We start from the raw sequence: 115,343 nt of genomic DNA, 5'->3' as shown, positions 1-115,343 counted from the left end.
CGGATAATCCCCCCTCATCGACCAGCCAGACGGCTCCCGCCACCGAGTCAGCAGCCGAAGCCTGAAGGAAATGCTGCCCCGGCGCATCCATCATCCGCCGCAGGTCCAGTGGCGAGGTGCGATAATGCGCCCCGGAAAGCAGTTGATATACCGCTAACGGCAGCGCCGGGTTTGTATGCCAGGCGCGTTGCTCAAACGCCGAGAAGTGCAAATCCCCCAATGGGGTATGCGTGAACGTTTCATCATCAAACACCAGCGCATCGCTGACGATTTGCTCCAGCGGACATCCCTGCGCCCAGCGTATGGGTTGATGCAACTCATAGCGTCGAAGAGTGGGGAAGCGGGCGCAGAATTTCAGCAAGAAGCCTCTGCCAGTCCCCTCGTAGCCCTGAACGGTGGTGGTTAACAGTTTACGAGGAAAACGCGCCACCAGTTGGTGCAGCAGCGGCGCGGGGATCGCGGCGGCTTCATCTACAATCAGCCAGTCTGCGGTTGCAGAACTGCTTAACAGCGCATCCGGGGCCATGAAGCGGTAACGCTCTGCGGCAAATTGCGCCAGCACATCGGTTGCCGCTTTGGCAGGCGCGGTAACAATCGCTGTCCCGTTGATACGTGCTATCAGTTGCCCCGCCAGCGCGGATTTGCCCCGGCCACGTGCGGCAGTGACCGCAACCACGCCGGGAGGCATCTCCAGCAACTGCGCTAAAATCAGCGCCTGTTCAGGCTGAGGTTCACCGGTTGCCGCGTGCCAGTCTGCACAAACAGGAAAACCAGGGATGGATGCAGGCAGATGCTGCTGCCAGTGCAAAGCCTGTCCATCACGGGAAATCACCCGTTTGACGTGTTCAACAAAATGCGGCGTTGGAATCGGGTGTGGGCAGTCGCTCCAGCGCAGTGAATCCGCGTCCGGATAGGTCTGCCAGCTATGCCAGGGTGGAGTCAGCAAAACCAGCCAGCTTCCGGCAATCAGCGTTCCGCTTAAGGCGGCAAATGCCGCAGCGTCAAATCCCTGCCCTGCGTCAAAAACCGCATGACGGAACTCGCGCCCGAGTAACGTTTGCAGCGCCTGCGGCGTGCAGTTCGGCTCAGCAGGGGCTTGCGCCCCTACCCATAGCCAGTCGCCGGGTAAGATGTTGCGTAGCGCTAATGCCTGCTCCCGACACCAGTTCCCTTCGCCGCTGATAATCAGCAGACGACGGATCCCTTCGCGGCTCATCTGTTCGGTTAACGCGCTCAGCGCCGTGATATCAGACATCCCTGCCTCTGTATCTTAAATGCCTTTACCAAAAGTATTACATTGTCCCGGATCGCCGCTGTCAAAACCGCGTTTGAACCAGGTAAAACGCTGCTCGGAAGTACCATGAGTAAAGCTGTCCGGCACAACGCGTCCTTGTCCCTGCTGCTGCAGGCGATCGTCGCCAATGGCCTGAGCGGCGTTCAGCGCTTCTTCCAGGTCACCGGACTCCAGCACGCCCTGCTGCTGCATACTGTGGCCCCAGACGCCGGCAAAGCAGTCCGCCTGCAGTTCCATACGCACGGAAAGACGATTTACCTCAGCCTGTGAGGCATTCTGCTGCATCTGGCGAACTTTCGGTTCAATACCCAGCAGTTTCTGCACATGGTGACCCACTTCATGGGCGATAACATAACCCTGAGCAAAATCACCATCGGCGCCCAGTTTGTTTTTCATGTCATCATAGAATGAGAGGTCGATATATACCGTGCCATCTGCCGGGCAATAAAATGGTCCCATCACGGACTGGCCCGCGCCGCAGCCGGTTCGCGTTGCTCCGCGATACATCACCAGCTTCGGTTGTTGGTAGGTCCGGCCCATTTTTTCAAACTGCTGTCCCCAGGTATCTTCCGTGGTGGCCAAAATTACCGAGGTAAATTTCGCTGCTTCATCATCATTTGGGCTGATGGAGTGTGATGATTGCTGTTGGGAAACAGGCTGACCGGTCATTAATCCGGTGAGATCCACGCCATAATAACCTGCGACAAGCACCACGATTAGCAGGATGATGCCGCCTTTACCACTGGGCAAACGAAAACCAGGGCCGCCCATAGAGGGGCCACCGCCGGAGCTGTTTCGTCTGTCTTCCACATTGTCACTTTCACGACGCCCTTGCCAGCGCATAATCACCTCAACTTTTTATTCATTATGATGATGATCGTAGGCGGTTCGGAACAGGATTACCATAAGAAACAGTAATCAAAATCAGCGGGATTGATGAGCCGGAGAGCGATCGCCGGCTCAGAGGGAGGATTAGTCTAACTTCACACCCAGACGATGCGCGACGGCTTCATAGGCTTCGATCAACCCGCCCAGGCTCTGGCGGAAGCGATCTTTGTCCATTTTATCCAGCGTTTCTTTGTCCCACAGACGACTGCCGTCCGGTGAGAACTCATCGCCCAGGACCACTTCACCTTTATACAAACCGAACTCAAGTTTGAAGTCGACCAGAATCAGACCCGCATCATCAAACATCTTTTTCAGCACGTCGTTGGCTTTGTAGGTCAGCTCTTTCATACGCGCCAGATTCTCTTTGCTCACCCAACCAAAAGTTTCGCAATAGGAATCGTTAATCATTGGATCGTGCATAGCATCGTTTTTCAGGAACAGATCAAACAGCGGCGGATTCAGTTCAATACCTTCCTCAACGCCTAAACGCTTAACCAGTGAGCCTGCCGCGCGGTTACGTACCACACATTCAACCGGTACCATCTCCAGTTTTTTCACCAGACATTCAGTATCGGAAAGCAGTCGCTCCATCTGGGTAGGAATGCCCGCTTCTTGCAGTTTAGTCATAATGAAATGGTTGAACTTGTTGTTCACCATGCCTTTACGGTCAAACTGTTCAATGCGCGCGCCATCCCCTGCTGACGTATCATTGCGGAATTCGAGCACCAACAGGTCCGGGTTTTCCGTGCTGTATACGGTCTTCGCTTTACCACGATACAACTCAGCTTGCTTTTGCATCTTTATTACTCCTGGGTGTGAATTAACGATAAATATTGCGTTTTTCTGCCGACGCACACGTTTGCGTATCATATCAGAAAAAAAGGGCTGGAGTTATCCAGCCCTTTATTTTTACTTACTGAACGCGGCCTGGAAGACGGCGACCAGCGCGTCGTTCTGGCTTTGCGTCAGGGTATGCCCCTTCGGATCGATAAACTGCAAACTACTGCGGTTGTCTAAATCACCGACCTGCAGTTTGTAGTCGCCGGATACCAGACCCGGATCGCTTGCGCCCAACTCCTGCCAGTTGCTATCGGACAGTGGTTTGTAGGTGACGGCGATGCTGCCCTGAGAGCGGGTGCTGTCGGTCACTTTCATCCCCACTTTCTCAAGCGCTGCCGGCAGACGCTGCCATACCACGTTGAACGGTCCACGTACCACCAGCATCGGTAAACCGGTGTCATCGGCGGCGCTCTGAACATCCATGGTGGCTGCCGAGCGGTTTTGCGCGGCATTCGCGGCGTCGGTGGCGTTCTTATCCAGACCAGCAGAGATAACGTTCATCATCTCAGCGCTGTAACGCTGCATTGATGCCGCATCGGCTACGGGTTTACCCGCCTGCTCGAGGTTAATCAGTTTCACCGTTACCGCTTGCTGATAGCCCTGCGGTTTAACCGAGATTTGATAACGTCCACGGTACTGCTCGTCTTCATCCAGACGGTTCCAGTTAACCCAATCGGTGGTCAAAGTCTGACTGGCATCATCACGTTTGGTGATCGTGTAGTTTTTAGACTGAATGACGCTAACGACCTGTGGCCACAACGTGTTTCCACGACCATTTTCCACCAGCAACGTCGACGTATCACCCGCGATCTGAGTGCGAGCGCCGGTGACAAGTGCTAACGGCTGAGCCGGTGGGCGAATGTCCAGCGCTTTACCCACGGCACCGCTGCCGTTGGTTACCGGGATGTTATAGTCACCCGACATAACCGGCAGAATCATTCCGGCTGGAGCGTGAAGCTCAGCAAGCGGTGCGGCCTCCAGATAGGATTCATCACCGCTCACCTGGCGCTTATAACGCGAGTCAGAACTACAGGCCGCGAGCAACATAACAAGCGAAACACCCGCAACCTTGGCCAGGCGCGACTTTTGTACTGAGTAAGCCATCAAATCTCCCTAAACTTTACAGCAAACCGGCATGCTTAAGCGCCGCTTTGACGATTTCACGAGCATTGTCCGTGATTGGCGTCATCGGCAGACGTAGCGTATCGGTCGCCACAAGTCCCAACTCCTTACACGCCCATTTCACTGGGATAGGATTGGGTTCGACAAATAGTTTGTTGTGTAACGGCATCAGACGCTGGTTAATCACCCGCGCCTCGGCAAAGTGCCCGGCTGCCGCCAGTTTGCACATTTCAGCCATGTCACGCGCCGCAACGTTAGACGTTACGGAAATCACGCCATGACCACCGAGCTGCATAAAATCCAGTCCGGTTGCGTCATCACCGCTGAGCAGAATGAAGTCGTCTGAAACCAGCTCTTTGATCTGGTGAACGCGACTTAAGTTCCCCGTGGCCTCTTTAATAGCGATAATATTTTTTACTTTCGCCAGGCGACCAACGGTTTCCGGCAGCATATCGCAGCCGGTACGGGACGGCACATTATACAGAATTTGCGGCAGGTCAGTATGCTCAGCGATGGCTTTGAAATGCTGGAACAAACCTTCCTGGGTTGGGCGGTTGTAGTAAGGCGTCACCGTCAGGCAGCCGACAACACCACTGTCGTTGAAACGCTGCGTCAGACTAATGGCTTCCGCGGTCGCATTGGCGCCGGTTCCGGCTATCACCGGAATACGCCCGTCGGCCAACTCCAGGGTCATCATCACCACATCGCCATGCTCATCATGACTCAGGGTGGCAGACTCACCGGTGGTGCCAACCGAAACGATCGCCGAGGTGCCGCTGGCGACATGATAATCAATCAGTTTTTTCAGGCTCGACCGGCAGACTTTACCTTTCTCATCCATCGGCGTAACAAGCGCGACAATACTTCCCGTGAACATGGGCCATCCTCTGTGCAAACAAGTGTCTCAATGGTACGTTTGGTACGACAATAAAAGCAAGCGACCAGAGCCGTTCTGATTGTTGTATGCATGTTTTTTTTATGCTTTCCTTATGATTACCTCACCGCTCAAAGGAAGAACAGGTTTGACATCGTCATCGCAACACTATCTGGTCATTACTGCGCTGGGTGCTGACCGCCCAGGAATTGTGAACACCATCACGCGTCATGTCAGCAGTTGCGGCTGTAATATCGAAGACAGCCGGTTGGCCATGCTGGGTGACGAGTTCACGTTTATCATGTTGCTGTCGGGCACCTGGAATGCCATCACCCTGATTGAATCAACCTTACCATTGAAAGGTGCAGAGCTGGATTTACTGATCGTGATGAAGCGCACGACCGCGCGCCCCCGTCCGGCGATGCCCGCGACGGTATGGGTTCAAGTCGATGTCCCTGATTCTCCACATTTGATTGAACGCTTTACCGCCCTGTTTGACAGCCACCAAATGAATATTGCGGAACTGGTGTCACGCACGCAACCGGCTGAGAACGGAAAGGCGGCACAGCTGTTTATTCAAATCACCGCACATAGTCCTGCGTCACATGATGCGGCAAATATTGAAGATGCGTTTAAAGCACTCTGTACAGAACTCAATGCGCAAGGCAGTATTAACGTCGTCAATTACTCACAGCATGATGAACAGGATGGAGTTAAGTAATGAACCCACTGAAAGCCGGTGATATCGCACCGAAATTTAGCTTGCCGGATCAAGACGGAGAACAAGTAAATTTAACCGACTTCCAGGGACAGCGTGTTCTGGTTTATTTTTACCCAAAAGCCATGACACCCGGCTGTACCGTTCAGGCCTGCGGCCTGCGCGATAACATGGATGAGTTAAAAAAAGCAGGTGTTGAAGTGCTGGGAATCAGCACCGATAAACCAGAGAAGCTTTCCCGATTCGCGGAAAAAGAAGTCCTTAACTTCACGCTCTTGTCCGACGAAGATCATCAGGTTTGCGAGCAGTTCGGCGTCTGGGGTGAGAAATCGTTTATGGGCAAAACCTACGATGGCATCCACCGCATCAGCTTCCTGATTGATGCTGAAGGGAAAATTGAGCATGTGTTTGATGACTTCAAAACCAGTAACCACCACGATGTGGTAATGAACTGGCTGAAAGAGAACGCTTGATTTACGTTTTGCCGGATAAAGCCTGATGGCGACGCTACGCGTCTTATCAGGCCTGTTTCCGCGCAACCCGCAGGCCGGATAAGGCATTTACGCCGCTATCCGGCATCAACCTCGTTTATTCAAACGTCCCTTTTACGCAGGCTTTTTTCTCCCTGACCACGGCTTTTCCCTTCGCCCACAGGTGATGAACCTCCAGCGCGTCGTTGAGCACCAGAATGTCTGCATCACATCCCACCGCCAGACGCCCCTTATGCTCCAGTCCCAAAAACTCTGCGACCGTGCGCGTCAGCGGACACAGCGCCTGCTCCAGCGGTATGGCATGAATCTTCACCAACTGGCGCACCGTTTCTGCCAGCGATTCAAACCCTGCGACACCGATGCCGGTGAGGTTACCGTACTCATCAAATTCCGGCTGGCTGCCGTTGCCGTCTGAGCTCAGCGTAATACGCGACAGCGGCACGTTCTGGCTAAGCGCCGTGGCGATTGCCGTGGCCGGGTCGACGGGCTCATCAATACTGCTGGTAATGTCGATATAACCGCCTTTGCGGGCATACTCCAACGCCGCCTGGAACAACGGTTGTGCACGATTAACGTGGGTCGGCAGCAGTTTGGTAATCGGCACATCGCAACAGTCGAGGATCTGGTACAACGGCTCCAGCATGCGCGGGCTGTCGCCCATATGGAAGACGCTGATTCCCGGTTTTCGTCCTAACAATCCACCCACGCGAGCTTGCGCCGCCATGTTTGCCAGCGCCGAAGAGTCCGGAGCGGAAGAACGGTGGTCCGAAACCGCGCATTTCACGCCAATAATTTTATCGATCAGCGCCACGTCGCGATCGATGCTGCCGGTAATAGTCGGGGAAGGTAGAGAATACGCCCCGGTCAGCATCCACGCGCTAATGCCTTCAAATTCCAGCGCGCGGGTTTTCGCCAGCAGCGATTCCGGGTGACGGGTAATACCATCAGTACCCAGTAATCCCACCACCGAGGTGACGCCAGCTTCAACCAGCCGCGACAAGCGCACTTCCGGCGTGCGGGTGTGCGGCCCCGCTTCTCCACCGCCGCCAATCAGATGGACGTGTTGATCGATAAACCCCGGACACACAATCGCGCCGTCAAGATTGATGCACGTGCAGCCGGGAAAATCTTCAGGGGAAATCAACGGCGCGATGGCAACAATTTTGCTGCCGGACACCAGTATGTCCTGGCGCCCTAAATCTTCCGGCGCGTACACGTGTCCCTGCTGGAACAACGTCAAATTAAGAATGGAACAGTTCATAACCTTCCTTGTCAGGCAATAACCTGCATAACCCAAATAGAGAGCAGCGCATTAATTACGCATACCGCAATAATCAGCGGGTAGTAACGGGGATGAACCCCCGCGGTCCCCAGACAGCGTCCCACATTTTGCACCGGATTGCCCATCAGGTAGATAGCCGGTAACAATACCGTGGCATCATGTCCCGAAAGCGTACCGGCGACAACCAGGCTGGCGCAAACGCCGACGCCGCCTCCCATACTCATCACCGCCGCCAGCAGCACGGTGGCAGATTCCCCCGGCAAGCCCCACAGCGCCATAACCGGCTCACATACCCGCCCGACAATCTCGAGCAGCCCCGTCACCTTCAGCGCCTGAATAATTACAAACGCCATCACCACGTTAGGCAACAGGCTGGTCGTTGCAATAGTAAATCCGCGCCGTGCGCCATCGATAAACATATCCATGACGTTTTTACGTACCTGCGTTGTCATCTCACGCCTCCTGCTGCATACGGCGATTTTCCAGCTGCGCAATCCACAAACGCAGCAGGTTCGCACCCACAAATTTGAAGACAAGGATCACCGCAAGCGGCGTAATTACCGGAACGGTAACCACCGTAAACAGCGCAGCGCCAGAGGAAAAATAGTTGGTAATACACGCGCTGCCGCTGGTTTGCCAGCAGGCAAAAATGGCACGTTCCTGTTCAGTGATAATGCCCTCTTCCGCCATTTCTTTGGTCATCCCGGCTGCGGCATCGGTATTTTGCAAATTCGCAATCAACGCCAGCGAACAAACCCCTGGAATACCGAGTAACGGGCGCAAGACAGGCGTCATCAGCTGTTGCGCCGCACGTAAACCTCCCAGCCCTTCAGTGACGGAAATTATCCCGAGCGAAAGAATGACGGAAGGCGCCAGCTCAAGCGCGAATAAGAAGCCATCTTTGGCGCCCATACCGCCCGCGCCGCGAAAAGAGATCGCCGTGTCGCCCGCCGCATTAATCTGCCCAAATGCGCCGTTGAGGACGGTGAAGTCAAAGACCCGCCACCATTCGGTACTTTTCGCAAACATGCCGGAAAAAAGAATAATCGTAATAAAAAAAGCGAGATAACCGCCCCATCCCACCTTTTGCTGCGTGTGTGTGTTGTGACCCATTTTGTTCTCCAGTTGGCCTTATTCCTTGTGTGACTAAAAGACATCACGCAGGTCAAGTTAAAGACAAATGCGGAGAAAAACGACAGCCGAGGAGAATATTCAGAAAGTGTGGATAGAGGTCCGACAAGTTCAGCTCCGGCGACATTGCATCGCCAGAGCATGCGGATTAGGGTTCATCAACGGCCTGACCATCCGGCCAGGCATGCATTACCGCTTTGATTAACGTTGCCAGAGGAATCGCAAAGAATACGCCCCAGAATCCCCACAGGCCGCCGAAGATCACCACCGACAGAATAATCACCAGCGGATGCAGATTTACCGCCTCGGAGAACAGCACCGGCACCAACAGATTACCGTCCAACGCCTGGATAATCAGGTACACGGCAAAACAGCTCCAGAACTCGGTGCCAAGGCCAAACTGGAACAGCGCCACACCGACTACCGGAATCGTCACGACAAAAGCGCCGATATACGGGATCAGCACAGAGAACCCTACCAGCACCGCCAGTAGCAGCGAATAGTTGAGACCAAACAGTAGAAAGCCTAGCCAGGTCGCCACGCCGACCACCACCATTTCCAGCACCTTTCCGCGGATATAGTTGGTGATTTGCTGATTCATCTCTTTCCATACCTGCCCCGCCAGCCCGCGATTACGCGGCAGCACCCGGCGCACGGCGTTCAGCATCTGTCCTTTATCTTTGATCAGAAAGAACACCATCAATGGGACGAGAACCAGGTAAACCGCCAGCGTCAGCAAACCGACCAGTGAGGCCAGCGAATATTTCACCACCGAATCACCCATGGTGAGCATTCGCGAGCGCATATTCTCCGCCATCGCATCAATAATGCCCGCATCCATCAGCGCCGGATAACGTCGTGGCAAGGTGGCGGCAAAATCAGACAATTTATTGAGCATGCCGGGCATATCGCGGATCAGGTAGATCCCCTGCTGCCATGCAACGGGCATCACCACAAACGCCATCAGCAGCAAAATACCGACAAACACCACCAGCACGATCGATGTTGCCCAACGCCGTGAACAACCTATATGTTCCAGCCGTACGGTCGGCCATTCAAGCAGGTAAGCCAGCACAATGGCGACCAACAGCGGCGCCAGAAGACCGCTAAAGAAGAACAGGATGCCAAAACCAGCAACCAGAATAATCAGCAAGGCGATGGCTTCGGGGTCGCTAAAGCGGCGGCGATACCATTGCATCAACATTTCGAGCATAAAACCCTTCCATGAACCCAATAGCGGGATTGCGATCCCGAATTGTATCGAAATGTCACAAAAAAGACTTCGCTTTTTATGGCTGATTACGCAAAGTGAAAAGACATTTTTCCTGGGTGTTCATCGTCAGGTTTCGCAGTTACACTCCCTAAGCTTGCGGAGTGTGAACGATACTTCACGGCATTGGTCAAATGGCTATCTCAAAAAAGAATACAGGACAGAGGTTATGTTCAGGCAGTTGAAAAAAAACCTGGTTGCTACCCTCATTGCCGCACTGACCATCGGTCAGGTCGCGCCCGCATTTGCTGATACTGCGGACACCCTGCCTGATATGGGAACCTCGGCAGGGAGCACGCTTTCCATAGGACAGGAAATGCAGATGGGCGATTATTACGTACGCCAGCTGCGCGGCAGTGCGCCATTAATTAACGATCCGTTGCTCACCCAATACATTAATGCGCTGGGGATGCGTCTGGTCTCGCACGCCGACTCGGTAAAAACGCCCTTCACCTTCTTTTTGATTAACAACGATGAAATCAACGCCTTTGCTTTCTTTGGCGGCAACGTTGTCCTGCACTCCGCGTTATTCCGCTATTCCGATAACGAAAGCCAACTGGCATCGGTTATGGCGCACGAAATTTCCCACGTTACGCAGCGTCACCTGGCGCGTGCTATGGAAGATCAGAAACGCAGCGCGCCGCTAACGTGGGTTGGTGCGTTAGGCTCAATTTTATTGGCGATGGCCAGTCCGCAGGCGGGTATGGCGGCGCTGACCGGTACGCTGGCAGGTACACGTCAGGGGATGATTAGCTTTACGCAGCAAAACGAACAGGAAGCCGACCGCATCGGTATTCAGGTGCTGCAACGCTCGGGATTCGATCCCCAGGCCATGCCGACGTTTCTGGAAAAACTGCTCGATCAGGCCCGTTACTCTTCGCGTCCACCAGAAATTTTGCTGACTCACCCCCTGCCTGAAAGCCGTCTGTCGGATGCCCGTAACCGCGCCAACCAAATGCGCCCGGTGGTCGTCCAGTCATCAGAAGATTTTTATCTGGCTAAGGCGCGAACCCTGGGCATGTACAATTCTGGTCGCAACCAACTGAGCGACGACCTGCTGAGTAACTGGTCGAAAGGCAACGTGCGTGAGCAACGTGCGGCGCAGTATGGTCGGGCATTGCAGGCGATGGAAGCCAGTAAATACGATGAGGCGCGTAAAGCGCTGCAACCGCTGCTGGCGGCAGATCCTAACAATGCCTGGTATCTCGACCTGGCTACGGATATCGATCTCGGTCAGAAGAAAACCAGCGACGCTATTAATCGGTTGAAAAACGCCCGCGACCTGCGCACTAACCCGGTACTGCAGCTCAACCTGGCGAATGCGTATTTACAAGGAGGACAAGCCAAAGAGGCGGCAACCATCCTGAATCGCTATACGTTTAACCATAAGGACGATCCCAACGGCTGGGATCTGTTAGCGCAAACGGAAGCCAACCTGAACAACCGCGATCAGGAACTGGCGGCGCGCGCCGAAGGGTATGCCCTTGCAGGGCGTCTGGATCAGGCGATTTCGATGCTCAGCAGCGCAAGCTCTCAGGTGAAACTGGGTAGCCAGCAGCAGGCCAGATACGATGCCCGTATTGACCAGCTACGCCAGTTGCAAGAGCGCTTTAAACCGTACACGAAAATGTAACAGGAAGAAAAATGTCAGACGCGATCAAAATCTACCATAACCCACGCTGCTCCAAGAGCCGCGAAACGCTGGAATTACTGAAGTCCAACGGCGTGGACCCGGAGGTGGTGTTGTATCTGGAAACGCCGGCTGATGCCGCAACCCTGCGTGAACTGCTGCAGATGCTCAGCATGTCCAGCGCACGTGAACTGATGCGCCAGAAAGAGGATCTCTATAAATCGCTTAACCTGGCGGACAAAAATCTGAGTGAAGATGCGCTAATTCAGGCAATGGTGGAAAACCCGAAACTGATGGAGCGCCCAATTGTGGTCGCCAAAGGCCAGGCGCGGATTGGTCGTCCGCCAGAGCAGGTACTGGAAATCATCGGTTAACCTGCAACCTGCCGCAGTCTTTTCGGCTGCGGCGCTTACAGCTTCAGTATCTCTTTTACGAACGGAATGGTGAGTTTGCGCTGGGCGGTGATCGATGCGTGATCTAACTGATCCAACGTCATAAACAGCGTACGCATTTCCCGATCCAGACGCTTAAGCAGAAAGCGTCCCACATCTTCCGGCAGTTCAAATCCACGAAGTCTGGCGCGTAATTGCAACGCCTGCAGCTTATCTTCATCGGAAAGCGGCTGCAGCTTGTAGATTTGTCCCCAGTCCAGGCGCGAGGCGAGATCCGGCAACCCCAGATTCAGCTGTCTTGGCGGGCGATCGCCGGTGATCAGCAGGCGCGTTTTCCCCGACTCCAGGATGCGGTTGTAGAGATCAAAGATCGCCATTTCCCACAGCGAATCCCCGGCCACACATTCGATGTTATCGATGCATACCAGCGATAAATGCTCCATCCCGTCGAGCACTTCAGGGACAAACCAGGTGCGTTTATCGAGCGGCACGTAACCTACTGCATCACCGCGCGCGGACAGTTCCGCACAGGCTGCATGCAGCAAATGACTACGGCCAGCGCCTTCGCGCGACCAGAGATAAATATACCCGCTATGTTCCTGACGCAGCACGTTTTGCAGTGCAGCCAGTAAAGAGGAGTTATCCCCCGGCCAGAAACTTGCAAAAGTTTCGTCGTCAGGAAGATAAAGTGGCAAAGAGAGCTGTGCCGGTGTGTTCAGAGATACCTCAACCCAGGATTTCATAAAATCGCGTTGAGTTTAACACAGAAATACGTCGTGATAGAACCGGGCAGCACCGCCGCCCGGTCAGAGATTTACTGTTGCGGACTGTCGGCATCTTCTGCGTCAAGCACGACTTCTTCCGGGCGCAGCAGGCTGATAACTTTGAAAATCAGGCTCAGGCAGACGCCAACAATGGTCGCCAGCGCCATGCCTTTCAGCTCAGCGGCACCAATGTGAACTTTCGCGCCACTTACGCCGATGATCAAAATAACCGAAGTCAGGATCAGGTTTTGCGCTTTGTTGTAGTCAACTTTCGACTCGATCAATACGCGAATACCGGAAGCGCCAATCACGCCGTACAGCAGCAGTGATACGCCCCCCATTACAGGCAGTGGGATGATTTGGATCGCCGCCGCCAGTTTACCCACGCAGGAGAGCAGAATGGCAAAAATCGCCGCGCCGCCGATAACCCAGGTACTGTAAACGCGGGTAATCGCCATTACGCCAATATTTTCGCCGTACGTGGTGTTCGGCGTTGAGCCGAAGAAACCGGAGATAACCGTAGACAGACCGTTAGCAAACATAGAACGATGCAGGCCTGGGTCGCGAATCAAATCTTTTTTCACGATATTCGCCGTTACCACCAGGTGCCCGACGTGTTCAGCGATGACCACCAGCGCTGCTGGCAGGATGGTCAGAATGGCAACCCATTCAAAGCGCGGCGTATAGAACGTTGGCAGCGCGAACCAGTGGGCCTGCGCAATCGGCGTAGTGTCCACGACGCCCATCACGAAAGAGAGCGCATAACCGGCCAGCACCCCAATCAGAATCGGGATAATCGCCATAAAACCGCGGAACAGTACGGAGCCAAATACCGTAACCGCCAGCGTCACCATCGAGATGATGATGGTTTTTGAATCCGGTAATTGCCCCTCAGCAGGCAGTAACCCCGCCATGCCCGCAGCGACGCCAGCCAGCTCCAGACCGATAACGGCAACGATTGCGCCCATCGCCGCAGGCGGGAACATCACATCCAGCCAGCCGGTACCTGCTTTCTTAACGATGAAAGAAACCAGGCAGAACAGGACGCCGCACATAATGAAACCACCCAGTGCCACTTCATATCCTAACGGCAGCAGCAGCAGTACCGGAGAAATAAATGCAAAGCTGGACCCCAGATAGGCTGGGATTTTTCCTTTACAAATAAAGAGATACAGCAACGTACCAATGCCATTAAACAGCAAAACGGTAGCCGGGTTGATGTGGAACAGGACTGGCACCAGTACCGTTGCGCCAAACATGGCGAACAGGTGCTGCAAACTAAGCGGGATTGTCTGTAAAAGCGGCGGTCTTTCACTCACCCCGATAGCACGGCGCGTCATAGTGTTTTCCTCTGAGTGTTGTTTGTTATTCGCATTGGGTTGTTATATTCAAAAAAAAGCCGACTCTTAAAGTCGGCTTCTTTTCACTTATTCGTTTACTTGGTACCAAAAATCTTATCGCCGGCATCACCAAGCCCCGGAATAATGTATCCGTGCTCGTTCAGTCCCTGATCGATGGAGGCTGTGTACAGCTCAACATCCGGGTGCGCTTTTTCCAGTGCCGCGATACCTTCTGGTGCCGCAACCAGGACCAGCACCTTAATGCTGGTGCAGCCTGCGTTTTTCAGCAGGTCGATGGTAGCGATAACGGAACCGCCAGTCGCCAGCATCGGGTCAACGATCAGCGCCATACGCTCATCGATGTTAGAAACCAGCTTCTGGAAATACGGAACCGGCTCCAGCGTCTCTTCATTGCGGTACATACCGACCACGCTGATACGCGCGCTTGGAACGTTTTCCAGAACGCCTTCCATCATGCCCAGGCCTGCGCGCAGGATTGGCACAACGGTGATTTTCTTACCTTTAATTTGGTCAACTTCAACCGGGCCATTCCAGCCTTCAATGGTCACCTTTTCGGTTTCCAGACCAGCGGTTGCTTCATAAGTCAGCAGGCTGCCAACTTCCGAGGCGAGTTCACGAAAGCGTTTAGTGCTGATGTCGTTTTCACGCATCAGTCCCAGCTTGTGTTTGACGAGTGGGTGTTTGACTTCCACGATCTTCATACTCTTCTCCTTTCCTCAGACGAGTGGCAACCACAAAAAAAATCGCCGGATTATACCGCTTTTAGTCTCTGTCGCAACACTGCATGCGCTTGATATGGATCAACCAAAGTCATTTACGTCTGGATGATGAGTATAAAACAAGCCCCGCACTCATGGCGGGGCTTGTTATCAATGCTATGAATTTTAAAGGTATTCAGCATTAGTCTGGATGACGTTTTGATACCATGAAAAAGATTTTTTCTGGGAGCGAGTTAATGTCCCGCTACCGTCATTATTTTTATCAACGTAGATAAACCCGTAGCGTTTTTTCATTTCCCCCGTCCCAGCCGAGACTAAATCAATACAGCCCCACGGGGTATATCCCATCAAATCCACGCCATCTTCCACCACCGCTTTTTTCATCTCACGTATGTGAGCGGCAAGGTAGTCGATACGGTACTGGTCGTTCACCGCACCATCGTTCTCACGCACGTCGATGGCGCCAAATCCATTCTCCACAATAAATAGCGGCAACTGATAATGATCCCAGAACCAGTTCAGCGAATAGCGCAGACCGACGGGATCAATCTGCCAGCCCCAGTCCGATTTCTGTACGTACGGGTTGGAAACCAGGCTTTTCGACTCGTCGTAATCCAGCTCAGGGTTGTCCGCCGTTGCCTGCGTCGCGAAGGACATATAGTAGCTAAAGCCGATGTAATCCACGCAGCCATCGGTCAACGCCTGACGGTCTTCCTCGGTGATATCCAGCTCAAAACCGCGTCGGGCAAAGTAGTTGAGAAGATGCTGCGGGTATTTGCCGCGCACATGGACGTCGGTAAACCAGTAACGGCGGTGCATGGCGTTCATCGCCATCATCATATCGTCCGGCGCGCAGGTCAGCGGATAGATAGGACACATGGCGATCATGCACCCTATCTGCAATTCCGGGTTAATCTCACGTGCGGCCTTTACCGCCAACGCGCTTGCCACCAGTTCATAGTGCGCCGCCTGGTACATGACCGGCTCGCGGTCTTCACCGGGCTGGTATTTCAGACCAGAGTTAGTAAAGGGCGCGAAATCTTCGTGATAATTTGCCTGGTTGTTAATCTCATTAAACGTCATCCAGTACTTTACTTTGTGCTGGTAACGAGTGAAAACCACCCTGGCAAAACGGACAAAGAAATCGATAAGCTTACGGTTGCGCCAGCCGCCATATTCCGTCACCAGATGGTAAGGCATCTCGAAATGCGACAACGTAATCACCGGCTCAATGCCATATTTCAGGCATTCGTCAAACAGGTCATCATAGAACTGCAGACCAGCTTCATTGGGTTGCGCTTCGTCGCCTAAGGGAAAAATACGCGTCCAGGCGATAGAGGTGCGAAAACATTTAAATCCCATTTCGGCAAACAGCTTAATGTCGTCTTTATAGCGATGATAAAAATCGATGGCGTCATGGTTAGGGTAGTTTTTACCGGCGATCACACCGTCGGTGATTTCACGCGCCACGCCGTGCGCCCCCGCCGTCATGACATCGGCAACGCTGACGCCTTTTCCGCCCGCCTGCCAGCCACCTTCCAGTTGATGAGCGGCTACGGCACCACCCCACATGAAATCTGCTTTAAATCCTGACATACCCTTCCCCTATCGTGATGACTCTGCGCAAAACGCTGTAGATGAGGTCCGCAACAGAAAACAGAAACCGGTTTCAGTACGATACTGTGCATTCGGCTGGCAGGTTTCAAGCACAAGACTGTACCCGGTTTCATTTTCGTGGCGCAGTTCAAACAAATAGATAAATGATTGTAAAATGCTGAAAAAATCAGCAGATAAAACTTGATGCAGAGCAGGCTCGCAAACGTTTGCTTTCCCTGTTAGAATTGCGCCGAATTTAACTTTTACTGCAAGTAAACATGTGGGGAAGCAGGCAGTGACCGATAAAACCTCTCTTAGCTACAAAGATGCCGGTGTTGATATTGATGCAGGTAATGCTCTGGTTGATCGAATCAAAGGCGTAGTAAAGAAAACTCGTCGTCCGGAAGTTATGGGTGGTCTGGGTGGCTTCGGTGCGCTGTGCGCATTGCCGCAAAAATATCGTGAACCGGTACTGGTTTCCGGCACTGATGGCGTTGGCACAAAACTGCGTCTGGCGATGGATCTGAAACGCCACGACACTATCGGTATTGACCTCGTCGCAATGTGCGTCAACGACCTCGTCGTTCAGGGCGCTGAGCCGCTGTTTTTCCTCGACTACTATGCGACCGGCAAACTGGATGTGGATACCGCAGCCAGCGTCATTAACGGTATTGCCGAAGGTTGTCTGCAGTCTGGCTGCGCGCTGGTTGGCGGGGAAACGGCTGAAATGCCGGGGATGTACCACGGCGAAGATTACGACGTGGCAGGCTTCTGCGTCGGCGTCGTCGAGAAATCAGAGATTATCGACGGTTCAAAAGTGGCTGACGGCGACGTATTGATTGCGCTCGGCTCCAGCGGCCCGCACTCCAACGGTTACTCTCTGGTGCGTAAAATTGTTGAAGTCAGCGGTTGTGACCCGGAAACCACCGAGCTTGAAGGCAAGTCGCTGGCCGATCACTTGCTGGCCCCGACCCGCATTTACGTAAAATCCATTCTGGAACTGATTGAGAAGGTTGATGTGCATGCCATCGCCCACCTGACCGGCGGCGGCTTCTGGGAAAATATTCCACGCGTTCTTCCGGACAACACGCAGGCGGTGATCGACGAATCGTCATGGCAGTGGCCAGCTGTTTTCAACTGGCTGCAAACGGCGGGTAACGTCAGCCAGCATGAGATGTATCGCACCTTTAACTGCGGCGTAGGTATGGTAATCGCCCTGCCAGCTCCGGAAGTGGACAAAGCCCTTGCTTTGCTCAATGAGAAAGGTGAAAACGCATGGAAAATCGGTATCATCAAAGCTTCTGATTCCGAACAGCGTGTGGTCATTGAATGAAAAACATTGTGGTGCTCATTTCCGGCAACGGAAGCAATTTGCAGGCGATAATAGACGCCTGCGAACAGAAAAAAATCAATGGCACCATACGTGCAGTATTCAGTAACAAGGCCGATGCGTTCGGCCTTGAGCGCGCACGCGAAGCGAATATTCCGGCGCACTCGCTGGAAGCCGCCCAGTTTGCCAGTCGCGAAGCATTCGACCGCCAGCTGGTTCAAGAGATTGACGCCTATGCGCCCGATGTCGTCGTGTTGGCCGGTTATATGCGCATTCTCAGTCCGGCGTTTGTCGCTCACTATTCTGAGCGATTGCTGAATATCCATCCGTCTTTATTGCCGAAATATCCCGGCCTGCACACGCACCGTCAGGTTCTGGAAAACGGTGATGAAGAGCATGGAACTTCCGTCCATTTTGTCACCGATGAACTGGACGGCGGACCGGTTATTCTCCAGGCCAAGGTTCCGGTATTTGAAGGCGACAGCGAAGATGATGTCACGGCCCGGGTCCAGGCCCAGGAACATACCATTTACCCACTGGTGGTAAGCTGGTTTACCGATGGTCGCCTGAAGATGCGTGATAACGCAGCATGGCTGGACGGCGTTCGTCTGCCGCCACAAGGCTACGCCGCCGACGAATAATAAAAACCAGCCTGTAGGTCGGATCTCACCATCCGGTCTACAGGCATGATTACCTTTTCCGGTTAACATCTCCGGTATTCATCTACGCTCCCCCCTTTCTCTTTGCTATCAGACGGTTTATTGTCATATTTTTCTGGCACAGTTGGACATCTGAGAGCAATGCTCGCCATAATAAATCGGTAGTGTCCCGTGAATGAAACGGAGTAAAAGTGGTAATGGGTCAGGAAAAGCTATACATCGAGAAAGAACTCAGTTGGTTAGCGTTCAATGAACGTGTACTCCAGGAAGCTGCTGATAAGTCAAACCCGTTGATCGAACGGATGCGTTTCTTAGGCATCTATTCCAATAACCTCGACGAGTTTTACAAGGTTCGTTTTGCCGAACTGAAGCGCCGAATCATTATTAGCGAAGAACAGGGTTCAAACTCTCACTCCCGCCATCTGTTAGGCAAAATCCAGGCCCGCGTATTAAAAGCCGATCAGGAATTCGACGGCCTGTACAACGAGTTGCTGCTGGAGATGGCGCGCAACCAGATTTTCTTAATCAACGAACGTCAGCTATCGGTTAATCAACAGAGCTGGTTACGCCATTACTTTAAGCAATATCTTCGCCAGCATATTACGCCGATCCTGATTAACCGCGAAACGGATTTAGTTCAGTTCCTGAAAGATGACTACACCTATCTGGCGGTAGAAATTATTCGCGGTGATTCGATCCGCTACGCGCTGCTGGAAATCCCTTCCGACAAGGTTCCACGCTTTGTGAATCTGCCGCCGGAAACCCCGCGGCGTCGCAAACCGATGATCCTGCTGGACAACATCTTACGCTACTGCCTGGACGACATTTTCAAAGGGTTCTTTGATTACGATGCGCTAAACGCTTATTCGATGAAAATGACCCGCGACGCCGAATACGATTTGGTGCACGAGATGGAATCGAGCCTGATGGAGCTGATGTCATCCAGCCTGAAACAGCGTCTGACCGCAGAGCCTGTACGTTTTGTCTATCAGCGCGACATGCCCAATGCGCTGGTCGAGGTGCTGCGTGAAAAACTGACGATTTCTCGCTACGACTCAATTGTTCCCGGCGGGCGCTACCATAACTTCAAAGACTTTATTAACTTCCCCAACGTTGGCAAAGCTAACCTGGTGAACAAACCACTTCCTCGTTTACGCCATATCTGGTTCGACAACGAGAAGTTTCGCAACGGATTTGATGCAATCCGCGAGCGCGATGTGCTGCTGTATTACCCGTATCACACCTTTGAACATGTTCTTGAGCTGTTGCGTCAGGCCTCTTTCGACCCGAGCGTGTTGGCGATAAAGATCAACATCTACCGTGTGGCAAAAGACTCGCGCATCATCGACGCGATGATCCATGCAGCGCATAACAGTAAAAAAGTCACCGTAGTGGTGGAATTGCAGGCGCGCTTTGATGAAGAAGCCAACATTCATTGGGCCAAGCGTCTGACCGAAGCGGGTGTTCACGTCATTTTCTCCGCGCCGGGCCTGAAAATTCACGCCAAGCTGTTCCTTATCTCGCGTAAAGAAGGTGACGAGGTGGTGCGCTACGCCCACATCGGTACCGGGAACTTCAATGAAAAAACGGCGCGCCTGTATACTGACTATTCTTTGCTGACCGCCGATTCGCGCATTACCAACGAAGTGCGTCGGGTGTTCAACTTTATCGAGAACCCGTATCGTCCGGTGACGTTCGATTATCTGCTGGTTTCTCCACAGAACTCACGCCGTCTGCTGTACGCGATGATCGACAAAGAAATCGCCAACGCACAGCAAGGGCGGCCTTCCGGTATTACGCTAAAACTTAACAATCTGGTCGATAAAGGCCTCGTTGACCGCCTGTATGCGGCGTCCTGCTCGGGCGTGCCGGTTAATTTGCTGATCCGCGGTATGTGCTCCCTGATCCCGAATCTGGAAGGCATCAGTGATAATATTCGCGTGATAAGCATCGTTGACCGCTACCTTGAACACGACCGGGTTTATATCTTCGAAAACGGCGGCGACAAGCAGGTATATCTCTCCTCCGCAGACTGGATGACCAGGAATATCGACTATCGCATCGAAGTCGCCACGCCGCTGCTGGACCCGCGTCTTAAGCAGCGTGTGCTGGATATTATCGATATCCTGTTCAGCGACACGGTGAAGGCTCGCTTCATCGATAAAGAACTCAGTAATCGCTACGTACCGCGCGGAAATCGCCGTAAGGTTCAGTCACAATTGGCGATTTACGACTACATCAAATCACTCGAGCAACCTGACTAAAGATATGCCAATACACGACAAGACTCCGCGACCGCAGGAATTTGCTGCGGTCGACCTTGGTTCAAACAGTTTCCATATGGTCATTGCCCGTGTGGTTGATGGCGCTATGCAAATTATCGGACGCCTAAAACAACGCGTTCATCTGGCTGATGGTCTCGGCGAAGACAACAAGCTGAGCGAAGAGGCAATGGAGCGCGGATTAAGCTGTCTGTCGCTGTTCGCCGAACGCCTGCAGGGCTTTCCCCCATCAAGCGTATGCATCGTGGGTACCCATACTTTGCGTCAGGCGCTGAATGCGACCGATTTTCTCAAGCGCGCAGAAAAAGTCATCCCCTACCCGATTGAGATTATTTCCGGTAATGAAGAAGCCCGACTGATTTTTATGGGTGTAGAGCACACCCAGCCGGAAAAAGGTCGCAAGCTGGTTATCGATATTGGCGGTGGTTCAACAGAACTGGTGATCGGCGAAGATTTCGAACCCAAACTGGTCGAAAGCCGTCGTATGGGCTGCGTCAGTTTTGCCCAGATGTATTTCCCGGGCGGCGTTATCAGTCGGGAAAACTTCCAGCGTGCCCGCATGGCGGCAGCGCAAAAGCTCGAAACCTTAACCTGGCAGTTTCGCATTCAGGGCTGGAACGTTGCGATGGGCGCATCGGGTACGATTAAAGCGGCACATGAAGTGCTGCTGGAGATGGGCGAGAAAGATGGTTTCATCACTCCCGAACGCCTGGACAAACTGACATCCGAAGTACTGAAACATGCGTCATTCGAAGCCCTCAGCCTGCCAGGGCTGTCAGAAGAGCGAAAAGCGGTGTTTGTGCCCGGGCTTGCGATTCTGTGCGGCGTTTTTGACGCGCTGGCTATCCGCGAACTTCGCCTTTCTGATGGCGCGCTACGTGAAGGCGTACTGTACGAGATGGAAGGACGTTTTCGCCACCAGGACGTTCGCAGCCGTACCGCCAGCAGTCTGGCGAACCAGTACAACATCGACAGTGAACAGGCCCGGCGCGTACTGGAAACGACGATGCAAATGTACGATCAGTGGCATACGCAGCAGCCAAAACTGGCCAATCCGCAACTGGAAGCGTTACTGCGCTGGGCGGCGATGCTGCATGAGGTTGGGCTGAACATCAACCACAGCGGTTTACATCGCCACTCTGCTTATATCCTGCAAAACAGTGATTTGCCGGGCTTTAATCAGGAACAACAGCTGATGATGGCAACCTTAGTTCGTTATCATCGCAAAGCGGTGAAGCTGGATGATTTGCCCCGCTTTACGCTGTTCAAGAAAAAACAGTTTCTACCGTTAATTCAGCTGTTACGCCTGGGCGTGCTGCTGAATAATCAGCGTCAGGCAACCACCACGCCACCGACGCTGACCCTGATTACCGACGACAACCACTGGACTTTACGCTTCCCGCATGACTGGTTCAGCCAGAATGCGCTGGTGCTGCTCGATCTGGAAAAAGAGCAGCAATACTGGGAAGCCGTAACCGGCTGGCGTCTCAAAATTGAAGAAGAAAGCTCACCCGATATCGCCGCATAAGCTCTCAGCAGGTGCCAGTTCTTCTGGCACCTTTTCTTCCAGCGTTTCGTGCAGCGGTTGCGGTTTACCAATCAGATACCCCTGCATGTAGTCAATCCCCAGCGAAATCACCGCACTGCGTATTTCCTCGCTTTCGACGTACTCCGCAACCACCAGCATTCTTTTCATTCGCGCCAGGTGGCAAATGGACGCCACAATTTGGTAGTCGAGGCTGTTCGAAACGATATTGCGAATAAAGCTGCCGTCAATTTTCAGAATATCGGCATTCACATTCTTCAGCCGCGCATAGCTGGCATAACCGGTACCAAAATCATCAATCGCAATCTGACATCCCAATGATTGCAACTGCAGCAACGTTGCCTGCGCCTGTTCCGCATTGGTTAAGGCATTGCTTTCCGTGACCTCAAAAATCAGCTGCCACGCCTCGACTTTGTACTTAGCCAGTAGCAGGTTGATGTCATGCGGAAGTCGGGCGCGGCATACCGACGTAGGTGATAAGTTAATCGCAAATCGACGGGCGGGCATTTTTTCCCGATTCTGCGCCATAAATTTCAGCGTATTTTCAATCACCCACAGATCGATGCTGGAGGACAAACCAAACTCATGCGCTACCGGCAAGAAGTTATCAGGGGCGATAGTCTCCCCGTCGTCCCCCTGAAGACGCAGCAGGATTTCATGATAAACATCGCCGCGTACACCAGAAATCGGCTGCGCCATCAGGAAAAAGCGATTGTGCTCCAGCGCCTGCTGCAGGCGATTCATCATCGCAACCTTATCTTTCAGGTCACGTTGCAGGTGCATCACGCCCCGTCGCTGCAAATTCTCTGGCGCATTGGTCGCCAGAGAAAGCTCGGCGATGGTGCTTAGCTCTCCCAGTAACAAATAGATGTGGTTAACAGGAGAACGGACATAGCAAAAACTGATGCCCACCTGCGGCTGTAACGGCATGCCATCCCAGATAAAACGAAACTGCTTGATATGCCTGTCCAGCGCTTCAATGCGCTCCTGATGCGATTCGGTGTTAAAACGCAAAACTAAATCATTACCCGATAACTGATAGACATGCTCATCTTGTTCCAGCATCGGCGTTACCCACTGGGCGAGTTTTTGCTTGTACTGGATACGCAGCATAATGCCGTAATTTTTCACCAGCAGTTCCATGCCCGGAACACTCAAAAAGCAGAGCACTGACCATGGCGCTTTTTTCAAATCCCGGTTCAACGCGCGCAAATTCGGAATATGCACCATGGGGTCAAAGAAGGCCAGACGATGGTTGCGCCGGGTAACAAACCGTTGGCGCGTTGCCAGTACGGCAATGAAATTTACGATGAAGGAGAAAACCAGGTAACTTGATGAGGTAATGGCAAGCTGGGTATCGTAGCCCGAATACCAGGGCATATAGCGTTGATAATAATGTATCGCGGTAATAAGTACGACCGCCCATATCAACGAAATAAATCTATAACCGTAACGCATAGCTCCCCATAGCATCACGGGCAGCAACAATGACAGGGTATAATTCGTACTAAATATTGAGCTTTGCTCATTTAACGGCATGCACAACATTGCCATCAGCACGGTCAATATAATCAGCCAGACAGCAAACTCAGTTTTGGTGACTTTGGTATCAAACTGCTGCTTTAACTGAGAAAAATAGCCTCTCACATGCAAAGGGTTACGGATCGTTCGAATAATAAAATAGCACAGTGGAACCCCAACCAGATTCCCGACCAGCATGGCCTGATAGTTGATCAACGTACCAGTATTAAAGGGCATAACGCCCACCATACCCGATTTGCTCTCATAGACGCCCACAAACGCGGCAAACTGGAAGAGTATCAAAAACAGCGTCGCCGGGCAGAAGACCTGCCAAAACATGCGCTGGAACATCAGGTGGGAATCGCCGTGGGAAACATTGTTTCGTCGGGGAGAAAATACCTTATACCCTCCCCAACTAAGCACGATGGTAACAATAAAGTGCGAAATTATTGAGAGTGTTTCAAATAGCCCAACCTGCGGATATTTGTACCAAATAATGGAAATGATAATTCCGGGTAATGCAGCCCAACCAAAAAACAACATCAGGCTAATCATCAGCGCTAAAGGCAGATAGAAAAGAATTACGGTCCCGGTACTAATATGGGCATAGGTGTTGGCAGTGCTCAATAAAGGCAACAGTAATGAAGGCAAGATGAGAGGTAACGCCCACCATTTATCTCTAATACCAATATAATTTTTATTCAGTTTCATAGATGCTCAGTAGAATCCCGCACATCCTGCAGGGGGTATTCAGACAGGCATCCCACCTGACGTTAAAACGATAAAGTAAAATACATCACAATGATTCATCAATTTTAGTTGGCAGCAAAGGAGGATGCTTGATACACATCAAAAAAAAAGTCTCTCATTAATCAATTATTACTCTTTTCATGGTTTTTTATCGTTATCTCATTATTCATGCAAATAATAATATTAATTTCCATAACATAAATGGATAAAACCACTGAGGCAATTTTACATAACGAAGAATTGACCATTCCCTCACAGTATGCCTTAATGTGAGTATCGCCCTCAGTTGGGTACACTACAAGGAACCTTTTGTGAGCCAGGTTACCAGCCTACGCAAACGACACCGATTTAACAGTCGCATGATCCGGATCGTACTGCTTATCAGCTTTCTCTTCTTCTTCGGACGCTTCGTCTACTCCGCCATAGGTGCGTGGCACCACCACCAGAACAAAAAAGAATCTCAGCAGATAACTCAGCCCCAACAGGCATCTCCTGCTCAAACCGACGTGCGCTGATCTCTCGCACCTGTGATATCCCCAGCATTAAGATTCCTTACCGGATGGCTAATCGCCTGACATTTAACCATCCGGTAAGGGATTTGCGTGATGAAACTTCATACACTTCCCCCACCACCCTCGCTGTATTATCGGATAATCGACCGTATTTTTCGCACAAATACACAATCTTTTCATCCCACTTCACCGCACCATTCGCGCTGATTTTTTACGTTCCGGTTTACTGGATATAAAAAAGACACACAGTGCTCAAATAGACGCTAATTAATATCGCCAGAAAATATCACGGGCGAAAACATTAATATTTTGCATGAAATTAAATGCTTATTTGAATTGTTACCATTATTAAATTGTACAGGGTAATACCATGAGTGGTTTTTCATTATTTCCGAAAATAAGAAGCGGTGTTGAATGGATTGCCGGGCACAGCGATGCGGTTATTCAATTCGGCTGGAATATCGTTGCCGCCGTGATTTTACTGTTTGTCGGTAAATTTGTCTCTCGTCTGCTTTCCCGTGGCCTGGAAAAGTTACTGTTAAAACGTAAAGTTGACCGGACCATTATCCAGTTTTTCACCGCGCTGGTACGTTACATCACCCTCGCTTTTTCCGTTGTCGCCGCGTTGGGCCGCGTCGGTATTGAAACCTCTTCCATTATTGCCGTCATTGGGGCCGCCGGACTGGCTATTGGTCTCGCGCTACAAGGATCGCTTTCCAACTTTGCCGCAGGCGTATTATTGGTCTCTTTGCGTCCTTTCCGCGCCGGAGAAGTCGTGCAGATTGGCGCAGTCACCGGAACGGTAGAAAAGGTGCACATTTTCTCCACTACCCTGCTCACCGCTGACAGCAAAGAAGTGGTGATTCCAAACGGTAAGATCATTGCGGATAACATCATTAACTATTCCCGCCACCCGTTTCGCCGTATCGACCTGGTGATTGGCGTGGGATATCAGAGCCGGATCGCAGATGTTAAGCGCGTGATTAACCATATCATCGAGCAGGACAGCCGCATCGATAAGCAACGTGGGGTAACCGTTCGTCTGGGCGAACTGGGCGCTTCAGCGTTGAATTTTTACGTCCGCGTATGGGTACCCAACATCGAATACTGGAATACCTATTACGATCTGCTGGAAAACATTAAAGAGGCCCTGGACGACAACCACATTGCCCTGCCGTATCCGCAGATGGATATACGCGTGGAGAACGTGGCACCCCAATCTCAGCCCCAGCTACAGCTGGTCGATTAGTATCCCACGCTATAACATTCGCCAGACGCGCTTGCTGGCATACGGGCAATAAAAAACCCTCTGTAAACAGAGGGTTTTTGCATACTACCGGTTCAGAAACCGCGAACAGAGAGGGATATTATTCCCACTCAATCGTCGCTGGCGGCTTACCGCTGATGTCATACACCACACGGGAAATACCGTTCACTTCGTTGATGATGCGGTTGGATACGCGGCCTAAGAAGTCATACGGCAGGTGCGCCCAGTGCGCGGTCATAAAGTCGATGGTTTCAACAGCACGCAGGGAAACAACCCAATCGTACTTACGGCCATCGCCCATAACGCCAACGGAACGCACCGGCAGGAATACGGTGAACGCCTGGCTCACTTTGTTGTACAGGTCAGCTTTGTGCAGCTCTTCAATGAAGATAGCATCCGCGCGACGCAGCAGGTCGCAGTACTCTTTCTTCACTTCGCCCAGCACGCGTACGCCCAGACCTGGCCCCGGGAACGGGTGACGGTAGAGCATGTCATACGGCAGGCCCAGCTCCAGGCCAATCTTACGCACTTCGTCTTTGAACAGCTCACGCAGCGGCTCTACCAGACCCATCTTCATCTCTTTCGGCAAACCGCCCACGTTGTGGTGAGATTTGATGACGTGCGCTTTACCGGTCGCGGAAGCTGCGGATTCGATCACGTCCGGATAGATGGTGCCCTGCGCCAGCCACTTAACGTCTTCCAGCTTCAGCGCTTCTTCGTCGAATACTTCCACGAATACGCGGCCGATGATTTTACGTTTAGCTTCTGGATCGTTCTCGCCTTTCAGCGCGTCCAGGAAACGCTTTTCGCCTTCAACGTGAACGATATTCAGGCCGAAGTGGTCGCCGAACATATCCATAACCTGCTGAGCTTCATTCAAACGCAGCAGACCGTTGTCAACGAATACGCAGGTCAGGTTTTTGCCAATCGCACGGTGCAGCAGCATCGCGGTAACGGAGGAGTCAACGCCGCCGGACAGACCGAGGATCACTTTATCATTGCCAACCTGCTCGCGGATGCGGGCAACGGCGTCATCGATAATTTTTGCCGGCGTCCACAGCGCTTCACACTGGCAGATGTCACGCACAAAACGCTCCAGCATGCGCATGCCCTGACGGGTGTGGGTCACTTCCGGGTGGAACTGCACGCCGTAGAAACGTTTTTCCTCGTGCGCCATGATGGCGAACGGGCAGTTGTCGGTGCTGGCAACGGTCACGAAACCTTCCGGAATGGCGGTTACTTTGTCGCCGTGGCTCATCCACACGTCCAGCAGCGGTTTGCCGTCTGCGGTCAGAGAGTCTTCAATACCGCGGACAAGCGCGCTATCGGTCTGAACTTCAACCTGCGCATAGCCGAATTCACGTTCGTTAGAACCTTCAACATGACCACCGAGCTGCATTGCCATAGTCTGCATGCCATAGCACACGCCGAACACCGGCACGCCCGCATTGAAAACGTATTCCGGCGCACGCGGGCTGTTTTCTTCGGTGGTGCTTTCCGGACCACCGGAAAGAATGATACCGCTTGGGTTGAATTCGCGAATTTGTGCTTCCGTAACATCCCATGCCCACAGTTCACAGTAGACGCCCAGTTCACGTACGCGACGAGCAACCAACTGAGTGTACTGCGATCCAAAATCAAGGATGAGAATGCGATGTTTATGAATATTGTCTGTCATTGACGCTAATTCCGAGGCAAGTGAAACAAATTCGCCCGGCATAAAGCCGGGCGCGGAAACTTATCAGGAGCCCATGCGGTAGTTAGGGGACTCTTTGGTGATGGTCACATCGTGAACGTGACTTTCCTGGATACCCGCACCGCTGATGCGTACAAACTCTGCTTTCGTTCGCAGCGCGTCGATAGTACCACAGCCGGTCAGACCCATACAGGAGCGCAGGCCCCCCATCTGCTGGTGAATGATCTCTTTCAGGCGACCTTTATAGGCAACACGACCTTCGATGCCTTCCGGAACCAGTTTGTCAGCAGCGTTGTCGCTCTGGAAGTAACGGTCGGAAGAACCTTTGGACATCGCGCCCAGAGAGCCCATCCCACGGTATGATTTGTAAGAACGGCCCTGATACAGTTCGATTTCGCCCGGAGATTCTTCGGTGCCCGCCAGCATGGAGCCAACCATCACTGCGGCAGCGCCTGCGGCAATCGCTTTCGCGATGTCGCCGGAGAAACGAATACCGCCATCGGCGATAACCGGAATACCAGTACCTTCCAGCGCTTCAACGGCGTCAGAAACGGCGGTGATCTGCGGTACACCTACGCCGGTAACAATACGGGTAGTACAAATAGAGCCTGGGCCGATACCGACTTTAACTGCGCTGCAGCCGGCTTCCGCCAGCGCGCGTGCGCCTGCGCCGGTTGCAACGTTACCGCCGATAATCTGCAGATCCGGGTATTTAGCACGGGTTTCACGGATACGCTGCAGCACGCCTTCAGAATGACCGTGAGAGGAGTCAATCAGCAGTACGTCAACGCCAGCGGCAACCAGCGCGTCAACGCGCTCTTCATTACCTGCGCCCGCACCTACAGCAGCGCCAACGCGCAGACGACCATGCTCGTCTTTACAGGCATTAGGTTTACGTTCTGCTTTCTGGAAATCTTTAACGGTGATCATGCCGAGCAGGTGGAAGCTGTCATCAACTACCAGCGCTTTCTCAACGCGTTTTTCGTGCATTTTGGCAAAGACAACATCGCGCGCTTCGCCTTCACGAACGGTCACCAGACGCTCTTTCGGCGTCATGTAAACGCTAACCGGCTGGTTCAGGTCAGTCACAAAACGCACGTCACGACCGGTGATAATGCCAACCAGTTCGTTATCTTCAGTCACAACCGGATAGCCTGCAAAACCATTACGCTCGGTCAGTTCTTTCACTTCGCGCAGGGTAGTAGTTGGCAGTACGGTCTGTGGGTCAGTTACCACGCCAGATTCGTGTTTCTTCACGCGACGGACTTCTTCAGCCTGGCGCTCGATAGACATGTTTTTGTGGATAAAACCGATGCCGCCTTCCTGGGCCAGGGCAATTGCCAGGCGCGCTTCCGTCACGGTGTCCATTGCTGCGGAGAGCATAGGAATGTTCAGGCGAATGGTTTTCGTCAACTGGGTGCTGAGGTCAGCAGTATTCGGCAGAACAGTAGAATGAGCGGGAACGAGGAGGACGTCGTCAAACGTCAGGGCTTCTTTTGCGATACGTAGCATGGGCAATATCTCACCTGGGAGGTTATTAAATATTGCCGCGGCATTATACAGAGCGTAACCGATTGCATCCACACTTTTTTGCAAAAAAACCTTGCGCTCCTCTGTGAGCATGTTACTTTCGACTGAATAACTTGCTGATTTAGAATTTGATCCCGCTCACATGTTATCCTCTCAGACCACCTCAATTTTTACCGTAAGCCGCCTGAACCAGACGGTTCGTTTGCTGCTTGAGCAGGAAATGGGACAAGTGTGGATCAGCGGTGAAATCTCGAATTTCACCCAGCCGTCCTCCGGTCACTGGTATTTCACGCTCAAAGATGACACCGCTCAGGTACGCTGCGCGATGTTTCGCAACAGCAACCGCCGGGTAACGTTCCGCCCACAGCACGGGCAGCAGGTGCTGGTACGCGCCAATATTACGTTGTACGAACCGCGCGGCGACTACCAGATAATTGTTGAGAGCATGCAGCCCGCGGGCGAAGGTTTGCTGCAACAAAAATATGAGCAACTGAAGGCTAAACTGCAGGCTGAAGGACTATTCGATCAGCAATACAAGCAATCTCTACCTTCCCCAGCCCACTGCGTTGGAGTGATTACCTCGAAAACCGGCGCTGCGCTGCACGATATTCTTCATGTGCTGAAGCGTCGTGATCCATCCTTGCCCGTTATTATCTACCCGACTGCGGTACAGGGCGACGATGCGCCAGGGCAGATCGTTCGCGCCATTGAACTGGCGAACGCGCGGCGTGAGTGTGACGTGCTGATCGTTGGGCGCGGCGGCGGCTCGCTGGAGGATTTATGGAGTTTCAACGACGAACGCGTGGCACGGGCGATTTTTGCCAGCGGCATTCCGGTAGTTAGCGCCGTCGGCCACGAAACCGACGTTACCATTGCCGATTTTATTGCAGATTTACGAGCGCCTACGCCATCAGCAGCGGCAGAAATTGTCAGCCGCAACCAGCAGGAGTTGTTGCGTCAGATCCAGTCCGCTCAGCAGCGTCTGGGCATGGCGATGGACTACTACCTCGCCAACCGCAGCCGTCGTTTCACGCAGATGTTCCATCGCCTGCAACAGCAGCATCCGCAGCTGCGTCTGGCGCGCCAGCAAACGGCGCTGGAACGGCTGCGTCAGCGGATGGGATTTGCGCTTGAGAACAAGATTAAGCAGGCCAATCAACACCAGCAGCGCATGCTGCAGCGTCTGAATCAACAAAATCCGCAGCCACGTATTTATCGTGCGCAAACGCGTATTCAGCAACTGGAATACCGTTTAGCAGAGAATATCCGCGCACGTTTAAGTGAACAGCGCGAGCGGTTTGGCAACGCAGTTACCCATCTTGAAGCAGTCAGCCCACTGGCGACCCTGGCGCGTGGCTACAGCGTCTCCACCACCACGGGCGGCGGCGTATTGAAAAAGGTCAAACAGGTCAGTGCCGGCGACGTTATCACTACCCGGCTTGCCGATGGCTGGGTTGAGAGCGAGGTCACGACCGTAACCCCGCAGAAAAAAACGCGCTCCCGCAAAACGAGTCAGCCCGACTGAATTTGGGCTGATTCGCTTCGCAGCGTCTTACCAACTTTCACTCACGCGCATTTACCAGGCACACCTGTCGATAAATGGATGACGTAGAGGTTGTCGTACGTTTCTGCCCGTTACTCAAGTTAAGCGCCTGTCGAGCATGAGTCGCCTCATCCTGATCGACCACCCACCAGTAGTTATCCACCCCGGTAATCGGCCAACCGTACAGCGTCCCCACCGCGCCATTTTGGTTATCGTTGTACAACGTCAGCAACTGGCTATACAGCGGTTGACGCTGTGCGTCACATCCGGTAATCCCGGTTTTATCCAGATTCGAGGCGCTTACCGATGACCAGAGTTCTCCATTCGCACCATAGCTGGTATTACTGGAAGATACTTCCGCCGCCAACAATGGGCGGCTAAATATGACGCCGTCGCTGGTGGTGGCCGTTTCGGGCATATGGCCCCAGTAATTCGCCTTAGCAGAGTTGGGGCTGGTAATTACGGTAAAAATGGCATCCAGAGAGGCTTTAAGCGTGGTGTTATTCGTCACCGTCGCTGTGAGCGTAGTTTTCAGCCCCGAACTGAGATCCTGGCTCAGGTTAAACGTTGCGGTACCGTTAGCGCCCGTCAGACCGCTAAAGATCGCGGTGTTAGTAGCCAACTTAGCGGTCTGCGCAGAAGGCGTTAGCTCGTCCAGCGTTAAATCATCCGCCCCGCCGCTGGTAATGACGTTGCCAACGCGCGACAACGCATTGCTGCGTGAAATCGTGAAATACACGTCCGGCATCACATTGCCGTCAGTGTCTGTCACCGTTACGGTCAGCGGGATTGTCTCTCCTTTTTTCACCTGCGCTGCCAGCCTCTCAGCGTTGAGAGCCGTCGACGTCAGCGTAATTGCCCCAGGCATAGGATGCGGATCGACCAGGCAAACCAGCGCCTGTTTGTCGCTTGTGCTCCTGGTAGAAACCGCACCGGTTTTCAGTTGCATGCTTTGCCAGGAGGTTCCGGCTTTATCCGTCACCCACCAGCCATAACTTGCATGAGATACCGGCCAGCCGTACAGCGTTTCGATTTCGCCGCCGGGATGCTCATCGTAGAGTGATTTCAGTTCACTTAACGTCGGCTGCCAGGCTTCGCCGCAGGTGGATTTGCTTGCCAGCCCTGCGCCGTTATGGTCATACAGCGGCCACAGTTCGTTACCTACCGTGGAGCTAAACGTGGTGTCTTCTGCGGAAACTTCCGCCGCCAGTAATGGTCGCTGAAAGCTCACGCCGCTGCTGTCGGTAACGGTCTCGGGCATATGCCCCCAGTATTGCGCTTTGTCAGTATCGGGGCTGGTCACCACGGTGAATATCGCCTCCACAGTAGAGGCCGGGTTAGGGTATGTGTCCAGCGTTGCCGTAATCGTCGTTTTCAGCCCCATCGCGTCGTCCTGGCGCACGCTCAAGGTTGCCGTGCCGTCCGCTCCGGTCACCCCACTCCAGGTGCTGGTATTGCTGGTCAACACCGTCTCGGCTGTCGCAGGGGCTATCTCCTGAAGAACCAGATCGTCCGTCGCACCTTTACCATCCGTCGTTTTCACCGAACCGCTACGCGAAATGCCATTACTACGAGAGAGCGTAAAGGATGCATTCGCTGCGGGGTTGCCATTGGTATCTTTCACGGTGACAGTGAACGGAATTTTCTCGCCTTTTTTAACCTTCGCAATGCGGGTTTCGCTGTCAGCAAGGCTCGACGTCAACGCAATGGTCGCGGGCAATGGGGCATGCGGATCCACAAGGCATATCTGTGCGCCGGTCGTCCCGACAGAAGTGGTTGAACTTTTCCCGCCTGTATCCAGCCGCATATACTGGTATGCCCCAGTTTTTGACACGCGATCCACAGCCAGCCAGAACTTGCCTGCTGACACCGGCCAGCCATAATTCGTACCAATAGCGCCTTTAGGGTCGTCAGCGTACAGCGTTTGCAGATCGGCAAACAGCGGCTGATATTCTGCGTCACAGCTGGTCGCCCCCGCTTTTTGGGTGTTTGAAATGGTAACCAGCGACCAGATTTCGCTATTGTAGGTATAGCTGGATGTGGACGGTGTCTCCGTCGCCAGCTGCGGACGTTTAAATTTAACTCCTGCGCTGTTGGTGACCGTTTCCGGCATATGCCCCCAGTATTTCGCTTTATCGCTGTCCGGGCTGGTAAGTACAGTGTATATCACATCCAAATTGCTGGAAGTCACCAGATCGTCGGGAAGTTCTGCCACAATGGCGGTTTTCAGGCCGCTGCTATTATCCTGGGCTACCTCAAACTGGGCTTGGCCATTCTCATCCGTCACACCATACCAGTAATAGTTGCAGCGGGTAGTCGCACAGTTAAACGCCATTGAACCCGCTTCAGGCGTGAGCGCTGTCAGCAACATATTGCTTTCGTTACCATCCTGAACGAACCCAGCCCGGTTTAACGACGAGGTGCGCCTCAGACGAATAGTGGTATCAGGTGCAGGATTTCCTGAACCGTCGGTCACGGTGACGGTCAACGGTACGATTTCTCCCTTTCTCACAACCGCAGCGCCTTTTTCCGCATTCATGGCGCTCGACGTGAGCGCTATCGACAATACCCTTTTTTTACTCAAGCACAGCTGCGCCGTGGCAGTATTCGTGTTGGTAGCAAGCTTTGAGTTATCACTGAGCCGGAGGTACTGAAACAGGTTTGTCGCGTGCGCGCTGTCCGGCACGCTATTACCTGCTCCCCAGTATTTACCCGTTGTCACCGGCAGGCCGAAGGTCGAGGAGAGCGTGCCATTTGGGTAATCGTTATACAGCGTCTGAAGTTGCTCCAGCGTCGGCAGCCCCAGCCTGTCGCACGGGCTGGCGGACTGCTGATAAAGCTGCGGATAACTATTCCACGTATACCAGGTTTCATGATTTTCCAGAAAGCCCGAGGTATTGGTCGTGGCAGAAAGCTCGGCGCGCAGCAAGGGGCGATTAAACTCGACGCCCTTGCTGTTGACGAAGGTTTCCGGCATATGGCCCCACAGATTGGCTTTGTCGCTGTCGGGGCTGGTAATGACGGTAAAGATGGCATCTTTACCGTCGGTCAGATTGCTGCCGTCCATCGTTGTGGCGTTGAGAGTGGTTTTCAGCCCTGCGGTGATATCTTGCGAAAGCGTAAAGGTTACCATCCCCTGCGGGTCGGTTTGTACGTACAAATATTTTGCGCTGGTATCCATCAGGAACGTCGCCGGCCCTGACGGCATCACGTTATGGAGCGTAATATCACCTCCGGAGGCATTCCCGGAACGCATAGTTGATTCGCTGCGGCTCAATTTCACCAACGTGTTAGCCATCGGCTGGCCGGCCGTATTTTTTACCATCACGGTGGCGGCGATTTGCTCGCCTTTTTTCACCTTAGCGATCCCGGTTGTTTCATCCTGTCCGGCAAATGTAAGCGTCAGGCTACCAGCCGTATCCCGGGGTGAAACAAGACAAGTTTGCATGTGGTGAATCGAGGTACTGGTTGTCGGGGTGACATCGCCGCTACTCAGCAGGTTAACGAACATGTAATCTGCAGCCCCCCCAGCCGTTGACGGCAGAGCGTAATCTCCCGCCCACCAGTACTGGCTGGCACTGACATTTCCCGCACTGCTCATTGGCCAGCCGTTACGGCTGTGCATCGCCCCGTCGGGCCAGGTGGCGTACAGCGCCTGAAGATTACTGGCAGTCGGCAGAAAGTTACGCCCACAGCCGCCGCCACCCCCATTCCAGGCATCGCTGACGGTGATCATGCCCCAGGTTTCGCCCATATCGTAGCTGCCGTTGGTGATAATCACGGTTTTCCCCGGCATGTTGCTAAACTCACTGGATAACAGCGGGCGCTTATACACGACGCCATCACGATCGGTGAGCGTTTCCGCCATGTGCCCCCAGTAGCTCGCTTTCTCTGTATCCGGACTGGTCACTACGCTAAAGACGACCGGCAGCGTCTGCTCTGTTGCAGAACTGGTATGCTCAAGCGACGCCAGCAGCGGCGTTTTAAAGCCTGCGCCACTGTCCTGGTTAATGTCCAGCGTCAGCGTTCCGTTCTCATTGGTCGCGGAGTAATACTCAACGCCACTGCTACGACTCTCGCTATGATTAATTTGTATCGCAGCCGCAGTGGAGGTGTTTACCACCTGGTACTTACGCCCGATGCTATCACCGCGTTTAAAGATAACCGGCGTATTGCCAACCGGATTCCCCTCATCATCCAGAGTGGTAATCACTACTGGGATAGTTTCGCCAACTTTGGCTTTAGCAAAACCGTCGTCGGCATTGTATAGCGAGGATGTCAGCGTGAGCCTGGTTGCCACTTTCTGCGCTGTTTGCAGGCAGGAGAAATAGAGTTTTTCATTCCATAACATTGAGCTTATGTTGCCATCGCCCAGATCGAGCGATTTCACATAACGGTTTTCCGTTGAGCGGCTGATATCAGCAGTGCTGTTCTGGTAGTTTTTCCCTTCGACAGGCCAGCCCTGCTGAGTATTGATAGCTCCGCCAGGGAAGGCTGCGTACAACGACTGCAGGTCGGCCAGCGCGGGCACAAATCCCACCCCGCAGGCGTTCTTTATCCCCTCAAAATCAACAGTGGCCCAGATTTCATTGTTTTCTGTGTTGTTGCCAACGGCAATCCCGCTGGCAATTTCTGAGACGAGTTGCGGTCGCTTAAATACTTTGCCATTAGCTGCTGACACCGTTTCTGGCATATGGCCCCACATTTTGGCTTTATTGCTGTCGGGACTGGTAACGACAGTGAATATCGTGTCAACGCTGGCGCTGACACTGGCGTTTTGATATAGCGCTGCGGTAACCGCCACTTTGGTGCCATGCGTATCCGGGCGGGTGACGTTAATAATTTTACTGCCATCGGCTCCCGTCAGGCCACCCACTTTGGTTGCCGTATCGTTGATTGAGTTTCCGTCGATCACGACCGGAGAAACGATACCGTCGCCGCTGCCCGCAATATGTTTATCATTCTGCCGGGTATAACCATCACCGCGCGACAGTACAAACGGCGCATCCGGGATCGGCGTACCGCTGGCATCTTTCACTGTGACCTTCAGTTGTAACGTATCGCCCTTTTTCACCTTTAGCGCATGTTCGTTATTACCCTCAAACCACAGCGACGAATCGACCGGTTCGATGGTAATAGAAGCGGCTACCGGATTGTCGCTGGCAAGGCAGGTGACATAATCCGACGCATTGTTACTGGAAAATTCGCTGCCATTGGAAAGCGCGATGAGTTTCCACGACGTCGCTGTGGCAAACGTCGAAGACCAATAGTTAATCAGGGTTGGCCAGCCGTGGGTGTTGTGAATCGCCCCACCGCTGTTGGCGTCATACAACGCCTTAAGCTGATCGATACGCGGCAATCGGTTGACCGCACAGCCGCCGACGTCCGTATTACTCACCGCATCGCTATGAGTGACGCGCGCCCAGCTTTCGTTCGCTTCCTTCTGGGTGCGGGTAGCGCTAACCTCTGCCGCAAGCTTTGGACGCTCAAATACCGCATCACCCACCGTCAGGGTATCGGGCATATGTCCCCACATCGATGCCTGAGCGGTATCCGGGCTGGTGGGGACGGTAAATTTCACGCTGCGGCTGAGCGGCGTGGAGATGAGTGAGTTCATCGGCACAATAGAGAGCTGAGTCTGCAGTCCAACGCCCTGCGGTTGTTCGATAGTCAGGGTGGCACTCCCCTGACTATCGGTAGTGCCCTGATACGTCATCGACGCCTGAGAAGGACCGTATGCCGTACCCGCTATAACAAGCGCACCGTCGGTGGCATCAGTAAAGCCGGTGGTGACGTTATCGCGATTGCGCCCATAAGCCATGGTAACTGTAAACGCCGCGTTGGGGACCGTAAGCCCGTTGAGCGCATTAATTGAGCGCACCGTCAGTGTTATCTGCTCGCCCACTTTGGCTGTCGTCTGGCGCAGGGCAAAATCGCCGTTCATCGCCACGTCAAGCTGAGTGACTAACTCATTGCCCGAGCAGGAGAGATAGTTTGGCTCACTACTGCTGAACAAATCGTCAGCACCGGTAGCCAGATTGACGTGCGCCGTCTGCCCGTCGCTGGTGTCCGCCGCCAGATAGCTGTGGCTGGCGGTTGGCCAGCCGTGCTCGCTTTGCATCTCGTTATCAGGATGCGCATTATAGAGCGAGTCCAGCGACAGTTGCCCTGGCACCTGTCCACTGCCGCACTGGTTTTCACCCGCCGTAACGGAGTTGAACGTCGCCCAGTTTTCATTGTTTTCCTGCGTGGAGCCCGTTTTGTGCGTGGCTTCTGCTGCCAGCAGCGGACGTTTATACAAATTGCCCGCCTCCACTACGCCCTGCATATGCCCCCACATGTTTGCCGCGCTGACATCCGGACTGGTGAGAACGGTAAAGATCACGTTTTGCGTTGCCTGCGTGCTGCCGTCAAACAGCACCACGCGCAACGGCGTTAAGACGCCAGTACCTGAATCATGTTTGATCTCCAGCGAAGCCTGACCGTTCGCGTCGGTAACGCCCTGATAGTGATGGGTATCACCGGCCATCAGTCCTTCACCTGCAATGGTAACCGGATGCTCCTCCCAACTGGCGGAATAGTAAGCGGTATTGCGCGCCTGCGCGTTGCCAAGGTACAGATTAAAATAGCGATACGGCAGCGGCTTGCCGGTGAGTTCGTCGGTCACCGTGATTTGCATCATGACCGCCTCCCCTACCTTAACCCTCGCGGCGCTCAGGCTACTGTCGTAGCTGTCTGTACTCAGCACCAGCTTTGGCTTTACCGCCGGTGCGGCCTTATCTACACAACTGACCAGGGAGTTCACCGTATCCGCTTCCTGCACCACGCTGCTGGAGCGCATATTGACGCCATAATGGTACATGCTCAGCGAACTTTCCGTGGCGGACCAGTATTCATCGTCCCCGGCGACAGGCCAGCCAAGAGTAGTCGCCAGGTCGCCTCGTGCAGTTTTTAACCCGATAAGCTGGCGCGCATCCGGCAGAATGTCACAGTGCTCATCCGCCCCTTTCCAGTTAAACAGCGCCCAGTTTTCATTATCGGCATTCACCGTCGTACTTTCACCCTCCACCTCAGCGGCGAGCGCGGGTCGGGTAAAGGTGTAGGTTTCACCTTCCACCTCAGCGCTGGAGCTTTCCGCCATATGACCCCACATCGCCGCTTTATCGCTGTCCGGGCTGCTGAGAGTGGTGAAAATAACATCTACGCTATCGGCAAGCGACGTCGCTCCTACGGCTTTTACCGTTAGCGTGGTTTTTACGCCAGGGCTATTGGCCTGGGTGACCGTCACCGTAGCAATGCCACTGGCATCGGTTGTGCCGTGAAATTCGGTGGCGATCGTGGTGAGTTCAGTATCTCCTACATGTACAGGATTGGTGTTGTTGACCGCATTTTGTCGGTTGAAACCATCACTTCGGGTAATGATAAAAGCCGTATTCGCCGCAGGTTCACCATCACAGGTCCTGGTGCTCACCGTCAAAGTGATGCTATCGCCAGCTTTACCCTTTGCCGCCTTTAGCGTTTCATTGAAATGGTCTGCGCTCACCGCCACCGGTTTGCCCGCAGCCGCGGCGATATCTACTGCAAATTTTTGCTCGAGTAACGTCACCGCATTGTTATAGGGGACACCGGTACGAGTCAGCAGCCAGAGTGGTGGTATCTCCGTTGTGGTATCAAGCTGCGGCCAGACCACCAGATGACGCCCCGCCATATTTTGCGCGCAGAAGCTGAGATTCGCGGACGGTTGTGGACTGAGCGGCTCGTCGGGCGTGGCGGCATCAGCCCATACCAGAGAGACACCCGGCGCACGATCGCTTTGCCAGACCAGCGGCGGCTCGGCAAAAATGTCACCTTCGGTGTCGTGCGGGTTACTGAGGATCAGTGCGCTGCCGCTGTCATCGGTACTGAACTGGTTTGGCCTCGCGGTATTCGCCACGGCATTGGCTTGATCCACACTAAGTTGCACGCTTCCCTGATACACCGGAATGGCGACACTGTCGGCCTGCGGTTTCGTACCGTTAATCGCCGACGTAACGCCGACAGGCTCCTGCCATGTATGACTCAAATTTGTGGCATTTGCAGACAAGCCGCTGATAAATAACAGCGGCAGCAGGAAACGATGCAGTGATTTCAGGTTACCGGACATATCCCCATCCTAACGCCTGTCTGATAATTGGATTTTCAACACGCTTTGCTTAGCGTCCTGCTAAGAAAAGCGCACGGAAAACGCCGCTCCCCTGGAGAGCGACGTACGGTGCGAATTATTTGTTCTTGTACTTGATCGACAGGCCATACCCCTGAACGCCATCGTCGCCTGCGTTCGGGAAGATCGAGGTTCTGGCTTCGGCATTGGTCTCTGGAATAAGCAAATCGCCGTTCTGAACCGAAGAGTCGCCTCCCGCCGTTCCCAGTTGCAAACTGGTGCCTGTAAAGACCCACTGATAGTCGTACTGATTGGTAACCACCAGTTCTCCCGTGTCGTAAGTGCCGTTTTTGTTGGCATCTTTCCACAACTGAGCAACGTAGGTGTGACCGGTATGCAGCTTGGTACTGCTGTTTTTCAGCAGGTTGACAGAGGCATTCTCAGAGTCGTAGATAGCCACGGCAATAGAATCATCCACCACCGGACCTTCCGGGATGTCATCATCATCCGCACCACCACCCGAGCCAGTAGAAAGATCGTTTAACGTCAAGAGTTCAGCAACGTTGGGGTCACCGGTAGTCGTCGTTGGCGTGATGCGAATACCAATGTAATAGTCTGCATCCGATTCCTGGAGGGTATAGGAGTCCTTCCCGTCACTACCGCTTATCACGGTAGCATCAGAACCATCCTGTTGTTTCGAACGAATCCAGACCACCGTGGCTTTGGTTGCGGTATTGCTGACATCGAGATCGCCCTGCTCATCACCAATCGCCCAGTTTACCGTGACCTTATCGCCAATATGGAACTGCTTATCCCCCTCGCCGTTGACGACACGCTCCCCCCGGTCAATGCTAACCGTTACGTGGTTTTTATCTGCTTCCGCGACTTTTTCCGCCGAGCGGGTGATCCACGGTACCGTCCCCTGAATCGTGCCGGTATTGCCGCTGAACTGCCACGTATCGGAACCGGCACCTTGCAGTTTTCCTTCTTTCGCTGCTATCGCCGATGGAATTGAGCAGTAGCCTGCCACCACCAGCGCCAGTGCGACCTTACTCAGCCGCCGTTTTAACAATGCCTGCATTAAGACTCTCCTTTTCTTTAAAATTCAGCGACTCGCGCCGACGCTATTTCTGGTTGTAGGCCACACGTAATCCATACCCCTGCACGCCATCCTGCTCGTCGGCGCCAAACTTCTGCGCCGCTTCTTTATTGCTGGCTGGCAGAACCAGGTCCTGATTGCTGGTGTTCGTTTGCGCCCCGGTATGCCCGTTGGTACTCTGCCCGGTAAACTCCCATTGGTAGTCATACTGGGCCATCTCTTCTTCTGTAAGCTGTTCCGACATCTGGAACACGCCATCACTGTTAGCATCGCGCCAAAGCCGGAATCGATAGGTGTTATTCACAACAGGGTGCTTATCTTCTTTGTCGATCAGATTGACTGGGCTGGAAGTTTTCGATTGATAGATGAGGGGGTTCAGCGCTGAAAGCGATTCACCAACAAAGGTAATGTCGACATAGTTGCTGTCGCCGTAAGCATCCTCTTTAGCCTTCCAGCGGAAAGTGCCGGGAAGCGTGCTGGAGAGCGTAACGGTTCCCGCTGCTTTATCTCGGCTGGCAATGAATACACAGGGGGTTTCCGTGGTACATGGCGTCGCCGCTAGCGTAACTTTTTTATCATTGCTGTCGTACAGCTCAGGCGTCATGGCCTCATCGACCAGTTCATCACCGTTGCGATCGGTGGTGTCGCCCCAGGAATCGGTCAGCAGCAAGTCCATTACTACACCGTCCACACCATCGGCCTGCGCGCTGGCGCCATGACTGTGATCGCTACGATCGGCATCAGCGATGTTATCGACGATCAGCTCGATTTTACGATCCTGCTGGACGGTAATTTCCACCACGCCGGAGTTCTGCTTATTGCCCTTTTCATCCTCCAGCGTCATGCGCACCTTCCAGGTGTTCATTGCCGTTCTCTGGTCGTCGGTATCAGCATTCACCCACGCCGGCAGCACTAAATTCCAGCGATTATTATTTCCCTCGGTCAAGGCATCCGCTTTTATCACCGGCATCACTAACGTCCGGCTGGCATTATTTTTCGCCTGCCAGGAGGCAGAAATAATCTTGTAATGGTGATTAATCATCGCATTGACGGTCCACTTGCATTTTTCCAGACCAACCGCAGCTTCAGGCGTGTCTTCAATCACGCATTCAGGGTGCTCATTGGTTGAATCGGCCTTCAGCCAAAGTGCGACGTCTAACGGATCTTTCTCACGGTATTCCAGAACGATGAAGTTGTTGCGCTCTACAAAATCATGACGACTGCCCATCAGCGAATGCTGTGCTTTGACGTTTTCCGGGTCGAGCTGTGCTGCCAGCGGGGTACCAAGCTGATATGTGACCGTGGCATTGACGTTGAGATCGGTGTTGTCCCCGGTTCCGGCTTTATAGTCCGCCCCCAACGTCACCATAGGTACAGGCGTATAGTTGAGACCTACGGTCACGGCATGCGGATTTTTTTGTAAATTATCGGTGCCAAATAACGCCACCTCGTCGCCATAGTACTGCTCATAAATGACTTTGCCGCCCAACTGCGGATAAAATGGCAGCCAGCTTTCTGCCCTAATATCCCAACCGCGCGCCGGGCGCTCCTCGTAAAAATCAAAATCTGCAGAATCTTTCCAGTCGGAAAGAGGATGGTAATAATTTCCGGAAAGTTTTAAATAATCAGTCCAGGCTTCGGTCCCCAGACCTAAGCGGCGGTGTCCACGGGTGAAGTCATAGTCATAAAACAGGTTACCGCCCAGCAGCCAGCTCGCGATATTCTGGCGTACGCCGAAGCCTAAATTACCAATAGTACGCTCTTCTTTACGTTGGGCGGAGAATTGACTAAAGAGTACGGTACTTTCGTTGTCATACCAGGGAACAAAATAATCCAGCGAACTACCTTCAAGGTCTCCCCCTTCGCCCACGGAGAGACTGGTACGCACCTTGCCATAAGGCGACATTGCGCCCTCAAGGTATGACTGTGCTGATGAAGTGATTTGGTTTTGCAGATAGCTACGCGCCTGGGATTCCAGCGCTTCCGGCGTCAGATTTTCAAATCCCTGCGTCGCTGAGTTGGTAATGTAATCAGCGCCTTTTTCTTTAAATGATTGCCCCTTATTTTCTTGTTCTTCTTTTTCTGCGGCATCACTGGCCAGATCGGGTAGTGCGGAGAGGGTAATATTATTTTCAGAGACAGGGACGCTTATATCGGCCTCAGCGCTTACCACGCCAGACACCAATAATAAAAAGAATAAGCGTGCTCCTGACACCATAGATTATCCCTGTGTTAAAGCTTTCCTCACACAGAAAGATTATATCTACGATCTAGACCAAACTATAATTTAGCCACCTAAATATATTCCTAAAAACAGGTATTCATTTGAATTACGCGTTACTTATTTGTTTAATAGATATCGAAAGAGAATTAATATTCTCTTTCGTATGTTTATTTCAACTAAATAGAACAACTAATATAATTAATTACTAATAGAATAGATAACACGTTTTTTTGAAATAAGGCCATGACCGCGCTGGCAGAAATAATCGACTGCGCCGCAGGCTTTGAGCACCTGCAGCGGCTGATTACACTCCGGACAGTGCGCTTCTAACTGAATATCTTTATTACAGTTATCACAGTGCGCCATACCGTTTTGCGGCTCCAGTTCTGCATGACAATCCGGGCAAATAATAGACATAGCGACTCCAGTACAGGGATCCATTACTGCGTAGAGTTTATCACGCTGCGTTTAATGCCGCCCGCGTAACTGCTGCTGTAACGTTAACAGGTACTCCACTTCCTCCAGCCTGCGCTGCGTCGTGCGACTCACTTCCTGTGGGCTGTGTTCAAACAGACTGTGCTCGCCCAGAATATGCTCCGCCAGACAATGGGCATAAATGCTACCGGGAAGGCGCCAGCATTGCACAACATTACCGTCAATCAGTTCGATCACATCCTCGGCACCTCGACGGTCATGGCTGATGATACGGCCGTCGCGCAGATAAAGGCGCAGGCCTTTTTGTCCACCAGCAGGCCCTGCGTATTTATTCAGCCAGATATCCAGCGGTATATCGCTAATCTGTCCCTGCAAATGTGCCTCTCCTTCCGCCGTGGTCAGGTCGCCTTCTACGATATCGCCTCCCACACGGTCTTTAGCGTTCATCACCTGCAAGGTCATGCTGTCATTGCCGCCCAGATAACGCACTGTTTCACGCAGCATTGCCAGTACGTGCGTGCCAATGTCCAGAATCACACCGTCCGGATGACGGAGTTCACGCGTATCCGGCTCACCGGTGGCAAAGTTGAGCGCGATGGGTTCACCAGCAGCGTTAAACCCGCTCGGTTCCTGTAAGAAGCCTTCGATTTTAACAACGTCCGAAAAGTGAGAGACCAGTGCCGGTTGTGGATTATCGCCCTGCCACTGCGCGCCGAGTTTACCCAACGCCAGCCGCATTGCGCCATTGCGCGCCATCCAGTGGTCGAGCGCCAGCACGCGGTCGGCAGCACCGGGTTGAGCCAGCAGCATTTTCAGTTTTTCAATTTGGGAAAGCGTGGCGACAATAGGCTTTTCGACCACGATACGTGCAATGGGCGCGGCCAGCGCCTGTTCAAGCACATCAAGGTGGTGCAGGGATGCGGTGGTGATAAACAGGGTATCAAGCTGTGTGGCAAGAAGTTCAGCGAGTGACGCGCAGCGTGCCACGTCTGCAAACTGCTTTACGGGTTGGACATCAAAACCCACGCAGCGGAGTGAATCACCGAACATATGACGTAATGCGGGCAAGTATGCCGTTTCAACAACTGCGCCAAGCCCAACAAACCCTAACAACATGTTCTCACCTCAAAAATTGAATGGCCGGGACATAACGTCTGCCCCGGCACAATCGAGGTGTTATCAGGCGCTAGTTGCCGGTTTAGATTGCGTATTCTCCAGCATGCGACGAATCGGAACAATGAGGACGATCAGTACCGCGGCGCAGATCAGCAGCGCAATCGAGCAGCGAGCGAAGAGATCCGGCAGCATATCCAGTTGGTCAGCCTTCACATGGCCGCCAATCAAACCTGCGGCCAGGTTACCCAGCGCACTGGCGCAGAACCACAGGCCCATCATCTGCCCACGCATTCTTTCCGGAGCCAGCAGCGTCATTGTCGCCAGACCGATCGGACTCAGGCACAGCTCACCAAGCGTCAGCATCAGGATGCTGCCCACCAGCCAGAATGGAGAAACGCCTGCACCGCCGTTACTGAGAACGTTTTGCGCCGCCAGCATCATCAGGCCAAAGCCTGCCGCCGCGCAGAGAATGCCAATAACGAACTTGGTAATGCTGCTCGGGCGAATGTTCATGCTCGCCAGTTTCGGCCATGCCCAGCTAAATACCGGCGCCAGCAGGATGATAAACAGCGCGTTTATCGACTGGAACCACACCGCCGGGATTTCAAAATCACCGATCATACGGTTAGTGTAGTCGTTGGCAAACAGGTTGAACGAGGTCGGTTTCTGCTCAAACGCGGACCAGAAGAACGCGGCGGAAACCAGCAGGATAAAGCAGACCAGCAGTCTGGCGCGCTCTTTGCGGTTCAGACCGGCAAAGATGAACAGGTAGATAAAGTAGAGTGCAACGGAGGCGGCAATCACGTATACCAGCATGCTGGCAACCGCGACCGGATTAATGACAATCACGCCCTGCGCAATCAGCGTAACAATAACTGCCACACCGACGGCCAGCGCCAGCAGCCACGCGCCCACGCCGTTACGTTTCACAACCGGGCTGTTCCAGGTGGAGTCGAGTCCCACCTCGCTGTCGTAGCGTTTCATCGATGGAACGGCAAATACGCGGAAAATGATCAGCGCCACCAACATTCCGATACCACCGATGCCAAAGCCCCAGTGCCAGCCGTGGGTTTTAATCAGCCAACCGGAGATCAGCGGCGCGATAAACGACCCCATGTTGATGCCCATGTAGAACAGCGAGAACCCGCCGTCGCGACGCGCATCGCCTTTTTTATACAGCGTGCCAACCATGACCGAAATACAGGTCTTGAACAGACCGGAACCGAGCACGATAAACATCAGGCCGATAAAGAACAGGTTGTTACCCATAATGGCCGAGAGCGCAATCGACAGGTGGCCGAGCGCAATCAGAATGGAACCGTACCACACCGCTTTCTGTTGGCCGAGCCAGTTATCCGCCAGCCAGCCACCCGGCAGTGCGGCAAGATACATCGTACCGGCAAAGATACCCACAATCGCCGAGGCGTTTTCACGAGCCAGCCCCATGCCGCCGTCATAGACGGTTGCCGCCATAAACAGGATCAGTAACGGGCGAATGCCATAAAACGAGAAGCGCTCCCACATCTCTGTGAAAAACAGCGAGCCGAGCGGATAAGGATGGCCGAAGAAAGTTCGGCTTTCTTTTTGATTAACAGAGGATTGCATAATTCTCCCGAAAGTTATGTCGTCGTGCGTATAAACACCGCGATGTACGCCAGCCAGTTACGTATCTGACCGATTTTTTACATGCGGCGAAAAGTTATTTAACCATTTGATAACCTGAGGCTAGTTTTGTCTAGTACCAGCCCCCGGACTTTAAGATGAAAACTCGACAAATGTCTACTTTCTTAGATTTAAACTTGGTAAAAAACGAATAGTAATTGACATCGCACGGGTTGAGTCAGGCGATGGATTAGCGAAAAAAAACCCACGACAGGCGCGGGTTTTTATCAGCATCAGCAACGGTTACTTGCTTTTTTTAATGTGCTTAATCAAACGCTTACGCTTACGCATCTGAGTCGGGGTCAGCGTATTGCGTTTGTTCGCAAACGGGTTTTCCCCCTCTTTGAACTGAATACGGATCGGCGTGCCCATCACGTCCAAAGATTTACGGAAATAGTTCATCAGATAGCGTTTGTAGGAATCCGGCAGGTCTTTGACCTGGTTACCGTGGATCACCACGATTGGCGGGTTATAACCACCGGCGTGAGCATATTTCAGCTTCACACGACGACCACGGACCAGCGGCGGCTGATGATCTTCTACCGCCATAGTCATGATGCGCGTCAGCATCGCGGTGCTGACGCGACGGGTGGAGCTGTCATACGCTTCGCGGACCGATTCAAACAGATTCCCCACACCGCTGCCGTGCAGCGCAGAGATAAAGTGTACGCGCGCAAAATCAATAAAGCCCAGACGGAAGTCCAGCGTCTCTTTGACCTGCTCTTTCACTTCCTGCGTCAGGCCATCCCACTTGTTGACCACGATAACAAGTGAGCGCCCACTATTGAGGATAAAGCCCAGCAGTGACAGGTCCTGATCGGAAATACCTTCGCGCGCGTCAATCACCAGCATCACCACGTTGGCATCTTCAATCGCCTGCAGCGTTTTGATAACGGAGAATTTTTCTACCGCTTCGGTAATTTTGCCGCGCTTACGCACGCCCGCGGTATCGATGAGCACATATTCGCGCTCATCGCGCTGCATCGGAATATAAATACTGTCACGCGTCGTCCCAGGCATGTCGTAAACCACTACGCGGTCTTCGCCGAGAATACGGTTAGTAAGCGTGGACTTACCTACGTTCGGTCGACCCACAATCGCCAGTTTGATCGGCAGATCCTGCGGGTTGAAGTCGTCCTCAGGCTCTTCTTCGCCGTTTTCTTCGGCTTCCAGTTGCGCCCAATATTCTGCGTCTTCATCCACGTCTTCCTGAGGGGCAACGTCATCCATCCACGGCAGCAGAACATGCTCCAGCAGGCTGAGGACGCCACGGCCATGGGATGCCGCGATCGGATAAATTTCCCCCAGACCCAACGAGTAGAAATCGACAACCGCCTGGTCAGGATCGAGTCCGTCAGTTTTGTTGGCGACCAGGAACGTCGGTTTCTGGCGAGAACGCAGATGTTTCGCAATAGCTTCATCCGCAGGCATCAGGCCAGCACGCGCATCCACCATGAACAGCACAACGTCCGCTTCTTCAATAGCCAACAGCGACTGTTCCGCCATACGAGTTTCAACACCGTCTTCGGTGCCATCAATACCGCCGGTATCAATACAGATAAACTCACGGCCTTCAATTTCCGCACGACCGTACTTACGGTCACGAGTCAGACCCGGGAAATCCGCAACCAGCGCATCTCGGGTGCGAGTTAGACGGTTAAATAACGTGGATTTGCCAACGTTAGGGCGCCCGACAAGCGCGACCACAGGTACCATGTTTAAAGCCTCATTTAAAAAATCATCAGACAACGGGCACATTTTTGCGCCGTTGTTAAAAACAGTAAAACGGCCCCTGCACCAGGAGCCGTTTTTCAAAGCGAGCGGCCGGGACGATTAACGCGTAATAGAGTACAGCGTACCGTCTTTCGCCTGGATCAGCAGTTTACCATCAGCAGAGACCGGCTCGGTCAGGAAACCAGAGCTGTCAACTTTCTGCTGGGCAACAAAACGGCCATCGTCAACGTTAATCCAGTGCAGGTAGCCTTCGCTATCACCGACGACCAGATTGCCATTATACAATACCGGGGACGTCAGCAGACGGTGCAGCAGATCGCTTTGCGTCCACAGCGTCACGCCGCCGTCGGTGGTCAGTGCCAGTACGCGGTCGTTCTGGTCAACCAGGTAGATACGGTTGCCGTCGACGATAAAATCATTCACCGAGCCCAGTTCACGTTTCCACATAATCTGGCCGCTGCGCAGATCCAGCGCCGTCAGGTTACCATTATAAGCCAGCGCATAAACAACGCCATTGACGATAACCGGCGTGGTATCAACGTCACTCAGACGATCGATTTCCGTTGGACCTGTCGCCTGAGAAATACGTTGCTGCCAAATCATCTGGCCCTGCTGCATCAGCACTGCGCTCACGCGACCGTTATCACCGCCGACAATAGCTGCGCCAAAGGCGGTCGCTGGGGCAGATTCGCCGCGCAGTGACAGAGAAGGCATGTCGAGGTTAACGGTCCATTTGATAGCACCATCAGCTTCGTTCAAGGCCTGCAACTGACCGTTGCTGGTGTGGATTAATACCACGCCATCGCTCACAACAGGGCGAGACAGCGCTTCACCGGCAACTTTCGTCTGCCACGCGGTGGTCCCGTCGCTGGTATTCAACGCATAAACCTGTGCTTTTTCGCTGCCAATGTAAACATGTCCGCCGGACACGGTTACACCGCCAGAAAGCTGTGCAGATGCACGGGAGAACCAGCCGTCTTTCTCACCCAGATTAACAGACCAGACTTCTTTGCCGTCGTCCGCATTCAACGCCTTAACGACACCGGCGCGATCGGCTGCATAGACAACGTTATCCGCCAGCGCAGGATGAAGATTGGAATAGAAATCACCAATACCGTTGCCTACGGAGGTGCTCCAGTCCGTAGACGGAGTAAACTGGTTCTCAACCACCGGTAATGGGGACATCTTAACGACATCTTCTTCGCCACTAAACAGTGAACAGCCGCTCAATAGGGTAACGGAAAGCAGCCCTGGCAGAAGTAATTTACGCAATTGCATCGGGTCCCTCTCAGATGGACAAATTATTGATTTTCATCTGCATCATTTCGCTCAGAGCAGGAGAGGCATCGCTTTTCACGCCCGCTTCCCATGCGCTACGCGCACCTTGTTTGTCGCCTTTGCTCAGCAACGCTTCACCGCGCAGATCGGCAACAATGGCCGTCCAGCCTTCACCTTTAATGGTGTCGAGCGTTTTCAGCGCGGTATCGGCTTGTTTAAGCTGAACCTGAACACGAGCCAGACGCAGGTTGATCACCGCTTTGAGGTTTTCATCGCTGGTTGCAGCTAAGCCTTGTTGCAGTTGGCTTGCGGCTTTCTCAAGTTCATTTTGGTCAACAAACTGCTGCGCCAGTTCCAGAGAAGCTAACGCGCCGTAGGTATTTTTGTTTTCTGCGGCAAATTTCTCTGCAGCAGGAAGGCTGTCCGGTTTACCCGCGCTAACCGCAGTCACCGTATTTTGATACGCCAGGGAAGCAGAGCGTGCGGACTCCGTCTGATGGCTGGTCCAGTAACGCCAGCCAACCAGCGCGCCAACCCCTAAAATGATCCCAACAGCCAGCGCTTTGCCATTTTCAGCAAAGAAGCGTTTTACCGCATCAACCTGGTCGTTTTCGTTCTCGTAAATTTCCACGCTGTCCTTCTCCTTAGCCCAGTAGAGTGCGCAAATGCGCGGCAACGCTATCCTGCGCTACTGCCGTTTGCTCACCAGAGCGCAAATCCTTCACTACAACAGTACCGTCAGCCACTTCGGACTCGCCCAGTACCAGTGCAACGCGGGCGCCCCACTTATCGGCGCGGGCAAACTGTTTCTTAAAGTTGCCGCCGCCGTGGTTGGTCATTAGTTTCACACCAGGAACTTCATCGCGCAGACGTTCTGCAAGCCGCATTGCCGCCGGCTGCGTGTCCGTCCCCGAAGCGACCAGGTATATATCGACAACAGGGGAGGCAATAAATTCCGGATTAACTGCCTGAACTAACAAAACAAGACGTTCCAGACCCATGGCAAAGCCCACGGCCGGGGTTGCACGACCGCCAAGTTGCTCAACCAGACCGTCGTAACGCCCACCGGCACACACGGTACCCTGAGAGCCCAGGCTACTGGTGACCCACTCAAATACGGTGCGGTTGTAGTAATCAAGACCACGAACCAGGCGCTGATTGACGGTATAGGCAATACCTGCGGACTCCAGCAGTTTGCACAGACCCGCGAAGTGCTCGCGAGAGTCGTCATCCAGATAGTCGCCGAGTGCTGGCGCGTCGTTGAGCAGAGCCTGTACTTCCGGGTTTTTGGAGTCGAGAACGCGCAGCGGGTTGGTGTACATACGACGCTTGCAGTCTTCGTCCAGTTTCTCTTTGTGCAGTTCCAGGTAGGCGACCAGCGCATCACGGTAGTTTGCGCGGGCTTCAAGCGAACCGATTGAGTTCAGCTCCAGGCTGACATGCTGAGAAATACCCAGCGCGCGCCACCAGCGAGCAGTCAGCATGATCAGTTCCGCATCGATATCCGGGCCTTGCAGGCCAAACACTTCGACACCCAGCTGATGGAATTGACGATAGCGTCCCTTCTGCGGACGTTCGTGGCGGAACATCGGCCCGATATACCACAGACGCTGTTCCTGATTGTACAGGAGACCATGTTCGATGCCGGCGCGTACGCAGCCCGCAGTCCCTTCAGGACGCAACGTCAGGCTGTCGCCATTACGGTCCTCAAAGGTATACATCTCTTTTTCAACCACGTCGGTGACTTCACCGATCGCGCGTTTGAATAACGGGGTCTGCTCTACAATCGGCAAGCGGATTTCACTGTAACCGTAGCTACCGAGCACGTTTTTGAGAGTGCCTTCAATGCGCTGCCAGATGGCGGTTTCGCCAGGCAGATAATCGTTCATGCCGCGAATGGCTTGAATGTTTTTTGCCACGTTTATTCTCTTTATGAATATAAAAATGAACCCTCAGCGCTAACCCGAACAATACGGGCGCCATGCGGGTTCAATCATACACGGGAAGCACGCCGCTTCCCATCACGTTGTTATTTTTCAAGCTGCTGCACGTCGATACGCCGCGCTTCGTCCAGGATGCTTGCTTTAGCGCGAATGCGGGTTTCAAGCTGCGTAATCATGTCGTCGTTATCGATTCTGTCCTTACGCACGCCGTCTTCATACAGACCGCTTTTCTTGTTACCGCCCGTCACGCCCAGCGTAGAAACCAGCGCTTCCCCAGGACCGTTTACCACGCAACCAATGATCGAAACGTCCATTGGCGTAATGATATCTTCCAGACGTTGCTCCAGCGCGTTAACCGTACCGATAACGTCAAACTCCTGTCGCGAACAGGTTGGGCAAGCGATGAAGTTGATCCCGCGCGCGCGAATGCGCAACGATTTCAGAATATCGAAGCCTACTTTGATCTCTTCCACCGGATCGGCCGCCAGAGAAACACGCAGCGTGTCGCCGATCCCTTCAGATAACAGCAGGCCAAGGCCGATGGCGGACTTCACCGAACCGCTACGCAGGCCACCGGCTTCGGTGATCCCAAGATGCAGCGGTTGATCGATCTGTTTCGCCAGCAGGCGATAGGATTCAACGGCGAGGAAAACGTCAGACGCTTTAACGCTGACTTTGAATTGATCGAAGTTCAGACGATCGAGGTGATCTACGTGGCGCATAGCGGATTCCAGCAGCGCCTGCGGCGTAGGTTCACCGTATTTTTCCTGCAGATCTTTTTCCAGCGATCCGGCGTTGACGCCGATGCGGATAGGAATATTTTTATCACGAGCGCAGTCCACTACCATGCGAATACGCTCTTCATTACCGATATTGCCAGGGTTAATACGCAGACAATCAACGCCGTATTCCGCCACCTTCAGCGCGATACGATAGTCGAAATGAATATCGGCAACCAGCGGGACGTTAACCTGCTGTTTGATAAGCTTGAACGCTTCTGCGGCATCCATTGTCGGTACAGAGACACGAACAATATCTGCGCCTACGCGTTCCAGCGCTTTGATCTGATTAACCGTCGCTTCCACATCCGTGGTACGCGTATTGGTCATCGACTGTACGGCGATGGGCGCGCCATCGCCGATCGGCACGTTCCCAACGTAAATGCGTGTCGATTTTCTACGTTGAATTGGAGCCTGGTTATGCATTAAAAAATCTCCCGCATTGCCGTCTGTTACTGAGCCGGTGATTGTTCGGCATTAACGGTCAGACGCGCAACCTGGTTAGTTCTGATAAAACGACTCAGATCGACAGGTTTACCCTGGAACTGAATCTGCACTGCCGCCGGAGCGCCAATTTTCAGTTTGTACGGCGCCTGACCGGTCAGGTTCAGATTGCCGTCTTTACGCTGCATCCCGCTGAACAGTTTTTTACCGGTCGCATCGGTGACTTCCAGCCAGCAATCGGCGGTAAAGTTCATCACCAGCGCGTTAGGATCGGCAGCTGGCGTAGTCACGCCAGCCTGATCGGTCGGCAGCGGTGCTGCGGTAGTTGGCGCTGCGGTTGCGGTATCGACGTTAGCCTGAGAAGGCGCCACAACGGCGTTCTGCTGCGCATCAGCGGCAGGTGCCGGGGTCGCTGCCGCATCTGCCGTAGGCGCTGCGTCCGCCACTGCACCATCGTCCGGTGCCGGAGTCGTCTCCTGGCCCGCTGCGGCGCTGGTATCTAACGGTACGTTCTGCGCACCCTCTTTACCGGCATTCAGCTCAGCGGAGGATTGATCGGCCATGGTGGTGATCTCTTCCTGCTGCGCTTTATGGTTTTGCCACCACCAGGCGCCTGTCAGCCCGACAACGACAAACAGTACCAGCCAGGTAAAGGTCATTAACCAGCCGTCGCGTTTCTTACGACGCTTACCGAGCGAGAAGCTCTGCATCGGCGCGACTTTGGCAGGACGAATCGGAGCCTGTTTTTCCAGCCCTGGCAACAGTTCTTCTTCAGGAATATGCACCAGACGCGCATAAGAACGGATGTACCCGCGCAGGAATGTTGAAGCGAGATCGGCTGGCGCCTTATCTTCTTCAATATCGCGTACCGTGGAGACCTTCAGGCAAAGTCGCTCCGCGACTGCCTGCTGGCTGAATCCGAGTTGTTCACGGGCATTGCGCAGACGAACGCCGGTGGATAGTGCTTCATTTTTGTCGTGCGTGGCTTCAGTATTCATTCGCTACAGCTGCGTAAATTTGGGTTCTGATGCCGGCGAGCCACAATGCTCACCCACACCGCGAAACATCTGGTCAGTTAACCTTCGTCAGACAGTATAAAACGGTCAGACTATCAATGACAAAACAGCGTAAGCCTGAGGGCTAAACGCTTGTTGCGCCGTTACATACTGCCTTAAAGTCGACAAAAACGCACCGTTATTATTGACCTGACGACGACAACAAAAAACCTCATATGGCTTACATTACACTACGGTACATGAATTGTACCGTAGTGCACTCAACATCAAACGGTCTTAATGTCGATAGCGTCGCCCTGCATACGCTTACGCAGAGTACGCTTGGTACGGTCGATAACGTCGCCCGCCAGCTGACCGCAGGCAGCATCGATGTCATCGCCACGTGTTTTACGCACGATGGTAGTAAAACCATAGCTCATTAACACTTTGGAGAAACGATCGATACGGCTGTTAGAGCTACGACCATACGGCGCGCCCGGGAACGGGTTCCACGGGATCAGGTTAATTTTACACGGCGTATCTTTCAGCAGCTCGGCCAACTGATGCGCGTGTTCAGTGCCATCATTGATGTGATCTAACATCACATACTCAATGGTCACACGTCCCTGGTTAGCGTTGGATTTCTCCAGATAACGACGAACCGCGCCAAGGAATGTTTCGATATTGTACTTTTTATTGATAGGTACAATTTCGTCACGAATTTCATCGTTCGGCGCATGCAGAGAAATTGCCAGCGCGACGTCAATCATATCGCCCAGCTTATCCAGCGCAGGGACCACGCCTGACGTGGAGAGCGTGACGCGGCGCTTGGACAGCCCGAAACCGAAGTCATCCAGCATGATTTCCATCGCCGGCACCACGTTAGTCAGGTTGAGCAGCGGCTCGCCCATCCCCATCATTACCACGTTGGTAATAGGACGCACGCCCGTAGCCTTCACCGCCCCGACGATTTTCGCCGCGCGCCAGACCTGACCAATGATCTCCGATACCCGCAGGTTACGGTTGAAGCCCTGTTGCGCCGTAGAGCAGAATTTACACTCTAATGCACAACCGACCTGTGAAGAAACACACAGGGTCGCGCGATCGTCTTCCGGGATATACACCGTTTCAACGCGCTGATCGCCAACTGCAATGGCCCATTTGATCGTACCGTCAGAAGAACGCTGCTCTTCCACCACTTCCGGGGCGCGAATTTCAGCCACTTCTTTCAGCTTGTTACGCAGCACCTTATTGATGTCAGTCATGTCATCAAAGTTATCGCTGCAATAGTGGTACATCCACTTCATGACCTGATCGGCACGAAACGGTTTTTCGCCCATCTCTTTGAAGAATTCGCGCATTTGCTGACGGTTCAGATCCAGCAGGTTAATTTTTCCATTTTTATTTGGAACCGCAGGAATGACGACTTCAGAGGTGTTAACTAATTCAGACATAATTTTTTCCGGCCTCGTTGTTACACGTTGTGGCCCGTGGAGGGTTAAAAAGAAACGCCCCGGCAAGCGATCTGCTCTTCCGGGGCGTTGCATTGTACAAAGTCTGGCGCAGGGATGCCACGTTTGCACGAAGCATTAGCGAAAATAATATGTAAAGGAAGATCGTAGGCCTGATAAGACGCATCAGCGGCGCCATCAGGCAAAGCAGAGCCGGATGCGCAAACGCTTATCCGGCCTACAGGACGAGCTTATCAGCGAGTGCGCGGGCAAACCTCGCCTTCACCAAAGAAATAGGCGATTTCGCGCGCTGCAGATTCAACGGAATCAGAACCGTGAGTACCGTTCTCGGTGAAGCTGTCAGCGTAGTCTGCACGCAGAGTACCCGCCAGCGCATTTGCCGGGTTGGTTGCGCCGAGCAGGTCGCGGTGACGCTGTACGGCATTTTCGCTTTCCAGAACAGAAACAACGATCGGACCGGAAGTCATGAATTCAACCAGACCGTCAAAGAATGGCTTGCCGTCATGCTCAGCATAGAAGCCGCGCGCCTGCTCAACGGTCAGGTGCAGCATTTTAGTACCGACAATTTTGAACCCTGCTGCTTCAAAGCGCGCAAAGATGCTGCCAATAACGTTTTTTGCCACCGCGTTTGGTTTGATGATGGAAAAAGTACGTTCAATAGCCATGATTACCTCTGAAAAAGATGTTTTGTTGTGGTTTACCTGGCGCGGATTATAAAGAGCATCCTGGCAATTGACTATTGATGAAGGTAACATTTCTTTAAAATAAGATGAATTTTAGCAACAAACAGTCACCAACTGATCTACTGCATCGAAAATCTCACCGTCGCCACTTGCCCGGCGTCATCCATCACCAGCAGTTGATAATCCCCTTTCGTCGCCAGCCGTAGCGTAAGATGTTGTCCGCGTTCATCCAGCCTTTCGCCATTAAGAAACCACCAGCGCTCACCTGACCCGCCGGTGGTTCGTACCGGCAATGAGGCTTGTGCAGAACCGGGTAAACGCTTCACAATCGCGCCATCACGCACCCCTGTCAACTGCAACGGCAGCGAATCGTCCTGCCCCAGCGGCGGACACGTGGCAGAAACAGGCGGTAATCTCGCCCTACGGCGTTCTGACTCCGGCAGCCATGGCTCCAGCGGTAAAGGCCAGACGATTAATGTTTGTTCGCGCGCCTGCGGGCAATCTGCCGCCACACGTTTGCCTTCTTCGTCCAGCCAGACGGGGAAACGAATGCCGCTCACCCCCTCCTGCTCGGGCAATAGCAACGTTGGCGGCTGGCTGCCGTCCAGTATCCAGGTTGCCAGACGACGTCGACAGTTGCTGTCACCGGGCGCAAGAGATTGCCCACCAGGCCAGCACACCACGCCACGGCTAACGGATACCGGACGCGGATCTTCCGGCTGATTTGTCCCGCGAGAGAGCAGAAGATTATTGACCTGATTAAGCAGCGGCACGGCACTGGCAAATCCAAACTGGCCCACAACTGGCGTTCCGTCTGGTCTGCCAGTCCAGATACCGATCACATAACGAGCGTTAACACCAATCGCCCACGCATCGCGATAGCCATAGCTGGTGCCCGTTTTCCACGCCAGCGGGACCACTCTGCTCAAAGCGTTATCCGGTAGCGGTTGCGCTTCATCGGCCATAATACGGCGAATAATCCACGCCGCGCCCGCCGACATCAACGGACGTTCAAGCAGTGGGTCGCCCGGCTGCAGACGCAGTTTTCCCGCTTTTCCCTGGCGAGCAAAGGCGCTGTAGGCTGCGGCTATATCTTCCAGCCTTGCCCCCGCGCCGCCTAAAATCAGCGACAGATTCGGCGCTGCCCCTGCGGGCAGATACAGCGGTAAGCCAACGTTACGTAACGATGCGGCAAAACGCTTCGGGCCATAGGCTTCGAGTACCTGCACGGCGGGTAAATTCAACGACCTTACCAGCGCTTCGCTCATACTCACCGGTCCATGAAAACCGCTGTCAAAATTCCCTGGTCGATAGTCCCCGGTTCGCCGAGGTACATCCTGCAACAACGAAGCAGGATGAATGAGTCCGTCATCCAGCGCCAGACCATATACAAACGGCTTTAGCACCGAGCCCGGCGAACGGATCGCATTCACCATATCCACATGACCAAAGCGGGAGTCGTCATTCATATCTACCGACCCCACCCAGCCACGCACGCTCATATCGGTGTGATCGACCACAATCATCGCCAGCGAACTGCGTGCAGGTAAGCGCCCCTTCCAGTTTTGCGCCAGCTCTTCCAGTTGGCGCTGCAACCCGGCGTCAAGGGTGGTCACGATTTTATCGCTTCGGCTTTTTCCCAGCATCATGCGCGAGAATAACGGCGCTAACTGCGGCATTTGTCTGGGCGCCAACCAGACCGGTTCTTCGCGCGACTCCTGTACCTGTCTGGCAGGCCAAATGCCCTGCGTCGCCATACGTTCGAGCACTTTATTGCGCGCCGCTTGCGCGCGATCCGGCCAACGGTCCGGGCGCAGACGACTCGGCGCCTGCGGCAGCACCGCCAGCAGCGCAGCATCGGAATAACTTAATTGCGCGGGCGATTTGCCAAGATAGGCCCAGCTTGCCGCCCCCACGCCCTGCAGCGTACCGCCAAATGGCGCACGGTTAAGATACAGCGTCAGGATGTCGCGCTTGGAGAGGTGCCATTCCAGCTGCAATGCGCGCCAGAGCTGGCGGAACTTGCCGCCGAAGGTTCGCGGATGGGGATCGAGTAATCGTGCTACCTGCATGGTGAGCGTACTGCCGCCCGAAACCACACGCCCAGAGGAGAGGTCCTGCCACGCTGCGCGCAGCACGGAAAACGGATTGACGCCGGGATGTTTCCAGAACCAGCGGTCTTCGTAGTTAATTAACGCCTCAAGGTAGCGAGGCGATACCTCATCAATAGCCACCGGATAACGCCAGATACCGTCCGCATCGGCGAAGCGCCACAGCGGCGTACCATCATGCGCCACCACGACCCGTGCCGGATCGACTTCGTGCAGCGGCAGCGGCCAGATTTTATCTGCCGCCCAAACCGCCGCCAGAAACAATAGCGCAACGGCTGCCACCCAGAGCCAGCAGCCGCGTTTACCCAACCCGCGCATCATTTACGGTCTGACAATCAAAAGTCCCTCTGTCGCACCGGTCGCGCGCCACTGCGGAACATACATTGATTCCACCTGCGGGACAGGAACCTGGTAGGTCCCCGGCGTTACCGCCCGCGCCAGATACACCAGCGTAACCGGTTGTCCTTCATTGACCGCCACCGCGGCAACAAAGCGATCGTCACGGAATTCAACGTGCTGGATATCCGCTTGTTGCATCTGATTGAGCAGATTCGCTACTTCGCTACCGCTATCCTGCAGGCTTGCGCTGCCGTTGGCCAGATTCTGGTTTTCCAGCTCCAGGCCGGCTGGCAGTAAATCGACCACCAGCGCATCCGGTACATTCTGGCTGGCTTTCACCTCCAGCCAGACCAGCACCAGCTCGCCGCTGCGCAGAGAATCCAGCGATTTGCTGTTTCCGTCGAGCCCCAGGATTTGACGCTCAATATGCAAAACGTTGCTGGCAGGCGTCGGTGAGGTTTGCGGGTAACCGCTCACATCCAGACGCAGCCACAGTGGCAGATTACCGGTATTGGTGACGCTCAGCGTAGACAACGCATCGGCATCCAGATTCCGCGTCTGTGATTTCTCCCCGGCTAACGGTTGTTCAGAGAGTGACGTTTGCGCCTGCCATGTGCCTGGCAAGTCCTGTAACGTACGCGCGGCAAGGAACAGCGCATTATTTTCCTGAGTAGAGAGCCAGCGCTGCCCAAAGGCCTGTTCTGACAAGGTGTTCAGCAAGGTATTCTGCACGTCAGGTTTGAGTTTGTTCTCTTCCAGCAAGGCCAGCATCAGCGCGTTGTCGCGCAGCTGGCTGCCGTAATCCGCCATCCACTGCTGCGCGTCGCGACGTGGTGTATTCAGCGCCAGGGTCAACGCCTGTTCACTGCGGTTGGCATCGCCCATGTTTTTCAGCGCGATCCCCAGTTGCAACAGCGGTAAACCGGAAGCGGCCTGTGCACGGTGATCCCAGATCTCACGCAGCGCGCCGAGCGGGGCTTTCTGCTGACGAGCCAGCACCAGCGCGGCGTAGGCCTGTACGGCAAATCGGCTTGCAGATGCGTCGTCGGTATAGCGAATCGACATCATGCCCGGATCCTGCAAATAGCGCAGCAGCCGCTCGTTACCCCGGTTAATCACCTCCGCCGGGACGCTGTAGCCCTGTTCATTCGCTCGCACGAGGAAATCCATCACATACGCGGTCAGCCAGTACTCTTCCGATCCGTTTTTATCCCACAGCGCAAAACCGCCGTTATCACGCTGCATTTGCAGTAAACGAGAAATACCAATGTCTACTGCCGCACGGCGTTTTTCATCGCTATCACCCGCGATACCTAACGCCTTCAGCTGCGCGGCGTTGGTATATAAAGAAGGGAACAACCCGCTCGCCGTTTGCTCGAGGCAACCGTAAGGGTAGGCTTTCAGTTCGCGGATGTAGCGCGCCAGATTCAGCGGCGGCTTACCGCTAAACAGCAATTGCCCCTGCATCGTCGCTGGGGAGAAATTGGTCAGTTCTTCGACCGGAAGCTGCCAGGTTGCCCCCGGCTGAAGTGCGACGCCGTTATTCACGGTTTGCGCCGGGAATGCCGGTCGCACGCCAATCTTCCACTGTTTATGCTGCACAGGCAGCGTTTCCCCCGGTAAAGTCAGACCGCTAATTTCTGCCTGAATTTCGCCATCGCCAAAACCCTCCCGCGCACGCACCGGAATAAACAGCGTAGTCCGTACGCCTGGCGCCAGATTCACCGGGGCGGGATCTTGCCCCATGAGTTCCAGCAGACCGCTGGCCGCGAGCTTAATATTCAGCGTTTGTGGTTTGTCAGTCAGGTTGGTCACATCCAGCGTCAGACGCGAGGTATCGCCCCCCGCCAGAAAGCGCGGCATGTTCAGTTCAGCAATCATCGGCGCGGCGACAATCACTTTGCTTTCGCTGCTGCCAAAATCATCCGCCGTCCAGGCTTGCGCCATTACCCGCAGCTCGCCGTTGAAATCACCAATCGGTAACGTCACCGTACCTTCGCCCTGCTCGTTAAGCGTGACCGGCAGCGCCTGTTGCGCCACAATATTGACGTGATTGACCGGTGGCTTACCGCCGCGTTTTAATTCATCGCCATCACCACCAAAGCGCAGCGCCGCCAGGCGCCCTTGCCCTTCGATCACCTGGCCGTAAATATCATAAATATCTGCGCCATAGCGTTTTTGCCCGAAAAACGCCTGCCACGGATCCGGCGTGGCGTAGTCGGTAATGTTCAACACCCCGCTGTCGACGGCTGAGACCAGCACATTAACCTGCTTTGGCACCTCGCCATTTTTAACGCTGGCTTTAATCTTGACGGTCAACGGCTGATTTGGCCGTATTTTCGCCGGGCTTTCCAGGGCCAGCGCCAGACGACGGTTTTCATCGCCTAGCGGTAAATGTAGTAAGCCGACCGCCCGTTTTGGCGTTGCCGAACGGGACTTGTCGCCAGGACGAACCACCAGCGCACTGAGATACAAATCGTGGCGATTCCAGGCTTTATCGACCGGGATGGAGATATCGAGACCATCCGCCGGTACGTCTATTTCTTGCCACCACAGCGGGCCTTCGCTGGATTCCACCATTGCATAACCTTTGCCAGCAGCGGGAGCGGCAACGTGTAGCTTCATGGTATCGCCAGGACGATAGCTGGGTTTATCAAGTTTCAGGGTCACGCGATCGGGACGCACTGCCCCACTGCCGTCGCTGTTATCCTGCCAGCTATAACCCGCCCAAAAGCGTACGCTGCTCACCGCATCATTCGGGGCTTTGACTTCCAGACGATAGGCACCCCACTCAACCGGAAAGCTGACTTTACCGGTCTCATCCGCTTTAAGATCCAGTGTCTGCTCACCCTCAACAAGATCCTTTTGATCGAACTGTGATTGCCAGCCCTCGCCTTCAGACCAGTTCCAGTAATAATCACGACGTTCACGGATCAAACGCACCTGCAAGCCGGACACCGCTTTTTTATCGCCTTGCGCATCGGCATACACAATATCGAAAGCAGCGTTGCTGTCTTCATCGACAATAGGCTGATTCACGGTGGTATCGGTGCGGTAATCATAAACGGCTTTTGCCGCAAACTGCGGACGAATACCCGGCAGTGTGTCCGCAGGCCAGATGGCTTGTTCAGCCCGACGCGTTACCGGACGGCCACCTGATTCCAGCAGGCTGGCTTGCAGGATCACCTGTAACGGAGAATGTGTCTCCTGCCATTGGCTGTTGGTAGTCACTTCGCCGCGACCGTGATCGTCCAGCGTCAACTGCACTTCATCGAGACTGCGGGAAAGATTTTCTTCGGCAATATTACCAAACTGGAACCCCGGCAGTGCCTGCACGGCTTCGCGCAGCGGGCGCAGGAAAAGCTGCCCTTGCAGGGCATTGCCGTTAGCGGGCGCGCCGTACAGGTAGTAGCCCACTACCGAGAACTTCACTTCATCAGTTGGCGCCACCGGTATCTTATTGGCGGTGAGATTGAGCGCCATCCGCTCCGGCATAAAATCTTCAACATGGAAATCCCACATCCGCGACTGGTTGTCGCCTGTATTGGCACGAATATGCCACATACCGGTTGGCGCGCTGCTGTCCAGCGGCCAGCTAAAGCGGTACAGGCCGTTCTCCGGCTGGCTAACTACCGAGCGCAAGACCTGTCCGTCGGGCTTAACGACTTCCAGCTTCACTGGCTGGTCGGGTAACGTTTTACCGTCGCTGTCACGCAGTAATCCGTTGAGGATCACCGTCTCGCCAGGCCGATAGAGGTCACGGGGACCAAACATAAAGAACTGTTTGCTGTATCCCGGCGCACCGGCAATATCAAACTCAGCCAGGTCCAACGCCGGAAGCTTCAGATCCAGCAGCGTGGTTTGTCCGTCTTTGCGGGCCAACAATAAGGCCGCGTCTTTATCGGTCTTAAGCGTTACATGACCCTGGGTGTCGCTGGTTGCCTGCGCCAGCGTCTGCCCTTTTTCGTTGAGTAACGTGACCTCAATACCCTGCTGCGCGGCGCCGTTTTCCAGACTCTGCGTAAAGACATCCAGTTGATTGTGGTAACGGTGCGCAGACACACCAATATCGCTGAGCGTGAACAGCGTAGCGGCATTGCTGTAGTTGTATTGTCCAGCCTGATTCATCACTGCGATGTAAACGCCCGCTTGCTGCAACGGCTTGATATCGCTCAGCGGCAGCAGCAGCTTCTCACGGGTGTTACGCGCCGGATTGAGGTCAAAGCGTCCGGTATAAACCAGTTCAGCCATTTTCAGCAGATTGTCGGACTCCCAGTTTGCCAACGAATTGCGGTATTCCCACTGGCTGACAAACGCGCCGAGCGACTCAGGCTTCACGCGAAAGAAGTTCACATCCACGCTGTTAACGTTAAGAGCCATAACCGGCAGCCCTTCAATCACTTTTCCCGGCAGCAGCGAGCCACGACTGGCGAACCCTACGCTTGGCTGAACGTCGCGGGTGGTAATGTTTTTTTCATAATCTATAGAGAACGTCGCTTTATTCAGCGCCAGCAAATCACGCTCAATAGTCACCACCAGTTCCCGATTGGGTTCAAGATGGCGTAAGCGTAGCTCTTTCAGATTTGGCGCCAGCTCCCAGGCACCATCCACTTTGCCGCTTTTTTTATCAACAACGTGCACGACGCGGGAAAAATCTTGTTCTGGATCGAGGGGAATGGAGAAGGTCAACACGAGCGTTGCCGCACCGTCGAGCTGGACCTCTGAGGCATCCAGCAGCGTCAGCGACTTGCCCTGGCTTTGCTGCATCAGCTTTTGTAATTGGGCCTTGTCTTTTACTGGCGCAGTCTGGGAAGCTGGCGAGTCAGGTTTCGCAGCCGTCGGTGATTTTTCGTTATTATTATCGCACCCAACCAGTGCCAGCATCAGCATGCAGGCCGCTACGCGTAAATGTTTCATTTTTCATCCCTGGCCGTAGTGGCCCGTTAGCTACGTAGAACAACTATTATGCGTCAGATTTCCGGCTGTGGAAGCCAGTAACTGTACAACGTTGTCCTAATATTAGTGATTAATGTGGATTCGCCTGACAAATCAGCCTCTTTTACTTGTCGCTTTGTACTAAACGTCCGACAATTTGCCAAAACCTGGTAAAAATGGAGATGCCTATGACCACCGCCTTCTTTGTCGCTGCCGACTGGCTTGCCGAACACATTGACGACCCGGAAATACTAATTCTTGATGCCCGGATGGCACCTCCAGGACAGGAAGATCGCGATGTTGGCGAGGAGTATCGTGCGGGCCATATTCCTGGCGCAGTCTTTTTTGATATTGAAGCGCTTTCCGACCATACGTCACCGCTACCGCATATGATGCCGCGTCCGGAAGCCTTTGCTGTAGCTATGCGTGAGCTGGGCGTTGATCAGGATAAGCATCTGATTGTCTACGATGACGGAAATCTGTTTTCCGCTCCACGCGCATGGTGGATGCTGCGGACTTTTGGCGTCGAGAATGTCTCCATTCTGGCGGGCGGTCTGGCAGGCTGGCAGCGTGATGAGCTAATGCTCCAGGAAGGAGATGAGGATTTACCTGAAGGTGAATTTAACGTGGCATTTACGCCTGAAGCCATCGTGCGCGTTACCGATGTTCTGCTGGCCAGTCATGAAAAAACGGCGCAGATCGTCGATGCCCGTCCGGCTGCGCGTTTTAATGCTGAAGTTGACGAGCCGCGTCCAGGCCTGAAACGTGGTCATGTGCCCGGTGCGCTTAACGTACCGTGGACAGAGCTGGTTCGTGACGGTGAACTGAAAACCACCGACGAACTGGATGCTATTTTCTTCAGCCACGGCGTAAGCTTTGACCGCCCCATCATCGCCAGTTGCGGCTCTGGCGTAACGGCTGCTGTCGTGGTACTGGCGCTTGCCACGCTGGGCGTTTCTAACGTCGCATTGTATGACGGCGCATGGAGCGAATGGGGAGCGCGGAGTGATTTACCGGTAGAACCGGTATTATAAAGCTGGAAATGCCGGATGGCGCTTCGCTTATTCGGCCTACATAATAACGCACATCCCAGGCCGGGCAAGTCGTATGCGTCGCCACCCGGCCTGGTCTTTTAGATAATCCGGTTCTGTTTAAAGTCGCGCAGGAAACCACCCCAGCGGCGCTCATAGAACGGGGCGATGTGCTCAGTGATAAAGTGGCTGACGCCCTTCTCGCCTTTCTTCACCTGGCAAATATCAATCGGTTCATCGCCCGGCAATGTGTCGGTTGCGACGCTGCCCGCAGCGTGGATGATCTCTTCAATATCCCCTTCCGCTTCAATACCAATCAGCAGATTCGGCTGGGCTTCCGCGTTTTCTTTGATTGAGCAGAGAAACGCGCGTTTTACCGGCTTGATGGTTTTAAACAGCGTGGTCAGCGAGTCGATCATCTGCGCTGGCGGCTCAGCGACTTCAGAGAGGATCAGCGATTCACCGCCTTCGAGTACTTCCTGGGTGCTCAGCGGATTACCCTCTTCCCCCATCAGCAGGCTTACCTCACGCGGCATAAATTCTTTGCCGGTCGGCAGTTTCGCGTTGAGAAACAGCGTTTCGCCGAGCGTCATTTCAAACAACGTACGCACCGGCATCACGACAAACGCTTGTTCATCTTCCACCGCCTGTTGCAGGGCTTCCAGAGAGGTGAAGAACGGGATCACGGTCGTGCCGTCTTCTTTCTCCCAGTGCTGCAGATCGAGGGCGCTGTCTTCAACCACCGCCTCACCTTCAGCGGCGGTACCCGGTACCCAGACGGTGGATTCCAGTAAAGTACGGAAAAATGCCGGACGATGCGCAGGCTCTGTCGCCGCTTGCTCCAGCAATGTTTCTAGTTCATTTTTTGATTCGGACATAAGTATCACAAATTGGATGAATACATGTAGGCCGGATAAGCGTAGCGCCATCCGGCAATACAGTCATGAATTAGGCAGTCAGCAGATTCGCGATAGTGCGCACACCCAGACCAGTTGCACCCGCAGACCACTGCTCAACCGGCGCTTTGCGATAGGTCGCAGAGCAGTCGATGTGCAGCCAGCCCTGCTGGTAGTTTTCCACGAAATGGGACAGGAAACCCGCCGCGGTGCTTGCGCCAGCCGGGTAAGCCGCACTGCCGGTGTTGTTCAGTTCAGCAAAGTTAGACGGCAACTGGCTTCGGTGGAACTCTGCCAGCGGCAGACGCCAGAACGGTTCGTTTTCTTGCGCCGCACTGGCCAGCAGGCGAGCAGCCAGCTGATCATCAAAGCTAAACAGCGCGTGGTAATCGTTGCCCAACGCTGTTTTCGCCGCGCCGGTCAGCGTGGCGGCATCAATGATCAGTTCCGGTTTCTGCGCGCTGGCGTCGATCAGGCCATCGGCCAGCACCAGGCGTCCTTCGGCATCGGTATTCATCACTTCAACTTTTTTACCGTTGCGATAGTGAATAATATCGCCGAGCTTAAAAGCGTTGCCGCTGATCAGGTTATCCGCGCAGCACAGATACAGCTTCACGCGCTTGTTCAGACCACGGGTGATGGCAAACGCCAGCGCGCCGGTGACCGTTGCCGCACCGCCCATGTCGGACTTCATTGAGTCCATAAATGCGCTTTGCTTGATGCTGTAACCGCCGGAATCAAAGGTAATTCCCTTGCCAACCAGGCAGGCATAAACCGGGGCCTCTTTGTCGCCTGTTGGGTTGTAGTCCAGCGCCAGCAGCACCGGAGGACGTTCGGAGCCACGACCCACGGTATGCAGTCCCATGTAGTTCTGCTCACGCAGATCTTCGCCTTTGGTGATTCGGTAAGAGACGTTATCACAAGCCACGCCACACAGCAGGTCGACCGCGCGTTGCGCCAGTTGTTCCGGGCCCAGTTCTTCCGCCGGGGCGTTAATGGTATCGCGCACCCAGTCAATAATCTTCAGACGGTTATCCAGCTCTTTGCGCTGTGCTTCGTCCAGAGCAGCCCACTCAACTTTGCGGGTGCCTTTTGGTCCTTTGTAACCCTGCCAGAATGCCCAACTGCGTTCGGTATCCCAGCCTTCACCGTCCAGTTGAACGTGTTTAATCCCCAGACCGTCAATTTTACGTGCGGCGCGCTGGATAAGGCCGAGGTCATCTTTCCCGTTCAGATGCAGGGTAATGCCGTCATTATTAATGCTGTATGTCGCCTTTTCACCCCAGCGGGCGTCAGCGGGTTGCGTGGAAAGCGTAATTTTCATGGCTTCTGTCATTTTATTTATCCTTATTTTCGCGCATACAGGAAAACGGGCCACCCGTGGGCAGCCCGTTGACTTATTCGGCTTCGTCCAGCCAGACCAGCAAAATGGCCTCAAGGATTTTTTCGTTCGATGCCTGCGGATCATCATCGAACTCTTCCAGGTCACAGATCCATTGATGCAGATCGGTGAAACGAACGGTCTTGGGATCGAGGTCGGGGAACGCGTCATACAGCGCCTCGCCGATCTCGCGGCTATCGGTCCACTTCAGTCCCATACTACCCTCTGTTAATGCTCACGCGCATGATTGATTGTGTAACGTGGGATTTCGACCACTAAATCGTCCTCGGTTACCCGCGCCTGACAGCTTAAACGGCTCTCCGGCTCCAGTCCCCAGGCTTTATCCAGCATGTCGTCTTCTTCTTCCGTGCTTTCCGGCAAAGAATCAAAACCTTCACGTACGATGCAGTGGCAGGTCGTGCAGGCACAGGATTTTTCACAGGCGTGTTCAATCTCGATACCGTTACGCAGGGCAACGTCAAGAATGGTTTCGCCGGTCTCAGCTTCCAGAACTGCGCCATCGGGACAGAGATCCTGATGAGGCAAAATAACAATCTTTGGCATATTAAACCTCGTCCACGGAATGGCCTTTCAGCGCGCTACGGACAGATTTGTCCATGCGGCGAGCGGCGAATTCCTGGGTTTGTTTGTCTACGTTTTTAATGGCTTGTTCTATCGCGTCAACATCGTCACCCTGTGCAACCTCGCTCAAGTGCGCGGCGGCGGTGTCGATAGCCTGACGTTCTGCGGCGCTTAACAGCGCGGCATCAGCGTTCAGCGCACCGGATAAACTTTCCAGTACGCGTGCCGCTTCGACTTTCTGTTCTGCCAGCATACGGGCTTTAACGTCCTGCTCGGCAAAACTCATCGAATCCTGAATCATGGAGGCGATTTCACTGTCGGTCAGACCGTAGGACGGTTTAACCTGAATTGAGGACTCAACGCCGGTGGATTTCTCCATAGCGGTGACGCTCAGCAGCCCGTCAGCATCTACCTGGAAGGTCACGCGGATATGCGCGCCGCCTGCCGGCAATGCCGGGATGCCGCGCAGCGCAAAACGCGCCAGTGAACGGCAGTCCTGCACCAGCTCACGTTCGCCCTGCATCACGTGAATGGACATCGCGGTTTGGCCATCTTTAAAGGTGGTAAAGTCCTGCGCGCGCGCCACCGGGATAGTGGTGTTACGCGGGATCACTTTCTCCACCAGTCCGCCCATGGTTTCCAGCCCCAGGGACAGCGGGATAACGTCCAGCAGCAGCATTTCGCTGTCCGGTTTATTTCCGACCAGAATATCGGCCTGGATTGCCGCACCGATAGCGACCACTTTGTCCGGGTCGATAGAGGTCAGCGGCGTACGGCCAAAAAACTCACCGACGCGTTCACGTACCAATGGCACGCGCGTTGAACCACCGACCATCACCACTTCCAGCACATCCTGCGGCTCCACGCCCGCATCTTTCAGCGCGCGTCGGCAGGCCAGCAGCGTACGCTTGACCAGTGCGGAAATAAGTTCATTAAAGGTTTCACGGGTGATTTCACCCTGCCATCCCGCCACGTTAACCGTTACAGAATCAGCGTCGCTAAGCGCGATTTTCGCTGCAATCGCGGCATCCAGCAGTTCGCGCTGTACGCGGTTATCGCTGCGATCGGCCACGCCCGCCTGCTCGCGAATGTAATCGGCCAGCAGATGGTCAAAATCGTCGCCGCCGAGCGCGGAATCACCGCCGGTCGCCAGCACTTCGAACACGCCGCGACTCAGGCGCAGAATGGAAATGTCAAACGTACCGCCGCCAAGGTCATAGACCGCGATCACGCCTTCCTGACCGGAGTCCAGGCCATACGCGATCGCCGCAGCGGTCGGTTCGTTCAACAAACGCAATACGTGCAGGCCCGCCAGACGTGCGGCGTCTTTGGTCCCCTGACGCTGCGCATCATCAAAGTAAGCCGGAACGGTGATTACCACGCCGTCCAGCTCGCCAGACAGCGCTTCGGTTGCCCGTGCGGCCAATGCTTTCAGAATATCAGCGGAGACACGCACCGGGTTAAGCAAACCGGCTGCGGTTTCAATCATCGGCAAACCGTTTTCGCTCGCGTGGAACGTATAAGGCAGATGCGGGTAACGCGCCTGAATATCCGCCAGAGAGCGGCCCATCATGCGTTTTACCGAGCTGACGGTGTTGGCCGTATCCAGCGCGGCATTGGCGCGGGCATCGTAACCGACAGAGTAGCCCTGCTGCTGATAGTGAACCACTGACGGCAACAGGTGGCGACCTTGATGGTCTGCCAGCGTTTCGGCCTGGCCGCTGCGTACGGTCGCAACCAGGGAGTTGGTGGTGCCTAAATCGATACCTACCGCCAGACGACGCTGGTGCGGCGCGGCGCTCAGACCAGGCTCACTAATTTGTAATAAGGCCATTTTCGCTTCCGGAAATTAAAAATCGAGCAGTTTTTCTTCGAGTTGTTCTGCACTGCTTCGCAGTTTATCGAGAAAACGCAGCTTACGCACGGTATCTGCCGCTGCGTCCCACGTCTCGCTATCCAGCTGTTCCACCATCAGTTGATGGCGAACGTTATACATTTCACTGACGCGTTGCATAAACGCATCTAAACGTTGACTGTCTTTTGCCTGTTCAATCTCGTCCAGTTCTTCACGCAGTTCCAGTTGCTCCATCAGGAACGCGGTATCGCGCACCGTGTGCTGCTCGCTGCGGATGTCAAAGCCGTGTAAGGACAATAAGTATTCGGCGCGCATCAAAGGATGACGCAGCGTTTGCCAGGCCTGGTTGATAGTGGCGGACTGCGAAACCGCAGCAAGTTGTTCCGCCTGGGAACCGCTGGCGAATTTATCAGGATGATACTGACGTTGTAGATCCTGAAAACGTAGGCTCAGCGCCTGAGTATCGAGCTGATAACGGGCCGGTAAGCCAAAGAGGGTGAAGTAGTCCATAACATTCTCAGGGCATCGATTCTCTGTTGTTCGATGAGGCAAAACCAGAGAGTCAGGTAAAACAAACCCCACGCGCAGGCGACCACGGTGGGGTTATCAGTAAGCGCGTTACACGTGGAAGCTTTCGCCGCATCCACATTCGTCTTTCACGTTCGGGTTAGTGAACTTAAACCCTTCGTTCAGACCTTCTTTGACGAAGTCTAACTGCGTACCGTCGAGGAATTGCAGGCTCTTACCGTCGATCACGACTTTTACGCCTTTGTCTTCAAACACGGTATCTTCAGCCGCCGGCTCGTCAACAAATTCCAGTACATAAGCCATACCTGAGCAGCCGGAGGTTCTCACGCCCAGACGCAGACCAAACCCTTTACCGCGGTTTGCCAGGAAGGTATTTACACGCGCTGCTGCACTGTCGCTTAAGGTAATCGACATAATAAAACCTCAACTCTTAATTATTTTGCTTCACGTTTGCTTTTGTAATCCGCAATCGCGGCTTTAATCGCGTCTTCAGCCAGAATAGAGCAGTGAATTTTCACCGGTGGCAGTTCAAGTTCGTCGGCAATATCGGTGTTTTTAATTGCCTGTGCTTCATCCAGAGATTTCCCTTTTACCCATTCGGTAACCAGAGAGCTGGAGGCAATAGCGGAACCGCAGCCGTAAGTCTTGAAACGCGCGTCTTCAATGATACCCTCATTGTTGACTTTGATCTGCAACTTCATCACGTCGCCACAGGCCGGTGCACCCACCATGCCGCTGCCCACGTTCTCGTCGCTGTTGTCAAAAGAACCCACGTTACGTGGATTCTCGTAATGATCGATTACTTTTTCGCTGTAAGCCATGATGAATTCTCCTTATCGGTACCGATTAGTGATGTGACCATTCAATGCTGTTCAGATCCACGCCCTGTTTGAACATTTCCCACAGCGGAGAAAGGTCGCGCAGGCGGCCGATGGAGTTGCGAACCAGATTGATGGCGTAGTCAATCTCTTCTTCGGTAGTGAAACGACCTAAAGAGAAACGAATTGAGCTGTGTGCCAGCTCGTCGGTCATCCCCAGCGCGCGCAGCACGTAGGATGGCTCCAGGCTTGCAGAAGTACATGCAGAACCGGAGGATACAGCCAGGTCTTTCAGCGCCATAATCAGCGACTCGCCTTCAACAAAGTTGAAGCTGACGTTGAGAATGTTCGGTGCGCCCTGCTCGAGGTCACCATTGAGGTACACCTCTTCCATATCTTTCACGCCGTTCCACAGACGGTTACGCAGACTGCGCAGGCGCGCCATCTCGGTTTCCATCTCTTCTTTAGCGATACGGTAAGCTTCACCCATACCGACGATCTGGTGCACAGGCAGCGTACCGGAACGCATGCCGCGCTCGTGACCGCCGCCGTGCATCTGCGCTTCAATACGAATACGCGGTTTACGACGAACGTACAGCGCACCGATACCTTTCGGACCATAGATTTTGTGGCCGGAGAAAGACATCAGGTCAACTTTCAGTTGGCTCAGGTCGATAGGCAGTTTGCCCACGCTCTGGGTGGCGTCAACGTGATAGATAATGCCGCGCGCACGGCACATTTCGCCGATAGTCGCGATATCCTGCACCACGCCGATTTCGTTGTTCACGTGCATGATGGACACGAGGATAGTGTCGTCACGCATTGCCGCTTCAAGTTCTTTCAGGTCAATAATGCCGTTACGCTGCGGGGCGAGGTAGGTGACTTCGAACCCTTCGCGCTCCAGCTGACGACAGGTATCCAGCACGGCTTTGTGTTCGGTTTTGCTGGTGATGATGTGCTTGCCTTTTTTCTGATAAAAGTTGGCTGCACCTTTAATCGCCAGGTTATCGGATTCAGTCGCACCGGAAGTAAAGACGATTTCACGCGGGTCAGCGCCCACGAGGTCGGCAATCTGGTTACGGGCGATATCTACCGCCTCTTCAGCCTGCCAGCCGAAACGGTGTGAACGAGACGCTGGGTTACCAAAGTTTCCGTCCAGGGTCAGACACTGCATCATTTTCTCGGCAACACGCGGGTCCACCGGCGTGGTTGCGGAGTAGTCGAGATAGATCGGTAATTTCATTGCTCTATAAACTCCGTACATCGCTTCAATGCAAGGAATCAGGCAACCGGCTGGATGTACGACCGAGTTAACGGGGCGTCGAACGCCCCGGCCTGATTCTAATATCTTATTATCTTTGCCCTAAATAGTTCGTGTTGCAGCAAGGCGGCAAACTTGAGAGTGCCCAGGAGCTTACATCAAGTAAGTGACTGGGGCGAGCAAGTGCGGCCAACGCAGTTGCGGCACGAAATATAACGGGCAAATTATGCGCGTAACTTAACGTCGATCGCGTCTTGAGCACGATTAGTGCGTGGAGCGTCATGCGTGTGCTGGCGACCAGACACATCCAGGACTTCCTGATTATTAACCAGCTCGCCCAACGTAATGTTGTTGAGGAAGCCGGTCAGACGATCGCTCAGATCGCGCCACAGCGCGTGGGTCAGGCACTTATCGCCGCCCTGACAACCGCCTTTGCCCTGGCAACGGGTCGCATCTACAGACTCGTCAACAGCGCTAATCACTTCACCTACTGCGATGCTGCCGGCATCTTTACCCAGCAAGTACCCGCCGCCTGGTCCACGTACGCTGGAAACCAGACCGTTTTTACGCAAACGGGAAAACAGCTGCTCCAGATATGACAGGGAAATTCCCTGACGTTCAGAAATATCAGCCAACGGTACCGGGCCCGTTTCGGAGTTGAGCGCAACGTCCAACATTGCGGTCACGGCATAACGCCCTTTTGATGTCAGTCTCATGTCTTACTTAGCCTCAAACTCGCCCCTGCCCGGGGTTTTTTATTGTAAAATGGGGGTATTGCATAGCAGGGGCAAGTCTGACATTCCCGACTAAATCAGTCAACTATTTACTTGACTAATTTAGTCAGGTATTTGACGTTCCGTGCGCCATTAGTACAGTTACTTGCTTTTATTCTGCTGCTCGATTGAAGCTAAAATCCCACGCAGGATGTTCAGCTCCTGGCTCTCAGGTCGCGCGCGCGTGAACAGACGACGCAGTTTGTTCATCACCTGCCCCGGGTGCCCTTCGCGGATAAACCCGGTCGACAACAGCGTTTGTTCCAGATGACCGTAAAAACGCTCTAAATCATCAACCAGCGGATACTCTGCTTCTTCGTAATCTGCGGTCTTGTCGCTTTCCTGCGTTGCCAGCCAGGCCATGCGCACTTCATAAGAGATGACCTGCACCGCCATCGCCAGGTTGAGCGAACTGTATTCCGGGTTCGCGGCAATGGCGACATGATAATGGCACTTCTGCAGCTCTTCGTTGGTCAGGCCAACGCGTTCGCGGCCAAACACCAGCGCCACCGGCGAATTCGTTGCTTCAGCGACGCTTTTTAAACCGCATTCACGCGGATCCAGCATCGGCCACGGCAGCGTACGCGAGCGCGCACTGGTGCCTACAACCAGACTGCAACCCGCCAACGCTTCGTCGAGAGTATCGACGATCTGCGCGCTGCCGATCACATCACTGGCGCCTGCCGCCAGGGCGATGGCCTGGGAGTCCGGTTTAACCAGTGGATTTACCAGCCACAGATTGGTTAAACCCATGGTTTTCATTGCGCGGGCCACAGAGCCCATGTTGCCAGTGTGAGAGGTTTCCACCAGCACGATTCGAATATTTTGCAGCATTGTATTTCTTCGGCTAAAGATTATTCGGGCATATTATCATAAAACGAAGACATATTCCGAACTCGCTGCTATACTCTGCGCCGTTTTCCCGTTCTTTAACATCCAGTGAGAGAGACCGATGCATCCGATGCTGACCATCGCCGTGCGCGCAGCGCGCAAGGCGGGTAATGTAATTGCCAAACACTACGAAACACCAGACTCAGTAGAAACCAGCCAGAAAGGCAGCAATGATTTCGTGACTAACGTCGATAAAGCCGCTGAAGCGATTATTATCGAAACTATTCGCAAATCTTACCCTCAGCACACCATCATCACCGAAGAAAGCGGTGAGCACGCTGGTGAAGATCAGGATGTTCAATGGGTTATCGATCCACTGGATGGCACCACCAACTTCGTAAAACGTCTGCCGCACTTCGCGGTTTCCATCGCAGTACGCATTAAAGGCCGTACTGAAGTCGCCGTTGTTTACGATCCAATGCGTAACGAACTGTTCACCGCAACTCGCGGCCAGGGCGCACAGCTAAACGGCTACCGTCTGCGTGGCAGCACCGCCCGCGATCTGGACGGCACCATCATCGCTACCGGTTTCCCGTTCAAAGCGAAACAGCACGCCGCTTCTTACATGAAAATTCTTGGCAAGATGTTCACCGAGTGCGCTGACTTCCGCCGCACGGGTTCTGCTGCGCTGGATCTGGCTTACGTTGCCGCTGCGCGCGTTGACGGTTACTTCGAAATCGGCCTGAAACCATGGGATTTCGCCGCAGGCGAGCTGATTGCTCGTGAAGCTGGCGCACTGGTTTGCGACTTCACCGGCGGTCATAACTACCTGGCGACCGGTAACATCGTTGCAGGCAACCCGCGCGTAGTGAAAGCCATGCTGGCGAACATGCGTGACGAACTGAGCGACGCGCTGAAGCGTTAATCTGCTGTGGTGCCGGATACGACGCTCTCGCGTCTTATCCGGCCAATAATTCATACCATACCGCTCTGTAACCTAAAACGGTCTTATCCCCCGCCCCACCGGCACCGCGCTCATCCACATCACTACCGCAGCAGCAATCAGCACCGCACCACCGGCTAACGCCAGCGTCGTCCAGCCAATCTGTCGCCATAGCACAGGCGCTTTATGCCCGCTAAGTCTTACCGCCAGCGAGCGGAAACTGTGCACCAGCAGAGCCAGTGACGTAATCGTCAAAGAGGTTCCTGCCGCCATCGCCAGCGCCGACGCCATGCCCCAGCTAAAAACGCCAACCACTTTACTAAACAGTAAGACCATGATTGCCCCCGAGCACGGACGCATTCCCATTGATAAAACGATCATCAGCCGGGCGCGCCAGTCATCACCGCTTTGCAGCTGTTCAGGATCGGGCAAATGCTGATGTCCACAGCCGCAACCATCGTGATGCACATGATGCGGCGTGAAGGCGGTGAATTTCGGGCGACGCAGCAGCTGGCGCAATTTCTTCAGCGCACGGACGCACAATAAAACGCCCAACACGCCAACCAGCGCATAACTCCCTTTCTCCAGCCAGAAACTACTCATATGTAACTGTCGCGCAGGCAACTGCAAGACGGTGAGCACGATAACGACCAGACCAATAGCGACCAGTCCTTGTAATAAAGACGAGGCCAGCGTCAGGCCGATACTTGATTTGAGTTTCGACGGGTGCGTCGCAAGCCAGGTGGTAATTACGACTTTTCCATGCCCCGGCCCCAGCGCATGCAGGACGCCGTAGAGAAAACTAAACAGCAGCAGCGATCCCCCAGCCTGAGCCGGCCTGGCGGCAACCGCTTTGAGCAAACCGCTCATCTGCTGATTAACGTCGCGCTGCCAGACGATACTTTGCATCATCACCTGCGGCCAGGTCTGCCATAGCCACAGCACGCCGCCTGCTGCCAGCAGTAAAAACACCTCCAGCGGCCATAGCATGAGCCAGCGACGTCTGGCTGCACGTTGTTGAGAAACTACTGACATTGCAGCGTTACCGTCTGTGCAAACTGTTTACCCAACTCCATATCCTCCGGCGGTGCATCTTCTTTATCCAGCGACTGCGCAAAGCTCAGCGTTTGTTCATTCGGCGTCGGCGTATGTACTGAAATACGGCATTTCTGGCTTATGACCTGTCCCAGCCTGGCGTCGCTGTCTTTGTCATAACTCATATCAACGTAGTAGGTCGGGTCGAAGGTTGAAATGGTATATTTTTGTCCACTCAGCGGCTGAGCTTCAGCCAACGGCAGAACGAACGTCAGCACCGCCTGGTGTTCCTCACGCTCCATACCATATTCCGTCGGCCTGTTTTTAAACTTTACCTTTTGCCCGTCGTGCCACACTTCGGTGAAATAGTGCTGACCGAGAACGTTGGCCATCACTTCCGCCGCCAGTTTTTTCCAGATCTCATCACCAGGTTTGGCATTCCCCGCATCATAAAGCAGATCCGCCGAGGTAATTTCATCCATCGTCCAGCGCATTTTAAGCGCGACGAACCGATCATTCGCGCTCACTATCTCGGTTTTCAGATGAATAAAGCTGTGGGGATGCGCGCCTGCGCCAAAGGACAGGAGAGCGAGAAACAACGTGACAATGATACGTTTAACGCCTTGCATGAGTTCTCCACGATAAAAATCTACACCGCCACAAATAATGAAGCTGGGTTTGGCGAAAGAGTGCTGAGGATACCATTGAACGAAAAAATGTTGAGTCTCCTTTTCCGGTATCGATTCAGTTCTCAATTTCGATAATTTCTTCTTCGGCAAATCCCGTCCAACTACCTTATCTGGGTCACGACTTAAGTTAAATGATAATTAAATGTTAATTTATAGTTTCATTTTAATATTTTATTAACACTAAACTTGAATGGCTGAATGTAAAACCATGCAAAATTAACTTAAATTTAACCATTTAATTTCCAAACATTAACAATAATGGGCATGGATCACATTCAGGAAACTCATGATTCATTCCCTATTCCATTCGTTGTTAACTTCACGGCGTGACATGTCCTGCCCCCTACGAAAGGTACAACTATGAAATTCAAACTCGCATTACTCAGTGCAACCCTGGTTTCTGCATGCATGTTGTCCGGCACGTCCTTTGCGGCGGAAAAATATGAAATTGCTGTGGTTGCCAAGGTCACCGGGATTCCGTGGTTTAACCGGATGGAAACCGGCGTTAATGAAGCAGCAAAAAAACTGGATGTGAATGCTTATCAGACCGGGCCTTCCACGCCGGATCCAGCGCAACAGGTGAAAGTCATTGAGGATCTGATCGCCAAAAACGTCAATGCGATCATCGTGGTACCGAATGATGCCAAGGTTCTTGAGCCGGTACTAAAAAAAGCACGCGATAAAGGCATCGTAGTGCTGACGCACGAATCCCCGGATGAGCAAATTGGCCAGTGGGATATCGAAACCATCGACAGTGAAAAATACGCCCAGGCCAACGTCGATGAGTTAGCGAAAAACATGGGTGGTAAGGGCGGGTACGCTATCTATGTCGGTTCGCTGACGGTGCCGCTGCATAACGCGTGGGCGGATTATGCAATTAAGTACCAGAAAGAAAAATATCCGGAAATGTTCGAGGTCACTTCACGTCTGCCGGTCGCGGAAAGCATCGATAAATCCTACGCCACGACGCTGGACCTGATGAAAACCTATCCGCAGATGAAAGGCATTATCGGCTTCGGCTCGCTGGGTCCAATCGGTGCGGGTCAGGCTGTGCAGAAAAAACGCGCCAAAGATAAAATCGCCGTCGTCGGGATCGCTATGCCAGCACAGGCTGCGCCTTACCTGATGCGTGGTGATATCAAAAAGGCGCTGCTGTGGGATCCAAAAGATGCGGGCTACGCGCTGGTAACGGTTGCCGATCAGCTGTTACAGGGTAAAGCAGTGAACGCCGATCTGAGTATTGATGGTTTAGGGAAAGCCGATATCGACACGGAGAAGAAAGTGATCCGCTTTAACAAGATCCTCGAAGTCACCAAAGACAACGCACAATCACTTGGTTTCTAAGGCTTTAGCCGACACCAGGGAACCTTAACGCCGGCCGTCTGGTCGGCGCTATCAACCAAATTAACACTCAGCGTCCACCTGGACGCTCGCAGGGGTATTGTCCATGACAGACACCACCGCATTTATCACTCTTGAGAATATCAGCAAACAATTCCCGGGCGTGCTGGCGCTGGATAACGTGAATCTGACGCTGAGAAAAGGCGAAGTTCACTGTCTGGCGGGTCAAAACGGCTGTGGTAAAAGCACCATTATTAAAGTGATCTCCGGGGTTTATCATCCGGAAAAAGGCGCGCAGATTTTACTCGACGGCAAATTGTTCCATCACCTGACGCCGCAGCTCTCCTCCCATTATGGAATTCAGGTTATTTATCAGGACCTGTCGTTGTTCCCCAACTTTAGCGTCGCGGAAAATATCGCCGTCAACCGCTATCTGCCCGGGGGCGATATCTGGGTACGTCGTGGCGCCATGAAACAGCAGGCACTGGCAGCCATGAAGCGTATCGGGGTGAACATTGATCCCGATAAAAAAGTTGAAAAACTCTCGATTGCTGACCGCCAGCTGGTCGCCATTTGCCGGGCGATTGCCGCCGATGCGCGTCTGGTGATTATGGACGAGCCCACCGCCTCGCTAACCCGTCAGGAGGTTAATGGCCTGCTGCGGGTTGTTAACGAACTGAAAGCTGCCGGAATTTGCGTCGTGTTTGTCAGCCATCGTCTGGATGAGGTGATGGAAGTGGCAGACCGCATCAGCGTGATGCGCGACGGCAAACTGGTAGGCACTTACCCTGCCAGCGACCTCGACAGCCACGAGCTGGCCTTCCTGATGACCGGACAACGCTTTCACTACAGTCCACTGCCACAAAGGCCCACAATTGAGCAAGAACCTCTGCTGGAGCTGCGCAATCTGAGCCGCAGAGGCAAATACCAAAACATTAATCTGTCGCTGCACGGCGGCGAGATTGTCTCCATTGTTGGTTTGCTGGGAGCCGGGCGCACCGAGCTTTGTCTGAGCCTGTTTGGCATGACCCACCCGGAAAGCGGCGAGATTCGTATTAACGGCCAGCCGGTTACTCTGCGCAATAACCATGACGCCATCAAACACGGGATCGGCTATGTCTCCGAAGATCGTCTGACACAGGGGCTGATCATGGAGCAGTCGATCTATGACAACACCATCGTCACGGTGTTTGATCAACTGCATACCGGCAGCGGACTGCTCGATCATCGTAAAGCGCAAAAGCTGGTCGCCGACTTGATCCGCGAACTGAATATCAAAGTGTCCGATCCGCACCTGCCGGTCAAAACCCTTTCCGGCGGTAATGCCCAGCGTATCGCCATTGCCAAATGGGTGGCGACCAATCCCCGCATCCTGATCCTCGACTCCCCTACCGTAGGCGTGGATATCGCCAACAAAGAGGGAATTTACCAGATAGCCCGCGATCTGGCGGAACAAGGTATGGCTGTGCTGATGATTTGCGATGAAATCCCGGAAGCGTATTACAACAGCCACCGCGTGCTGGTGATGCGTCGCGGCAGGCTGGTGGCGGAATTTAATCCTCATCAATGCCGTGAAGAGGAGATTGCTGAAGTGGTCGAGGTAATCAATGAATAAGATGCATCTCTCCCGATTAATCGGGCAACACGAATTCTGGCTGGGCCTGCTGGTCGTAGCCCTGGCCGTTGGGCTGAGTATCAGCACCGATGAGTTCTTGTCCTTGGGGAATCTGACGGATGTGGCCACCAGCTACGCGATTCTCGGCATCCTTGCCTGTGGGCTGTTTGTGGTGTTGATTTCCGGCGGGATCGACATCTCATTTCCGGCGATGACCGCGATAGCCCAATATGCAATGGCCAGTTGGGTTATCGGCCACGGCGGCAACTTCGCGCTGGCGTTAATTATCGCCATTGCGGTAGGTCTGCTGCTTGGACTGATTAACGGCTTCCTGGTCTACTGGCTGCGCGTTCCGGCAATCATCATTACCATCGCCACGCTGAACGTCTACTACGGTCTGCTGGTTTACGCCACTAAAGGTACCTGGCTGTACGGCTTCCCGGACTGGTTTATGAACGGCATTAACTGGTTCTCGTTCACCGCGGCGGATGGCTACGACTACGGTCTGACCCTGCCCCTGCTGTGCCTGGCTGCGGTGATCATCTTTACTGCCGTGCTAATGAACTATACCCGACTTGGCCGTCAGGTTTACGCCATGGGCGGCAACCGCGACGCGGCCTCGCGCCTGGGGCTGAATCTGCTGAAGTTGCATTTCTACGTCTATGGCTACATGGGCATTCTGGCAGGCGTTGCCGCCGTGGTTCAGGCGCAAATTACCCAGTCAGTTGCACCCAATTCGCTGCTCGGCTTTGAGCTGACGGTGCTGGCGGCGGTAGTGCTCGGTGGAACCAGCATGAGCGGCGGACGCGGTACGTTGACCGGAACCCTGCTCGGCGTGGTTCTGCTGGCCTTCTTACAAAATGGGCTGACGCTGCTCAGCGTCTCTTCTTACTGGCACACCGTGTTTAGCGGCGCCATTATCCTGGTCAGCATTAGCGCCACGGCCTGGAACGAAAAACGCAAACTGGCAAGGGAGCTTTGAGATGAAAACAATCGCCAGATTTTTACCCGGTGATGCCATCATTCGTCTGCAATGCGTCATTATAGTGGTCGTCGCTTTAGTCTTCTCGGCCCTGCTCGGCAGCCGTTTTTTCAGCGTCGCTAACTTCCAGTCGATTGGCTCGCAACTGCCAATCCTCGGCATGCTGGCCCTCGGGATGGGCATGACTATGCTGACCGGTGGCATTAACCTGTCGATTATTGCCGGGGCAAATGCCTGCTCGCTGGTGATGGCGGCGATAATTGTCACCCATCCGGATAACCCGCTGTTTCTGGTGCTGGCGCTACTGGCAGGCGCAGCCGTGGCGGTGGCTATCGGCACGCTCAACGGCGCTTTAATTGCCTGGGTCGGCGTCTCGCCTATTCTCGCCACGCTCGGCACGATGACGCTTATCTCCGGGCTGAATATTCTGCTTTCCAACGGGACGGTGATTTCCGGCTTCCCGACCGCCATTCAATACCTTGGTAACGCCACAATTGCCGGTATTCCGGTGGCGCTACTGCTCTTTTTCCTGGTGGCAATCCTGCTGTGGGTACTGCTGGAGCACACCACGCTTGGACGCAGCCTGTATCTCGTCGGTTCCAATGAACAGGCAACCCGCTACAGCGGCGTGAATACCGTACGGGTGCAAATTTCCGTGTACGTGATTTCCGCCCTGCTCGGCTGGGTCGCCGCCATTCTGATGATGGCAAAATTCAACTCGGCAAAAGCCGGATACGGGGAATCCTACCTGCTGGTCACCATCCTCGCTTCCGTGCTCGGCGGAATCAATCCGGATGGCGGCTTCGGGCGCATTGTCGGCCTGGTGCTGGCGCTGATTGTGCTGCAAATGCTGGAAAGCGGCCTTAACTTGCTGGGGGTCAGCAGCTATCTGACGATGGCGCTGTGGGGCGCGGTGCTGATCCTCTTTATCGCATTACAGAATCGTAAAGCCTGATTTCAGGAGAAAAAATTATGGCAAGTTACTTTATTGGTGTGGATGTCGGAACCGGAAGCGCCCGTGCTGGCGTGTTTGATCTCAACGGCAGAATGGTCGGTCAGGCCAGTCGGGCCATCGAGATTTACCGTCCGCAGGCCGATTTTGTTGAGCAGTCTTCCGATAACATCTGGCAGGCGGTGTGTAACGCGGTTCGCGATGCGATTAACCAGTCGGATATCAACCCAATTCAGGTGAAAGGTCTGGGCTTTGACGCGACCTGTTCACTGGTGGTGCTGGATAAAGAAGGCAAGCCGCTGACCATCAGTCCGTCCGGGCGCAGCGAACAGAACATCATAGTGTGGATGGATCACCGCGCCATTACCCAGGCCGAACGCATCAACGCCATGCATCATCGCGTGCTGGACTACGTTGGCGGTATTATCTCCCCTGAAATGCAAACGCCCAAGCTGCTGTGGCTGAAGCAGCATATGCCCAATACCTGGGCTAATGCGGGCTACTATTTTGACCTGCCCGATTTCCTGACCTGGCGCGCAACGGGCGATGACACGCGTTCACTGTGCTCGACGGTGTGTAAATGGACCTATATGGGCCATGAAGACAAATGGGATGCCAGCTATTTCCGCCAGATTGGTCTGGAAGATCTGCTGGAGCACGATGCGGCCAAAATTGGTCGCTACGTGAAAACCATGGGCGAACCGCTCGGTCACGGGCTGTCAGCACGCGCCGCCAGCGAAATGGGGCTGATTCCGGGGACCGCAGTCAGCGTTTCGATCATCGATGCCCACGCCGGTACGCTCGGCACGCTCGGGGCAAGCGGCGTTTCCGGCGAGGTGGCGGATTTTGACCGTCGTGTCGCGCTGATTGGCGGCACTTCCACCGGACACATGGCGATTTCCAAAGAGCCGCGTTTTATCGGCGGCGTCTGGGGTCCTTACTACTCAGCGGTGCTGCCGGAATACTGGCTCAACGAAGGCGGGCAGTCGGCTACCGGGGCGTTAATCGACCACGTTATACAGTCGCATCCTTGCTACGAAACTTTGCTGGCGCAAGCTAAGTCTCAGGGGCAGACCATTTATGAAGTACTGAATGTGCTACTGCGTAAAATGGCCGGTGAGCCGGAAGATATCGCATTTCTAACCCGCGACATGCACATCCTGCCCTATTTCCACGGCAACCGTTCACCGCGCGCCAACCCAACGCTCACGGGAGCAATCACCGGACTGAAGCTGTCGCGTACGCCGGAGGATATGGCCCTACAGTACCTTGCGACCATCCAGGCTATTGCGCTCGGAACCCGTCATATCATTGAAACGATGAATCAAAGCGGCTACACCATCGATACGATTATGGCCAGCGGCGGCGGGACGAAAAACCCGATCTTCGTTCAGGAACATGCCAACGCCACCGGCTGCGCGATGCTGCTGCCTGAAGAGAGCGAAGCCATGCTGCTGGGTGGAGCCATGATGGGAACTATCGCCGCGGGCGTATTCGATACCTTCCCGGAAGCGATGTCAGCGATGAGCCGGATTGGTAAAACGGTTACCCCGCAGACTAATCGCATTAAGCAGTACTACGATCGCAAATATCGGGTATTCCACGAGATGTATCAGGATCATATGAAATACCGCCAGTTGATGCAGGAGGACGCATGAGTAACTCCTGGTCCCAGGCCACCGGCGTATTTCAGCTCTATAGCGATGCCCTGGCGGGTCTGGGGCAGCATCTGACTGAACCAGTCTGGCAGTCGCTGATGGCGGAGTTGCGCGGTTGCCGGGGCAAAATCGTCGTCACTGGCGTCGGTACCTCCGGCATTGCGGCACGTAAAGTCGCGCATATGCTTGCGTGCGTGGAACGTCCCGCGATTTACCTCAACGCGACGGACGCGGCGCATGGCGATCTCGGTTTTTTACGCGCCGACGACCTGGTCATTATGCTGTCGCGCGGGGGTAATTCAGACGAACTCACCCGGCTGCTGCCCGGGCTGGCAGCGAGAAATGTGCCAATCCTGAGCGTGACTGAAAACGCCGATTCAGCCATTGCCAACGCGTCGAGGCTGGTGATTTCCACCGGCGTCCAGCGTGAGGCCGACCCGCTGAACATGTTAGCCACCACCTCAATTTTACTGGTGCTGGCTATCTTTGACGCCGCCTGCGCCTGCCTGATGAGCGAAAGCGGTTACTCAAAGGAGACATTACTGGCCGTGCATCCCGGCGGCGATGTGGGATTAACGCTTAGCCGTGGGCAGGCGTGATGGAGAACATGTAATTCCGGCTCAGGGTTCCGTTCACCTCAGCGCTCTGACTTTCAGCTATATCCTTTTTGCTGTTCAAACATGTTCAAATAAAAATACAGATAGTCAGGCGTGGCTGGTCCGGCTGAAAATTGCCAACGTGTTTCCGTAAGGCCGGGAGAGCCAGCATGGATGCTGGCTCAGGGCGCGCTTTACAGGGACGTTACATCGCGCCCGGCCCGGTAGCCTGGAGGAATAAGCGGAGGGAACCGCGGAGCGGCAATTTTCCCGCCGGGAGCCGGGATTGTTAAGGGTGCGGCGATAGCACCCTTAACACGTTCACTGGCGTTCAGTGTACAGAAAAGCGATGAACATGAGGTGAACGGAACCTTTCTCTAAAAAAGCATATTCATTATGCTCCGCCAACCTATGTTGATGCTGAAGCGTTAACATAACGTCATTGCGCAAAATGCCGGTTTTTTTATATCTAAACAAAAGATAAAACAGTGAAAAAGCGGATTAACGCGCTGCGTTCCACTACCGCTATCTGTTCCGCACGTTAAAAATTCTGTGACGCTCTCCAGCATTCCTGGTGGAAAGCATTCCATTCTCAAAATCTATGAGCAAACTTTAGCTATTCTTATCAAACATACTCACGGGAGGCCCTACAGATGATGTCAACGCTTGCTCCACCATCTGTACTTTCCGTTCCCCAGCGCCGTTGCCAGGTGCTGCTGACCCTTTTCCTGCCGGGACAAATCGCGACTGCGCAAACCTTCAGCAGCCTCAACGGCGTGGATGATGCCACTGTTCAGGAAGATATTATTGGCGCAGGGCTTGAAATCCAGCGCTATCATCGACTCGCCATTACCACCGCGCTCAATGGCGGCTATGCGATCGAAGGGACCCCGCTAAATCAGCGTCTGTGTCTGTTGCAGTGGCTGCGCCGCGGTTTGCGGATCTGCCCAACTTTTATCGCTCAGCATTTCACGCCCACTTTAAAAATGGCGCTAAAACAACAAGGTATCGCACGTACGCTGTATGACGACACCAATCTGCATGCGCTCATTAATCTGTGTTCCCGCCGCTTGCAGAAGCCGTTTGAGTGCCGTGACATCCAGTTCCTGCGCCTGTATTTACAATATTGCCTGCTGCAGCATAATGCGGGGAACACGCCGGAGTTTAATCCGCTCCAGCAACGCTGGGCGCAATCCTGCGCGGAGTACGCTCTGGCTGAGGAGATTGCCCGTCACTGGCAACGTCACGTCATGCAGAGTGCGCCGCTGGGCGAATCGCTGTTTATGGCGTTGTTGTTCTCAATGATCCGCATCCCCGACCCGATTCGCGATAATCACCAGCAGGATCGCCGCCTGCGCCTTGCTATTGCACGGCTGGTGCTGCGTTTTCGCGAATACGGCAATGTGCGCTTCAGCGATGAGCAAGGGCTGAACGATCAGCTGTATATTCATCTTGCTCAGGCACTTAACCGCAGCATGTTTGCTATCGGCATTGATAACACGTTGCCGGAGGAGTTCAGCCGACTTTATCCCCGGTTAGTTCGAACTACCCGCGAGGCGATACACGGTTTCGAAGCGGAATACGATGTCCAGTTTTCAGAAGAAGAGATCGGCCTGGTCGCCGTTATTTTCGGCGCCTGGCTGATGCAGGAAAAGGATTTGCACGAAAAGCAGATTATCCTGCTGACCGGTAGTAACGAACAACTTGAAGCGCATATAGAGCAACAGCTGCGCGAACTGACGCTGCTGCCGCTCAACGTAAAACATATGCCGATGCAGGACTTTCAAAAAGAGGGGTCGCCGCGCGGTGTAACGCTGATTATTACGCCGTACACCACGCCGCTGCCGCTGTTTTCACCCCCATTGATTCATGCGGATCTGGCGCTTACGCCGCATCAGCAGCAGCAGATCCGCAAAATCCTCGAATCATAACGTCGCAGGCTGCGCCACTACTTTCGGGCGCAGAACGATTGCCGGGAGCGCCACCAGCGCCATCACCCAGAATACGCCGCTGCCCAGATTCTGGTACAAATAACCCGCGAAAACGGTCATGATGGCGATACTGCCGCCCATCGCCACCGCGGAATACACCGCCTGCAAACGAATCACTTCGCTCCCCTGGCGTGTCGCGATATAGCGCATTGCCGCCAGGTGGCAGACGGTAAAGGTTCCACAATGGAGGATTTGCACCACGATAAGCCACGGCAGATCGGTGCTCCAGCCCATCAATCCCCAACGCGCCACGCCGCAAACGGCGGAAAGCAGCAGTAGATCGCGGGCGCTGAAGCGGCGGAACAGCTTGTGGCTGAGCGCGAAAATAATCACTTCCGCCACCACGCCTAATGACCATAAATAGCCCACCGCGGAAGCGGAGTATCCGGCAGACTGCCAGTAGATGGCGCTAAAACCGTAATAAGCGGCATGCGCGCCTTGCAACAAACTCACGCAGGCAAGAAAACGCCAGCTTTGGGTTATCAGCGCGCGCCAGGCAGGCCATCCAGCGCTCTCCTGCTGACGGTTTTCACCCGCTGGCTGCACGCTCGGGCGAATCATCATACCCAGCAGCATCGAGGCGGCGCCAAGCGATAGCAGGACCAGGATCACCCGATAGTCGAACAGGCTCACCAGTTTGCCGGTCAGCGCGGAGCCGATCACAAAGGCCACGGATCCCCATAGTCGCACCCGACCGTAGTCCATGGTTATCTGTTTTTGCCAGGTGTTGGCCAGCGCGTCAGTCAGCGGTACCAGCGGTGAGAAAAACAGGTTGAAGCCGACCATCACCACCATCAGCCATGCCACGTTGGTTCCCGCCCAGAAGGCCAGCGCAAACACCAGCGTCAACAGAGCCAGAATACGTAAAGCTGAGATCAGCCGGGAGGGATCGCTCACGCGCGGCGCAATCAGCAAACTACCGAGAAAACGGGCAATCAGCCCCGCTCCGAGCAGTAAACCGATGGTTTCCGGCGTCAGCCCCAACCCTTCGAGCCAGACGCTCCAGAAAGGCAGAAAGATACCGTAGCTAAAGAAGTAGGTGAAATAACCGAGCGCCAGCCAGCGCGTGGAATGCAAAGCCATGAATCCCTCCCGTTTGGAGGCGATAGTCTGGCGACAAACGCAGGCTGGCGCAAGAGAGCATTAACAGGCAGATAACATGATTTTTGCCCTATTCAACGCAAATTTGCATCGCAAAATGGCAGCGTTCTCCCTGCGCTAAAACCTGCAATCCCGGCTGCCCCTGCATGTTGTGGGCATTCACCGGATGCGTTTGCGGCTCCAGGCACAGGAACTCCTCACCCGACATTCTGAACAGCATCAACCACGGAGTTTGCGCTAAAATCGTGACTCTCATCACATCTCGCTGAATAACGGCCCGCCCACTCCAGCCTGAATAGCCGACGTTTAGCCAGCTATCCTCACCGTATTGCGCATGCATGAAATCCGCCGCTGACGGGATATCTCGTTGCCATTCCAGCGGCAGATGCTGCTCACCCTCCGGCCAGTAGCCGCTGCTGGAAAACTGCGCCGTGCTGTGCTTATCAAAGGCGAAAAACGGATGGAACCCACAGCCATAAATCATTGGCCGCTCACCGCAGTGGGTGAGCGTCAACGAGGCGTGCAGGCTCGAGGTTTCCAGTTGATAGCAAAGCTGCGCCGTATAGTCATAACCGCAGGGATGCCAACTGCGCAACTGCAGCAGACAACCGCTTTGGGTGACGGTGATAACCTGCCAGCGTTGCAGCCAGCCGTCACCGTGCAGGAAAAAGGTGTCGTCTGCGCCATGTTGAGGTAATACGATCTCTTCACCGCGCAGCATAAAACGATTTCCCGCCACCCTATTTGCCACCGGTAACATCGGGAACAGGCCGCAATCACCGGGCTGCTGACCATGACCTTCACGTAATATTGCCTGTTGATGTTGTAACGAAACCAGACTTAATAGCGAAGCACCCTGCGAGTCTACGCACATCTGCAGATGTGCGTTTTGTAGCGTCAGAAGCCTCTCCATTAGCGGGCGCTTCGTTGTTGGGTTGATGCGCCAACCTTCGTATGCCGCGCCGCCAGCTGTTCTTCCAGCGCTTCCAGCGTCACGCCTTTGGTTTCCGGTACATTACGCAGAACATAGATAAAGCCCATCGCACAAATCACACCGTACAGCAGGAAGCTTCCCGACGCGCCCAGACTCGCATTGAGCAGCGGGAAGGTATAGGTCAGCAGGAAGCAGGCAATCCACAGCGCCAGCGTACCCAACGACATTGCCAGCCCACGGACGCGGTTAGGGAAAATTTCAGACAGCAGCACCCAGGTCACCGGGGCCAGCGTCAGGGCATAAATAGCGATCGCCGCCAGCACCAAAACCAGAACCGGCCAGCCCATAATGCCCAACCCGTACGCCCCGGCAATCAGTATATAGATAACCGTTAATCCTGACGCACCGAACAACATCAGTTTACGACGACCAATTTTGTCCACTAACGGCAGAGCGGCCAGGGTAAAGACCAGGTTGATGATCCCTGTCGCCACGATCGATTTTAACGTACCGTTAATATCAAATCCGGCAGAGGCGAAGATCTCCTGCGCATAGTTGAAAATAACGTTGATCCCACACCACTGCTGGAACACTGCCAGCACCATGCCAATAATCACGATCGGTTTGATCTGCGGATGTAACAGCGTTGACCACGCGACCTTGTGATTATCTTTTTGCAGCGTATGTTCAATCTCTTTCAGCGTTTGCCCGGCATATTGCGCCGAACCAATGCGCTGGAGCATGGCACGAGCACGATCGACCTTGCCCGCTTTCACCAGCCAGCGCGGCGATTCAGGGACAAAAAACATCAGCACCAGGAAAATTACCGCGGGCACTAATTCAGCGCCAAACATCCAGCGCCAGCCCGTCTGACCGTTCCAACTTTCAACAATTGCCTGCTGCGTAGCGCCTGTAGCAACAGGTTCGGCAATCATCAGGTTGATAAGCTGCGCCGCCAGTACGCCAATGACGATGGTGAGCTGGTTAACGGCAACGAAGCGACCACGTTTTTCAGCCGGGCTAACCTCGGCGATATACAGCGGGCTTAGTGCGGACGCCAGACCGATCCCCACGCCGCCAACGATGCGGTAAACAATAAACATGTCGAAATTACTGGCGACGGCGGTTCCCCAGGCGGAGGCGCTAAAGAGGATCGCCGAGAGAATCAGCGGCATCTTTCGGCCAAACTTATCGGCGCACCAACCTGAAATCAACGCGCCAAAGATACAACCGACCAAAGCCGAACTCATCGCCCAGCCCGATTGCGCCGGATCGGTAATCGAGAAATAAGCTTCATAGAAGGGTTTTGCCCCGCCGATCACCACCCAGTCATAGCCAAACAGTAAACCACCGCAGGCCGCAACCAGGCAGATAGTCCAGACGTAACCAATCTTTAAATGTGTCTGCGCGTTATTCATTATGATTCCTCTTTCAGGGAAACGCAGGGGACAGTAGGTTTCGGGTGAGGTTGGCCCCACCCGTTTCGGGTGTTACTGGAAAAGCCTTACGTTAATGGCGTGACGCAGCAGCAATGCCTTGTCATGCGCCGGATTGCGTTGCAGGAGTGCGTCAAGTTCGCGCTGACAAGCGGCACTATTTCCCAACCCCAGATGCCCGAGCGCATTGATAAACAGGCAGTGTTGCTGGTGTTTTGCTTGTGCTGAGGTATCCAGCACCACCAGATCGGGTAGCGAGACGGCAAAGAAATCGACATCCGGGACGTTGTCGCGATGCGACTCTACCCATTGCAGGAAGCTATTGAACAGCGCGTCCGCCTCTGCGTTATCGCCAAGTTTTCTCTGCGCCATCCCCTGCCAGAAGAGATAGTCCACAGGCTGGTCGTTGTAGTAACGTCCGGCATCCAGTGAGCTACCCCCGCGCGTCGCGCGGGAGAAGTAGCGCTGGGATTCCTCGAAATGCCCCTGCAGTTGCGCGCAATGCCCCAGCAAATACCAGATGTCATTATCCGTTTGTCCGGGTAAACGCCCCTCTCCAAGGTTTTGCGGGTAATGCAACGCTTGTTGCAACTGCGCGATGGCGGTTTGCAGGTCACCAGACTGAACGGCAGCCAGTGCGCGATGCATCTGATTCAGCAAATATTGCCCGGTGGCTTTACCTTCACCGCCTTCCCACGGATGGAACTCGCGCTCACGTAAAACTGCCGCAGCATCGTCGTAGCGCCCCAATCCATTCCACAGACTGAGCAGTTCTACCGTCAGGTCGTCACGATGGAAGACAATCTCTTTGCTGGCTTCCAGCCGCTGCAGACGCTGCTCAGCGGGTTGCGCCATCAGCTTCTTGAGATAGTCGAGTTCAAACAAGAAACGGGCATTGTGAGGCTCCAGCGCCACGGCCTGCGACAGATACTGCATCGCCTGCTGCGCATCGTGCAGCTTGTTCCAGGCATAGATCCCCAGTAAACGGTGCACCGGCGCGAAATCCGCTTCCTGCGCAAGCGTAAACTGCCAGCAGGAAACCGCTTCGGCATAGCGCCGTTTGCTGTACCAGAAACAGCCGAGTAAATAGCGGGCAAAAGCGCTCTTTTCGAGGTTTTGCAGCATCTGCACTTCATCCAGCGTGTTGGGGAAACGTACGCGGTTTTGCAGGCATTCACGGGCACGTTCGATGAACGGTTGTGGATTGTCGCTCAGCGAGGCACGCCACAGCATCGGCAGCGTTTCCTGGCTGTCGAGCAGTTCCAGCACGCCTCGGGCAGCATCTTTTTGCCCCAAAGAGGTCAGCCAGCCTGCCAGTTCACACGCATTGGTACCGCGCCGCCCGGTAATCGAGATCAACGCAAGCGCTGTTGCCTCATCCTGGCAAATGGCCCAGCGCGCATAGTGCAGGGTATAGCTCAGCGGATAATCAACCAGCTGCTGGCGAATGTAGTCCAGAGCTTGCGCATTGCGATCAAGCTTCGCCAGCGCCAGCGCTTTCAGCCCCATTGCCAGGTTGTTACTGCCGTTAAATCGCAGGCTCTGCTCGACCTTTTCCAACGCGCCAGCGTAGTCCTGGCGCTTCATCGCCAGACGCGCTAACGACCAGAAAGCCGCATCCCGACAGTTGCCGCTCCAACTGGCCTTATAATAATTATCCCAGGCGCTGTCATCGTCGCCCTGACGTTCCTGTGCGGCGGCCAGTAGCATGCTCGCCTCGCCATCACGCGGGTTTTTATTGAGCTTATGCGCCCGTTCCAGCGCCTTGCCCGCACAATGCGCCGCCAACGCCCAGTCAGCGCGGTTTAGCGCCAGCGTCCCCAGGGCCACATTATTGCGGTAATCCAGCGGATCAACGTCCAGCGCGCGACGATAATAATCTTCAGCATAGCGGCTGGCGTGGTTATATTGCTCAAGATGCTGACCAATAAAATAGAGCTCATCGGTATTGGAAAGCGCTTCTGGCAGCGCTGGCGCGACGGCCGCCGAAGGCAGCGGTAACTCTTGCGCAATGTGCTCTTCATACTGCAAAAGCGTAGCGCCATCAGCGCCAGTGACGGTCATCGTCACCCGGGCATCGCCATTGTCTGACACCTCAGCCAACCAGCTCTGCCCCGGCTCAAGGGTGAGGGTATTTTCATAGAACGGCTGCCCGTGTGCGGCAAGCGTAACCTGAACATCGCGTAACGGCGCAATCGCATAAACGCCCACTGAAAGCTGTCCAGGCTCACGCACCAGACGAAGCGCCAACTGCGTGCTGGCGTTTTGCACCATTCCCAGCTCGCTGTAAGGCAGGAAGTTTTGCACGAAGACTTTCTCTTCGTAAGGCGCAAGCCAGGTGAAGTCCGGTTGGTTATCGGTAAAGACCCCGGTCATCAGTTCGATATACGGACCGTTGTCATCGGTGAGATTACGATCCCAGGCGACGCCAAAGTCGCCATGCCCCCAGGTCCACTGTTTTTTCCCCGGCGAAACATGGTGATCGGCCACATGCAGCAACCCACCGCGCTCGCCGTGATGCCAGGCGCCAACAAAATCATAATCTGATTTTTCAGCCATATAGGAGGTCGGCACGGGTACGTTTTTGTAGCGCGAGATATCCACGCCAGCCGAATAGTCCACTTTGTAGTAGGTGCCGGTGGCGATGGGAAATGCAGAGACATCGCGCTTACCGTGGTCGAATACCGCCGTCACATCCGGTGGGAACACGCTCTGGTGATCGTCGCCGCCCTTCACCGCCGGGTTCGCCCACCATAAGAAGTGGCGCGGGGTAGCGTTACCGTTAAATACCTTCCCGGTTATCTCGATCAACGCGCGATCCGGATACAGCGTGAATCCGGTCATGACCTGTAAACCGCGCATAGGCTCTACCTCGCCCATCCACACGGTGTATTCGCCCTGCTCCCCCTGCTGCTGCGTAAAATCCACCGGCATAAAGGTGGTTGGGCGATGATGTTGCGGCCAGTTAAACTCAATGCCGCCGGAGATCCACGGCCCAAGCAGACCGACCAGCGCGGGTTTCACCACTTCGTTGTAGTAGACGAAGTCGCGCTGCTGCACTTTGTCATACGCGCGATGAATGCGTCCGCCTAATTCCGGCAACAGCATGATGCGAATAAAGTCATTCTCCATCCACACCGCCTGATAGTCGCGCATTTCACGTTTGCCGGTCAGCGTATCAATCACGCCGTAGGGATAAACCGCCCCAGAAGATCCCTGATAAACCCGTTTTTCCAGAAACATTGGGTTGGCATCTTCTTCACCCGCCGTCCACGTTGGGAGGGTGATCGTTTCCTGCCAGACTTTAACTGAACCGTACATGCCGCTCTCCACTCAATAAACAAAAGTAAAAATTCAACTTGACGCTATTCTGCGGCAGTTAAGTGGCGTTAAAATGCGCAATGCTCACGCAATATAGTTAAGGGAGTTAAGTAAATGCAGCGTTCGGGGTTCAACAACGCCAGGGTACGTCAGGCGAATAAACAGATTTTTCTGTCACATCTGTGGCGGGAAAAGCAGCTCAGCAAGTCACAGCTGGCGCAGCTCACCGGCCTGTCGATCCCGGCGGTTAGCAATATCCTCGAAGAGCTGATGGATGAAGGGAGAATCAGCCATTCGCGAGAAACCTTAAGCCAGCGTGGTTTGAGCAGCGGCAGTTATCATTTGCCAGAAAAAGGCGCCTGGACGCTGTGTATCAACGTCACCCCCACCAGCATCACCAGTCAACTGGCGGACGCGCGGCTGGTTGCCGTCGGTGACTGGCAGCATGAAGTCATCAACCCCGAGTCGCCAAAAGCGCTGCTGACAGCATTGGCGGCGCACTGGCGGGAATACCGTCGACAATTTCCTGATGTCACGATTAATCTGGCGCTTGGCGTTCACGGTCAGGTTGATCCGATAACCGGCGCATCAAAAACCATGCCTCAGGCCCCGTGGAAAACACCGGTGGAGATAAAGTATCTGCTGGAGGAGATGCTCGGCGTACAGGTCCGGCTGGACAATGACTGCGTAATGCTGGCACTGGCGGAAAAATGGCAAAACCCGGCGGCTAATGGTGATTTTTGCGTGATTAACGTTGATTACGGTATTGGTTCATCGTTTGTGATTAACGATAACATCTGGCGCGGCAGTCTGTACGGCAGCGGTCAGATTGGGCATACCATCATTCATCCCGATGGGGTCGCCTGTGACTGTGGCCGTTATGGCTGTCTGGAAACGGTGGCGTCCTTGAGCGCATTGAAAAAACAGGCCCGCGTGTGGATGAAATCGCAGCCGTCATCCCTTTACGACCCGGAAACGCTCACCACCGACCAGCTTATTGCTGCCTGGCAGAACGGTGATGTACGCATTCAGGCCTGGGCCGAACATGCCGCTAGCGCCATCGGGCTGAGTTTATATAACTTTTTGAATATACTGAACATTAATCAAATATGGTTGTATGGCCGTAGCTGCGCGTTTGGCGATAGCTGGCTTAATACGCTGGTGCAGCAAACCGGGTTTAACCCGTTCGATCACGGCGATAACCCGCGTGCCAGAGCGACTCAGATAAGCTTCGGTCAGCTTAACCGCGCCCAGCAACTAATGGGGATTGGCTATCTGTATGTCGAGTCGCAGCTTAGCGAGCTATAGCCATTACTCCGTCAGGCTCACCGCTAAACGTTCATGTACCGTGGCGATCAAATCGGTCAATGCCGGTTTGATTGGCCCTTTTTTCCACGCCATCAGCAGGGCAATGGTCGGGACATCGCCCACACCAGGGCGAAAAACCACCTGTCCGGTATTAAAATTATTCATATAACCGGGTATCAAAGTCCCCTCCAACCCAGACCGATGCGCAGAAAGCAATCTGGTTTAACTCACAGGATGGCGTGATTATCGGGGCAGTAACGTTGAATCAGGGGCGAGAAATACGTTTATTGAGAAAATGGATTCAGGCAAAGAAAAAGCCGCCAGCGGCGGCTTTAGCGATGAAACAATCTTACTTAAGTGAATATAGCTGCCGGATAAGGTGTTTACCCCGCCATCCGGCAATCCGTATTACTTACGCGTAGACCGGGAAGCGTGCGCAGATATCCAGCACTTTACCTTTGACGCGCTCGATAACGGCTTCGTCATTGATGTTGTCCAGAACGTCACACATCCAGCCAGCCAGCTCTTTCACTTCCGCTTCTTTGAAGCCACGGCGAGTCACAGCCGGGGAACCGATACGGATACCGGAGGTCACAAACGGGCTCTTCGGATCGTTCGGCACGCTGTTTTTGTTAACGGTGATGTTAGCGCGACCCAGTGCGGCGTCAGCTTCTTTACCGGTCAGGTTTTTATCAACCAGATCCAGCAGGAACAGGTGGTTTTCAGTACCGCCAGAAACCACTTTGTAGCCACGGTTCAGGAACACTTCCACCATCGCTTTGGCGTTTTTGGCAACCTGCTGCTGGTAAACCTTGAACTCAGGCTCCATCGCTTCTTTCAGCGCCACGGCTTTCGCCGCGATCACGTGCATCAGTGGGCCGCCCTGCGCGCTTGGGAACACAGCGGAGTTCAGTTTTTTGTACAGCTCTTCGTCACCGCCTTTCGCCAGGATCAGGCCGCCGCGCGGACCCGCCAGGGTTTTGTGGGTGGTGGTGGTCACAACGTGTGCGTGTGGAACCGGGTTCGGGTAAACGTCTGCGGCAATCAGGCCGGCAACGTGCGCCATGTCAACGAACAGATATGCGCCGATGCTGTCAGCGATTTCACGCATTTTTGCCCAGTCAACAACACCGGAGTAAGCAGAGAAGCCGCCGATGATCATCTTCGGCTTGTGCTCTTTGGCCTGCTTAGCCATGTCTTCGTAGTCAATTTTACCGGACTCATCAATACCGTAAGGGATGATGTTGTACAGTTTGCCGGAGAAGTTAACCGGGGAGCCGTGAGTCAGGTGGCCGCCTTGCGCCAGGTTCATACCCAGAACGGTATCGCCCGGTTGCAGCAGAGCAGTGTACACGGCAAAGTTAGCCTGAGAGCCGGAGTGCGGTTGTACGTTAGCGTAGTCAGCGCCAAACAGCTCTTTTGCACGATCGATAGCCAGTTGCTCAACGATATCAACGTACTCGCAACCGCCGTAGTAGCGCTTGCCCGGATAACCTTCAGCGTATTTGTTGGTCAGCTGAGAACCCTGCGCCTGCATAACACGCGGGCTGGTGTAGTTTTCGGAGGCGATCAGTTCGATGTGCTCTTCCTGACGTACTTTTTCCTGCTCCATAGCCTGCCACAGTTCGGCATCATAATCGGCAATGTTCATTTCACGCTTTAACATCCGCATCTCCTGACTCAGCTAACAAGTAAATTTTGGCCTGAAAAGGCAGTCTTCCAGGACTTCGGCCAACAGTATAACCGAATCATTCTTCGATAACAGGTCTTGACAAAGGATTTTACGCAAACGATTACCTTCACGGCACACAAGGCTTTGGAGAACAAAGGTCTGCTGAATTTCAACGGATTTCTTTTCAGGTTTGTGATGCAGATTTTTCACGATGTAACCTTTACAACGCAAAGTTACAAAGAACCATTTACAATGCAGGGGTATTTTTTATAAGATGTATTTGACATACATCATTAAAGTCTCAGATAAAGGAAGACCGTATGCTTGACGCACAAACCATCGCTACAGTGAAAGCCACCATTCCCCTGCTGGTTGAAACAGGCCCGAAGCTGACCGCTCATTTCTACGATCGCATGTTTACGCATAACCCAGAGCTGAAAGAAATCTTCAACATGAGTAACCAGCGTAATGGCGATCAGCGTGAAGCGTTGTTTAATGCCATTGCCGCGTATGCCAGCAATATCGAAAACCTGGCGGCGTTGTTGCCAGCCGTTGAGAAAATCGCGCAAAAACATACCAGCTTCCAGATTAAACCGGAGCAGTACAACATCGTGGGTGGCCATTTGCTGGCAACGCTGGACGAAATGTTCAGCCCAGGTCAGGAAGTTCTGGATGCGTGGGGCAAAGCATACGGCGTGCTGGCGAACGTTTTCATCAACCGTGAAGCGCAAATCTACAGCGAAAATGCCAATAAAAATGGCGGCTGGGAAGGTACCCGTCCTTTCCGCATCGTGGCAAAAACCCCGCGTAGTGCACTCATCACCAGCTTTGAGTTTGAACCTATCGACGGTGGCGCAGTGGCTGAATATCATCCGGGGCAATACCTGGGCGTCTGGCTGAAGCCAGAGGGTTTCCCGCATCAGGAAATTCGTCAGTACTCACTGACCCGTAAACCCGATGGCAAAGGCTATCGAATTGCCGTGAAGCGTGAAGACGGTGGTCAGGTTTCCACCTGGCTGCACAACCATGCAAATGTTGGCGACGTTGTTCACTTAGCTGCACCTGCGGGCGATTTCTTTATGGATGTCGCGACCGATACTCCTGTGTCTTTGATTTCCGCAGGCGTGGGCCAGACCCCGATGCTGGCGATGCTGGATACGCTGGCAAAAGCGCATCATACGGCGCAGGTTAACTGGTTCCACGCGGCAGAAAATGGCGATGTACACGCCTTCGCCGATGAAGTGAATGAACTGGGCAAAACGCTGCCACGCTTTAGCGCACATACCTGGTATCGTGAGCCAACCGAAGCCGATCGCGCGAAAGGTGCGTTTGATAGCGTTGGTCTGATGGATTTGAACAAACTGGAAGGCGCAATCAGCGATCCGGCGATGCAGTTTTATCTGTGCGGTCCGGTTGGCTTTATGCAGTTCGCCGCGAAGCAGTTGGTCGGTCTGGGCGTGAAAAACGAGAACATTCATTACGAATGTTTCGGCCCGCATAAAGTGTTGTAATGTATTACGCGAGCAGGCCGGATAAGGCGTTTACGACGCCATCCGGCAACCACTCTGCCTGATGCGCTACGCTTATCAGGCCTACAAATTAACGGCGCGGCTTAGATTGCCGCGTCGTCTTCTTCGCCGGTACGGATACGAATAACACGCGCCACATCGAAGACAAAAATCTTACCGTCACCGATCTTACCGGTCTGGGCAGTACGAATAATAGTGTCAACGCAGGTATCGACGATGTCGTCGGTGACCACAATTTCAATTTTTACCTTCGGCAGAAAATCCACCATATATTCCGCACCACGGTACAACTCGGTATGGCCTTTCTGACGGCCAAACCCTTTGACTTCTGTTACAGTCATACCGGTAATGCCGACTTCTGCCAGCGCTTCGCGGACGTCGTCCAGCTTGAAGGGTTTAATAATCGCATCAATCTTTTTCATGGTTTTCCTGTCGTTTTTATCGCGTAACCGGTTGCTCACCGTATCATAAATCAGTCGTATTTACGGTGCTACTCTTTAAAGTCGTTTGCATCCAGCTCATGTCGAGAAAGCAATTTATAGAATTCGGTGCGGTTGCGCCCCGCCATTCGCGCTGCGTGGGTCACATTGCCCTTGGTGATTTGCAGCAGTTTACGCAGGTAATTGAGCTCAAACTGGTTACGCGCCTCAACAAAAGTCGGCAGCGCGGTGTTCTCGCCTTCCAGCGCCTGCTCCACCAGCGCGTCGCTGATTACCGGCGAAGAGGTCAACGCCACGCACTGCTCAATCACGTTAACCAACTGACGCACGTTGCCCGGCCAGCTTGCGGTCATTAACCGTTTCATAGCATCGGTCGAAAAGGCGCGAACGAACGGTTTGTGTCGTTCAGCAGACTGACGCAGTAGATGGTTTGCCAGCAGCGGAATATCTTCCGTACGCTCGGCCAGCGCCGGGATCTTCAGGCTCACCACGTTGAGGCGATAGTACAAGTCCTCGCGAAACTCACCTCGCGCCATCGCTTTGGGTAAATCACGGTGAGTGGCGGACACGATCCGCACATCAATGTCGATATCGCGGTTACTGCCCAGCGGTCGGACTTTTCGCTCTTGCAATACGCGCAGCAATTTAACCTGCAACGGCGCGGGCATATCGCCAATCTCATCGAGAAACAGCGTCCCACCCTCCGCGGCCTGAAACAGCCCTTCACGATTGCTCACCGCACCGGTAAAAGCGCCGCGCGCATGACCAAACAGTTCGGACTCGAGCAGTTGTTCCGGCAACGCGCCGCAGTTAATGGCAATAAAAGGCTTGTGGCTACGCGGGCTGGCGTTGTGAATGGCCTGGGCAAACACTTCTTTCCCGGTGCCGCTTTGGCCGTTGATCAGTACGCTTACGTCCGATTGCGCTACCATACGCGCCTGTTCCAGTAGGCGCAGCATCAGCGGACTGCGGGTGACGATGGACTCACGCCAGCTGTCATCAGTGGCAGGCGCAGACTGTTCCAGCGCCCCGTCGATCGCGTGGTACAACGCATCTTTATCGACCGGCTTGGTGAGAAAGCTGAACACCCCTTGCTGCGTCGCCGCCACGGCGTCAGGGATGGAGCCGTGCGCGGTGAGGATAATAACCGGCATTCCTGGCTGAACTTTCTGGATTTCAGTAAACAGCTGCATGCCATCCATTTCATCCATACGCAGATCGCTAATAACCAGATCCACTTTTTCACGGTTCAGCACCCGTAACCCTTCCTGCCCACTTTCCGCGGTCACGACGCTATAACCTTCGCTGGTCAGTCGCATTCCAAGTAATTTCAACAGGCCTGGATCGTCATCCACCAGCAGCAGATGCGCGGGCTTACGGCTTATCATGGCGTGACCTCATCAGCAGACGGCGCTGCGCTTTCCTCGTTATCAGGCAGGGTGAGTTTATCGTTCCCGTGCGACGCATCGGGGTTATAGCTACCAGCAGGTTTGCGCGTGGAAAGCTGGCGTTCAATATCGGTCAGATTCTCCAGCTTGCGGGTCGTGAGATCGAGCTGGGACTGCAAATGCTGTTGCTGTTCACGCAGCGTATCAAGATCGCTGTCTGACGCTTGCTGCAGCTTGCTGTAGCGCATACGCTCTTCGGCAAGCTGCAACTGCAACGTCTGGCTGCTGCGCCAGACCTGATACAGCGGGCGAACCTGTGGCGGAATTTGCGGGCTTAATGCGTCGAGGCGCGTAACAGCCTCCCGTCTTTCAGGTGGTGTAATATTGGCGTTATCGAGCAGGATCCCGCGCCTGAATGCCCCCTGCCAGGTATCTGGCACCATCATACTGGCTTCACTGCGCGCCTGTACCGGCATCAGGCGATTGGCGCAATCCATCGCCCGCAGCCAGTACAGCGGATTGGTGTCTGTGGGCTGACCAGACAGCGACCAGATATCGCTACAGTCGGTTGCCAGGTAGTCCGCCAGTTGATGAGGCGGAATTTTCTCCTGCGAGGGGTCGCCGATAATATGATTCACCGCGTTCGGAACGCAACCTACCAGCGCCAGGCACGGCAGGCTTGCGAGGATGACGCGGCGGAAAAAATGTCGTTTAAGCATTCGGACAACAACGTATGGCATACTCACCAGACTTAGGTTTATTTTAGTGATTTTTCGCAGCAGATAGCGGCAATTCTATGCGAAAACAAACATTTTGCGCATGGTCATCAACCAGATACAGTTTGCCCCGCATACGGCGGATGCAATCTCTGGCAATGCTCAGCCCCAACCCGCTTCCTTTTACCGCCCCTTTTCGCTGATGGCTACCCTGGAAAAAAGGCTCGAAGATCATGGCCTGTTCTGCTTCTGGAATCGGCGTGCCGGTATTCATTACATCAATGTATACCATTGAGCCATGCAAACTGCTGCGGATCCAAATGTTACCGGATTCAGCGCCGTAGTGCACCGCATTGGAATAAAGATTGTCCAGTACGCTCATTAATAGCATCGGTTCTGCCAGACAGGCGTTCACCGCAAGCGCAACATCAGTATGTATCATTTTGGCGCGAGCGGGCAGGCTGTGCGCAGAAACAACGCTTTCCACCAGCGGCGCGATTTCCACACTTTCAAGCTCAACCTCGTCATCCGCCAGCTTGCGGTTGTAATCGAGAAGCTGTTCAATCAGCTTTTGCAGGTTGCGGCTACTGTCATCGAGAATACCGACCACCTCTTTTTGCTCCGGCGTTAACGGTCCAACCACCTGATCGGCTAACAGTTCGGTCCCTTCACGCATGCTCGCCAACGGCGTTTTCAATTCATGGGAAAGATGGCGTAAAAACTGATGCCGTTGCGACTCAAGCCAGGAAAGACGTTCGCTCAGCCAGATAATGCGCTGCCCCACGGAACGCAGCTCCCGGGGGCCGGTAAATAATACGCTATCGCCCAGCGAGCGCCCTTCTCCCAGACGATTAATCATTTTTTCTATGCCCTTCACCGGACCGATTATCATGCGGGTAAACAGCAACACCATCGCCAGGCTGACCAGAAACAGCACCAGTGCCTGCCAGCCAAAGAACTGCCCACGTTCGGCTATTTCCTGCTGGAGCTGCTGCCCACGAGAAAAGACGACGGTGCGCGTCGCTTGTACCATGTCGGTGTTGGCACTGGCGAACGCTTCCAGCCGCGCGGCCGCCACACTGTCAGGACCGCTGTTATTGCACTGCAACTGCGCGAGATCGTTAATGTCCTGTCGCAGTGCCTGGTAAAGCTTGGTGTCTGGCAACACGCCCGCATGCGCATCCAGCATGTCGCTGTAGCGTTTACGCTGACTCTGATAAACCTTCGCCAGCGTTGGGTCATCCAGCACACAATATTGCCGGTAGCTACGCTCCATCTCCAGCGCGGCATTGGTCATCGCTTCGCTGCGTCTGGCGTCAATCAGCGTGGTGCGGTTCGTCAGCGCCGCCTGCGCGCTCAGGGCATTCAGACTTTGCCACGCCTGCCAGGCCAAAACTAACAACGGCAGCAGGATAAGCAAAAATGCCAACGTCACCAATTGACGTAAAGATCGGGGGAAAACTGACCAGCGCTTCAAGGCGTTACTCTCAACGGACAGGAATAGGTTGATGCTAACTGAGGGGAACGCCAGATACAACAAAGCCGGGATCAACCCGGCTTTGTTGTGAAATAAGGCGGTGCCTAACTCGACGTTTCGCCCGAAGGTTGATATGAGCAACGCTAATATCAGATGTTGGACGGCAGGCACCTTGTTGTGCGTCATTCGAAGTTTATGTAGCACGTCCCGAAGGGGCTGACATAAGAAGGTGAATGAGCCACTGAGCGATATTATGCAGCATCTGTGCCAATACTCAAAACACTTTATTAACACAATGATAAATATGGAAAATGTGATTATTCATATGAAAAATGATTTTGGCTGTTTTTTACGCTTTATGTCGCCAATCAGCAACACCTGTAGCACTTAAAAACAAATTCATTTTAAATCAAATAATTAAATGTCTCTTTTTGGCGACAGCTCAACCCCACCCATGTCGGGATTTCCCGACACTTTTTTGCGGCGTAAGCGCTGAGTTTATTGCCGGATGGCAACAAAAGCGCCTTATCCAGCCTACAACACAAAAAAGCCCCTCACGGAGAGGGGCTTGATGACGATTGAACTAATTAGCCGAGCTGTTTACGCGCGTTGCGGAAGATACGCATCCACGGGCTGTCCTCGCCCCAGTTTTCCGGATGCCAGGAGTTGCTCACGGTACGGAACACGCGTTCCGGGTGCGGCATCATAATAGTGACGCGACCATTTTCTGTGGTAACGGCTGTAATACCGTTTGGCGAACCGTTCGGGTTAGCCGGATAGGTCTCGGTCACCTTACCGAAGTTATCAACGTAGCGCAGCGCCACCAGACCTTTGCTCTCAAGCTGAGCCAGATGCGCGCCGTCACGCACTTCCACACGACCTTCACCGTGAGAAACGGCAATCGGCATCATCGAACCCACCATATCGGCAAGCAGTAAAGACGGGCTTTGCGTCACTTCGACCAGGCTGAAGCGCGCTTCAAAGCGGTCGGAATGGTTACGCACAAAACGCGGCCACAGGTCGCTTCCCGGGATCAGTTCACGCAGGTTAGACATCATCTGACAACCGTTACATACCCCAAGCGCCAGCGTTTGCGGACGATGGAAGAAGGTTTCGAACTCATCACGAACGCGGTTATTGAACAGAATCGATTTCGCCCAACCTTCCCCTGCGCCGAGTACATCGCCGTAAGAGAAACCGCCGCAGGCTACCAGCGCCTGGAAGTTACCCAGACCGATGCGTCCGCCCAACAGGTCACTCATATGCACATCGATGGCGTCAAAGCCCGCACGGTGGAAGGCTGCCGCCATTTCAACGTGGGAGTTCACGCCCTGCTCACGCAGTACGGCCACTTTTGGACGCGCACCGGTGGCGATGTACGGCGCGGCAACATCTTCGTTGATATCAAACGACAGTTTAACGTTGAGGCCTGGATCGGCATCGTTAGTTTTAGCGTCATGTTCCTGATCGGCGCACTCCGGGTTATCGCGCAGACGCTGCATCTGCCAGGTGGTTTCCGCCCACCACATACGAAGCTGTGTGCGGCTTTCGCTGAACACATTCTGACCATTGGCGCTCAGAGTGAAACGATCACCCGTTACCGCCTGACCAAGATAGTGCACGCAATCCGCCAGCCCGTGAGCAGCCAGAATCGCTTCTACCGCTTCACGCTCAGCAGCGCGAACCTGGATAACCGCGCCCAGCTCTTCGTTAAACAGCGCCGCCAGACGATCGTCGCCCAGAGTGCTGATATCAGCCTCAATACCGCAGTGCCCAGCGAAGGCCATTTCAGCCAGCGTCACCAGCAGCCCACCGTCGGAACGGTCATGGTAGGCCAGCAGCTTACGCGCAGCAACCAGCGCCTGAATCGCGTCGTAGAAGCCTTTCAGTTGCTCAACGTTACGCACATCGGCAGGCTTATCGCCCAGTTGACGGTAAACCTGCGCCAGCGCCGTAGCCCCCAGCGCATTATTACCGAGACCGAGGTCAATCAGCAGCAGGGCATTGTCTTCGGTAGAGAGTTGCGGGGTAATAGTGTGGCGCACGTCTTCCACGCGGGCAAAGGCGGTGATCACCAGCGACAGTGGTGAGGTCATTTCACGCTGTTCATTACCTTGCTGCCAGCGGGTTTTCATCGACATAGAGTCTTTGCCCACCGGAATGGTCAGGCCAAGCGCCGGACATAATTCTTCCCCAACGGCTTTTACCGCTTCGTACAGGCCGGCATCTTCACCAGGATGACCCGCAGCCGCCATCCAGTTAGCCGAAAGTTTAATGCGTTTGATATCGCCAATCTGCGTTGCAGCAATGTTGGTCAGCGCTTCACCTACCGCCAGACGCGCAGAGGCCGAGAAATCCAGTAATGCAACCGGCGCACGCTCGCCGAGAGACATCGCTTCACCGTAATAACTATCCAGGCTTGCGGTAGTGACCGCGCAGTTGGCGACCGGAATCTGCCACGGACCAACCATCTGGTCACGCGCCACCATGCCGGTAACGGTACGGTCGCCGATAGTCACGAGGAACGTTTTCTCTGCAACAGTCGGCAGATGCAGCACGCGGTTAACCGCATCTGCAATCGAGATTTCGCCACGATTCAGGGCATCGCCTTTGGCTTTCAGCGTCTGCACATCGCGGGTCATCTTCGGCGTTTTACCCAGCAGCACATCGAGCGGCATGTCGATCGGCTGGTTGTTGAAGTGGCTGTCGCTGAGCGTGAGATGCTGTTCTTCGGTGGCTTCACCGATCACCGCATACGGCGCGCGCTCACGCTTACACAGTTCATCAAACAGCGGCAACTGGTCGGCGGCAACCGCCAGCACGTAGCGCTCCTGGGATTCGTTGCACCAGATTTCCAGCGGGCTCATGCCCGGCTCGTCGCTAAGAATATCGCGCAGTTGGAACTTACCGCCACGACCGCCATCACTGACCAGCTCCGGCATAGCGTTAGACAGGCCGCCCGCGCCCACGTCGTGGATAAACAGGATCGGGTTCGCATCGCCCATCTGCCAGCAGCGGTCGATAACTTCCTGGCAACGACGTTCCATCTCAGGGTTGTCACGCTGCACGGAAGCGAAATCCAGATCGGCATCAGACTGGCCGGAAGCCATAGAGGAAGCAGCCCCGCCGCCAAGACCGATGTTCATCGCCGGACCGCCAAGGACGATAAGCTTAGCGCCAACGACGATCTCACCTTTCTGCACGTGATCGGCGCGGATGTTACCGATCCCGCCCGCCAGCATGATCGGTTTATGGTAGCCGCGCAGCTCTTCGCCGTTGTGGCTGTTCACTTTCTCTTCATAGGTACGGAAGTAGCCGGTCAGCGCCGGGCGACCAAACTCGTTGTTAAACGCCGCGCCGCCCAGTGGCCCTTCGGTCATGATATCCAGCGCGGTAACAATACGGTCCGGCTTACCAAAGTCTTCTTCCCACGGCTGTTCAAAGCCAGGAATACGCAGGTTGGAAACGGAGAAGCCCACCAGCCCGGCTTTCGGTTTTGCACCGCGACCCGTTGCGCCCTCGTCGCGGATTTCACCGCCGGATCCGGTTGCCGCGCCCGGCCACGGAGAGATAGCCGTCGGGTGGTTGTGAGTTTCAACCTTCATAAGGATGTGGGCTGGCTCCTGATGGAAATCGTAGCGACCCGTTTTGTGGTCGGCAAAATAGCGGCCCACTTCGGAACCTTCCATTACCGCGGCGTTGTCTTTATAGGCAGACAGAACGTGGTCCGGCGTGGTTTCGAATGTATTTTTGATCATCTTGAACAGCGACTTCGGCTGCTGTTTACCGTCGATGATCCAGTCGGCGTTGAAAATCTTGTGGCGACAGTGCTCGGAGTTGGCCTGCGCAAACATGTACAGTTCAATGTCGTTCGGGTTGCGCCCCAGTTTGGTGAACGCATCCTGCAGATAGTCGATTTCGTCTTCCGCCAGCGCCAGACCCAGACGCAGGTTAGCGTCGATCAGCGCCTGGCGTCCCTCACCCAGCAAATCAACGCTGGAAACCGGCGCAGGCTGATGATGAACAAACAGTTTTTCGGCATCGTTCAATGCAGAAAAAACCGTTTCCATCATGCGGTCGTGCAGTTCATCGGCAACCATCTGCCATTGCTCAGCTGTCAGCGTCGAGGCTTCGACATACCAGGCAATACCACGTTCCAGACGGCTAATCTGTTGCAGGCCGCAGTTATGGGCAATATCAGTCGCTTTAGAAGACCACGGGGAGATGGTGCCGGGGCGAGGGGTAACCAGCAGCAGTTTGCCTTCAGGGGCGTGGCTGTGCAGAGCAGGACCATATTTCAGCAGGCGTGCAAGCTGAGCGTGCTCATCCTCATTCAACGGTGCATTCAGATCGGCAAAATGGACGTACTCGGCGTAAATATTGTGGACCTGGAGGTTGGCAGCCTGAAAACGTGCCAGCAGTTTGTTAATACGGAATGCAGACAGTGCAGGTGAACCACGCAGAATTTCCATCATAAGTCTCTCGTCTTCTAAGCTTTCGGTGTGCCCAAGTGGGGAAACGGGCGTCATTATAAAGAATCTACCGCGCCGACGAAACCGTTTGCGTCGAAATAAAATCACGACCTTCTCTTATCATCAAATGCGGTCTGGTTTCTGAATAAGTTGCCAACTGACGCAAGTTTAAGCAAAATGCCGCTCATTAATGACGACTTCACTTCTTAATCAACACCACAGCAGGCAGAGACAACGTACGGTTCAGAGAATTAACTAATTGAAAAAATTAAAGATTAATTATCTGTTCATCGGCATATTAACGCTGTTGTTGGCAGCGGCCCTCTGGCCATCAATTCCCTGGTTCGGTAAAGCCGAAAATCGTATCGCCGCCATTCAGTCGCGGGGAGAGCTGCGCGTTAGTACCATCGACTCACCATTAACTTACGCGACCCTCAACGGCAAAAAATTCGGTCTGGATTATGAACTGGCCCAGGAGTTCGCCAACTACTTAGGCGTGAAGTTAAAAGTCACCGTGCGCCAGAATATCAGCCAGCTTTTTGACGACCTCGATAACGGTAATGCCGATCTGTTAGCCGCAGGCCTGGTCTATAACAGCGAACGGGTGAAAAATTATCAGCCCGGCCCGACCTATTATTCGGTTTCACAACAGTTGGTGTATCGGGTTGGGCAATACCGCCCACGCACGCTTGCCACCGTGAACGAAAATCAACTGACCATCGCCCCGGGGCACGTGGTGGTTAACGATCTCCAGTTGCTTAAAGAGAAAAAATTCCCCGAGCTGAGCTGGAAGGTTGACGACAAAAAGGGCACGACTGAACTGCTTGATGATGTTATCGCCGGAAAGCTGGATTACACCATTGCCGATTCCGTCGCCATCAGCTTATACCAACGCGTACACCCTGAGCTGGCCGTGGCGTTGGACGTCTCTGACGAACAGCCGGTGACCTGGTTTAGTCGTCTGGACGATGACAATACGCTTTCTGCCGCCCTGCTGGATTTCTTCAACACCATGAATGAAGACGGTTCTCTGGCACGGCTGGAAGAGAAATATCTCGGGCATGGCGATGATTTTGACTATGTTGATACCCGCACCTTTTTGCGCGCCGTAGACAGCGTGTTGCCAGACCTTAAGCCGCTGTTTGAGAAATATGCGCAAGAGATAGACTGGCGACTGCTCGCCGCTATCTCGTATCAGGAATCACACTGGGACGCGCAGGCCACATCCCCAACCGGCGTACGCGGACTGATGATGCTGACCAAAAATACTGCTCAAAGTCTCGGGCTGACCGACCGTACAGATGCTGAACAAAGCATTAGCGGCGGCGCGCGATATTTGCAGGACATGATGAGTAAAGTGCCGGATACTGTCCCCGAAGGGGAACGCATCTGGTTTGCGCTCGCAGCCTATAACATGGGTTATGCGCACATGCTGGATGCACGGGCGCTGACGGTGAAAACCAAAGGCAATCCGAATAGCTGGTCCGACGTAAAACAACGACTGCCGTTGCTCAGCCAAAAGCCGTATTACAACAAGCTGACTTATGGTTATGCGCGCGGCCACGAAGCCTACGCCTATGTAGAAAACATCCGTAAATACCAGATTAGCCTGGTGGGGTATCTGCAGGAGAAAGAGAAACAGGCGCTGGAAACGCAGCAACTGGCGCAAGATTACCCGGCTGTAACACCAGCAGAGCTATTAGGTAAAGATGAATTCCCGCTTTCGGCGTTTCTATCTCAGACGTCGTCAAACTACCTGTCGCACTCGCCTTCCCTGCTGTTTTCACCGCAGAAAAAAGAGGATAAGTAGTCCTGGTGGCGCTGATAAGCGCAGCGTCATCAGGCAATCAGAGCGACATTTACAAACTGGCGGATTTTTTCAGGGCTTTAATTTCCTGACGACGCATGCGGAAGAAATCGCTGAGCAGCGTGGCGCATTCATCCCGCAGGACCCCCTCTGTCACTTCAACCCGATGATTCATTCCAGGGTGATGCAGCACATCCATTAATGACCCGGCAGCTCCGGTTTTCGCATCGCGCGCGCCAAAAACGACCCGACCAATACGACTGTGCACCATCGCACCTGCACACATCACGCACGGTTCCAGAGTGACGTACAGCGTGGCTTCCAACAGTCGGTAATTTTGCAGCACCAGGCCACCCTGACGCAGCGCCATAATTTCAGCGTGGGCAGTCGGATCATGGTGACCAATCGGACGGTTCCAGCCTTCGCCAATCACACGGTTGTTATGTACCAATACCGCGCCCACCGGGACTTCACGCTCATCCCAGGCGCGCTTAGCCAGCGTTAGAGCATGACGCATCCAGTATTCGTGACTAAATTCAACTTCAGACAAAGAGGTTACTCCACTAATAAAAGCGGACGCATTATACCCGTCATGCTTTAAATTGCATGTGCGTTGGCTTCATTCGAGTTGTTGCAGTTCTCCGCGCGGCGTGACGCGCCAGCGGTGCTGGCAAAAAGAGAGCAGCGGATTGTCCTGATTACTGTCGCTGTAGCCACTGTATAGCTGTAACGGCGCGCCAATGTGGCGTTCAAGCTGCGTCACTTTCTCATGGCCCAGGCAGCGCAGAGGCAACACCCACCCGCCGTATCCCCGCGCCATTTTGCTGGCTATAAGATTGACACGCGGTAACCACGGCGTGTCGAAGTAAACCTGCTCGACCAGTGACTGCGGGGAGCCTGTGATAAGCCAGATATCAGCGTCAGAGCTTAACAGGTAAGTTGTCAGCCGCTGTTGCACGAGCGGAAACGCCGTCACGTTACCACGAAACCAGCGCACAAATTCGGCCTGATGCGCTTTCAGACGCGCCTCGCTACGACCAAATGTGCATCCCCACAGCAGCAGGCTCATTGGCCAGCGCGCGGCGCGTCCTTTTATCAACAACGCCAGCGCAATCACCGGTAACAAAGGTAGCACAAGTAGCGCATTCAGCGGCTGGCGTCGCAGCAGATAACGAATGAAACTACCGAACATATCCTGCTGGTGTAACGTGCCATCTAAATCAAAAAAGACAACGCGGCGCTGGTGATTGGTCAAACCTTATTCCTCTGGATCGTTGAACCCCAATAGCCAGGTAAACAGGAACCCGGCGATAACTGCTACCAGATAGCCTAACAGATAGAACATCACTTTTCCGGCAACAATCGTCAGTGCCAGCGGTAATCCGGAGATGCCAAAGGTGATGACCGTCGCTACCTTCCAGTAGCTAATCAGCGCCCCGCCTACCGCTCCGCCAAGGCAAGCGCCGATAAACGGCTTACCCAACGGCAGCGTGACACCAAAAATCAGCGGCTCGCCAATCCCCAGCAGTCCGACCGGCAGCGCCCCTTTGATCACTTTCTTTAGCCGCGCATTGCGGGTTTTCATCAAAACCGCAATCGCAGCACCTATTTGCCCAACCCCCGCCATCGCCAGGATAGGAAAGAGCGCGTTATAACCGTGCGCCTGAACCAGCTCAACGTGGATAGGTACCAACCCCTGATGAAGCCCGGTAAGCACCAACGGCAGAAAGGTTCCCGCCAGCACGGCACCGACCAGGAATCCGCCGCGATCGATAGCCCAGGATGCACCGTGAGCGATAGATTCAGAAATCCAGCCGCCAAGCGGTTGCAGCGCTACAATCGCGATGATTCCGGTAATGATAGTAGTCAGCAGCGGGTTAAGGATCAGCTCCAGCGATTCCGGCAACAGCACGCGGAATTTGCGTTCGATCCAGCACATCAGCGCCACCACCAGTAGTACCGCGATCACCCCGCCGCGCCCCGGCTGCAGCGCTTCGCCAAACAGGGTAATTTGCGCCAGCTGCGGACTGGAGAGGATCCCCGCCATCACCCCACCCATCGCCAGAGAGCCGCCGAAGACTTTGGCGGTATTCACCCCAACCAGAATATTCATGATGGCAAACACGGCGCTGCCGAATATGCCCATCAGACCCAGCATATTCGGATAGTGGGTAGCAAAATCCCCGACGATGTCCGGTCGCTTAAGGATGTTAATAATGCCGGTAATCAAACCGGAGGCGATAAACGCCGGAATAAGAGGGATAAAGACGTTCGCCAGCTTGCGCAGCGCATCGCTCATGGGTGCTTTGTACTTCGCTTTGGCCTCTGACTTCGTGCGCTCGATATCATTGGCGTCTGCTCGCTCGCCGCCATCGGCAATCAGGGAACGCATAGCATCCACCACTTTGGCGGCTTTACCGGGACCGACGATAATCTGGTGCTGTGCGCCCTGCTTCACGTAACCGCTAACACCGGGCAGTTGCCTGAGGCGAGGGATATCAATCTGTCCGTCATCCTGAACTTCCACTCTGACGCGGGTCATACAGTTTTCCAGGCGCAGAATATTCTTTTCTCCGCCAACGCCCAGCAGAATGTCGCTGGCCAGCACCGCCGTCTTATCCATATACACCTCTTAGTGTTCTAACGCCGCGCGTAAAAAACCCTGGTGAGCGGCAAGTTTTTCGCGGGCGGCGGCGGCATCAAGGCCGGTGAGCGCCATTAAAATAGCCGGCTTAACATCAAAATCGGTCTGCTTTAGCAGCGCCTGCGCCTGTTCACGCGCGATGCCGGTGGCTTCAACCACCATGCGACATGCCCGATCGACCAGCTTGACGTTGGTAGCCTGCATATCCACCATCAGGTTCTGGTATACCTTGCCAAATTTCACCATCGCACCGGTGGAGATCATATTGAGCACCAGCTTTTGCGCGGTACCAGATTTCAGTCGCGTTGATCCGGTCAACGCCTCAGGCCCCACTACCGGAGAAATGGCAATATCCGCTTCATGCGCGATAGGGGAATCTGGATTGCAGGAAATCGCCGCCGTCGTACAACCCACCGAACGCGCATATTTCAGCCCGCCAATCACATACGGCGTGCGACCAGAAGCTGCCAGCCCCACCACCAGATCCTGTGCGGTAAGATTGAGCGCACGCAGATCGTCTTCACCTAACTGCGGGTTATCTTCTGCGCCTTCTACCGCCTTCAGCAGCGCGCCCGGTCCGCCAGCAATCAGCCCGACCACCAGACCATGCGGGACGCCAAAGGTCGGTGGGCATTCAGACGCGTCCAGCACCCCAAGACGCCCGCTGGTACCTGCGCCCATGTAAATAATGCGTCCTCCGGCTTTGAGCGCGTCAGCTGCCGCGTCGACCGCGCGCGCAACTTGAGGCAGAGTTGCTTTTACTGCTTGTGCTACCAGCGTATCCTGTTGATTAAAACGATGAACCAACTCCAGCGTGGAGAGCGCATCCAGATCCATGGTCTGTGGATTGCGGGTTTCTGAAACTAATGCACCGAGATTCATTTTTGGTCCTTAGGAATTTTTAATTCATAATAATCTGTCATAATGGAATATTATATTCATCCAGGCGAGTGAAATTTTGTTTTGTAATCGCCATCACGTTTTCGCCAGGAGACAGCATGAACTGTTTAATTCGCATTCGTCAGCGTTACCCAGACCTCGCGCAAAGCGATAAAAAACTTGCGGATTATCTTCTTGCTCAGCCTGATACCGCGCGTCATCTCAGCTCACAGCAGTTGGCTTTTGAAGCGGGCGTCAGCCAGTCCAGCGTGGTGAAGTTCGCACAAAAGATGGGTTTTAAAGGGTTTCCGGCATTGAAACTGGCGATCAGCGAAGCGTTGGCCAGCAACCCCAATCCCCATTCCATTCCTGTGCATAATCAGATTCGCGGTGACGACCCCATGCGGATGGTGGGCGAGAAGCTGATTAAAGAGAATGTGGCGGCGATGCATGCGACGCTGGACGTCAACAGCGAAGAGAAACTGATGGAGAGCGTCACGATGCTGCGCTCAGCCCGACGCATTATCGTAACCGGGATTGGCGCATCGGGTCTGGTTGCGCAGAATTTTGCCTGGAAGCTGCTGAAGATTGGTTTTAACGCGGTGGTAGAACGCGATATGCACGCCCTGCTGGCAGCGGTGCAGGCGCTTTCGCCCAATGATCTACTGCTGGCCATTTCGTATACCGGAGAGCGGCGCGAGCTCAACCTGGCTGCGGACGAAACATTGCGCACCGGAGCCAAAATTCTCGCCATCACTGGATTTACACCAAACGCCCTGCAGCAACGGGCAAATCATTGTCTGTATACGATTGCTGAGGAGCAGGCCACACGCAGCGCAGCGATTTCCTCCACCCACGCGCAAATGATGCTCACTGATTTACTGTTTATGGCGCTGGTGCAGCAGGATCTGGAACATGCTCCGGAACGTATTCGCCACAGCGAAGCACTGGTAAAAAAACTGGTCTGAGCAAAGAATGCGCGTATAATGCCCGCCCGATTTGTGATGTTTTGAGAGTTTCCTGATGGCCCTGTTAATCACTAAAAAATGCATCAATTGCGATATGTGCGAGCCCGAATGCCCGAATGAGGCGATTTCGATGGGTGACAGCATTTACGAGATTAACAGCGACAAGTGTACGGAATGCGTAGGCCATTACGACACGCCAACCTGCCAGAAGGTGTGCCCGATCCCCAATACTATTTTGAAAGATCCGGCACACGTCGAAACAGAAGAGCAGTTGTGGGATAAGTTTGTGCTGATGCACCACGCCGATAAACTATAACCGCGTCGCCATCCGGCAATGTCCTGTATCTAACTTTCGATAATCACCGTGGCGCAGGCGTAGTGACGCTCATCGGCCAGCGTCACATGCATATGTGCGACGCCGAGTTTTTCCGCCAGTTTTAACGCCTCCCCCCATAACCGCAGACGCGGCTTACCGAGTTCGTCGTTAAAGACCTCAAACTGATTAAACGCCAGACCGTTGCGAATACCCGTCCCGAAGGCTTTTGCTGCCGCCTCTTTGACCGCAAAACGCTTCGCCAGAAAACGCACCGGCTGCTGATGCGTCTCCCAGATTGCCCATTCGTTGTCGCTGAGCACGCGTCTTGCCAGACGGTCGCCGGAACGGGAGATCACCGCTTCAATGCGGGCAATCTCCACGATATCCGTACCTAATCCCAGAATCGCCATTAACCACGCGCTTCCAGCATCAGGCGTTTCATTTCTACTACGGCATCTTTCAGGCCGCTCATCACTGCGCGCCCGATAATGGCATGGCCAATGTTCAGCTCGTGCATTTCCGGGATCCGGGCGATGGCTTTAACGTTGTGATACGTCAGGCCATGACCCGCATTCACCTTCAGGCCAAGGCTGGCCGCAAAAGTCGCCGCTTTGGCGATACGCGCCAGTTCACTGGCCTGTTCCGCATCGGTTTTCGCATCGGCGTAACAGCCAGTGTGAATTTCAATAAATGGCGCGCCCACTTCCGCAGCGGCCTTAATCTGCTCTTCATCGGCGTCGATAAACAGCGAAACCAGAATACCTGCGTCCGCCAGGCGTTGGCAGGCATCGCGCATCTTGTCGCGCTGACCGGCGACGTCCAGACCACCTTCAGTGGTAACTTCCTGACGCTTTTCCGGCACCAGGCAGCAAAAATGCGGCTTAGTCTCAACGGCAATCGCCAGCATCTCTTCGGTGACCGCCATTTCCAGATTCATGCGCGTATCCAGCGTCTGGCGCAGAATACGCACGTCACGGTCGGTGATATGGCGACGGTCTTCACGCAGATGTACGGTAATACCGTCTGCGCCCGCCTGTTCAACGATAAACGCTGCCTGAACCGGATCCGGGTATGCGGTACCGCGTGCATTACGTAAAGTGGCAATGTGGTCAATGTTGACGCCTAACAGTAATTCGGACATGACAATCCTCGTATTTTATTTTCGCTTCGGCATAAACTGCCGGAATAATTCACGGCTCTTTAGGGGCTTACCACCAAGATACGGCTTTAACGCCATACGGGTAAAGCGTTTCGCGGCGCGCAACGTATCAGCATCCGGAAATTCTCGCGATTCAAGTGCTTTCAGATGGCGTCCGGTAAAGGTGGAGTTATCAATTACGACGCTTGCAATAAACCCTTTTTCTTCCCGGTAGCGATAGGTCATGGTGTCGTCTACCGGCTCGCCGCTACCCGCACAGTGGGTAAAATCAACGCCGTAGCCCAGATGCCCAAGCAAGGCCAGCTCAAAGCGACGTAACGCAGGTTCTGGCGAACCGGTCGCGCCAGCCAGCGCCTGAATACAGTTCAGGTAATCGAAAAAGAGTTCAGAAAAGCGGGTCTCGTACTCAAGAACGCGAGAAATAAGCTCGTTGATATACAAACCGCTGTACAGCGTGATACCGCTAAGAGGGAGTGCCAGAGAAACGGCTTCGGCGCTGCGCAAGGTTTTGACCTCGCCACGTCCACCAAAGCGAAGCAATAAGGGAGTAAAGGGCTGGAGTGCGCCTTTGAGATTGGAACGTTTGGAACGTGCGCCTTTAGCCACAAGGCGCACGCGGCCCGACTCTTCCGTGAAGACGTCCAGCACGAGACTGGTTTCGCTCCACGGGCGGCTGTGCAGGACAAAAGCGCGTTGCCAGCCCTCCATCGGGGTTATTCTCAGAGATCGTCGCCGTAACCGAGGCTGCGCAGCGCGCGTTCGTCATCGGCCCAGCCGGATTTCACTTTCACCCACAGTTCGAGATGAACGGGCGCTTCGAACATTTCCTGCATGTCTTTACGCGCTTCAATACCGATGGTTTTAATCTTGGCCCCTTTGTTGCCAATAACCATCTTCTTCTGCCCTTCACGTTCAACGAGGATCAGACCGTTAATGTCGTAGCCACCGCGCTCGTTGGAGATAAAACGCTCAATCTCCACGGTAACGGAGTACGGCAGTTCAGCACCCAGAAAACGCATCAGCTTTTCACGGATGATTTCAGAGGCCATAAAGCGCTGAGAACGGTCGGTGATGTAATCTTCCGGGAAGTGATGAATAGCTTCCGGCAAATGCTTACGCACGATGCCCGCAACGGTATCGACATTCAAGCCGGTTTCGGCAGAAATCGGTACGATATCAAGGAAGTTCATCTGGCTTGCCAGGAACTGCAGGTGCGGCAGCAGATCGGCTTTTTCCTGAACGTTGTCTACTTTGTTCACAGCCAGAATAACCGGGGCTTTACCATCACGCAGCTTGTTGAGCACCATTTCGTCGTCCGGCGTCCAGCGGGTGCCTTCGACAACGAAAATAACCAGTTCAACATCACCGATAGAGCTGCTCGCCGCTTTGTTCATCAGACGGTTGATCGCACGTTTTTCTTCCATATGCAGACCCGGAGTATCAACATAAATCGCCTGATACGCGCCTTCGGTATGGATGCCAACAATACGGTGACGTGTTGTCTGAGCCTTACGTGAGGTAATGGAAATCTTCTGCCCAAGCAGATTATTCAACAGAGTGGATTTGCCGACGTTCGGGCGGCCGACGATGGCAATAAATCCACAGTAAGTTTTATCGATGCTCATTCCAGCTCCAGTTTTTTCAACGCCTGTTCGGCGGCAGCCTGCTCAGCCTTACGACGGCTCGAACCTGTGCCAACCACCGGTTCACTCAGGCCGCTGACCTGGCAGTGGATAGTAAATTCTTGATCGTGTGCTTCACCACGCACCTGCACCACCAAATAAGACGGTAGAGGCAGGTGGCGACCCTGCAAATATTCCTGCAGGCGCGTTTTCGGATCTTTTTGTTTGTCGCCTGGGCTAATTTCATCCAGACGAGTTTGATACCAGTTCAGGATCAATTGCTCAACGGTTTGAATATCGCTATCGAGGAAGACGCCGCCAATTAAAGCTTCAACGGTATCCGCCAGGATCGATTCACGACGGAAGCCGCCGCTTTTCAGCTCGCCTGGCCCCAAACGTAAACATTCACCGAGGTCAAACTCACGGGCTAATTCAGCCAGCGTATTGCCGCGAACCAGCGTTGCGCGCATGCGGCTCATATCACCTTCATCCACACGCGGGAAACGGTGATACAGCGCATTAGCGATAACAAAGCTCAAAATAGAGTCGCCTAAAAATTCTAAACGCTCGTTATGTTTGCTGCTGGCACTCCGGTGAGTTAATGCCTGCTGCAACAGCTCCTGATGATTAAAAGTGTAGCCCAGCTTCCGTTGAAGCCGATTAATTACGATGGGGTTCATGCGATACCAATAAATGAATGCGTCAACAATTCAGCACACGAAACAGACCTGATATACGCACTTCGCTTAGCCGTCTGGCTTCACTTGAATGCATTTGTATACAAACCAACGCTGTTTCGTGTGCCGTGGCAACCTGTCGGTGCCAACCTAAAACTTCGGGGGAATATTCTATACACAACGACAAGGGATGTCGTTAGTCTGCGGGAATTTATCCGAGAAATAATTCACGCTGTCGCCATAATGACGACAGCGTGAACGATTATCGGCAATTAGTGAATGCCACCAATACGGCTTAAACGCACACCGGTCGGCCATTCGCCTTCTTGCTTGTCGAAACTCATCCAGATAGCCGTCGCTTTACCAACCAGATTCGCTTCCGGCACAAATCCCCAGTAACGGCTGTCCGCGCTATTGTCACGGTTATCACCCATCATGAAGTAGTGTCCCGGTGGGACGATCCAGGTTGCCAGTTGCTGACCTGGCTGGCGGTAATACATCCCCACCTGATCCTGGGCGATTGGCACAGTCAGAATGCGGTGACTTACCTCACCCAGCGTTTCTTTACGCTCGGAGAGGCGAATACCGTTCTCTTTCGTTTCGTTCAGCGGAACTTCAAAGAAGCCGCTGGTCGCTTCACCGCCGTTACGACGAGCAAAGGTCTGTACAAAATCACTTGGCTGAACATCAGAGTACGTTACCGGCAGCGCGTTTTCACACGCCTGACCTGAACTGCACCCTGGCTGAATAGTGACCTCTTTCGCCACCGGATCGTACGTCACTTTGTCTCCCGGTAAACCGACAGCACGTTTGATGTAGTCCAGACGGGGATCTTCCGGGTATTTAAACACCACGATATCTCCACGTTTCGGATGGCCAGTTTCGATCAACGTTTTCTGGTAAATCGGATCTTTAATCCCGTAGGCGAATTTCTCCACCAGGATAAAGTCACCGATAAGCAGCGTCGGCATCATCGAACCAGACGGGATCTGGAACGGCTCATAAATAAATGAACGCACCACCAGTACAATAGCTAAAACCGGGAAAACGGATGCCCCAGTTTCCAGCCAACCCGGCTTAGGGGCCACTTTTTTCAGCGTTGCTTTATCCAGTGAATCACCTGCAGCAGCTTGCGCTGCTGCCTGACGCTCCCGGCGTTTTGGTGCGAAGATGAATTTATCTACGCACCATAAAATGCCCGTCACCAGTGTGGCAATCACCAGAATCAGGGCAAACATGTTCGCCATGCCAACTCCTTAAGATTATTTGCTGTCTTTACCGACATGCAGAATGGCGAGGAACGCTTCCTGCGGCAGTTCGAC

At 54.0% G+C, this 115,343-nt stretch carries 91 protein-coding genes and 2 pseudogenes (2 of these 93 running past the window's edge); 26 read left to right on the top strand and 67 right to left on the bottom strand.

The window, feature by feature from the left end; all coding sequences use genetic code 11:
- From WHR59_RS06565 to dapA, 5 genes are all read right to left on the bottom strand, one after another.
- A protein-coding gene (locus WHR59_RS06565; protein ID WP_172863240.1) for a GNAT family N-acetyltransferase crosses the window boundary here: on the bottom strand, nt 1–1,255 show its 5' portion. Its footprint begins 761 nt before the window's first position; 1,255 of the gene's 2,016 nt are visible here — the first part of the coding sequence; it begins with the start codon at nt 1,253–1,255; the stop codon falls past the left edge of the window.
- A 15-nt stretch (nt 1,256–1,270) separates the two neighbouring features.
- Nucleotides 1,271–2,137, bottom strand: a complete 867-nt coding sequence (locus tag WHR59_RS06560; protein ID WP_005121887.1) for a KPN_02809 family neutral zinc metallopeptidase — start codon at nt 2,135–2,137, stop codon at nt 1,271–1,273.
- A gap of 129 nt (nt 2,138–2,266) precedes the next feature.
- A complete protein-coding gene (gene purC, locus WHR59_RS06555; RefSeq protein ID WP_003835086.1) occupies nt 2,267–2,980 on the bottom strand; it encodes a phosphoribosylaminoimidazolesuccinocarboxamide synthase in 714 nt (237 codons plus the stop codon).
- A 111-nt stretch (nt 2,981–3,091) separates the two neighbouring features.
- Nucleotides 3,092–4,126, bottom strand: coding sequence for an outer membrane protein assembly factor BamC (gene bamC, locus WHR59_RS06550; RefSeq protein WP_043017164.1), 1,035 nt, complete (start codon nt 4,124–4,126; stop codon nt 3,092–3,094).
- A 16-nt stretch (nt 4,127–4,142) separates the two neighbouring features.
- A complete protein-coding gene (gene dapA, locus WHR59_RS06545) occupies nt 4,143–5,021 on the bottom strand; it encodes a 4-hydroxy-tetrahydrodipicolinate synthase (protein ID WP_006683510.1) in 879 nt (292 codons plus the stop codon).
- 145 nt (nt 5,022–5,166) lie between these two features.
- On the opposite strand from dapA, the gene WHR59_RS06540 reads away from it, so the two are divergent.
- Both WHR59_RS06540 and bcp read left to right on the top strand, forming a co-directional pair.
- Nucleotides 5,167–5,739 (top strand): glycine cleavage system transcriptional repressor, encoded by a 573-nt coding sequence (locus tag WHR59_RS06540; RefSeq protein WP_043017165.1) that lies wholly within the window; start codon nt 5,167–5,169, stop codon nt 5,737–5,739.
- A complete protein-coding gene (gene bcp, locus WHR59_RS06535) occupies nt 5,739–6,209 on the top strand; it encodes a thioredoxin-dependent thiol peroxidase (protein ID WP_003835095.1) in 471 nt (156 codons plus the stop codon). The genes WHR59_RS06540 and bcp overlap by 1 nt, the downstream gene beginning before the upstream one ends.
- A gap of 115 nt (nt 6,210–6,324) precedes the next feature.
- Here bcp and iadA read toward each other — a convergent pair whose 3' ends face one another.
- The 4 genes from iadA to WHR59_RS06515 form a co-directional block, all read right to left on the bottom strand.
- Nucleotides 6,325–7,488 carry a beta-aspartyl-peptidase gene (iadA, locus tag WHR59_RS06530; protein WP_172863241.1) on the bottom strand — a complete coding sequence of 388 codons (1,164 nt, stop codon included), beginning with the start codon at nt 7,486–7,488 and terminating at the stop codon, nt 6,325–6,327.
- Nucleotides 7,489–7,499: 11 nt separating this feature from the next.
- A complete protein-coding gene (locus WHR59_RS06525; RefSeq protein ID WP_003037948.1) occupies nt 7,500–7,961 on the bottom strand; it encodes a YjiG family protein in 462 nt (153 codons plus the stop codon).
- A gap of 1 nt (nt 7,962) precedes the next feature.
- Nucleotides 7,963–8,622 carry a nucleoside recognition domain-containing protein gene (locus tag WHR59_RS06520; RefSeq protein ID WP_338843742.1) on the bottom strand — a complete coding sequence of 220 codons (660 nt, stop codon included), beginning with the start codon at nt 8,620–8,622 and terminating at the stop codon, nt 7,963–7,965.
- 166 nt (nt 8,623–8,788) lie between these two features.
- Nucleotides 8,789–9,853 carry an AI-2E family transporter gene (locus WHR59_RS06515; protein WP_006683504.1) on the bottom strand — a complete coding sequence of 355 codons (1,065 nt, stop codon included), beginning with the start codon at nt 9,851–9,853 and terminating at the stop codon, nt 8,789–8,791.
- 226 nt (nt 9,854–10,079) lie between these two features.
- On the opposite strand from WHR59_RS06515, the gene bepA reads away from it, so the two are divergent.
- On the top strand, nt 10,080–11,543 hold the full coding sequence (gene bepA / locus WHR59_RS06510; protein ID WP_338843741.1) for a beta-barrel assembly-enhancing protease: 1,464 nt from the start codon (nt 10,080–10,082) through the stop codon (nt 11,541–11,543).
- An 11-nt stretch (nt 11,544–11,554) separates the two neighbouring features.
- The gene (gene arsC / locus WHR59_RS06505; RefSeq protein WP_047409559.1) at nt 11,555–11,914 is read left to right on the top strand and encodes an arsenate reductase (glutaredoxin); all 360 of its coding nucleotides are present in this window, start codon (nt 11,555–11,557) and stop codon (nt 11,912–11,914) included.
- 35 nt (nt 11,915–11,949) lie between these two features.
- On the opposite strand, the gene WHR59_RS06500 is transcribed toward arsC, so the two are convergent.
- The 4 genes from WHR59_RS06500 to WHR59_RS06485 all read right to left on the bottom strand — a co-directional run bounded on the left by WHR59_RS06500 (nt 11,950) and on the right by WHR59_RS06485 (nt 16,372).
- Nucleotides 11,950–12,651: a DnaA inactivator Hda gene (locus WHR59_RS06500; protein ID WP_211924219.1), complete on the bottom strand. Its 702-nt coding sequence runs from the start codon at nt 12,649–12,651 to the stop codon at nt 11,950–11,952.
- A 95-nt stretch (nt 12,652–12,746) separates the two neighbouring features.
- Nucleotides 12,747–14,036, bottom strand: a complete 1,290-nt coding sequence (uraA, locus tag WHR59_RS06495; protein ID WP_016157119.1) for a uracil permease — start codon at nt 14,034–14,036, stop codon at nt 12,747–12,749.
- Between the two features lie 95 nt (nt 14,037–14,131).
- Entirely contained in the window at nt 14,132–14,758 is a 627-nt protein-coding gene (upp, locus tag WHR59_RS06490) for a uracil phosphoribosyltransferase (RefSeq protein ID WP_003835110.1), read from the bottom strand.
- Nucleotides 14,759–14,941: 183 nt separating this feature from the next.
- On the bottom strand, nt 14,942–16,372 hold the full coding sequence (locus WHR59_RS06485; protein WP_043017170.1) for a 6-phospho-beta-glucosidase: 1,431 nt from the start codon (nt 16,370–16,372) through the stop codon (nt 14,942–14,944).
- Between the two features lie 295 nt (nt 16,373–16,667).
- Between WHR59_RS06485 and purM the strand changes: the two genes are divergently transcribed.
- The 4 genes from purM to ppx all read left to right on the top strand — a co-directional run bounded on the left by purM (nt 16,668) and on the right by ppx (nt 22,171).
- Complete coding sequence (gene purM / locus WHR59_RS06480) at nt 16,668–17,705, top strand: phosphoribosylformylglycinamidine cyclo-ligase (RefSeq protein ID WP_003838485.1); 1,038 nt, start codon at nt 16,668–16,670, stop codon at nt 17,703–17,705.
- Nucleotides 17,702–18,343 (top strand): phosphoribosylglycinamide formyltransferase, encoded by a 642-nt coding sequence (gene purN / locus WHR59_RS06475; protein WP_043017171.1) that lies wholly within the window; start codon nt 17,702–17,704, stop codon nt 18,341–18,343. Before purM ends, purN begins: the two co-directional genes overlap by 4 nt.
- A gap of 215 nt (nt 18,344–18,558) precedes the next feature.
- Complete coding sequence (ppk1, locus tag WHR59_RS06470) at nt 18,559–20,625, top strand: polyphosphate kinase 1 (protein ID WP_043017172.1); 2,067 nt, start codon at nt 18,559–18,561, stop codon at nt 20,623–20,625.
- A gap of 4 nt (nt 20,626–20,629) precedes the next feature.
- Nucleotides 20,630–22,171, top strand: coding sequence for an exopolyphosphatase (gene ppx, locus WHR59_RS06465; protein WP_043017173.1), 1,542 nt, complete (start codon nt 20,630–20,632; stop codon nt 22,169–22,171).
- Here the strand turns inward: ppx and WHR59_RS06460 are convergent.
- Complete coding sequence (locus WHR59_RS06460; protein WP_043017174.1) at nt 22,151–24,421, bottom strand: bifunctional diguanylate cyclase/phosphodiesterase; 2,271 nt, start codon at nt 24,419–24,421, stop codon at nt 22,151–22,153. The genes ppx and WHR59_RS06460 overlap by 21 nt on opposite strands.
- A 350-nt stretch (nt 24,422–24,771) precedes the next feature.
- On the opposite strand from WHR59_RS06460, the gene WHR59_RS06455 reads away from it, so the two are divergent.
- Together WHR59_RS06455 and mscS are read left to right on the top strand one after the other, a co-directional pair.
- Entirely contained in the window at nt 24,772–24,975 is a 204-nt protein-coding gene (locus WHR59_RS06455; RefSeq protein ID WP_072033354.1) for a YfgG family protein, read from the top strand.
- 367 nt (nt 24,976–25,342) lie between these two features.
- Nucleotides 25,343–26,221 carry a small-conductance mechanosensitive channel MscS gene (gene mscS / locus WHR59_RS06450; protein ID WP_080626247.1) on the top strand — a complete coding sequence of 293 codons (879 nt, stop codon included), beginning with the start codon at nt 25,343–25,345 and terminating at the stop codon, nt 26,219–26,221.
- Between the two features lie 118 nt (nt 26,222–26,339).
- On the opposite strand, the gene guaA is transcribed toward mscS, so the two are convergent.
- Together guaA and guaB are read right to left on the bottom strand one after the other, a co-directional pair.
- Entirely contained in the window at nt 26,340–27,917 is a 1,578-nt protein-coding gene (gene guaA, locus WHR59_RS06445) for a glutamine-hydrolyzing GMP synthase (RefSeq protein WP_043017966.1), read from the bottom strand.
- 63 nt (nt 27,918–27,980) lie between these two features.
- Entirely contained in the window at nt 27,981–29,447 is a 1,467-nt protein-coding gene (gene guaB / locus WHR59_RS06440; protein ID WP_003037756.1) for an IMP dehydrogenase, read from the bottom strand.
- 160 nt (nt 29,448–29,607) lie between these two features.
- Between guaB and xseA the strand changes: the two genes are divergently transcribed.
- Nucleotides 29,608–30,990: an exodeoxyribonuclease VII large subunit gene (gene xseA, locus WHR59_RS06435; RefSeq protein WP_172863242.1), complete on the top strand. Its 1,383-nt coding sequence runs from the start codon at nt 29,608–29,610 to the stop codon at nt 30,988–30,990.
- 37 nt (nt 30,991–31,027) lie between these two features.
- Here xseA and WHR59_RS06430 read toward each other — a convergent pair whose 3' ends face one another.
- The 16 genes from WHR59_RS06430 to WHR59_RS06355 form a co-directional block, all read right to left on the bottom strand.
- Nucleotides 31,028–39,151, bottom strand: a complete 8,124-nt coding sequence (locus WHR59_RS06430; protein ID WP_338843740.1) for an adhesion domain-containing protein — start codon at nt 39,149–39,151, stop codon at nt 31,028–31,030.
- Between the two features lie 115 nt (nt 39,152–39,266).
- Nucleotides 39,267–40,229: a SinI family autotransporter-associated protein gene (locus WHR59_RS06425; protein ID WP_172863244.1), complete on the bottom strand. Its 963-nt coding sequence runs from the start codon at nt 40,227–40,229 to the stop codon at nt 39,267–39,269.
- A 43-nt stretch (nt 40,230–40,272) separates the two neighbouring features.
- Entirely contained in the window at nt 40,273–42,465 is a 2,193-nt protein-coding gene (sinH, locus tag WHR59_RS06420; RefSeq protein ID WP_172863245.1) for an intimin-like inverse autotransporter SinH, read from the bottom strand.
- Between the two features lie 204 nt (nt 42,466–42,669).
- Entirely contained in the window at nt 42,670–42,888 is a 219-nt protein-coding gene (locus tag WHR59_RS06415) for a zinc ribbon domain-containing protein (RefSeq protein WP_087052446.1), read from the bottom strand.
- A gap of 51 nt (nt 42,889–42,939) precedes the next feature.
- On the bottom strand, nt 42,940–44,022 hold the full coding sequence (locus tag WHR59_RS06410; RefSeq protein WP_172863246.1) for a Gfo/Idh/MocA family oxidoreductase: 1,083 nt from the start codon (nt 44,020–44,022) through the stop codon (nt 42,940–42,942).
- A 63-nt stretch (nt 44,023–44,085) separates the two neighbouring features.
- A complete protein-coding gene (locus WHR59_RS06405; protein WP_047409540.1) occupies nt 44,086–45,627 on the bottom strand; it encodes a peptide MFS transporter in 1,542 nt (513 codons plus the stop codon).
- Nucleotides 45,628–45,927: 300 nt separating this feature from the next.
- Nucleotides 45,928–47,400 (bottom strand): ribosome biogenesis GTPase Der, encoded by a 1,473-nt coding sequence (gene der / locus WHR59_RS06400; protein ID WP_047409536.1) that lies wholly within the window; start codon nt 47,398–47,400, stop codon nt 45,928–45,930.
- A gap of 117 nt (nt 47,401–47,517) precedes the next feature.
- On the bottom strand, nt 47,518–48,696 hold the full coding sequence (gene bamB / locus WHR59_RS06395; protein ID WP_016153997.1) for an outer membrane protein assembly factor BamB: 1,179 nt from the start codon (nt 48,694–48,696) through the stop codon (nt 47,518–47,520).
- 10 nt (nt 48,697–48,706) lie between these two features.
- A complete protein-coding gene (locus WHR59_RS06390; RefSeq protein WP_043017184.1) occupies nt 48,707–49,327 on the bottom strand; it encodes a YfgM family protein in 621 nt (206 codons plus the stop codon).
- 13 nt (nt 49,328–49,340) lie between these two features.
- Nucleotides 49,341–50,615 carry a histidine--tRNA ligase gene (gene hisS / locus WHR59_RS06385; RefSeq protein ID WP_087052444.1) on the bottom strand — a complete coding sequence of 425 codons (1,275 nt, stop codon included), beginning with the start codon at nt 50,613–50,615 and terminating at the stop codon, nt 49,341–49,343.
- 110 nt (nt 50,616–50,725) lie between these two features.
- Nucleotides 50,726–51,844: a flavodoxin-dependent (E)-4-hydroxy-3-methylbut-2-enyl-diphosphate synthase gene (gene ispG / locus WHR59_RS06380; protein ID WP_043017186.1), complete on the bottom strand. Its 1,119-nt coding sequence runs from the start codon at nt 51,842–51,844 to the stop codon at nt 50,726–50,728.
- A 26-nt stretch (nt 51,845–51,870) separates the two neighbouring features.
- Nucleotides 51,871–52,860 (bottom strand): cytoskeleton protein RodZ, encoded by a 990-nt coding sequence (gene rodZ / locus WHR59_RS06375; RefSeq protein WP_043017187.1) that lies wholly within the window; start codon nt 52,858–52,860, stop codon nt 51,871–51,873.
- Between the two features lie 284 nt (nt 52,861–53,144).
- Nucleotides 53,145–54,311: a bifunctional tRNA (adenosine(37)-C2)-methyltransferase TrmG/ribosomal RNA large subunit methyltransferase RlmN gene (locus WHR59_RS06370; RefSeq protein ID WP_003037713.1), complete on the bottom strand. Its 1,167-nt coding sequence runs from the start codon at nt 54,309–54,311 to the stop codon at nt 53,145–53,147.
- Nucleotides 54,312–54,562: 251 nt separating this feature from the next.
- A complete protein-coding gene (ndk, locus tag WHR59_RS06365) occupies nt 54,563–54,994 on the bottom strand; it encodes a nucleoside-diphosphate kinase (RefSeq protein ID WP_003037710.1) in 432 nt (143 codons plus the stop codon).
- A 137-nt stretch (nt 54,995–55,131) separates the two neighbouring features.
- Complete coding sequence (pbpC, locus tag WHR59_RS06360) at nt 55,132–57,444, bottom strand: peptidoglycan glycosyltransferase PbpC (protein ID WP_338843737.1); 2,313 nt, start codon at nt 57,442–57,444, stop codon at nt 55,132–55,134.
- Nucleotides 57,445–62,379 (bottom strand): alpha-2-macroglobulin, encoded by a 4,935-nt coding sequence (locus WHR59_RS06355; protein ID WP_338843736.1) that lies wholly within the window; start codon nt 62,377–62,379, stop codon nt 57,445–57,447.
- Between the two features lie 206 nt (nt 62,380–62,585).
- Here WHR59_RS06355 and sseA point away from each other — a divergent pair, with 206 nt between their 5' ends.
- A complete protein-coding gene (gene sseA, locus WHR59_RS06350) occupies nt 62,586–63,431 on the top strand; it encodes a 3-mercaptopyruvate sulfurtransferase (RefSeq protein ID WP_338843735.1) in 846 nt (281 codons plus the stop codon).
- 98 nt (nt 63,432–63,529) lie between these two features.
- Here the strand turns inward: sseA and sseB are convergent, their stop codons facing one another.
- From sseB to trmJ, 11 genes are all read right to left on the bottom strand, one after another.
- Nucleotides 63,530–64,306, bottom strand: coding sequence for an enhanced serine sensitivity protein SseB (gene sseB / locus WHR59_RS06345; RefSeq protein ID WP_047409515.1), 777 nt, complete (start codon nt 64,304–64,306; stop codon nt 63,530–63,532).
- Nucleotides 64,307–64,376: 70 nt separating this feature from the next.
- Nucleotides 64,377–65,660 carry an aminopeptidase PepB gene (gene pepB, locus WHR59_RS06340; protein WP_043017192.1) on the bottom strand — a complete coding sequence of 428 codons (1,284 nt, stop codon included), beginning with the start codon at nt 65,658–65,660 and terminating at the stop codon, nt 64,377–64,379.
- 61 nt (nt 65,661–65,721) lie between these two features.
- Complete coding sequence (gene iscX / locus WHR59_RS06335; protein ID WP_003037694.1) at nt 65,722–65,922, bottom strand: Fe-S cluster assembly protein IscX; 201 nt, start codon at nt 65,920–65,922, stop codon at nt 65,722–65,724.
- Nucleotides 65,923–65,933: 11 nt separating this feature from the next.
- On the bottom strand, nt 65,934–66,269 hold the full coding sequence (fdx, locus tag WHR59_RS06330; protein ID WP_003037690.1) for an ISC system 2Fe-2S type ferredoxin: 336 nt from the start codon (nt 66,267–66,269) through the stop codon (nt 65,934–65,936).
- Nucleotide 66,270: 1 nt separating this feature from the next.
- Nucleotides 66,271–68,121: a Fe-S protein assembly chaperone HscA gene (hscA, locus tag WHR59_RS06325; RefSeq protein WP_087052439.1), complete on the bottom strand. Its 1,851-nt coding sequence runs from the start codon at nt 68,119–68,121 to the stop codon at nt 66,271–66,273.
- A 15-nt stretch (nt 68,122–68,136) separates the two neighbouring features.
- Entirely contained in the window at nt 68,137–68,652 is a 516-nt protein-coding gene (gene hscB / locus WHR59_RS06320) for a co-chaperone HscB (protein ID WP_003838436.1), read from the bottom strand.
- Between the two features lie 108 nt (nt 68,653–68,760).
- The gene (iscA, locus tag WHR59_RS06315; RefSeq protein ID WP_003835203.1) at nt 68,761–69,084 is read right to left on the bottom strand and encodes an iron-sulfur cluster assembly protein IscA; all 324 of its coding nucleotides are present in this window, start codon (nt 69,082–69,084) and stop codon (nt 68,761–68,763) included.
- Between the two features lie 20 nt (nt 69,085–69,104).
- Nucleotides 69,105–69,491, bottom strand: a complete 387-nt coding sequence (iscU, locus tag WHR59_RS06310; RefSeq protein WP_002913991.1) for a Fe-S cluster assembly scaffold IscU — start codon at nt 69,489–69,491, stop codon at nt 69,105–69,107.
- 25 nt (nt 69,492–69,516) lie between these two features.
- Nucleotides 69,517–70,731, bottom strand: a complete 1,215-nt coding sequence (iscS, locus tag WHR59_RS06305; protein ID WP_003835233.1) for a cysteine desulfurase — start codon at nt 70,729–70,731, stop codon at nt 69,517–69,519.
- Nucleotides 70,732–70,973: 242 nt separating this feature from the next.
- A complete protein-coding gene (gene iscR / locus WHR59_RS06300) occupies nt 70,974–71,465 on the bottom strand; it encodes a Fe-S cluster assembly transcriptional regulator IscR (RefSeq protein WP_003037674.1) in 492 nt (163 codons plus the stop codon).
- Nucleotides 71,466–71,624: 159 nt separating this feature from the next.
- Nucleotides 71,625–72,356, bottom strand: coding sequence for a tRNA (cytosine(32)/uridine(32)-2'-O)-methyltransferase TrmJ (gene trmJ / locus WHR59_RS06295; protein WP_338843734.1), 732 nt, complete (start codon nt 72,354–72,356; stop codon nt 71,625–71,627).
- Between the two features lie 118 nt (nt 72,357–72,474).
- On the opposite strand from trmJ, the gene suhB reads away from it, so the two are divergent.
- Complete coding sequence (gene suhB, locus WHR59_RS06290; protein ID WP_003037670.1) at nt 72,475–73,278, top strand: inositol-1-monophosphatase; 804 nt, start codon at nt 72,475–72,477, stop codon at nt 73,276–73,278.
- A 72-nt stretch (nt 73,279–73,350) separates the two neighbouring features.
- On the opposite strand, the gene WHR59_RS06285 is transcribed toward suhB, so the two are convergent.
- On the bottom strand, nt 73,351–74,331 hold the full coding sequence (locus WHR59_RS06285; protein WP_338843733.1) for a nickel/cobalt transporter: 981 nt from the start codon (nt 74,329–74,331) through the stop codon (nt 73,351–73,353).
- The gene (locus tag WHR59_RS06280) at nt 74,322–74,960 is read right to left on the bottom strand and encodes a DUF1007 family protein (protein ID WP_043017196.1); all 639 of its coding nucleotides are present in this window, start codon (nt 74,958–74,960) and stop codon (nt 74,322–74,324) included. The genes WHR59_RS06285 and WHR59_RS06280 overlap by 10 nt, the downstream gene beginning before the upstream one ends.
- A gap of 420 nt (nt 74,961–75,380) precedes the next feature.
- Between WHR59_RS06280 and WHR59_RS06275 the strand changes: the two genes are divergently transcribed.
- From WHR59_RS06275 to csiE, 7 genes are all read left to right on the top strand, one after another.
- Nucleotides 75,381–76,364, top strand: a complete 984-nt coding sequence (locus WHR59_RS06275) for an autoinducer 2 ABC transporter substrate-binding protein (protein WP_043017197.1) — start codon at nt 75,381–75,383, stop codon at nt 76,362–76,364.
- A gap of 103 nt (nt 76,365–76,467) precedes the next feature.
- Nucleotides 76,468–77,976 carry a sugar ABC transporter ATP-binding protein gene (locus tag WHR59_RS06270; protein WP_047409499.1) on the top strand — a complete coding sequence of 503 codons (1,509 nt, stop codon included), beginning with the start codon at nt 76,468–76,470 and terminating at the stop codon, nt 77,974–77,976.
- Complete coding sequence (locus WHR59_RS06265; protein WP_008785467.1) at nt 77,969–78,958, top strand: ABC transporter permease; 990 nt, start codon at nt 77,969–77,971, stop codon at nt 78,956–78,958. Before WHR59_RS06270 ends, WHR59_RS06265 begins: the two co-directional genes overlap by 8 nt.
- A gap of 1 nt (nt 78,959) precedes the next feature.
- The gene (locus WHR59_RS06260; RefSeq protein ID WP_047409495.1) at nt 78,960–79,913 is read left to right on the top strand and encodes an ABC transporter permease; all 954 of its coding nucleotides are present in this window, start codon (nt 78,960–78,962) and stop codon (nt 79,911–79,913) included.
- 17 nt (nt 79,914–79,930) lie between these two features.
- Entirely contained in the window at nt 79,931–81,568 is a 1,638-nt protein-coding gene (locus WHR59_RS06255; RefSeq protein WP_043017200.1) for an FGGY-family carbohydrate kinase, read from the top strand.
- Nucleotides 81,565–82,167, top strand: a complete 603-nt coding sequence (locus WHR59_RS06250; protein WP_043017201.1) for a KpsF/GutQ family sugar-phosphate isomerase — start codon at nt 81,565–81,567, stop codon at nt 82,165–82,167. Before WHR59_RS06255 ends, WHR59_RS06250 begins: the two co-directional genes overlap by 4 nt.
- A 650-nt stretch (nt 82,168–82,817) precedes the next feature.
- A complete protein-coding gene (csiE, locus tag WHR59_RS06245; protein ID WP_047409489.1) occupies nt 82,818–84,095 on the top strand; it encodes a stationary phase inducible protein CsiE in 1,278 nt (425 codons plus the stop codon).
- On the opposite strand, the gene WHR59_RS06240 is transcribed toward csiE, so the two are convergent.
- The 4 genes from WHR59_RS06240 to WHR59_RS06225 form a co-directional block, all read right to left on the bottom strand.
- A complete protein-coding gene (locus WHR59_RS06240; protein ID WP_080626233.1) occupies nt 84,090–85,238 on the bottom strand; it encodes a 3-phenylpropionate MFS transporter in 1,149 nt (382 codons plus the stop codon). The two genes, csiE and WHR59_RS06240, sit on opposite strands and share 6 nt — an antisense overlap.
- 88 nt (nt 85,239–85,326) lie before the next feature.
- Entirely contained in the window at nt 85,327–86,169 is an 843-nt protein-coding gene (locus tag WHR59_RS06235; protein ID WP_087052433.1) for an aldose 1-epimerase, read from the bottom strand.
- Entirely contained in the window at nt 86,169–87,608 is a 1,440-nt protein-coding gene (locus WHR59_RS06230; protein ID WP_075145820.1) for a sugar porter family MFS transporter, read from the bottom strand. The genes WHR59_RS06235 and WHR59_RS06230 overlap by 1 nt, the downstream gene beginning before the upstream one ends.
- Nucleotides 87,609–87,680: 72 nt before the next feature.
- The gene (locus tag WHR59_RS06225) at nt 87,681–90,947 is read right to left on the bottom strand and encodes a DUF5107 domain-containing protein (RefSeq protein WP_075145819.1); all 3,267 of its coding nucleotides are present in this window, start codon (nt 90,945–90,947) and stop codon (nt 87,681–87,683) included.
- Between the two features lie 114 nt (nt 90,948–91,061).
- On the opposite strand from WHR59_RS06225, the gene WHR59_RS06220 reads away from it, so the two are divergent.
- Nucleotides 91,062–92,255 (top strand): ROK family transcriptional regulator, encoded by a 1,194-nt coding sequence (locus WHR59_RS06220; protein WP_047409478.1) that lies wholly within the window; start codon nt 91,062–91,064, stop codon nt 92,253–92,255.
- Between the two features lie 3 nt (nt 92,256–92,258).
- On the opposite strand, the pseudogene WHR59_RS06215 reads toward WHR59_RS06220, so the two are convergent.
- Nucleotides 92,259–92,450 (bottom strand): annotated as a pseudogene (locus tag WHR59_RS06215) (transcriptional regulator); the annotation flags it as partial.
- A gap of 5 nt (nt 92,451–92,455) precedes the next feature.
- Between WHR59_RS06215 and WHR59_RS06210 the strand changes: the two are divergent.
- Nucleotides 92,456–92,677: pseudogene (locus WHR59_RS06210) on the top strand (oxidoreductase C-terminal domain-containing protein); the annotation flags it as partial.
- Here WHR59_RS06210 and glyA read toward each other — a convergent pair.
- Nucleotides 92,668–93,921 (bottom strand): serine hydroxymethyltransferase, encoded by a 1,254-nt coding sequence (gene glyA, locus WHR59_RS06205; protein ID WP_043017209.1) that lies wholly within the window; start codon nt 93,919–93,921, stop codon nt 92,668–92,670. The pseudogene WHR59_RS06210 and the gene glyA sit on opposite strands and share 10 nt — an antisense overlap.
- Before the next feature lie 326 nt (nt 93,922–94,247).
- On the opposite strand from glyA, the gene hmpA reads away from it, so the two are divergent.
- Nucleotides 94,248–95,438 carry an NO-inducible flavohemoprotein gene (gene hmpA / locus WHR59_RS06200; RefSeq protein WP_338843732.1) on the top strand — a complete coding sequence of 397 codons (1,191 nt, stop codon included), beginning with the start codon at nt 94,248–94,250 and terminating at the stop codon, nt 95,436–95,438.
- Between the two features lie 101 nt (nt 95,439–95,539).
- Here the strand turns inward: hmpA and glnB are convergent, their stop codons facing one another.
- The 5 genes from glnB to purL form a co-directional block, all read right to left on the bottom strand.
- Nucleotides 95,540–95,878: a nitrogen regulatory protein P-II gene (glnB, locus tag WHR59_RS06195; RefSeq protein WP_002914032.1), complete on the bottom strand. Its 339-nt coding sequence runs from the start codon at nt 95,876–95,878 to the stop codon at nt 95,540–95,542.
- A gap of 68 nt (nt 95,879–95,946) precedes the next feature.
- Complete coding sequence (gene glrR / locus WHR59_RS06190) at nt 95,947–97,281, bottom strand: two-component system response regulator GlrR (RefSeq protein ID WP_304502307.1); 1,335 nt, start codon at nt 97,279–97,281, stop codon at nt 95,947–95,949.
- Complete coding sequence (gene qseG / locus WHR59_RS06185; protein WP_043017211.1) at nt 97,281–98,024, bottom strand: two-component system QseEF-associated lipoprotein QseG; 744 nt, start codon at nt 98,022–98,024, stop codon at nt 97,281–97,283. The genes glrR and qseG overlap by 1 nt, the downstream gene beginning before the upstream one ends.
- Before the next feature lie 22 nt (nt 98,025–98,046).
- Complete coding sequence (gene qseE, locus WHR59_RS06180; protein ID WP_105179687.1) at nt 98,047–99,477, bottom strand: two component system sensor histidine kinase QseE/GlrK; 1,431 nt, start codon at nt 99,475–99,477, stop codon at nt 98,047–98,049.
- A 587-nt stretch (nt 99,478–100,064) separates the two neighbouring features.
- The gene (purL, locus tag WHR59_RS06175) at nt 100,065–103,952 is read right to left on the bottom strand and encodes a phosphoribosylformylglycinamidine synthase (RefSeq protein WP_047409474.1); all 3,888 of its coding nucleotides are present in this window, start codon (nt 103,950–103,952) and stop codon (nt 100,065–100,067) included.
- A gap of 256 nt (nt 103,953–104,208) precedes the next feature.
- Between purL and mltF the strand changes: the two genes are divergently transcribed.
- Nucleotides 104,209–105,759: a membrane-bound lytic murein transglycosylase MltF gene (mltF, locus tag WHR59_RS06170; RefSeq protein WP_043017214.1), complete on the top strand. Its 1,551-nt coding sequence runs from the start codon at nt 104,209–104,211 to the stop codon at nt 105,757–105,759.
- A 49-nt stretch (nt 105,760–105,808) separates the two neighbouring features.
- Here the strand turns inward: mltF and tadA are convergent, their stop codons facing one another.
- The 4 genes from tadA to murQ all read right to left on the bottom strand — a co-directional run bounded on the left by tadA (nt 105,809) and on the right by murQ (nt 109,282).
- A complete protein-coding gene (gene tadA, locus WHR59_RS06165) occupies nt 105,809–106,273 on the bottom strand; it encodes a tRNA adenosine(34) deaminase TadA (protein WP_231130610.1) in 465 nt (154 codons plus the stop codon).
- A 102-nt stretch (nt 106,274–106,375) separates the two neighbouring features.
- Nucleotides 106,376–107,011 (bottom strand): phosphatidylglycerophosphatase C, encoded by a 636-nt coding sequence (yfhb, locus tag WHR59_RS06160; RefSeq protein WP_080626226.1) that lies wholly within the window; start codon nt 107,009–107,011, stop codon nt 106,376–106,378.
- A gap of 3 nt (nt 107,012–107,014) precedes the next feature.
- Nucleotides 107,015–108,379, bottom strand: coding sequence for a PTS transporter subunit EIIC (locus tag WHR59_RS06155; RefSeq protein ID WP_087052425.1), 1,365 nt, complete (start codon nt 108,377–108,379; stop codon nt 107,015–107,017).
- A 9-nt stretch (nt 108,380–108,388) separates the two neighbouring features.
- Complete coding sequence (gene murQ / locus WHR59_RS06150; RefSeq protein WP_087050929.1) at nt 108,389–109,282, bottom strand: N-acetylmuramic acid 6-phosphate etherase; 894 nt, start codon at nt 109,280–109,282, stop codon at nt 108,389–108,391.
- Nucleotides 109,283–109,398: 116 nt separating this feature from the next.
- Between murQ and WHR59_RS06145 the strand changes: the two genes are divergently transcribed.
- Both WHR59_RS06145 and WHR59_RS06140 read left to right on the top strand, forming a co-directional pair.
- Entirely contained in the window at nt 109,399–110,247 is an 849-nt protein-coding gene (locus tag WHR59_RS06145; protein WP_338843731.1) for a MurR/RpiR family transcriptional regulator, read from the top strand.
- A gap of 55 nt (nt 110,248–110,302) precedes the next feature.
- Nucleotides 110,303–110,563, top strand: a complete 261-nt coding sequence (locus WHR59_RS06140) for a YfhL family 4Fe-4S dicluster ferredoxin (protein WP_003037590.1) — start codon at nt 110,303–110,305, stop codon at nt 110,561–110,563.
- Nucleotides 110,564–110,592: 29 nt separating this feature from the next.
- On the opposite strand, the gene acpS is transcribed toward WHR59_RS06140, so the two are convergent.
- From acpS to lepA, 7 genes are all read right to left on the bottom strand, one after another.
- On the bottom strand, nt 110,593–110,973 hold the full coding sequence (gene acpS / locus WHR59_RS06135) for a holo-ACP synthase (RefSeq protein WP_003037588.1): 381 nt from the start codon (nt 110,971–110,973) through the stop codon (nt 110,593–110,595).
- On the bottom strand, nt 110,973–111,704 hold the full coding sequence (gene pdxJ / locus WHR59_RS06130) for a pyridoxine 5'-phosphate synthase (protein ID WP_043017219.1): 732 nt from the start codon (nt 111,702–111,704) through the stop codon (nt 110,973–110,975). The genes acpS and pdxJ overlap by 1 nt, the downstream gene beginning before the upstream one ends.
- Before the next feature lie 15 nt (nt 111,705–111,719).
- On the bottom strand, nt 111,720–112,430 hold the full coding sequence (gene recO, locus WHR59_RS06125; RefSeq protein ID WP_043017220.1) for a DNA repair protein RecO: 711 nt from the start codon (nt 112,428–112,430) through the stop codon (nt 111,720–111,722).
- Nucleotides 112,431–112,441: 11 nt separating this feature from the next.
- Nucleotides 112,442–113,347 carry a GTPase Era gene (gene era, locus WHR59_RS06120; protein WP_080626223.1) on the bottom strand — a complete coding sequence of 302 codons (906 nt, stop codon included), beginning with the start codon at nt 113,345–113,347 and terminating at the stop codon, nt 112,442–112,444.
- The gene (gene rnc / locus WHR59_RS06115; RefSeq protein ID WP_003037579.1) at nt 113,344–114,024 is read right to left on the bottom strand and encodes a ribonuclease III; all 681 of its coding nucleotides are present in this window, start codon (nt 114,022–114,024) and stop codon (nt 113,344–113,346) included. The genes era and rnc overlap by 4 nt, the downstream gene beginning before the upstream one ends.
- Before the next feature lie 269 nt (nt 114,025–114,293).
- Nucleotides 114,294–115,268 carry a signal peptidase I gene (gene lepB, locus WHR59_RS06110; RefSeq protein ID WP_080626222.1) on the bottom strand — a complete coding sequence of 325 codons (975 nt, stop codon included), beginning with the start codon at nt 115,266–115,268 and terminating at the stop codon, nt 114,294–114,296.
- A 15-nt stretch (nt 115,269–115,283) separates the two neighbouring features.
- On the bottom strand, nt 115,284–115,343 hold the 3' portion of the coding sequence (lepA, locus tag WHR59_RS06105) for a translation elongation factor 4 (RefSeq protein WP_043017221.1). 1,740 nt of this gene lie beyond the right edge of the window; only the last 60 of its 1,800 coding nucleotides appear in the window; the start codon falls outside the window, past its right edge — the gene reads right to left on this strand; its stop codon occupies nt 115,284–115,286.

Origin of the sequence: Citrobacter europaeus, from assembly GCF_037482245.1 — a bacterium.
GTDB lineage: Bacteria > Pseudomonadota > Gammaproteobacteria > Enterobacterales > Enterobacteriaceae > Citrobacter > Citrobacter europaeus.
This window is presented reverse-complemented; position numbering and strand designations above follow the sequence as displayed.

Excerpts from the sequence above, each read along its gene's own strand:
- WHR59_RS06560 (WP_005121887.1), bottom strand. The coding sequence starts at position 2,137 with ATGCGCTGGCAAGGGCGTCGTGAAAGTGACAATGTGGAAGACAGACGA.
- purC (WP_003835086.1), bottom strand. The coding sequence starts at position 2,980 with ATGCAAAAGCAAGCTGAGTTGTATCGTGGTAAAGCGAAGACCGTATAC.
- bamC (WP_043017164.1), bottom strand. The coding sequence starts at position 4,126 with ATGGCTTACTCAGTACAAAAGTCGCGCCTGGCCAAGGTTGCGGGTGTT.
- dapA (WP_006683510.1), bottom strand. The coding sequence starts at position 5,021 with ATGTTCACGGGAAGTATTGTCGCGCTTGTTACGCCGATGGATGAGAAA.
- bcp (WP_003835095.1), top strand. The coding sequence starts at position 5,739 with ATGAACCCACTGAAAGCCGGTGATATCGCACCGAAATTTAGCTTGCCG.
- iadA (WP_172863241.1), bottom strand. The coding sequence starts at position 7,488 with ATGAACTGTTCCATTCTTAATTTGACGTTGTTCCAGCAGGGACACGTG.
- WHR59_RS06525 (WP_003037948.1), bottom strand. The coding sequence starts at position 7,961 with ATGACAACGCAGGTACGTAAAAACGTCATGGATATGTTTATCGATGGC.
- WHR59_RS06520 (WP_338843742.1), bottom strand. The coding sequence starts at position 8,622 with ATGGGTCACAACACACACACGCAGCAAAAGGTGGGATGGGGCGGTTAT.
- WHR59_RS06515 (WP_006683504.1), bottom strand. The coding sequence starts at position 9,853 with ATGCTCGAAATGTTGATGCAATGGTATCGCCGCCGCTTTAGCGACCCC.
- bepA (WP_338843741.1), top strand. The coding sequence starts at position 10,080 with ATGTTCAGGCAGTTGAAAAAAAACCTGGTTGCTACCCTCATTGCCGCA.
- arsC (WP_047409559.1), top strand. The coding sequence starts at position 11,555 with ATGTCAGACGCGATCAAAATCTACCATAACCCACGCTGCTCCAAGAGC.
- uraA (WP_016157119.1), bottom strand. The coding sequence starts at position 14,036 with ATGACGCGCCGTGCTATCGGGGTGAGTGAAAGACCGCCGCTTTTACAG.
- upp (WP_003835110.1), bottom strand. The coding sequence starts at position 14,758 with ATGAAGATCGTGGAAGTCAAACACCCACTCGTCAAACACAAGCTGGGA.
- WHR59_RS06485 (WP_043017170.1), bottom strand. The coding sequence starts at position 16,372 with ATGTCAGGATTTAAAGCAGATTTCATGTGGGGTGGTGCCGTAGCCGCT.
- purN (WP_043017171.1), top strand. The coding sequence starts at position 17,702 with ATGAAAAACATTGTGGTGCTCATTTCCGGCAACGGAAGCAATTTGCAG.
- ppk1 (WP_043017172.1), top strand. The coding sequence starts at position 18,559 with ATGGGTCAGGAAAAGCTATACATCGAGAAAGAACTCAGTTGGTTAGCG.
- ppx (WP_043017173.1), top strand. The coding sequence starts at position 20,630 with ATGCCAATACACGACAAGACTCCGCGACCGCAGGAATTTGCTGCGGTC.
- WHR59_RS06460 (WP_043017174.1), bottom strand. The coding sequence starts at position 24,421 with ATGAAACTGAATAAAAATTATATTGGTATTAGAGATAAATGGTGGGCG.
- mscS (WP_080626247.1), top strand. The coding sequence starts at position 25,343 with ATGAGTGGTTTTTCATTATTTCCGAAAATAAGAAGCGGTGTTGAATGG.
- guaA (WP_043017966.1), bottom strand. The coding sequence starts at position 27,917 with ATGACAGACAATATTCATAAACATCGCATTCTCATCCTTGATTTTGGA.
- guaB (WP_003037756.1), bottom strand. The coding sequence starts at position 29,447 with ATGCTACGTATCGCAAAAGAAGCCCTGACGTTTGACGACGTCCTCCTC.
- xseA (WP_172863242.1), top strand. The coding sequence starts at position 29,608 with ATGTTATCCTCTCAGACCACCTCAATTTTTACCGTAAGCCGCCTGAAC.
- WHR59_RS06430 (WP_338843740.1), bottom strand. The coding sequence starts at position 39,151 with ATGTCCGGTAACCTGAAATCACTGCATCGTTTCCTGCTGCCGCTGTTA.
- WHR59_RS06425 (WP_172863244.1), bottom strand. The coding sequence starts at position 40,229 with ATGCAGGCATTGTTAAAACGGCGGCTGAGTAAGGTCGCACTGGCGCTG.
- sinH (WP_172863245.1), bottom strand. The coding sequence starts at position 42,465 with ATGGTGTCAGGAGCACGCTTATTCTTTTTATTATTGGTGTCTGGCGTG.
- WHR59_RS06415 (WP_087052446.1), bottom strand. The coding sequence starts at position 42,888 with ATGTCTATTATTTGCCCGGATTGTCATGCAGAACTGGAGCCGCAAAAC.
- WHR59_RS06410 (WP_172863246.1), bottom strand. The coding sequence starts at position 44,022 with ATGTTGTTAGGGTTTGTTGGGCTTGGCGCAGTTGTTGAAACGGCATAC.
- WHR59_RS06405 (WP_047409540.1), bottom strand. The coding sequence starts at position 45,627 with ATGCAATCCTCTGTTAATCAAAAAGAAAGCCGAACTTTCTTCGGCCAT.
- der (WP_047409536.1), bottom strand. The coding sequence starts at position 47,400 with ATGGTACCTGTGGTCGCGCTTGTCGGGCGCCCTAACGTTGGCAAATCC.
- bamB (WP_016153997.1), bottom strand. The coding sequence starts at position 48,696 with ATGCAATTGCGTAAATTACTTCTGCCAGGGCTGCTTTCCGTTACCCTA.
- ispG (WP_043017186.1), bottom strand. The coding sequence starts at position 51,844 with ATGCATAACCAGGCTCCAATTCAACGTAGAAAATCGACACGCATTTAC.
- rodZ (WP_043017187.1), bottom strand. The coding sequence starts at position 52,860 with ATGAATACTGAAGCCACGCACGACAAAAATGAAGCACTATCCACCGGC.
- WHR59_RS06370 (WP_003037713.1), bottom strand. The coding sequence starts at position 54,311 with ATGTCTGAATTAGTTAACACCTCTGAAGTCGTCATTCCTGCGGTTCCA.
- ndk (WP_003037710.1), bottom strand. The coding sequence starts at position 54,994 with ATGGCTATTGAACGTACTTTTTCCATCATCAAACCAAACGCGGTGGCA.
- pbpC (WP_338843737.1), bottom strand. The coding sequence starts at position 57,444 with ATGATGCGCGGGTTGGGTAAACGCGGCTGCTGGCTCTGGGTGGCAGCC.
- WHR59_RS06355 (WP_338843736.1), bottom strand. The coding sequence starts at position 62,379 with ATGAAACATTTACGCGTAGCGGCCTGCATGCTGATGCTGGCACTGGTT.
- sseA (WP_338843735.1), top strand. The coding sequence starts at position 62,586 with ATGACCACCGCCTTCTTTGTCGCTGCCGACTGGCTTGCCGAACACATT.
- sseB (WP_047409515.1), bottom strand. The coding sequence starts at position 64,306 with ATGTCCGAATCAAAAAATGAACTAGAAACATTGCTGGAGCAAGCGGCG.
- pepB (WP_043017192.1), bottom strand. The coding sequence starts at position 65,660 with ATGACAGAAGCCATGAAAATTACGCTTTCCACGCAACCCGCTGACGCC.
- iscX (WP_003037694.1), bottom strand. The coding sequence starts at position 65,922 with ATGGGACTGAAGTGGACCGATAGCCGCGAGATCGGCGAGGCGCTGTAT.
- fdx (WP_003037690.1), bottom strand. The coding sequence starts at position 66,269 with ATGCCAAAGATTGTTATTTTGCCTCATCAGGATCTCTGTCCCGATGGC.
- hscA (WP_087052439.1), bottom strand. The coding sequence starts at position 68,121 with ATGGCCTTATTACAAATTAGTGAGCCTGGTCTGAGCGCCGCGCCGCAC.
- hscB (WP_003838436.1), bottom strand. The coding sequence starts at position 68,652 with ATGGACTACTTCACCCTCTTTGGCTTACCGGCCCGTTATCAGCTCGAT.
- iscA (WP_003835203.1), bottom strand. The coding sequence starts at position 69,084 with ATGTCGATTACCTTAAGCGACAGTGCAGCAGCGCGTGTAAATACCTTC.
- iscU (WP_002913991.1), bottom strand. The coding sequence starts at position 69,491 with ATGGCTTACAGCGAAAAAGTAATCGATCATTACGAGAATCCACGTAAC.
- iscS (WP_003835233.1), bottom strand. The coding sequence starts at position 70,731 with ATGAAATTACCGATCTATCTCGACTACTCCGCAACCACGCCGGTGGAC.
- iscR (WP_003037674.1), bottom strand. The coding sequence starts at position 71,465 with ATGAGACTGACATCAAAAGGGCGTTATGCCGTGACCGCAATGTTGGAC.
- trmJ (WP_338843734.1), bottom strand. The coding sequence starts at position 72,356 with ATGCTGCAAAATATTCGAATCGTGCTGGTGGAAACCTCTCACACTGGC.
- suhB (WP_003037670.1), top strand. The coding sequence starts at position 72,475 with ATGCATCCGATGCTGACCATCGCCGTGCGCGCAGCGCGCAAGGCGGGT.
- WHR59_RS06285 (WP_338843733.1), bottom strand. The coding sequence starts at position 74,331 with ATGTCAGTAGTTTCTCAACAACGTGCAGCCAGACGTCGCTGGCTCATG.
- WHR59_RS06280 (WP_043017196.1), bottom strand. The coding sequence starts at position 74,960 with ATGCAAGGCGTTAAACGTATCATTGTCACGTTGTTTCTCGCTCTCCTG.
- WHR59_RS06275 (WP_043017197.1), top strand. The coding sequence starts at position 75,381 with ATGAAATTCAAACTCGCATTACTCAGTGCAACCCTGGTTTCTGCATGC.
- WHR59_RS06270 (WP_047409499.1), top strand. The coding sequence starts at position 76,468 with ATGACAGACACCACCGCATTTATCACTCTTGAGAATATCAGCAAACAA.
- WHR59_RS06265 (WP_008785467.1), top strand. The coding sequence starts at position 77,969 with ATGAATAAGATGCATCTCTCCCGATTAATCGGGCAACACGAATTCTGG.
- WHR59_RS06260 (WP_047409495.1), top strand. The coding sequence starts at position 78,960 with ATGAAAACAATCGCCAGATTTTTACCCGGTGATGCCATCATTCGTCTG.
- WHR59_RS06255 (WP_043017200.1), top strand. The coding sequence starts at position 79,931 with ATGGCAAGTTACTTTATTGGTGTGGATGTCGGAACCGGAAGCGCCCGT.
- WHR59_RS06250 (WP_043017201.1), top strand. The coding sequence starts at position 81,565 with ATGAGTAACTCCTGGTCCCAGGCCACCGGCGTATTTCAGCTCTATAGC.
- csiE (WP_047409489.1), top strand. The coding sequence starts at position 82,818 with ATGATGTCAACGCTTGCTCCACCATCTGTACTTTCCGTTCCCCAGCGC.
- WHR59_RS06240 (WP_080626233.1), bottom strand. The coding sequence starts at position 85,238 with ATGGCTTTGCATTCCACGCGCTGGCTGGCGCTCGGTTATTTCACCTAC.
- WHR59_RS06235 (WP_087052433.1), bottom strand. The coding sequence starts at position 86,169 with ATGGAGAGGCTTCTGACGCTACAAAACGCACATCTGCAGATGTGCGTA.
- WHR59_RS06230 (WP_075145820.1), bottom strand. The coding sequence starts at position 87,608 with ATGAATAACGCGCAGACACATTTAAAGATTGGTTACGTCTGGACTATC.
- WHR59_RS06225 (WP_075145819.1), bottom strand. The coding sequence starts at position 90,947 with ATGTACGGTTCAGTTAAAGTCTGGCAGGAAACGATCACCCTCCCAACG.
- WHR59_RS06220 (WP_047409478.1), top strand. The coding sequence starts at position 91,062 with ATGCAGCGTTCGGGGTTCAACAACGCCAGGGTACGTCAGGCGAATAAA.
- glyA (WP_043017209.1), bottom strand. The coding sequence starts at position 93,921 with ATGTTAAAGCGTGAAATGAACATTGCCGATTATGATGCCGAACTGTGG.
- hmpA (WP_338843732.1), top strand. The coding sequence starts at position 94,248 with ATGCTTGACGCACAAACCATCGCTACAGTGAAAGCCACCATTCCCCTG.
- glnB (WP_002914032.1), bottom strand. The coding sequence starts at position 95,878 with ATGAAAAAGATTGATGCGATTATTAAACCCTTCAAGCTGGACGACGTC.
- qseG (WP_043017211.1), bottom strand. The coding sequence starts at position 98,024 with ATGCCATACGTTGTTGTCCGAATGCTTAAACGACATTTTTTCCGCCGC.
- purL (WP_047409474.1), bottom strand. The coding sequence starts at position 103,952 with ATGATGGAAATTCTGCGTGGTTCACCTGCACTGTCTGCATTCCGTATT.
- tadA (WP_231130610.1), bottom strand. The coding sequence starts at position 106,273 with ATGCGTCATGCTCTAACGCTGGCTAAGCGCGCCTGGGATGAGCGTGAA.
- WHR59_RS06155 (WP_087052425.1), bottom strand. The coding sequence starts at position 108,379 with ATGGATAAGACGGCGGTGCTGGCCAGCGACATTCTGCTGGGCGTTGGC.
- murQ (WP_087050929.1), bottom strand. The coding sequence starts at position 109,282 with ATGAATCTCGGTGCATTAGTTTCAGAAACCCGCAATCCACAGACCATG.
- WHR59_RS06145 (WP_338843731.1), top strand. The coding sequence starts at position 109,399 with ATGAACTGTTTAATTCGCATTCGTCAGCGTTACCCAGACCTCGCGCAA.
- WHR59_RS06140 (WP_003037590.1), top strand. The coding sequence starts at position 110,303 with ATGGCCCTGTTAATCACTAAAAAATGCATCAATTGCGATATGTGCGAG.
- acpS (WP_003037588.1), bottom strand. The coding sequence starts at position 110,973 with ATGGCGATTCTGGGATTAGGTACGGATATCGTGGAGATTGCCCGCATT.
- pdxJ (WP_043017219.1), bottom strand. The coding sequence starts at position 111,704 with ATGTCCGAATTACTGTTAGGCGTCAACATTGACCACATTGCCACTTTA.
- recO (WP_043017220.1), bottom strand. The coding sequence starts at position 112,430 with ATGGAGGGCTGGCAACGCGCTTTTGTCCTGCACAGCCGCCCGTGGAGC.
- era (WP_080626223.1), bottom strand. The coding sequence starts at position 113,347 with ATGAGCATCGATAAAACTTACTGTGGATTTATTGCCATCGTCGGCCGC.
- rnc (WP_003037579.1), bottom strand. The coding sequence starts at position 114,024 with ATGAACCCCATCGTAATTAATCGGCTTCAACGGAAGCTGGGCTACACT.
- lepB (WP_080626222.1), bottom strand. The coding sequence starts at position 115,268 with ATGGCGAACATGTTTGCCCTGATTCTGGTGATTGCCACACTGGTGACG.